We start from the raw sequence: 115,343 nt of genomic DNA, 5'->3' as shown, positions 1-115,343 counted from the left end.
TTTTCCGACTTCACTGCGCAGCGCTGGGCAATCGTCAACGTGTTTTCAATGGCCTCGGGCAAATCGGCAAAAAGCTCGAGCATTTGCTCCGGCGATTTCAAATAATGATGCCCCGTCAGTTTTCGGCGGTTTTTCTCGAGGACGTAAGACCCTTCGGACATGGCAAGCAGAACGTCATGCGCCTTGTGCATTTCCGGATCAAGATAATAGGGCTCGTTTGTGGCGACGATGGGCAAGCCATTGTCGTAGGCAAAATCGAGCAGGATCGGTTCGGCTTTCTCCTCGTCCGGGGTGTTATGGCGTTGAAGCTCGACATATAGCCTCTCCGGAAAAAGGGTGATCAGGCGGTCAAGCCAGCTTTCCGCTTCGGCTATCCGATCCTGAACGATGAGCTTGTTGAGCACTCCATCAGGCCCGCCGGTCAGCGCAATCACGCCTTCCGTGCGCCCCTCAAGAAACTCCGCCTTCACATGGGCCAGATCTGTAGGCTCCACATCCAAAAACGCCGAGGAAGACAGCGCCATGAGGTTTTCATAGCCTTGCTCATTTTGCGCAAAGAGAACGAGCGTGCCGTCAGGATCCTTGCGAATTTGACCCGGCTGAAGCGGAATGCCGATATCCATGGATAAGGTCACGCCGATAATCGGCTGAAGACCAAAACCGGCCATCGTGTCGGAAAATTCAAGGGCGCCGCAGAGATTGTTCGTATCCGTCAGGCCCACGGCCGGAAAATTCCAGTCCGCACAACGGGCGCCGAGCGGCCCCATTTTAAGCGCCCCTTCCAGCATGGAGTAAGGCGAACGGGTTCGGAGAGGCACATAATCCAGACGACGCACAGCCATGCGCTCTCCTTTCACATTCAATCCGGAATCAGCTCCGGTTTTAAACTTATCAAGCGGAGCCTATCCCCCCAAGACCATCATCCACATTGTCATGACGCCGACAAAGCCTGCCAGAACGGCACCGGAAACGATATCCATTGCGAGTTGTTTTGCCATTTTTATCCCCAATAAAACTGTTGATGTTCTATCTTTGTTCTATAGCGTTCTACAAAGGAGTCAAACTGATTCTGGGGATTTATTCCTGACGCTTTGTGGATAAGTCATCAAGCCATGCCTATAACCGCGAAGGGTCCCTCGCCTGAGGCTCAAGATGAATCGAGAAATCTGACCCTGCGGGGTCAGGCAGGGCACGCTAAGGTCGGGTAGCCGCTTTCAATGGCACGACAAGTCCGTCGCGTACGGTAAACACCCGATCCATATATTGGGTGAGTTCCATATTATGGGTGGCCACGAGCGCCGCGACCCCTTCCATGCGGGTCAGGTCTAGCAGGCTCTGGAAAACAGAAGAAGACGTCGCCGGGTCAAGATTTCCCGTCGGCTCGTCGGCGAGCAGGATTTTAGGCTTATTGGCCAGAGCGCGGGCAATGGCGACGCGCTGCTGCTCTCCGCCCGACATCTGTGACGGCTTATGGTGCATGCGTGCCTCGAGGCCCAAGAGCGTTAAAAGACGCCTCGCCTCGGCTCTGGCAACACGCTCTGACTTTCCGGCAATCATTTGCGGGATAACCACATTATCCTCGGCCGAAAATTCCTTCTGCAAATGATGGAATTGATAGACCACGCCAATGGTTTCGCGGCGGATGGCCGTGCGTTTGTCGTCAGAGAGTTTCAGGCATTCGCGTCCGCTGATATAGACTTCGCCGGCATTGGGCTTTTCCAGAAGGCCTGCGGCGTGCAGCAGAGTTGACTTACCGGATCCGGACGGGCCGATGAGGCCTACCATTTCGCCTGGAAAAATATCAATATCCGCGCCGGACAAAACCGTTAGTTCGGACGGACCAGATTGATAAGAACGGTGCAGGTTACGCACAGAGAGAATGGGACGGGTTTGGTTCATATCACGCACCCCTATTCATATCTCAGCGCGTCGACGGGGTCGACTTTGGAAGCGTTCAGCGCCGGGAACAGCGTTGCGGCGGCAGAAATCAGAAACCCCCAAAACGCCACGCCGAAGACTTCCGTCCAAACAATCTTGGCCGGTATGCCGCCGGAGAGTTGATAGACATCTTCCGGGAAAAGCTCTGTCCCAGTCACGAATTCTATTGCGACTTGAATGGCCCCAATATTGAGGCAAAATAGAATTCCGAAAACCAGCCCGGCCAGCGTTCCTAAAATACCTATCATCGCCCCGGACATGAAAAAGATACGCAGGACGCCGCCTCGAGACGCGCCAATGGTTCTTAATATCGCAATATCTTTGGATTTGTTTTTCACGAGCATGATCATGGAGGCCAGAACCGGAAAGGCCGCGATTACAACCACCACCATGAAGATGAACCGCATCGCGATTTGCTCGGTGCGAAGGGCCGTCGCGATTGTGGCGTTCCTGTCTTTCCAGGTCGTGATGAAAACAGGTTCCTGAGCCGCATTGCCAACGGGTTTCTTGAGTGTCTCTATCATATCGGGGTTAAATAGCCGGAGCTGAATTTCCCCTGACAGTTTGCCGCCGTCGAACAGGAGCGTCGCCTCTTCAAAATCCATATAAATATAGGTCTGGTCCGTCTGAAGCAGACCGACTTCGAACACCGCACCGATTGTATAAACTTTTCGGATCGGCTGAGGCCCGGTTACGGTGGTGCGCGTCCGAGGAGAAAAAATCATCAGCCTGTCCCCGGCCCGAAGGCCTAGCCCCGCCGCCAATCGGCTTCCGATTGCGATAGTCTCCTCTGATCCCTCACCTTGGCCAAAACTTTCCAGACTGCCTTGCGTGATGGATTGCGATATCAGGTCATAATTTTTGAGATTATCCGGACGGATACCAATGATTTGCGCCAAGGCAAACTGGCCATTGGCCTGGACACCTGTGTAACTTTGATTGAACTGGAAAGCTTCTTCGACGCCTGGAACGGTCATGAGGCGTTCTTCCATCTCCCGCATGCTCTCCGGCGTGGGCTGCGGGGACGAACTTGCCACATACATATGGCCTTCACTGCCCACGGTCAGGCGTATCATATCATCGCGAAAGCCGTTCATGATCGACATGATGATAATCATCGCGGCGATAGCGAGCATGATGCAGGTAAAGGAAATGGCGGCGATCAGACCGACCCCGCCCTGAGTTTTCTTTGCCCGCAAATAGCGCATGGCAATGCGGCGCTCGATCGCGCCGAAAGGTTTGTTTTGCTTTATGGCAAGCTCTTGGCTCAAGAGCCGAGTTCCGTTTGCAGGAAGACAATAGCGGCCGCCGGGCTCAGTTCCTGTTTCTCGCCGGTGCGGCGGGATTTGATTTCGACGACGCCGTTCTTCAATCCGCGCGGCCCGATAGTGACCTGATACGGCAAGCCAATCAGGTCCATTCGAGAAAACTTCACCCCTCCGCGATCCGATGTATCGTCATAGAGGGGATCGCAGCCCGCCTCAGTAAGTTGTCTGTAAATGTCTTCGCAAGCGGCATCCGCTTCGGCGTCGCCGGATTTCAGATTGATAATTCCAACGCCAAAGGGGGCCACGGATTTCGGCCAGATAATGCCGTCTTGATCATGGCTGGCCTCGATAATACCGCCGACCAAGCGGGAAACCCCGACGCCGTAAGAGCCCATCATGACAACATGTTCTTTCCCGTCTGGCCCCATGACTTTCGCTTTCATCGGGCCGGAGTATTTGTCGCCAAAATAAAAGATGTGGCCGACCTCAATGCCGCGGGCTGTGAGCTGCTTGTCTTCCGGTATCTTCGCAAATTCATCCGCGTCATGCATTTCGTCGGCGGCCGCATAGAGCGCCGTTCTGGCCTCTACATGGTCTGACAGATCGTCGGAAAAGTTGACGTCTCCCGGGGCGTCCATTTCCACCAGGTCTTTGTGGCAGAAGACTTCGCTTTCTCCTGTCTCCGCCAGAATAACGAATTCATGGGACAAATCCCCGCCAATCGGGCCCGTATCCGCTTTGACCGGGATCGCTTTGAGGCCCAATCGTGAGAAAGTATTCAGATAAGCCACAAACATCTTGTTGTAAGACAGGCGAGCGGCATCCTTGTCGATATCAAAGCTGTATGTGTCTTTCATGAGGAATTCGCGGCCCCGCATCACGCCGAAACGCGGGCGTCTTTCGTCGCGGAACTTCCATTGAATATGATAAAGAAGTTTAGGTAAGTCCTTGTAAGAACGGACATAACTGCGGAAAATATCCGTAATCATATCTTCATTGGTCGGGCCGTATAGCATTTCGCGGTCGCCCCGGTCTGTAATGCGGAGCATTTCGGGACCGTAAGCGTCATAGCGCCCTGTCTCTTTCCAGAGATCCGCGCTTTGGATCGTCGGCATGAGCATTTCGACCGCGCCGGCTTTGTTTTGTTCCTCGCGAACAATCCGTTCTATATTCCGCAAAACTTTCAAGCCGAGAGGCAGCCAGCTATAAATGCCGGCGCTGTTTTGCTTAATCATCCCCGCCCGCAACATATATTGGTGCGAGGCAATCGTGGCTTCGGCCGGGGTTTCTTTCAAAAGCGGCAGGAAGTAATTGGAAAGACGCATAAAAAACTCGATTTAATAAAGTCTTGGCATAACCCGACTTTTCCCAAGCAACAAGCCAAAGGCGCGGTTGAGTATAAAATTATGTCCTAGAAAGAACGCTCAATATTCATTCTGCTTTACTAAAGCGCCAAACATATCCCAACTGACCCAACCGGAGGCGATTACGACGCAAGTTATGGCCCAGATAATAGTGGCCACGATTGTCGTGATAATGAATTTCTTCTTAATCTGGCTGTCAACGGGCGCGCCGGGCTCTGAGCCCTTCACGATATCATTTGATTCGGCCTGTCCCTTTATCCCAATGGGCAAAATGCCAAACAGCACCACCCACCAGATGATGAGATACATAACAAAGAGGGAAAACCAATTCATGGGAGTTCGCCTTAATGACTTTCCATCAATTCAATCAATACGCCGCCGGCATCTCCGGGATGGAGGAAGACCACGGGCGTGCCGTGTGCGCCGATGCGGGGTTCGCCCAAAACGCGCATACCGCGTTTTTCCATCAGGGCCTTGGCGTCATGAATATCTTCAACTTCAAAACAGATATGATGCTGCCCGCCTTTAGGGTTTTTCTCCAAGAACTTGATAATAGGTGACTTTTCTCCGTAAGGCTCGATCAACTCGACCTGGCCGCTCGGTAAATTGACGAAAGCAAATTTGACGCCCTGAGGCTCCAGAACTTTCGGCTCTGTACAGTCTGTTGCGCCGAGAACGTCCCGGTAAAATGTCAGAGCTTTTTCGATATCCGGAACGGCAACGCCGACATGGTTTAAGGGGCCAATCATGTTTTCACCTTATGGGCTATGACTTCAACTATTGTGCGCTTATCAGTCCGCTCTCTGACGCGGCGCTTAATTTTAGACGTCAGCTTTTCTTCTATCAACTCTTCGTCCTTGAGCGCTCTTTGCGAGAGATCGTCATAGCCTTCCATCGCGGCGTCTTCGACAATATCCAACAGGACTTCGAGAATCTCGCCGTTTTTGCCCTCGGGGAAACCACTAATGCGGGGTTCAGGACCGCTGATGATGCGGCCTTTCTGATCAACCACGAGGCTGACGCTCACATGGCCGGCATAGGCCATTTTCCGGCGAAGACGCAGGCCTTCATCCAATGACGAAACAATTGCCGTTCCGTCCTGATGGAGGCGGCCTGACGGGGTGATATCCACCACTTCAGGCCCGTTTGGCGCAATACGAATCATTTCTCCGTTCCTCGGCGGGTAGGCTTTTTTAATGCCGAGCGATTTGGCAAGCCGCGCATGTTCCAGCAGGTGACGACGTTCGCCGTGAACGGGAATAGCGATTTCCGGCTGTACCCAGTCATACATGCGGGTCAGCTCGTCCCGACACGGATGACCGGAGACATGAATTGGGCGGTCTTTTTCCGTCACAATGTGCACCCCGTCATCCGCCAATGCATTCTGCAAGGCGAAGATATTCTTGTCATTGCCCGGAATGATTTTGGACGAGAAGATGACCACATCCCCTTCCCCGAATTTCACATTACGGTGCTGCCCGGCGGCAATACGGGACAGAGCCGCGCGCGGCTCACCCTGACTGCCGGTGCAGAGGTATAAAACATGGGCCGACGGCATGGAGGTCGCTTCTTCCTCGCTCAGCAAAGCGCCGATGTCTTTTAACAGACCCACAGATTTTGCCGCGCCGACCAAGCGTTTCATGGAGCGTCCGACGAGGCAGACGGATCTGTCATTTTCTTTGGCCGCCATCATGACGGATTCCAGACGGGCGACATTGGACGCAAAGGCGGCCACAGCCACGCCGGCGCCTTTATATTCGCGGATAACCTTTTCTAGTTCCTCGCGGACCCACTCTTCGGACCCCGCTTCGCCGGGCGTAAAGACATTGGTTGAGTCGCAGATCATGGCCGTGACGCCCGCCTTGCCCAATTCACGCAATGCCTGCTCGTCCACGGGTTCGCCGATTTGCGGCGACGGATCAATTTTCCAGTCCCCCGTATGGAGTACGGTTCCGAGAGCGGTCTTGATAACCAGAGCATTCGGTTCCGGTATCGAATGCGTCAGCGTGATCATGTCAAAATCAAACGGGCCGAGGCTGAAGGAGCCTTTCAAGGGCACGTCCCGAAGCTCGACACTGTCCAGCAGGCCGAATTCACTGAGACGGTCTTTGACCAGATACATGGTGAAAGGGGTTGCGTAGACGGGGCAGCGAAGGCGCGGCCAAAGGCGGGCCAAGGCCCCCATATGGTCTTCATGGGCATGGGTCAGCACAATACCGAGGATATTGCTGCGCTGCTCCTCCAGGAAGGAGATATCCGGCATGATGATTTCCACGCCGGGCGTGTCCGGCCCGCCAAAAGTCACGCCGATATCGACGATAACCCATTGACGATCCTCCTCCGGGCCAAAGCCGAAGGCGTTTAGGTTCATCCCGATTTCGCCGCTTCCGCCCAAAGGCAAAAAGACGAATTCATCGTCCTGTTTTTTATGTCTTGTCATAAATTTTCTTTGTTCTGACTTAGATGTCAGTGTTTGTTTTAATTTTGCGGCTATTTTCTGTTCAGCCGCCAGATTTCATATAGGCCGTCAATCGTGAGTTTCGAGTCGTAATGCTGAATTGTCGCGGAGGCCCCTTCGAAGAGAGACGCCACGCCGCCTGTTCCAATCACGGTAAAGTCGCGGCCATCCTCGTCAATGATCTGTTTCACCAGACCATCAATCAAGCTGATATATCCCCAGAATATACCGGATTGCATTGCGCCGACCGTATTTTTCCCAACCACCCTGGCGGGTTTTTTAATTTCGATTCGCGGCAGTTGCGCTGCCGCCTCGTGAAGGGCTTTGACGGAGAGGTTGATACCGGGTGCGATAATGCCGCCTTCGAAATGACGGTCAGCCGACACAATATCAAAGGTCGTGGCCGTGCCGCTATCGACGATAATAAGCGGACCGACATATCGGGTTACCGCCCCAAGCGCCGTCACAAGCCTGTCCGCACCGACCTGTTCCGGGTTATCAATCCGAACGCCTATGCCAATATTGACGCCTTCCTCACCCACAATGATCGGATCAATGTTCAAATGGCGACGCGATAGATTGCGCATATTGAACAAGGATTGTGGCACAACTGTCGAAATCACGCAGTCTGTAATATCCTTGAAGCTCAATCCCTGCATTTCCAGGAGCTGGTGGAACCAGACCGCATATTCATCTGCCGTCCGGGTCGAATCCGTCGCGATGCGCCATTCAATTATCCAGTCCTTGCCGTCGTGGATGGCAAAAAGCGTATTGGTATTTCCGGTATCTATGGCGAGCAGCATATTGATTTCCTAAAGCAGGACATCGCCCGCAACTATGTCCTGCAAGGTGCCATTGGCGAGCCGTAATCGCAATGCTCCATTTTCGCCGAGCGTTTCGAAGCGACCCGTTATCTGTTCACCCTCCAGATTGACCGTGATTGTTTCCCCCAGTCGGGCGGCGCGGGCGAGCCATTCCTGACGAATAGACGCAAATCCGCCGGATTGAAGGGCGTTTAGCCCATCCGTCACGAAATGGGCGAGTTGAGCCAGGACGGGCTCAGGGCCTGCAAATATCGGCTCCGGCGTGTTTAGTTGTGTCTCGGGAATATGCTCAAGAAGGTGGGTGACGGGATAGGGCGCGTCTTCGGGATGGCCGAGCAGGTTCAGGCCTACCCCTATGATTAACCATCCCTCCCCGGCTTCGAGCAATATTCCGGCAATTTTCGCGCCGCCGACCAGAACGTCATTGGGCCATTTCAACCGGATTAAATCCGGGTCGATATAATGTTCAAGTGTTTGCGCCAGAGCGAGCGCTACGACAAAACTGGAAAGAGGTTTAAGCCCCGGGTCTGCGGCCCAGGGGTAGAGGCCGCTGGCATAAAGATTACCCTTCTTGGGCACCCACTCTCGCCCCCGCCGGCCCCGCCCTTTGGTCTGGTTTCCCGCCCTTACCCAAACCGGCTCAGTCACTTTCGCCTGGGTCAGCTCTTTCACCACATCCTGTGTGGAGTCGACCTCATCGAAATAGAGAAACTTCAAAGGAGGTATCCGCTAAAAAAGACTTTCGGCCGCGCGCGTGATCAGACCCTGTGCGCCCGTCGAAATACCGGGAAGCAAGAGGAGAGGTAAAATCAACAAACCGCTGACCAGGCTGAGAAAGCGCAGATTTTGCGGCGCTTCGACAAATTCATGCCGTTCTTCGTCAAACCACATCGTCTTGATGACGCGGAGATAGTAAAACGCGCCAATAACAGAGGCCACCAAAGCGATTACGACCAAAGGCATTAATCCGGCATTTGCGGCGGGGAGGAAAGCAAACAGCTTACCAAAGAAGCCGAGCAAGGGCGGAATGCCCATGAGCGAGAACATGAACAGCGTCATTAAGATGGCCATACCCCTGTTAGAGGTCGAGAGTCCTGCCAGATCTGAAATCTGCTCTACCATGCCGTTGCGAATACGCATTTGGAGGATGAGCGCAAAGATACCGATGACTGTAATGACGTAAATACTCATAAAGATAAGCATACCTTGCACGCCGGCCATCGTCCCCGCCGCCAATGGCACGAGCGCATAGCCCATATTGGCAATCGAGGAATAGGCCATCAGTCGTTTGATATTGGTTTGCTGCAAAGCGCCAAACGCGCCGACGACCATGGAGAGCACGGAAAGCACGATTATCACCTGCTGCCAGCTTTCCGTGATGCCTTCAAACGGTCCGACCAAAACGCGGGCAATCAAAGCCATAGCGGCAAATTTCGGCGCGGCGGAGAAAAAGCCTGTAACAGGCGTAGGGGAGCCTTCATACACATCGGGCGTCCACATGTGGAACGGCGCAGCGGAAATTTTGAACGCCAGGCCGCAGAGCAGGAAGACCATACCCGCAACAATACCCGGCGTTGTCCCGGACTCGCTCACGGCGGCTGCGATTTCGGCAAATTCGAGGGATCCTGTAAAGCCGTATATCAGCGAGGCGCCGTAGAGCAGAAGGCCAGACGACAAGGCCCCCAGTACGAAATATTTCAGACCGGCTTCGGAAGCCCGCAGACTGTCGCGATTAAAAGCCGCCATCACGTAAAGCGCCAGAGACTGCATCTCGATACCGATGTAAAGTGATAGGAGTGTGTTGGCCGAAGCCATGATGGACATGCCGAGAACGCAATAAAGCGTCAGAACGGAATATTCATAGCGCTCAAGTTTTTCAGTTTCAAAATAGGACTTCGAAAAGAGCAAAGCCGCGGCGGCGGCCAGACCCAAGATCAGTTTCACATAATGGCTGAACCCGTCAACAATCAGCTGCCCTTCAAAGGCCATGCCTTCCGGGCGTCCCAAAATGAAGGAGCTGAGAGCAAAGATAACGAGAATCGCAATGGCGTAGTAACGCGCAAACCCCGCGCGATCTTTGCCGCCCCAAAACCCAAAGCCCAGCAAAAGCGAAGCCGAAACGGCAAGCAGAAGCTCGGGCGCAAAAAGTGAGAGTGTTTGCAACATTGTTACGGCACCTCCGCCAGAGCCGCCTGGCCCGTGGCTGCATTGAAATTGGCGATCAGATTTTCAACTGAGGCGCCAGTAATATCAGTAATAAGGGACGGATAGACACCCAAAAGAATTGTCATGACGGCGAGAGGCGTCAGAATAATCCATTCGCGTTTCGTCATATCCGCAATATCCTCAAGCTTATCATTGACGGTCTCGCCAAAGATAATCTCGCGGTAGAGATACAGCGCGTAAACGGCTGACAGGATCATACCGAAAGCGGCGCCAAAGGCGAGCCACGGACTGACCTGATAGGCCCCGATCATGGACAGGATTTCCCCGACAAAGCCGGATGTGCCCGGTAGACCGACATTCGCCATGGTAAAGAGCAGGAAGAAGGCGGCGTAAACCGGCATCTTGCTGACCAGACCGCCATAAAAGGCGATTTCGCGTGTGTGCATCCGGTCATAGACCACACCGACCAGGAAGAAGAGCGCGCCGGAGATGACCCCGTGTGAGAGCATCTGGAAGATACCGCCCTGAATGCCCTGCAAGTTGAAAGCAAAAATACCCAGAGTCACAAATCCCATATGGGCGACAGAGGAATAGGCGATCAGCTTTTTCATATCCTTCTGACGATAAGCCACAAGCGACGTATAGATAATCGCAATAACGCTCATCCAATATATGATCGGCGCGAGCTGAAGGCTTGCATTAGGAAAAAGCGGCAAGGAGAAACGCAGGAAACCATAACCGCCGAGTTTCAACAGAATACCTGCCAGTATGACGGAGCCGGCTGTCGGCGCCTCCACGTGGGCATCCGGCAACCATGTATGAACCGGCCACATTGGCATCTTGACGGCGAAGGAAGCAAAAAAGGCGAGCCATAGCCAGGTCTGCACCCCGCCCGGAATATCCAGATCATTGATAAGGACCCGCATATCCGTTGTCGGCGCGCCGAATTGCTGCCCGCTAAAGTTATAAATATAGATAATCGCGGCGAGCATCAGCACAGAGCCAAGAAGCGTGTACAGGAAGAATTTATAGGACGCATAAACCCGGTTCTTCCCGCCCCAAACGCCGATTATAATAAACATCGGAATGAGAACGGCTTCGAAGAACAGATAGAAGAGCACCAGATCAAGCGCGCAGAACACGCCAATCACCAGGCTCTCCAGAATGAGGAAAGCGACCATATATTCCAGGACGCGGTCTTTGATTGAGGTTTGGCTCGCAAAGATACAGAGCGGCGTCAGGAAAGCGGTCAACAGGATGAACAGGATGGAAATCCCGTCCACGCCCATTCGGTATTCAATACCGCCGCCAAGCCAGGGCGTGTCTTCAACAAATTGGAAGCCGGCCTTCGTCGTATCAAAGTCCAGAACCAGAATAACTGAGAGCAAGAACACGACGCCAGAGACCAACAGGGCCACCCAGACGGAGTTTTTGGCCAGTTGTTCCTGTGCGTCCGGCTTGGAAATCTTGGACATGAACATCAGCAGGACGCCAATAACGAGCGGCGTAAAAGTGATGACGGAAAGTATAGGATAGCCTTCAAACATATCAGCCTCCTACCCCGCGGAATGCCACGACAATCAGCACAGCGACTCCCAACAACATGATAAAGGCATAGTGATATAAATAGCCTGTTTGGATTTTAGACAGGCGCTTAGCCGCCCCTGAAGCAAATTTGGCAACACCGTCCGGGCCGTAGCCGTCAATGATTTTCTCATCACCGACTTTCCAGAATTTATCGCCCAGGAAATTCACAAGCTTCACGACAGTGACGTTGTAAAGCTCGTCAATATACCATTTGTTCAATAGGAAATTGTAGAGCGGACCGCCGCCTGTTTCCTGAACGTGGCTGATTTTCTCTTCGACCGAACCGCGCATATACATGAACCAGGCAATGACGAAACCAGTCACAGACATGACCAACGGCAAGAGGAGTACCCAGAACGGATAACCATGCACTTTGGCAAAGAGCCAACCAAACAGGCCGCCAGGCGTGGGCTCTGCGTGAGTGGCATCTGTCGCGGAACCCGGTGCCATGGCATATAGATTTTCCGGTGCGATTGCGGCGTGATGCTCTCCGGCCGCAATCGGAAGGGCGCCGTGCCAGAAGTCTCCGGCATTGCCCATAAAGAAGGAATAGAAAACCGCGCCGGCAAAGACAGCCCCAATACTCAGAGCGACAAGTGGCAGACGCATAACCCAGGGGCTCTCATGTGCGTGATCCAGCGTATGGTGATCGCCGCGAAACTTTCCGTGGAACGTCATGAAGATAAGACGCCAGCTATAGAAACTTGTCATCAGCGCCGCGACCAAGCCGACCCAGAAGGCGAAAGCCGCCGCATTGCTCTCGGCAGAGCCGGAATAAGCCGCTTCAATAATCGCGTCTTTGGAGAAGAAACCGGCAAAACCGATAGAGGTACCTGGTATACCAATACCTGTAATCGCCAATGTCCCGATAATCATGGTGATATAGGTCCACGGCACTTTCTTTCGAATGCCGCCCATACGGCGCATATCCTGTTCGTGATGAAGCGCGTGGATAACGGATCCCGCGCAAAGGAAGAGCAAGGCCTTAAAGAAGGCATGGGTAAAGAGGTGGAACATCGCCGCGTTATAGGCGCCCACCCCGGCCGCAAAGAACATATACCCAAGCTGGGAACAGGTTGAATAGGCGATCACGCGTTTAATATCGTTCTGAACCAAGGCCACGGTCGCCGCAAAAAGCGCTGTAAAGGCGCCAATCGCTGTGATGAAACCGGAGGTCATCGGCGCGGCATCGTAAATAGGATAGGCGCGGCAAACGAGGAACACACCGGCGGTCACCATTGTCGCGGCATGGATAAGCGCCGAAACAGGGGTTGGACCTTCCATCGCATCGGGCAGCCAAACATGAAGAACGAACTGAGCGGATTTGCCCATCGCGCCGATAAAGAGAAGAAACGCGATCAATTCCATTGCGTTAAATTGCATGCCGAGGAATGACAGAACGCGATTTGAATTATCTCCAATGGCGTTAAAAACGGTTTCAAACTCGACAGAGCCAAAGACGAGGAAGATCGTCATGACGCCGAGGGCCAGACCAACATCCCCAACCCGGTTCGTGACAAAGGCTTTGATCGCTGCCGCATTGGCAGACGGTTTTTTATAGTAATACCCAATCAGCAGATAAGAGGCGAGTCCCACGCCTTCCCAGCCGAAGAAAAGCTGAATGAAGTTGTCGGATGTGACCAACATCAACATCGCAAAGGTAAAGAGAGACAGATAGGCAAAGAAGCGCGGTTTGAACTCGTCCTCTTCCATATAGCCCCAGCTATAAAGGTGAACGAGCGAGGAGACCGTATTCACAACGACCAGCATAACCGCCGTCAGCGTATCGATTTTAAAGGCCCAATTTGCCTGCAGACCGCCGACATCCATCCAGCGCAGAACCGTGATTTCCAGTTCCTTATGCCCCATCCCCACTTGAATGAGAGACACCCAAGACAAGGCGGCGGACACAAACAGGAGCGCCGTTGTGATAAGCATGGAGGGTTTTTCCGGCAGAAGCTGCCTGCCCAGACGCGTGCCCATCAAGCCCGCAAGAGCTGCGCCTAATAGCGGCAGAAAGACAATTAGATGATACATGTCCCTAGCCCTTCATCAGGTCGATATTTTCGACCGCGATGTTCCCTCTGTTACGGAAATAAACCACCAAAATGGCGAGACCGACGGCTGCTTCTGCCGCCGCAACCGTCAGGATAAACAAGGCAAAAATCTGCCCGGCCATCGGATTGCTTGTGGCCGTTTCAACCATGTGGGTCGAAAAGGCGACGAAATTGATGTTCACTGCGAGCAGAATAAGCTCGATACACATTAGGATGATGATGACGTTTTTACGGTTTACGAAAATGCCGAAGACACCAATAGTGAATAATATGGCGGCAACGATAAGATAATGGGATAGCCCGATAGTCATAATGCGCTCCTACCCTAAACCTTGACCAGGCTCGATATCGACCAGCTCTACGCCGTCTTTACGAGTTCGGCCCATTTGATCCATGGCGTTTTGCTTCCGAACACCCGCGCGGTCACGCAGGGTGAGAACGATTGCGCCTATCATTGCCACGAGCAGAACAATACCCGCCGCTTCGAAAAGACCGGCATATTCTGTGTATAGAACGGCTCCGAAACGCTCCAGATTAGAGAGTTCCTGCCCGCGTTCGACAACGGTCTGGGTTTCACCGGCCATGTAAGCGCCGCCGACCAGAACCATTTCCAAAAGCAGGACAATCGCAACCACGGCCCCGATCGGGAGGTAGCTCAGAAACCCCTGTTTCAGCTCGACGAAATCAACATCGAGCATCATGACAACAAAAAGGAAGAGAACAGCAACCGCCCCAACATAGACCAACACGAGTAGAAGGGCGAGAAACTCGGCGCCCATCAGAATGAAGAGGCCTGCGGCAGAGAAAAACGTCAGGATCAGATACATAACGGAATGCACCGGATTGCGACTGGCCACGACCATAAAGGCCGCTGCGACGGCGACAGCCGAGAGCAAATAGAATGAAAGGGCAGTTAACACGATGACAAGTCCTTTAGCAGAGTGAGACTCAGCTGAGTTCCTTTTGGGCGGCTTTAACGATAGGGAGCGTCTAAGGCCAGATTTTTTGCGATTTGATGTTCCCAGCGATCCCCATTCGCCAGTAACTTCTCTTTGTTGTAGTATAGCTCTTCGCGCGTTTCCGTCGCGAATTCATAGTTCGGGCCTTCGACAATCGCATCGACTGGGCAGGCTTCCTGGCACAGACCGCAATAAATACATTTGACCATATCGATATCGTAGATCGTCGTCCGGCGGGATCCGTCAGGGCGAGGCTCGGCCTCAATCGTGATCGCCTGGGCCGGGCAAATCGCTTCGCAAAGCTTGCAGGCAATGCAGCGCTCTTCCCCGCTTGGATAGCGGCGAAGCGCATGTTCACCGCGAAATCGCGGGCTGATTGGCCCCTTCTCGAACGGGTAGTTAATCGTCACTTTGGGACGAAAGAAATATTTCATCGCCAAGACGAACGCACTGCCGAATTCCAGCAACAGGGCGCCACGAATGGCTTGTTTGATACGGGACATATCAGCCACTCCTAAATTTTATCGCCGAGGAATACGACGAAGGTGGACACAAAAACAACCGCGACCAGTGAAGTCGGGAGGAAGACTTTCCATCCCAGCCGCATCAACTGATCATAGCGGTAACGGGGCACGATGGCTTTCACCATCGCAAACAGGAAGAACAGAAACGCCGTCTTCAAAAGAAACCATAAAATTGGCGGCACGAATTGAATGCCAATATCCAGGGGCGCATGCCAGCCTCCGAAGAACAAGACAGTCATGACCGAGCAAAGCAGCATGATATTTACGTATTCGCCGAAGAAGTACATCAGGAAAGGCGTAGAGGAATACTCTACCTGATAACCGGCCACAAGTTCCGATTCCGCCTCTGGGAGATCAAACGGCGGACGATTGGTTTCGGCGAGAGCCGAGATAAAGAACAGAATGCCCATATAGAACATGACGGGGAATAGAAGCAGATTCCAGACCCCGAACTCGCCAAGCGGGTTCAGACGGAACATATTCCAGTTAAATAATCCGCCGGCCTGGTAATTGACGATTTCCGTGAGGTTCATAGAGCCTGTCAGGAAAATAACCGTCAGAATAATAAAGCCGATGGACACTTCATACGAGACCATTTGTGCGGCCGAACGCAGAGCGCCCATAAACGGGTATTTGGAGTTGGACGCCCAGCCGCCAATAATAATACCGTAAACGCCGAGGGAGCTGATCGCCAGAATATAGAGAATACCGATATTGATATCGGAAATCACCCAGCCGGGCGCAACGGGCACCACAGCCCACGCCAGAAAGGCCATAACGAGCGTCAATACAGGGGCTAGAATAAACAGAAACTTGTCTGAACCCGACGGCACAACGATTTCCTTGAAGAAGAATTTCAAGGCGTCGGCAATGGTCTGCAGGAGGCCGAACGCCCCCACCACATTCGGCCCGCGGCGCATTTGAACCGCCGCCCAGATTTTGCGGTCAGCCAGAACAAGTGCGGCCACAAGCAAGGCCAAAACCAGAACAAATCCAAGAACTTGCAGAAATTTCAGAGCAAACCAGACGAGCGGAGACAAATCCCCCCAAAACGGACCTGTTGCCATTATTGTCATCATGTCAGCCATTATTCCGCCGCCACTTTAATATCTTCATCTGCAATCACAGCAGAACACTCCGCCATGACGTTAGACGCCCGCGCAATCGGGTTTGTCAGGTAGAAATCCTCGATTGGGTTTTTCAACGGCTCGCTGGACAACTCTCCTTTTTCGCCCAAATTACTTGGGTCGAAAGAGGCGGCCTCTGCCGCTCCTGGCGCCGTATCCAGACTTAGGAAGGTTGGATGATCGGCAAACAGTTTTTCCCGAAGGACATGGATATTGTCATAGGGGAGAACCTGTTTCAGATGCCCCGAAAGCGCCCGAAGGATTGCCCAGTCTTCTTTCGCCTCCCCTTTTGGGGCCACGGCGCGGTAGCCGAGTTGGACGCGGCCTTCTGTATTGACGTAAATTCCGTCTTTTTCCGTGTAAGCCGCCCCTGGCAAGATGATATCGGCGACATGTGCGCCCGCATCACCGTGGTGGCCTTGGTAAATGACGAAGGCGTCTTTCAGCTTGGACGTGTCCAGCTCATCCGCCGCCATGAGGTAAACAGTTTCGATTTCGCCGGACGCGGCAGCGTCGAGAATAGCGTTTGTAGATTTGCCGCCCTCTCCCGGAAGGAAGCCCATATCGAGACCGGCCACGCGAGACGCGGCCGTGTGGAGGACATTAAATCCATTCCAGTCTTCGCGTACAATTTTGGAGGACATTGCGCCGATAGCATTGAGTAGAGCCGCGCCGTCTTTGCCACGAAGGGCCGCAGAGCCGACAATAACAACCGGGTTTTTCGCGGCCTTGAAAGCTTTTGCAAAGCCGGAGCGCGATTTCGAAAACTTGCCAACATCAGCTGCTGACAATCCGACATGTTCATAATCATAGGTCAGATCAGACGTTTCGCCGATCATACCTATTTCGGTGTTTCCAGTCAGCCAGGCTTTACGGATACGCGTATTCACCAGAGGTGCTTCATGGCGCGGATTTGTTCCGATCAACAATACAGCATCGGCCTTTTCGATGCCGGAGATGGTTGTGTTAAACAAATAGCTCTGTCTTGCACCGCCGCCCAAAACAGATCCGTCCTGGCGGCAATCAATGTTCTTAAGGCCCAGCGTATCGCTGAGATCCTTCATCGCTTTCATGGATTCCGCGTCGCACATGTCCCCAGCAATCACGCCGATTTTTTCGGGGTCGTCGGACATTTTTTCGGCTGCTAAAGCGAGGGCTTCATCCCAGCTCGCGGAGCGGAATTTCCCGTTCTCGCGAATATAGGGTTTGTCGAGACGCTGACGCGCCAGACCGTCCCAGACGAAACGGGTTTTGTCGGAAATCCATTCTTCATTCACGTCGTCATTTACAACAGGAAGAATACGCAGCACAGCTCCGTTGCGGCTATCGACGCGGATATTGGAGCCAACAGCGTCCATTACATCGACGGATTCAACTTTTTCAAGTTCCCAAGGGCGGGCGTTAAAGGAATAGGGTTTGGATGTCAGCGCGCCAACTGGACAAAGGTCAATCACATTGCCGGAAAGCTCGGAGGTCAGCGATTGTTCCAAATAGGTCGTAATTTCGGCGTCTTCGCCGCGAGAGGCCATGCCGATTTCCTGCACGCCGCCGACCTCGGTGACGAAGCGGACGCAGCGCGTACACTGAATGCAGCGGGTCATGATCGTATTGACCAAGGGGCCCATGAATTTATCATCGACCGCGCGTTTATTCTCTTCGAAACGAGAGCTATCGCGGCCATAGGCCATAGCCTGGTCTTGTAGATCGCATTCGCCGCCCTGATCGCAAATCGGGCAATCGAGCGGGTGGTTAATCAGCAGGAATTCCATGACGCCTTCGCGCGCTTTTTTCACCACTTCGGAATTGGTGCGAATATTGGCAGGCGTGCCGTCGCGGTTCGGGCGAAGGTCTTTGACTTGTAAGGCACAAGAGGCTTGCGGCTTAGGGGCGCCTTCCCATTCGACGAGGCACATACGGCAGTTACCGGCCACAGACAGGCGCTCATGATAGCAGAAACGCGGAATTTCCGCGCCGCCATACTCTTCGCAGGCCTGCATCAGCGTGTATTCGCCGGGCACTTCATATTCCGTGCCATCAATATTGATTTTGCGTAGATCGCTCATGCGTCCGGGCCTTCAAAGTCTTCAGATTGTTCCATTAAGGAATTTTCGGTAAGGTGCTGTATTTTTTCGATACGTTCCAATCGAACATGAAATGTATCCAAACGATGGTTCACTTCCGATACGCCTCTCTCAAGATTAGTCATTCGAACATTCATGCTCCGCTGACCGTCTTCGAGGTTGTCGAGACGCTGCTCAATTCTCGTCAACTTGCCATTGATCTGGTGCAGAAGAGGTAAAATCATATCCTGAGTGTTCTCAACCATACCTACTCCGCCGCTTCGACAAAGACAGGTTTATTGACGCGGTAATTATCGATGCGCTCTTCGATTTCGTGGCGGAAGTGACGGATAAGACCTTGAATTGGCCAAGCCGCCGCATCGCCGAGGGCGCAGATTGTGTGGCCTTCGACCTGTTTCGTCACGTCTAGCAGCATATCAATCTCGGACGTTTCCGCCTCGCCTCGTACCATACGTTCCATGACGCGCCACATCCAGCCTGTGCCCTCGCGGCACGGCGTACACTGACCGCAGCTTTCATGTTTGTAGAAATAGGAAATCCGCGCAATCGCTTTGACGACATCGGTGGATTTATCCATAACGATCATCGCCGCCGTTCCGAGACCGGATTGATTTTCGCGTAGCGCGTCAAAATCCATCAGGACCGTATCGCAAATCTCTTTCGGCAAGAGCGGAACAGAGGAGCCGCCCGGAATAACGCATTTCAGATTGTCCCATCCGCCGCGCACGCCGCCGGCATAGGTTTCGATCAGCTTTTTCATCGGGATGGAAAGCGCTTCCTCAACATTGCAGGGCTTATTGACATGACCCGAAATCGAGAAAACCTTCGTCCCTTTATTGTTGTCACGGCCAAATTGCGTCCACCACTCCACGCCGCGGCGCAGGATTGTCGGAACAACCGCGATAGACTCAACATTATTGACCGTTGTCGGGCAGCCATAAAGACCGGCGCCTGCCGGAAAGGGCGGCTTCAAGCGTGGCTGTCCTTTTTTGCCTTCAAGAGATTCCAGCAAAGCTGTCTCTTCGCCGCAAATATAGGCCCCTGCGCCGTGATGTATATAGATATTGAAATCCCAGCCGGAGCCGCAGGCATTCTTACCGACAAGTCCGGCTGCATAGGCTTCATCAATGGCGGCCTGGAGGCGCTGACGCTCTAGAATATATTCACCGCGTACATAGATGTAACAGGCATGAGCCTGCATGGCGAAGGACGCCACAAGACAGCCTTCGATTAGCAAATGCGGTTCATGGCGGAGCATATCGCGGTCTTTGCAGGATCCGGGCTCTGATTCATCAGCGTTGACGACCAGATAATGCGGGCGTTTACCGACTTCTTTCGGCATGAAGGACCACTTTAGGCCTGTCGGGAAGCCCGCACCGCCGCGTCCACGAAGACCGGAAGATTTCACCTGATCGATAATCCAGTCGCGCCCTTGCGATAAAATCGCTTCGGTGCCGAGCCATGCCCCGCGATCGCGCGCGGCGTCGAGGCTCCAGTCCTGAAGTCCGTAAAGGTTCGTGAAAATCCGGTCTTTATCCTGAAGGAGATTTGCCATGGTTATGCTTTACCCTTCTTTTTGGCCGTTGTTTTCTTGCTGGCCGGCTTTTTCTTTGCAGGCTTTTTTGTCCCGGCTTTCTTCTCGGCGGCTTTCAATTCACGGTCCAAGTCTTTTGCCTGTTTGACCCACCCGTCACGCTTAATTCGGCCTGGGAATTTTTTGACTGTCTCTTCAACTTTTTTGACGTCTGCTGCCTTCCAAGCGCCGATCTGGCGATAGTAATAAACGCCTTTTTCATTCAGATCGCGCTCGAAGGCAGGGCCGATACCCTTGATTTTCTTCAAATCATCTTTGGGACCATCTGTCGGGCCGTCTTCGTAGAGAAGCTGAATATCCTTTTTCTGCTTTGCCTTGGCCTCGGTCTCATCTTTCGTCATCCGTTCCGGCGCCGTTTTAGAGGCCCGCGCGGGTTTTCCGGCGAAGGGTTCTTCATCCACCAGACCTTCGGACAAGTCTTTACCAACATTGTCGCCGCGTTTTTTCGGATCCCGGCTGGCTTTTAGCTTCGGATCAACCCAACCGCCGCGTGTGGCGCGTCTTTCTTTCGGGTCCCATTCATAATAATTGAGCTTTGCCTTTTTATCGGCATTGGGAAGCTGAACCATTTTGGTTGTGTGATAAGGCGCGTGACCTTTCAGGGTCAACGCGCCGCCTTCCGGCTCAGAAGTGTGCCGACCGCTCTGCGATCCTGGTTTAGGTGATTTTCCGGCCACCAGATCATCGAGCACAGCCTCAAGAGACTCTGCGGTCAAATCCTCGTAATAATGATCACTTTCGGAATTGGAAATCTGAACCATGGGCGCATTAGCGCAAGAGCCAAGACATTCGACTTCCAGCCAGGACAGCTTGCCGTCTTCTGAAAGCGTGTTTTGCGCGCCGATTTTGCGCTTAAGCATTGCTTTCAAATCGTCAGACCCCCGCAGCCAGCACGGCGTCGTGCCGCAAAGCTGCACATAATGCGTACCAACGGGCTTGAGATTGAACATGGTGTAAAAGGTCGCGACTTCGTAAACGCGAATATAGGCCATGCCGAGCATATCGCCGACCAAGCGCAGAGCCTTCTCCGGCAGCCAGCCGTCGCCGTCTTTCTGAACAATCCAGAGCGCCGGAATCAGGGCCGAGCGCTGCCGCCCGTCAGGATATTTGGCCACCCACTCTTCGATTTCTTTCTTCGCCTTGGCGGAGATTGAAAACTCGTCAGGTTGTCTTATGGCAAGACGCCTAGCACTCATGAGAGACTCCACTCATCGGTCAATTTCTCCGAACACGATATCAAGCGATCCAAGGATCGCTGAAACATCGGCGAGCATATGCCCTTTATTTAGATAATCCATGGCAGCCAAATGCGGGAAGCCCGGCGCGCGGATTTTACAGCGGTACGGCTTATTCGACCCGTCCGAGACCAGATAAACACCGAACTCGCCCTTCGGCGCTTCCACGGCGGTGTAAACCTCGCCTTTCGGGACATGGAAGCCTTCAGTATAGAGCTTGAAGTGATGGATGAGCGCTTCCATGCTCTGCTTCATCACAGCGCGGCGCGGCGGCACGACCTTATTGTCTTCGGTCATAACCGGGCCATTTGGCATTTTTTCGAGACATTGCTGCATGATTTTAACGGATTCATACATCTCGTCCACGCGGCAGAGATAGCGGTCATAGCAATCGCCGTTTTTACCGAGCGGGATTTTGAAATCGAGTTCTGAATAAACTTCGTAAGGCTGAGTGCGGCGCAGATCCCAGGGAATGCCGGAGCCGCGAACCATAATACCGGAAAAGCCCCAATCATAGCAGTCCTGCTTGGACACCACGCCGATATCGACATTCCGCTGCTTGAAAATCCGGTTCTCGGTTAGCAGCGTTTCAATATCCTTGAGCTTTTGCGGGAACTGCTCACACCATACAGCCAAATCATTCAGCAAGGCCTCAGGCAAATCCTGATGCACCCCGCCCGGACGGAAATAATTGGCGTGCATACGGGAGCCGCAGGCGCGTTCATAGAACACCATGAGCTTCTCACGCTCTTCAAAACCCCAGACCGGCGGCGTCAGGGCTCCGACATCCATAGCCTGTGTCGTGATATTCAAAAGATGCGAGAGGATACGTCCGATTTCGGAATAAATCACGCGGATAAACTGCGCACGTCGAGGCACACCGATATTGGCGAGCTTTTCGATCGCAAGACAGAAAGCATGCTCCTGATTCATCGGCGCAACATAGTCGAGACGATCAAAATAAGGCAGCGCCTGAAGATACGTCTTATGCTCGATCAGCTTTTCTGTACCGCGATGAAGTAGACCGATATGCGGATCGACGCGCTCGACGATCTCGCCCTCAAGCTCAAGAACAAGGCGCAACACACCATGGGCCGCAGGATGCTGCGGGCCGAAATTAATGGTGAAATTACGGTCATCACCTTCGAGGATAGCTTCAGTGCTTGCCATGTAATGCCTCCATGGCGTGGATCGTGCTTAGTGGGGGGGGCTCAAGAGTCATTTGACAACGCCCATCTTCAAATTAGACAACTCAGACTCAAGCAAAGCAATTTTATGTAAAGCCATACAATATTTAAATTCTGAAAGATTCCCTCTAATCATCTCAGCATCACTTTCAGCATCAGAAACCCAAGCAGGAACACCATCATAGGACTTCGCAAATCTGGATTCTGTCGCTATCAAATCAAGAGCACGACCAAAATCATCGTGTAAACCTTCGATCTTTAAAAGTTCGATAGATGATACATCTAAAGATTTAGACCGAACCTCTTTGACAAAACTAATTGCAAGAAAACAACTATGTATGGTGGGGTAATCATTTGATTCCGCTAAAATAGCAGTATGCGTAAAAGTATCGTCCGCAAATGCAGAGTCCAATGAAAATAAAACTGCAAACAAACAAAATATAACAGAAGAAGTCCGCATTACGCATCCCCCGCTTTTTCGTCGCCAGGGAGGATATATTTCGCGCCCTCCCAGGGGCTCATGAAATCGAAGCTCCGATATTCCTGCGGGAGGTTGACCGGCTCATAGACCACAGATTTACGCTCTTCGTCATAGCGGACTTCGACAAAGCCGGAGAGCGGGAAATCTTTGCGCAAGGGATACCCTTCAAAACCATAATCGGTCAGCAGGCGGCGCATATCGGGATGCTCGTCAAAGACGATACCGTACATGTCGAAAGCTTCGCGCTCATACCAATTGGCATTTGGAAAGACTTCGGCCACGGAATGAACCGGGATTTCCTCGTCTGTCGTCACCTTGATACGGATACGCGTATTATGCGCCATAGACATCATGTGGTAGACGACGTCAAAGCGGCGCTCGCGCGCGGGATAATCCACGCCGCAAATATCAATCAAAGACGTAAATTTGCAAATTGGATCATCTCGCAAAAATGTGATGACCTTGACGACCTCAGCGCGGCGCGCATTGATCGTCAGCTCTCCAAACGCAATTTCCGCAGAATTTACGGCATCGTCCATTTGGTCGATGATATGGTCTCTTAGGTCTTCCATCTTGTCTTTCTTCCGCTCTCAACGACTAGCGCTGAATATTGCCTTCGCGGCGGATTTTCTTCTGCAATTGCAGGATACCGTAAACGAGAGCTTCGGCTGTTGGAGGGCAGCCGGGCACATAGACATCAACAGGCACGATCCGATCACAGCCGCGTACAACGGCGTAGGAATAATGATAGTAGCCACCGCCATTGGCGCAGGACCCCATCGAGATGACATAGCGCGGGTTCGGCATTTGGTCGTAAACTTTACGAAGCGCCGGCGCCATTTTGTTCGTGAGCGTTCCCGCGACGATCATAACGTCCGACTGACGAGGGGAGGCGCGCGGGGCAAAGCCAAAGCGCTCGACATCATAACGCGGCATGGACGCCTGCATCATTTCCACCGCGCAGCACGCCAGACCAAACGTCATCCACATCAAGGACCCCGTACGCGCCCAGGTGACGAGATCGTCGGAGGCAGCCGTGATAAATCCCTTATCGGCCAGCTGATTGCTCAGCCCATCGAAAAATGGGTCATGTTTTTTAGGGTCATAAGCGGGCGAGCCCATGTCCCGGGCCGCTTCGCCGTAATTATTTTCGGGTGTCAGGATAGCCATAGTCCTCTCCTATTCCCAATCCAGTGCGCCGCGCTGCCATGCATAAGCCAGGCCCGCCGCCAATTCCGCGAGGAAAATCATCACAACGGCCCAACCCCAGAAATCCACCTGATCAAGTGTCACGGCGTAGGGAAAGAGGAAGGCGACCTCGATATCGAAAATGATAAAGAGGATTGCGACGAGATAAAAGCGCACGTCAAATTTCATCCGCGAATCGTCAAACGCATTAAATCCGCATTCATAAGTCGAGATTTTTTCGGCATCAGGGTTGGACGGCGCAAAAATTTTGGCCGCACCCAAAAACACAAGACTTAGAGCCGTGGCGATCGCAAAAAGGATAATAACCGGTAGATATTCCAGTAAAAACTCGTTCATGACAGCTCTTATTACTTGTCTTAAAATTCGACCTGAAAGCGAGACCTGAAAGTGTCCGGGACTCACGATTACACAATGTCCACAATCGGGCGGAACCTAGAGATGCGGCCACCAGATTGCAACAGTCCTTTAACGTGAAAACCACAGCTTTTCCACTGCGACAATTACACTAAATATGCGAATAAGTCGCAATAAAAGAAAGGCTTAGAGAGCTCTTATTAAGCGTCTTTTGTCACCGGCAGAATGAGCATATCCCCGACCTCAACTGTTTTCGGCTGGGAGACAGCATAGGTTACGGCTCTGGCAATATCGTCCGGCCTTAGCGCGTCGGGCTTCTCATCGTCGAAAAAGGCCGTATCGACCATGCCCGGCTCGATAAGGGTCACTCTACATCCCGACCCTTTTAATTCACCTCGCAAATTATATGCGAGCGCGTTCGCCGCATGTTTGGAAACGGAATACATGGATCCATCCAGATAGCGGCGCCCTGCCACGGAGCCTGTCACCACGACATGACCCTCAGCCTTTTTGATATACGGCAAAGCGGCCTGAATCGTCTTGGCGAGGCCCATAATATTTATATCGACAATCGCCTGCCAGCTGTCCTGCGGCGCCTCGGAAAACCCGCCGGGTTTGCCGCCCGTCCCCGCATTGGCAAAGACGGCGTCGATCTGGCCGAATGTGTCATTGGCGATTTCAAAACATTTTTCTACTTGAGCCGAATTGGTCACGTCGCAATCCAGCACAAGCGATTTTCCCTCTGGCAATTCGGAAGCAATCTTTTCAAGTTCGTCAACAGACCGCGCGGCGAGCGCGACATTCCAGCCTTCATTTCCGAGCCGTATCGCCGTGGCTTTGCCGATACCGGACGACGCGCCTGTGATGAAAATGGTCTGTGTTTTATTCTGATCGCTCATGATTTTCTCCTGTGGTTCCTTAAATGAACCAGAGAAAACCGAGAACGTTCCGACAACTGTCTGCAGAACCCGAAGTGAGGTCTTTAAAACCCTTCTCTCTTGAAAAAATTACTCCGCCGCGTCCATCAGAGGCACCTCCAGACGCGTCAGCATTTCCTTTGGAATGACCTGCCAAAAATTGGCGCGTTCGAATTCCCATTCCGAGAGGAGTTTTTCCGAAAATTCCGACCCTGTGAGCTCGGCATGGCGGCGGATAAGGTTCTTGCATTCCTCTTCGTAATGCTCTGAGCCAAATCGCTGCCAGACAACACTGTCCGGATTGACGGCCTTCTCAAACCGTTTCTTGGCGTCATAGACATAGGCCATACCGCCTGTCATGCCGGCGCCGAAATTGTCTCCGACAGAGCCAAGAATAACCGCGATGCCACCCGTCATATACTCACAGCCATTTGTGCCGCAGCCTTCCACGACGGTGACAGCGCCGGAATTGCGGACACAGAAACGCTCTCCAGCCCGGCCCGCTGCCATCAAGAGGCCTTTGGTTGCTCCGTAAAGGCAGGTATTCCCGATAATGGCGCTACTATGCCAGTCAATCGGTGTGTGACCTTGTGGGGAGACGATAATTTCTGCCCCTGAAAGCCCCTTGCCGACATAGTCATTGGCGTCGCCGTCCAAGACGAGGCGCAAGCCTTTCATGCCGAACGCGCCCAGAGACTGCCCGGCGGAGCCACGAAGCCGTACGGTAAGCTGTCCATCCGAGACGCCGTCCGCGCCAAAGGTTTTGTAAAGATGAGAACTTGTCCGAGTGCCGACGGCGCGGTGCGTGTTTTCTATACCGTAAGTCAGATAGGTTTTTTCGCCGCGCTCAAAGAACTGGCCTGCATCCGCGACGATCTTTTCGTCTAAAGAGTTCGGCACTTCGACGCGTTGCAAACGCGTATCCTTGACCCGTTCATTATCGACCCGTGCGAGGATCGGATTCAAGTCCAGATCGTCGAGGTTTTCCGCGCCGCGGCTAACCTGTACCAACAGATCAGAACGGCCAATTACATCGTCCAGCGATTCAAACCCAAGTTCGGCCAGAATTTCGCGCACGTCTTCGGCAATGAAAGTCATCAGATTGATAACTTTCTCCGGCGTTCCGGTGAACTTCTCCCGAAGCGCCGGATCTTGAACGCAAACGCCCACCGGGCAGGTATTGGAATGGCACTGGCGCACCATGATACAGCCCATCGCCACGAGAGAGAGCGTGCCGATACCGTATTCTTCCGCGCCGAGCATCGCCGCAATCACGATGTCGCGGCCCGTTTTAAGCCCGCCATCTGTCCGGAGCGTGACGGAGTTTCGGAGATTGTTCAGTGTCAGAACCTGATGCGCTTCTGAGAGACCGAGCTCCCACGGCATACCCGCATATTTGAGCGATGTGTTGGGGGACGCGCCTGTTCCGCCATTATGGCCCGCTATGAGGATGGTATCTGCTTTAGCCTTGGCGACCCCGGCGGCGATTGTGCCAACGCCGGAAGACGCGACAAGTTTGACGGCCACACGCGCAGTCGGATTGATCTGTTTCAGGTCGTAAATCAGCTGCGCCAAATCCTCGATGGAATAGATATCATGATGCGGCGGCGGCGAAATCAGGGTCACACCCGGCGTCGCGTTTCGGAATTTCGCAATCATTTCCGTGACTTTGAAACCGGGGAGCTGACCGCCCTCCCCCGGCTTGGCGCCTTGGGCCACTTTTATTTCAATTTCATAACACTGGTTGAGATATTCCGCATTCACGCCGAAACGCCCGGAGGCAATCTGCTTGACCGCAGAGTTCGGATTATCGCCATTTGGCAATGGATTATAGCGGGCGCGATCTTCGCCGCCCTCACCCGAGACGGATTTCGCCCCGATCCGGTTCATCGCAATGTTCAGCGTGCCATGCGCTTCCGGCGACAAGGCGCCCAGCGACATACCCGGCGTACAGAAACGCCGCCGGATTTCATTGACGCTTTGGACGCGTCGAACTGGTAAAGATTTGGAGGTCGTCCGAAAGTCCAGCAAGTCCCGAATTTGTATCGGGTCCGCCGAATTCACGGTCTCGGCATATTGTTTGTAGAGCTTATAATCTTCGCGTCCGACAGCTTCCTGTAGCATGTGGATCATATCCGCCTTATAAGCGTGACGCTCCCCTCGCGCGCGAACCCTGTAAAGCCCGCCCACAGGCAAGCGCACAACAGCGCTATCATAGGCTTTTTCATGAGCCTCCAAAACTTTGGCCTCAAGACCGGCCAAGCCGATACCTGAAATCCGGCTTGTCATGCCCGGGAAATTGGCGCCGACCAGAGCGCGGGACAGACCCATGGCTTCGAAATTATTGCCGCCCCGATAAGACGAGATAACGGAAATGCCCATTTTAGAGATAATTTTAAGAAGGCCGCCTTCGATAGCCGCTTTATATTGCGCTACCGCTTCGTCGCCGCTCATATCCAACAATCCGCGTTTTACGCGGTCCATCAGAGAATCCTGCGCCATGTAAGCATTTACGCAGGTCGCGCCTGCTCCGATCAAGACGGCAAAATAATGCGTGTCGAGACATTCAGCCGATCGGACTAGGATGGAGCAAGAGGATCGCAATCCGTCATTCACCAGAGCCGTTTGAACCGCGCCGGTACAGAGGATCATAGGCGCCGCGGCGCGGGTTTCATTCGTATTTTCGTCCGTCAGAACGATATTTTCGACGCCGCGCGCCACCGCGTCTTTGGCTTCTTCGCGAATGCGCCGAAGCGTATCACGCAGAGCGCGTCCGCCGGACTCTTCGCCTTCAGGAACCGGGAAAGTACAGTCAATCAAAGTGATTTTATCGCCCACCATTTTGACGAACCGATCATACATACCGGTCGTCAGAACTGGACTGTCGAGCACATACATTTCGTTCGTCTGCGCGCCTGTCTCGGACAGAATATTACGAAGGTTTCGAAAACGGGTCTTGAGCCCCATCACCCGTGTTTCGCGTAAGGGATCAATTGGCGGGTTTGTAACCTGAGAAAAGTTCTGGCGGAAATAATGCGATAAAGGCCTGTAAATATCCGACAGCACGGCTAGAGGCGTATCATCGCCCATGGAGCCGACGGATTCTTTGCCGGTTTCAGCCATCGGAGTCAGGATGAGTTCCTGATCTTCCAGTGTTTGACCGCAGGAAAGCTGACGCCGCGCCAAAGATTCACCCGATAAGGCAGGTTCAGGTTCGGGACCGGCGAGCTTTTCATCCAGATTGATGACTTTTTCGAGCCATTTTTTATAGGGCCGCTTTTTAGCCAGCTCGTTCATGATCTGGGACGAGGTATAAAATTTGCCCTCTTCCAAATCGACGGCGATCATGCGGCCGGGTTTGAGCGCGCCCTTTCGGACAATATCCTTTTCTTCCATCGGGCACATGCCGGCTTCTGATCCGACGGCCAAAATGCCTTGATTGGAAATAGCATAGCGCAGAGGACGCAAGCCATTGCGGTCCAATCCGGCCATCACCCAGCGCCCGTCATAAGCGGCCAAAGCCGCCGGGCCGTCCCAGGGCTCCATCACGGCGTTGCAATACTCATATAGCGCCCGCCAGGAAGACGGCATCAGATCGCCGCGTTTGGAATAGGCTTCGGGAACCAGAAGCGTTTTTGCCATAGGCGCAGACCGCCCCGCGCGGACAAGGAGTTCAAAAACGGAATCCAGAGCGGCAGAGTCAGAACTTCCCTTTTGAATAATCGGTTTCACATCTTCGGCGCGGTCACCAAAGGCGCTATTGGCCATTTTGATTTCATGGCTTTTCATATGGTTGGTATTGGATTTCAGCGTGTTGATTTCGCCGTTATGTGCCAGCATCCGAAACGGCTGGGCCAGCCACCATTGCGGGAAAGTATTGGTAGAATAACGCTGGTGGTAAATCGCGGCGCGGGAGACGAAACGCTCGTCCTGCAAATCGGTGTAAAAATTATCAATATCCTGCGCGAGGAACATGCCTTTATAAATAACCGTCTGAACCGAGAGAGAGCAGATGTAAAAACTCGGGATTGCTTCGGCAATGACGCGTTTTTCGATGCGGCGGCGAACGATATAAAGCTCGCGTTCCAAGGCGTTGCCTTTCCGGCCTTTCGGATCGCGAAATAGAACCTGCTCAATAGCCGGACGTGTAGCTTTGGCTTTTTCACCAATAATGTCTATATTGATCGGGACCTGGCGCCATCCGTAAATGTAAAATCCTTCTTTGAGGAGCTCGGATTCAACAATTGTTCGCGCCGATTCCTGTGCCGTAAAATCAGTCCGCGGAAGGAAAATCATTCCGACGGCAATCTTGGCCGCGCTGGCTTTATGTCCTGTATTTTCAACCTGAGAGCGGAAAAACTCCTGCGGGATATCCAGACGGATGCCGGCCCCGTCTCCGGTTTTCCCGTCTGCATCAACGGCCCCTCTGTGCCAGACGTTTTTAAGCGCTTGAATGGATTTCTCGACAACGTCCCGGCGGGGCGAGCCGTCAATAGAGGCCACTAATCCGACGCCGCAATTGGCGCGTTCATGTTCAGGGTCATAAGCGTTTGCCGCAATCAGGGCGTCACGTTTCGTTTCGTAATCTTTGAGCCAATCAGACATGTTTCTGGCTTTCCTTGAATTATTTAATGGCTTGCGCGCTGGTTTTGTGAGGCGCGTCATGGGGTATAGTGGTGTAAGCAGGACCTTCATCCGTAAAGATATGAAGTCCAACCCGCGCTTCGAAATCGTCGAACAGTCCAGCAGAAACGGAGGCTTGGTCGCGGGCTGTTTTTCTTCGCCAACCTATTGTGGACCCACAATTTGTACAAAATCCGCGTTCGCCCCACTCAGATGTTGAAAGCCATTTTGCACTCTCTCCTTCGAAGATTACGCCGTCTGAAAAATGCACGCCGTAATAGGCCCCGCCGCCATTTTGACGTCGGCACATGCCGCAATGGCAGGCTTCAACATCTGTGACGCCGCCCTTGGCTGATACGCGCACTGAACCACACAAACATTTTCCGATTAATTTTGTCATGGCCCTACTCCGCCGCGACTTTGGTTTCAGCGCGCTCCAGATCACGCAGATATTTGTGCATGTGCTCAGCTGCGTCCCGGCCCTCGCGAATAGCCCAGACAACGAGGGACGCGCCGCGAACAATATCCCCGGCAGCGTAAACCCCTGGCAGATTGGTCTCAAACGTCAGCGGATTGACCCGCACCGTTCCCCAACGCGTTGTGGTCAGCTCTTCGGACATGACTTTCATATCTTCCGGCGAGAAGCCCAGAGCCTTGATGACAAGATCGGCTTCCACATCGAACTCCGCCCCTTCAATGGCTTCCGGGCTCTGACGTCCTGAAGCGTCTTTTTGGCCGAGGCGCATCCGATCGGCCCGGACCGCGCTGGTCTTTCCGCCCTCATCGTGAATGGATTTGGGAGCCGCGAGCCACTCAAAGGTCACGCCCTCTTCCTGCGCATTCGCTGTTTCGCGCCGGGAGCCTGGCATATTAGCATGGTCGCGGCGATAGAGACAAGTCACGGATTTTGCGCCCTGACGGACGGCCGTCCGAACGCAATCCATGGCCGTATCTCCGCCGCCAATGACGACGACATTTCTGCCTTCTGCCGTCTCGCCGCTCACTTCATCCCCTAAGCCGCGCCGGTTTGAGTCTATCAGAAAAGGCAGAGCCGCACTTACGCCTTCGGCGCCGCTCCCGGGACATTCCAGATCGCGCGCCTTGTAAACGCCCGTTGCAATCAGAACGGCCTGATGCTTTTCGCGAAGCTTATCAAAGGTGATGTCCACCCCGACATCGCAATTCATGACAAATTCAATTCCGCCGTCTTCCAGACGCTTCGTCCGGCGCTGCACGATTTTCTTTTCCAGTTTGAAGTTCGGGATCCCATAGATCAAAAGTCCGCCCGCCCGGTCATGACGATCATAAACCGTGACCTGCCACCCCTGAAGGCGAAGCTGCTCTGCGGCCGCTAGTCCGGCCGGGCCTGCCCCGATAATTCCAACGCTCCCAACGCGTTCACGCAGGGGCTTGATAGGCTCTATCCACTCTTCTTCCCATGCCTTGTCGGTCAGATAGCGCTCAACCGAACCAATTGTCACTGTGCCATGGCCGGACTGCTCAATCACGCAAGAGCCTTCGCACAGACGGTCCTGCGGACAAATCCGTCCGCAGATTTCGGGCATATTATTTGTGGCGCTGGAGACTTCCCAGGCTTCTTTGACGCGGCCTTCTGCTGTGAGTTTAAGCCAATCGGGAATATTGTTTTCAAGCGGGCAGTGGTTCTGGCAAAACGGGACGCCGCACTGAGAACAGCGCGAAGCTTGCTCCTCGGCTTTCGCTTCGACGTAATCGCCGTAAATCTCCAAAAAATCGTCACGTCGTTCCGTCGCCGCCCTTTTTGCAGGCATGTCCCGCTCAGTCTGGGTAAATTTCAACATTTTGTTTGACTTAGCCATGAGGCCCTCACTTGATATTCGGGCTCTCTGTACACACAACCACCTAAAAGAGCAAGATGCGACAATCTGTCAAATTTTGATAAAATTTAAAAGTTATTTTTCCCCTAGGCATATGTTAATAATATACTTTTTAACAATTTTTTGCTTTCGCTTAATTTGCACTCAAAAACTACTTTGTAGCTTACATGAGATAAAATCCTGTGATTTTTGACAATTTTACGCCGCTTTTGCGCATGCCGGACACCCCGCCGCCCTAATAAAGCCGTAACCTTCAGGGCATAGAAACACATCATGTCATGGCTACATCTCACAATACTGGCTCTTATTCAGGGACTGACAGAGTTCTTGCCAATTTCCAGCTCGGCACACCTGATTTTGCCCGCCAAAATCCTGGGATGGCGGGATCAGGGCCCTCTCATCGATGTCATGGCACATTTTGGATCGCTCTTTGCGGTATTGCTCTATTTCCGCAAAGATGTTGGCTCCATTTTGACAGGCCTGATGGATCTGCTGAAACGCCGGCTCAATACGGACTCGGTTTTAGCGCTAAACCTGATCATCGCGACACCGCCTGCCCTGCTGCTTGGTGCGATTTTACGTTTAGGCGGGTGGGACGAGGCTATTCGGTCGCCTCTCATCATTGCGATCACGACAATCGTATTTGGGGTTTTGCTCTGGCTCTCTGACGTCTGGGGAAAAGAAACACGCACAACCGAAGACCTGACCTGGAAAGGCGCCTTCGGGCTCGGCCTCGCGCAAGCCGTCGCCCTTATTCCCGGAACATCCCGTTCGGGCATTACCATGACGGCTGCGCGCGCCATGGGTCTGACCCGCGTCGAAGCCGCCCGTTTCTCCATGCTGATGAGCCTGCCCATCATTGGCGTAGGCGGCTTGTTTGCCCTATACAGCCTAGCAGGCGCCACTAACAGCGAACTAGCTGGCGCAAGCCTGACAGACGGACTCTGGGTGGCCGCTCTGTCCTTTGTGGCCGCCTTTGCCTGCATCTCTTTATTCATGAAATGGATCAGCCGTATCGGCATGCTCCCCTTCATGCTCTACCGTCTGGTTTTGGGTAGTGCTCTCTTGATTTGGATTTTTTCCGCCTAAGCCTTTATGAATTAAAAGTAATTTATCTTGAGCTAAAATACTGAAGCCTGTTCTGGACAGGATAGCGCAAACCATTCTACGCAAGGTGTAATGTTATTTCGATTTGTTCTTCTTGGCCTCTTTGCCCTTATCTTTTCAGCGCCCGTCTCATCGACTCCAAATCCCGACACGAAGGCGAGCGGGCAAGCTCCTACGACTCCGCCCATTGAGACGAAGGAATTTGACCTCAGAGCCCAGGAAATCATGTCAAAGCTGGAAATGGCCGGCATGGCCGTTGCGATAGTTGAGAACGGCAAGATTACTTTTGCCAAAGGGTATGGCGAAACCGTGAAAGGCTCAGGGGATCTCGTCAGTGCAGATACCGTCTTTCGCTGGGCCTCTGTTTCCAAAGGCGTCGCCGCGCATGTTCTCGTCAATATGGCGCGAGAAGGAAAGCTTAAACTCGACACGCCTGCCATGGACCTGTCGCCGACCTTGAAACTTCCGCCATCAGAAACAAAGGTCGATATAACCCATCTCCTCTCTCATCAAATCGGCATCGTCAGAAATGCCTATGATGATAAAATCGAAGGCGGACGCGGCGCAAAAGAAATAAGACAGATGCTTGAGTCGCTCCCTTATCAATGCGCCCCCGCCACCTGTCATACTTATCAGAATGTGGCTTATGATGCGGCGACGGAAATTGTGCAGACTTTGACCGGCCTACCTTACAAGTCCGTTGTCAAAACAGGTGTTTTTGACCGTTTCGGCATGAGCACGGCGACTGTCAGCTATGAAGGTCTTCTGCAGTCCAAATCCTGGGCCAAGCCGCATGGACGAAGAGGACAAGTCATTGATGAAGTTCAACCGACCTATTACCGCGTCCCGGCTGCGGCAGGCGTGAACTCCTCAATCAAGGATCTGGCCCGCTGGATGACGGCGCAGATGCAGGACGAGTTTCCCGGAGCCTCGTCAGAGCTCGAAAATGTCCAGAAAGCCTTGCAAACACCGTTGATCCGCACCCGCAGAGAGCAAAGCTATATCAATCGCCGTTTTGGCCAAATGACGAACGCCCATTACGGAATGGGATTCCGGGTTTACAACTATAAAGGCCACAAAGTTGTGGGCCATCGCGGCGGAGTTGAAGGCTACCGCTCTCTCATTCTTTTTGATCCGGAAATACGCTCGGGCATAGCCGTCATGTGGAACAGCCCCCATTATCAACCTACCGGCCTACAATTCGAATTTATGGATCAGCTATATGGCCTGCCCAAGCAGGACTGGCTAAATTTGGATGATAAAAGCTAAGTTTTTGGTTTCGGCACGCCGAAACGTTTTTGCAGCCAGAAGGTCAGCCCAATGGCGGCTACTGCCAGCAAGATAAAGACCAGCGACATCATTCGGCCATCCAGTCCGGCAAACACGCCTTTCGCCAAAAGCGCCACGACAAGAATTTTGGGAATAATCCCCAAGGCCGTGCCGATTAAAAAAGACCGCGTTGTAATCGATGAAACGCCAGCAGCCATATTCACGAGGATAAACGGCCCTGTCGGGACCAACCGAACTACAAAACTCCAGAGCAAACCATTACGTTTTATACGGTCCAACACATTGCCAAGACGCGGCCCTGTCAGGCGGCTGAGCCTCTCACGACCCAGCAGGTCGGCAAGCCAGAAATTTATCATGGCCGAAAAGAGAGTCGCCATCCAAGAATAGACCGCGCCGATGGCCGGACCGAAGGCTACGACAGAAACAGTGATAAGCGCCCATTGCGGAAGGCCGAAAAATGAGGCCACTGTGAAAATGCCAATCACAACGGGCAGGCCCCAGATAGAGCCTCTGAGGCTTTGCAGTCTCCCCTCATAAATCGATAAATCGATATCGAAAACGAACCGGCCCAAGACAAAGGTCGCCACGATCACCAGAGAAAATATAATCGCAAATATCAGAGACTGGCGACGGCTCATGACGTTTCCCATAGTTGAATATCTTTTTCTATCATACTGATATTCAATTCTTCTTTATGCTTCCAGTCAACGCATTGGTTACGAAACCAGGTCATTTGCCGTTTGGCAAAACGGCGCGTATCCCGCTTGGCCAGCTCTATTGACCGCTCATAGGTCAACTCCCCTTTCAAATGCCGCAAAAGGTGAGAGAGACCAATGGCTTTTAACATAGGCGCTGTTCCGTCAGCTCCGTATTTTTCAAAAACCTGACGGGCCTCTTTCATTCCGCCGCCAGATACCATGCTTTCAAAACGGGAATTAATGCGCTCGTATAATTTGTCTCGAGGCGGCATCAATACATATCGCAAAGCGAAAGTCGCCGGAATTTCAGGACGTGTCTGAGACTGCCAAACATGAAGCGGGTGTCCCGTTTGTTTTACGACGCTTAACAGGCGGGTCAGCCGCTGCGGATCTTCCCCCTGCAAACGAGCCGTGCCTTTGGGGTCAAGAATTTTCGCTTCGGCCAAGACCGATTTGATTCCCTCTCCTTCTATGAGGCTATCAATTTCGAGAATCAGGCCCGGGTCAATCGTGGGGACAGAGGCCAAACCCTCGAAAAGAGATTTGAAATACAGCCCGGTTCCCCCGACCAGAATAGGAATTTTTCCCCGCGCGAGCACATTCAGGATGACGGGCATGGCTGCCCTCACCCAATGTCCTCCGGAGTAATGCGTCCCGCCGCTGACATAGCCGTAGAGGTGATGTGGAACGGTTCTTATTTCGCTCTCACTTGGGCGCGCCGACAATATGCGGATATCGGAATACACCTGCAGGGCATCGGCGTTGATAATTTCACCGTTCACAGATTTTGCAATCGCCAGAGCCGCGCCGCTCTTGCCGCTGGCGGTTGGCCCTGCAATACACAGAACAGGTTTCATCGACCGAGACGATATCATTGGAGCATGCCCATTATGGCAAACGCGATAGACCAAATTCTGACACTTGTCCTGAAGAAAAAAGACGGTTCTGCTATTGAAAGCTTGGTTAAAGCCTTTGGACTCAGGGAAACGACAATCCTGTCTGACGGGAAAGCGGTTGAAGGGCTTGCCCGAGCCGGGCTGACGAAAGAAGAGATCGATGAAACCCTGAAAGGAGCCCATCCGGAAGTAGATTATTGCCTTCAGGGAAAAATCGGACGGAAAAAGAAACTCCTGATCTGCGACATGGATTCCACGCTTATCGGACAGGAATGTATCGACGAACTAGCCGACTTTGCGGGATTTAAGGACAAGGTCAGCGCCATTACGGAACGGGCCATGCGCGGCGAAATCGGCTTTGAAGGGGCTCTGACAGACCGTGTGGCGCTTTTAAACGGCCTCCCCCTCTCTGATCTTCAAACCTGTTTCCAGGACCGCATCACCCTCAATGAGGGCGCAAAGACATTATGCGCCACGATGAAAGCCAATGGCGCGGAAACGGTCGTCGTCTCCGGCGGCTTTACCTTCTTCTCAAGCCGGGTCGCCAAAGCGGCCGGGTTTGAACACCACCACGCCAATATTTTAATGGATGATGGCGAAGCGCTCACAGGTCAGGTTCAACCGCCTATTTTGGGAAGAGAGGCAAAGCTGGGACGGTTGAAAGACTATTCGAAGAATTTGGGGGGGCCAGAGGCGGCTGTGGCTATCGGAGACGGCGCCAATGACCTTGCCATGGTCACCGCGTCCGGCCTGGGCATTGCCTATTACGCAAAGCCTACCGTGGCCGCAGCGGCGCATTGCGCCATCAATCATACAGATTTAAGAACCGCCCTTTATTTCCAGGGCTATTCAGACAGCGAATTTGTCGAAGCCGGCTAGGACGTGACCGTCAGGGCGTAAAAAATGTAATTTCCGCCCCGGTTTATCAAGAACGTCACCGGCGCTTCAAAATCTTTAGCCGCCGCCACGGCGTCTTCAAACGCTTTAGGGGAATCTACGGCCTCAAATCCGACTTCTTCGATTATATCGCCGACCAGTATTTTCCCGCTGGCCTCGGCATATCTATCGACCTTGGACACCCGGACGCCTTCAATGCGATCATCAATACGATATTTAGCCCGCGTCTCGTCGCTTAAAGCCTCTACATAGATTCCATTTACAGAGCGTTCGGCGTTGTTTTCCTCATCGGCACGGCGTTCTTTTTCCTCTTTGGTGACCTGCTCTTCAAGCCTTTCAATCGTGACATTGGCCGTGCGCGTCCGGCGCTTGCGGATATAGGTAATTTCGAGGGCTTCTCCGATTTCGGCCTCGGCAATACGGCGGCTGAGCAAGCGCGAGCTTTCCAGCCGCTGGCCGCCCACAGCCGTAATCAAGTCGCCTTTTTCCAAACCAGCTTTTTCCGCAGGTGAATCTTTCACAATGGACGTTACAAGCGCGCCGAATGTGTCGTCCAGTCCATAGGATCGGGCGAGCGTCGGGCTGACCTCCTGCGGCCTTACCCCGAGATAACCGCGGCGCGTCTCGCCGAATTCGATAAGCTGATTTACGACTGATTCCGCCAGTTCAGACGGAACGGAGAAACTGATTCCGACGCTATAACCGGTCGGGGACAAAATGGCGGTATTCACGCCGATAACATCGCCGTCCATATCAAAAAGCGGACCGCCGGAATTGCCCTGGTTGATGGCGACATCCGTTTGAATGAAATCATCGTAGCTGCCGTGAGAGATATCGCGGTTACGGGCCGAAATGATACCGGCGGCGACTGATCCTGAATACCCAAACGGGTTACCGATCGCGATAACCCATTCCCCGACTTCAGCGGTGTCGGAATCTCCGAATCGAACGAAAGGAAGATCTTTGCCTGTATCGATTTTAAGCACAGCGATATCGGTTGCGGGGTCGCGGCCAATCAATTCCGCTTCAAACGTATCGCCGCTTGGAAATGTGACTTCGATAAGGTCGGCGTCCTGAATAACGTGATTATTGGTGACGATATGCCCGACCGCATCGATAACAAAGCCTGAGCCAAGTGACTTTGAAACGCGGCCGTCCCGATTATTTCCGCGTCCGAAAAAGTCATTGAACCGCTCCAGAGGGGAGCCTTCCGGGAAGGCCGGAACCTCCTCCGTTTCAATCTGAATGGTCTGAGCCGTCGAGATATTAACCACAGAGGGGCTCAACCGTTTTGTCAGCTCCGTAAAGCCATCAGGGGCCGGAGCGGCAATCACCGCTTGGCTGAAGGAAAAACAAAGACAAATGGAAAGTAGAAGCGTTTTAAACATATCCTGACATTAAACGTACGGCGCGTTTTGCCAAGGGGGTGAAAGGCCGCAGAAACAGCGATTATCCTAACAATTGCGTCAGGAAAGCAGGCTTACCCCGAATAAAAGCAGGCAGACGCCGACAAAAACGGAGATCGCTCCGGTGATGTGCAAATCGCGTTCATCGGCCTGTGCCAGAAATTCCTGATAAGCCCGGCGAAGACCGCCTGGAAATATAGCCCAAACAGCGCCCTCCAAGGCGAGCGCACCGCCAAAGGCGATGAGCAATATGGCCGAAATACTCATTTACCGACAAACCAGTATTTATCGATTATTTCGAGGCCCGGACTGGTCATCGAGATAACCCAGGAAGTCACTGTCAGGTGATAGAACATATGTCGATTTCTGCCCAAGTCCTTTTCTGTAGGCTTCCATAGACCGGTAAAAGGCAAAAAACTCAGGGTCGAGATTATACGCTTCGGCGTAGATCCGGTTTCGTTCCTTATCGCCCTCACCCCGGATGATTTCCGCCTGCTTACGTGCATTCGCCAAGAGAATTTCGACGTCCTTATCCGCTTCGGCTTTGATTGTCCGTTTGGCCCGTTCGCCCTGACCGCGTTTCTCGGCGGATTGCTCCTGCCGATCGGCGGACATTCTTTCAAAAACCCGCGCGGCGTTTTCCGGCGGCAAATCTGCGCGTTTGATACGGACATCTTCAATTCTAAGACCAAAACGACCTGCCGTCGCGCGGGCATTGGCACGATCTTCAATCGCGTTCATCAGGTCAAAACGTTGCCCTGAAATGATCTCGGAGCTTTCGACACTACCTAATATGTCCCGAGAAAGTGAGTCCAGAATATTACTTAGCTGAATTTCCGCGACATTGCGCGTGTTAAAGGCTTCGTAAAACTGTCTCACGTCAGTGATCCGGTAACGAATAAAGGCGTCCACGACGAGTCTTTCCTGGTCTGACGCCAGAATAGGCTCACTATCTAGATCCAGCACGAGGTTTTTACGGTCATAGAGCCGAACCTCTTCTATAAGAGGAATTTTGAACTTAAGTCCGGCATCCTCTTCCACGCCATAGGCATTTTCAGAACGAACCGGATCCCCAAAGCGGAGAACCAGAGCCTGTTTGTCTTCGCGAACCGTATAAAAGCTGCTCATCAAGATAATGACGAGGATTACCAGCGCTATACCAATACCAATTAGCTTACCATTTTGCATTAGTTTGCTCCTGCCGGCTTACCGAGCTTGTCCAGCGGTAGATATGGGACAACGCCGTTACCGGCTTCATTGTCGAGAATAATTTTATCAGCATCGCCGTAAATGTCTTCGATTGTCTCTAAATACATGCGTTGCCGCGTCACTTGAGGGGCGGCTTCATATTCCCCATAGATCAGGCGAAAACGTTCTGCCTCACCCTCAGCATTGGCAATAACGGAGTCACGATAACCTTCGGCTTCTTGAATGAGACGGGCCGCACTACCTTCCGCTTCGAGAACTTGTGTATTCCGATAAGCACGGGCTTCGTTAATGGCGGTTTCAGCTTCTTGCTGAGCGTTCACAACATCCAGAAAGTCATCTTCGACTTCCGCTGGCGGGTCTGTTTTTTGGAACTGAACATCATTAACCAAAACGCCGGCTTCATACTCATCAAGAAGGGTTTGCAATTGTTCGGTCACAACGCCGCGAAGCTCCTGACGACCTGTCGTGATGATAGGGTCGAGCTCATTATTCCCGATGACTTCCCGAACAACACTTTCTGCCGCAGATTTTACAAGGTCATCCGGCTGATCAACTTTAAACAAATAGGATTCGAGGTCTTTAATGACCCACAAAACGGTAAAGTTGATGTCGACGATATTTTCATCACCGGTCAACATAAGCGCTTCTGCCGTGGAGTTCACACCCACACGAGTTTCGCGCTGCGAGGTCACGTTACGGACAATTTTGGTTTCAATGGGAGGCGGAAATTTGAAGTGAAGCCCCGGTCCGGCTGTGCGGGTGTAATCGCCAAAGCGAAGCACGACAGCACGTTCGTTACCCTGCACCGTAAAAATTGACGTAAACAATAAGAGCACAACAGCTGCGACAACAAATATCCATTTAGGGATCGTTATGTCTCCGCCGCTACCGCCTCCACCGGAAAATCCGCCGCGACCGCCGCCAGAGCCGCCGCGTTTTACGCGCGATTTGAAGCCTTGAATGACATTGTCGAGATCCGCAGACCCTTCACCCGGTTTGGGACGATCCCGGTCAGGTCGACCCGATTGCCCGCCCCAGGGGTTGTTACCTTTGCCCGAGCCTTTACCGCCGGAGCCTTTGGGTTTTCCCCAAGGGCTGTTGTTCTTGTCATCTGCCACAAATCTCTCCGAAAAGTCTTTTTATATACTTGGCTGTCTTAAGCTATCTTATCAAGGGCTATACGTGCGAAACTCTGTCCCAAATCTGGACCGAGAAATCATAATCATCCCTGGACGACTTCAATCCCGTTTTTTCTTCACTTAACACCCATTTATCCGTGTCCGGCGTCTCAAAAAACGCATCCCCTTCAGGTTCAGCGAAAACCTGAGTGATATATTGGCGGTCTATGTGGGGCATGAGCGTTCGGTAGAGCTGCGCCCCGCCAATCACCATGACTTCGCTGGCGCCGTTTAATCCGGCGAGTTCATAGCCCCGCGCGACAAAAGCGTTCAAATCTGAGAATACTTCCGCCTGGGGTGCTTCATAGCCTACATCCCGCGTGAGAACAAGATTTGGCCGCCCCGGAAGCGGGAATGAGAGGCTTTCCCATGTCTTGCGCCCCATCAAAACCGGCTTACCCAGAGTGATGGATTTAAAGAATTTCAAGTCTGTTGGTAATGACCATGGCAAATCGCCATTACGGCCGATAACGCCGTTCTGCGCCCGCGCCACAATCAGGGAAAGTTTAGGACTTGGAATTTCGGGAGGAATGGACATAGAAGGCCGATACACGATAGAGCGAAATAGGTATAGCGAAAGCGAAGGAAATCGGGCTGCATGATGAAAGAAAAGAAAAGCTCGGCCGCCTCAGCTACGTTAGAGACAGCTTCGGAAGAGTCTGAGAGCCGCAAATCCACGACGAGTCTTTTCTCGGTCAAATATACGCTTCTCTACATTCTCCTGATTCCCTTCATCAATTGGAGCTTCACCTGGGCGCCTATGGTCAATTTACCGGGGTTGGCGGCGTGGGCCTTTAATCCTGTTACCATCGTGACGGGCCTGGTTCTGGTAGTGAGGGACTTTTCGCAAAGAGAAATAGGGCATGAGGTCTTGTTTGCCATGGCTCTGGCTTTGGGCCTGACCTATGTCACCAGCGGCGGCGCGTTGGCTCTGGCAAGCGGGGCAGCTTTTCTGATATCAGAACTGGTGGACTATGCCCTGTTCACTTTTACAAAATACAAGCTCTCCACCCGTGTTTTGCTCTCCTCCGCCCTCGCGGCGCCGATTGACACAACGACGTTTCTTTTCGGCGCAAGCTTTCTCAGGCCCGATCAATTAACTGCCCCCAACATCATAATGAGTGTCGGGGGCAAAATGGTGGGCGCCGTGGTTATCTGGTGGCTCATCCGTCAGCGGATGGAGCGTGGCCAAACAACAAGAAACGCGTGAGGCTTACTCTTTAAAGAGCTCAATTGCTCCGGCCGTCATGGACTGAACGCCCAGTTTCAGGGACGGTCCGGGGATGGGCGCAAATAAAGGCGAATGATTGGCCGGAGGAAGCGGCGTTTTGTTCTCAACAGCCGCAGCGAAAGCCTCTGGGTCAGCACCGCCTGTCCAGAAAATAAGAGTCGGGATGTCTTCATCATGACGGTGGAACCGGGAAAAGTCCTCTCCGCCCATGCTTGGCGGACGGCTTTCAACTTTGTCTTCGCCAATAGACGCCGAGACAGCTTTCATAACGCGGTCCGTCATTTCCGGATCATTATAGGTGGACGGCGTGTAGTCACTCTTAATGATGACTTCCGGCAACTTATCCTCTGGCAATCCGGCGGAACGCCCCTGCGCAATTGCTATGCGTTCAATGCCTTCAAGCAGCGTTTTACGAACGTCGTCGTCGTAAGACCGGACTGTCAGCAATAGCTCTGCTTCATCGGGAATAATGTTGTGTTTATATCCGGAGCGGAAAGAGCCCACTGTGACAACACCCGCTTGCAACGGATTGACTTCGCGGGACACCAAGGTTTGCAGGGCGTTGACGATTTGCGATCCGATAACGATCGGATCTTTGCCCATATGAGGGGCCGAGCCGTGAGCGCCGATGCCTTTGATTTTAATATCGACCGAGTCGACATTGGCCAGCGCGTAACCGGACGTGTAGGTCACTTTTCCGGCCGGGTCCCAACCGGAGGTATGGGTCGCCAGAACATAATCCGGTTTTGGGAACTTCTCCATGAGGCCATCTTCCAGCATGGCCAAGGCGCCGTAACCGATTTCTTCGGCGGGCTGCCCAATGAGGACAAGCGTGCCCGACCAATCCTCTTTATGTTCGACCAATTGCCGCGCCGCGCCGATCAAGATAGCCATATGGCTGTCATGGGCGCAGGCATGCATGACCGGAGCTTCTTTCCCCGTAAAATCAGTTGAAACAACATTTGAGGTATAAGGCACCCCTGTCTTTTCCTGCAAAGGCAGAGCGTCCATATCCGCCCGCAACATGACGGTTGGCCCCTCCCCGTTTTTCATGACGGCAACCAGTCCGTAACCACCCACGCCTGGCAGAACCTCTCCCACTTCTTCCATCACCTTTTGCTTCACCCATTCGTCACCAAGTCCTTCAGTGACCTCAAACCCCAGGGACTTCAGCTCTTCAGCCATACGCGCGGCAGACTTTTCTTCTTTCAAGGAAAGTTCCGGGTTCTGGTGAAAATGCTTGTACAGGTCGAGAACGTAATCATGGTCCTCGGAAACGGTTGTCGTCAGATCCTGAGCAAAGGTGCTGGGCGCCGCCGCCAAAGTCAAAAGCGCCGCGGCGCTGCAAAGAAGTGTTTTCATTGTCATATCCTCCAAGAAATAGAAAGGTCGCCTAATGGCAATCGCTTGGCAAGGGCAGTTTGCAAATAGGTCCGTAATTATTTGAGCACAAAAAAAGCCGCCCCAGAGAGGCAGCTTCAAGAATTAGCTTCGGAGCGTGATTATTTTCCGCCGCCGGGTTTGCCTTCTACGACATAAGCGAGCATTTCGTAATCGCCCGTTCTCCAACTATTCAATCCGTTCGCAGCCAAAGACGCAAAAGCAGGCGTCCCATCAGCAAAGCGTCCAACAGGTACCAGATCTGGGGATGACACTTCAATCATGTACTCCCCGTCTTCAGGAAGCGTGAAGTCAAAAACCAGAGGTTCAAACCCTTCAAATGTGCGTTGATTGGACGCCACTTCAGCATAAGATCCATCTGACTGTTTGAGCTTTAGGGTCAGCTTGGTGACCACAAAGTCCCCCACATTCGCATCAGAGAAAGATATGATTTCCGAATTGAAGATATCCCCTGCATCTCCACTAATGAAATAGCTATCCGCTTCTTCCAACTCTGTGATGCTGCCGCTTACAAGTGCGGCGCGAATATCAAGTTTTCCGCCAGCATTTACGCCGTCCAACAAAGGATTCGCGCCTTTGACTTTGTTCAAAGTCAATTTTCCGCCATTCCTTTGGGTCACTGACTCATCAATTTTACGAGTCCGCTCATTAATGGCCAGTTTAACCGCCGAGCGTTCGGAAAAGAAACGATCAACAAAAGGAGGGCTATTCAAAGCCAAACCGGCACTGGCGCCTGAGGCCATGACATGGGTCAAAGTCTCGAGCGCATTCTGATCTGTTTCTCCGAGCGGAATGAACTCACCCGGCGTGCGGGCCGCCGGCAAACCATCGCCCGGGGCTCCAAAACTGTCGTGATGACGTAAACCGAGAATGTGTCCCAATTCATGGCCAGCCGTATTGGCTGACTGGTTCACGACAGCAATTTGGCGAACTTCTTCGACTTCCTCCAAAGTGAGCGGTCCAGGCAATCCGAGGAAATTCGCCAGGTTCTGGGTTCCAAAATTGGCGTCCAGTTCGGCGAGTAATTGCCAGAAACTGGCATCCGCAAACGCGCTATCGGTTCGGTCATCATTTCCGAAATCAATATTATCGGCGCGGCCAAATAAGATACCGGTCGCTAAATCAATCGGGTTGGCATCATTATCGCCAATACGAATAGTCGAAAAGTCCCCCAGGCTTGGCTGAACCTGAGTGAATTCGAAATTATACTCCGCGTAATCCGCCTCTAATCTTTCTTGAATAAAGTCGCGATCTGCTTGTGTGTATATATAGTCTGGGAAAACACCGCCCGCGATGGGTTGCCCGCCTTGAGACGCAAAAAATGTCGGGTCAGCACTGCCAAATTGTAGAAAAACAACTTGTGGGTCGTTATTTTGCTGGCCGATCGCCAGTCCGCGACCTTTATTATTCTTTTTCTTGGCCGCTTTGTTGTTTTTCATGTCTGCTTTTTCAGCTTTGGCCGCTAGAGCCGCGCTACGATTCGCAGCCATTGACTTTAGCATTGCCAGGCCGTCTTCGGCGTTTAGGTCACTCAAATTCGCACAGGCATTAAAAGCGCAATCATCCGTTTGAATTCGAATGGACTCACTGGTCAAATCAACATCTTGCGCAAAAGCCGGCGCAGAAGTTGCCAAAGCAATAATCGCTGTAGCGCTTAACAGGTTTCTAATTCTCATTTCGTTCTCCCAAATTTTTTATAGATGTAGGTTTCCCCCGAGACAAATCTGTCACTAAATTAGAGTGAAGGTAAGAGCGGAAACGAATTTAGGTAAGTTTTCCCTGAACAGTCGATCTTTACGCAAAAAAATCTTAAACCGCGACTTTTCCCGCAATATGCGGGTGGGCTTCGTAGCCGAGTATCTTCACGTCTTCATAGCTAAAGCCGTCAATTTTTGTGACGTCAGGATTTAACTTCAATCTTGGCAACGCTTTCGGCGCGCGGGAAAGCTGTTCTTTCACCTGCTTAAAATGGTTCGAATAAATATGGGCGTCGCCAAAGCTATGGACGAAATCGTCAGCTTTCAGTTTAAATAATTCTAGTTTTGAATTGCGCTCATCAGAATAGAATGAATTTCTGTGGCTATTTCAACTTCATCCCCATAAACACCAACTCGGGCATCTCTGAGTTCATGACATAAAATTTTTATTTCGCGCCAAGGCTCCGGGTCATCCCAATCCGCGTAATTTGATATTGCGTAAAACAGCACCAAATTCTCCGACGAGTTAAGTTCAGATAATTTGATATACTTTGTCAATAAATTACAAACTGGTTTCCATTTATCCACGTTATCGAAAAACTGTGAAAGCAGATTTTTTACTTGGTGGTCATGTAAACAATTCGCAAGTTCGCATACTTCAGCTGAAGGAACCGAATCACTATTTTCAATTAGCCGATCCGCGATTTGAACTATCTTCAATCTAGTTATTAATTTCCAGCGATGGCCTAATTCTAAGGACTTCGCATCAACCGATGACAACTCTAACTTCAAACCGCGACTTTTCCCGCAATATGCGGATGGGCTTCGTAGCCGAGTATCTTCACGTCTTCATAGCTAAAGCCGTCAATTTCTGTGACGTCAGGATTTAACTTCAATCTTGGCAACGCTTTCGGCGCGCGGGAAAGCTGTTCTTTCACCTGCTTAAAATGGTTCGAATAGATATGGGCGTCGCCAAAGCTATGGACGAAATCGCCCACGTCCAGATCACAGACCTGCGCCATCATATAAACCAGAAGGGCGTAGCTGGCGATATTGAACGGGACGCCGAGAAAAATGTCGGCGCTGCGTTGATAGAGCTGACAGCTTAGTTTCGCTTTCCCGTTTTCTTGCGGCGCAACATAAAACTGAAAGAGACAGTGACAGGGCGGCAGAGCCATCTCGTCCACATCCGCCGGATTCCAGGCGCTGACGATATGGCGGCGTGAATTGGGGTTGCTTTTTATCGCGTCGACAACATTTTTGACTTGGTCGATGACCCGGCCTTCAGGACCTTCCCAGCGGCGCCATTGTTTGCCGTAAACGGGCCCGAGGTCTCCGTTTTCATCCGCCCATTCGTCCCAGATGCGAACGCCATTCTCTTTCAGATATTTGATATTGGTATCACCCGCCAGAAACCAGATGAGCTCATGCACGATGGATTTCTTGTGCAACTTTTTGGTTGTCACCATCGGAAACCCCTCGGCCAGATCAAACCGCATCTGATAGCCAAACACGCCGCGCGTTCCCGTCCCCGTCCGGTCCATACGGTCCGTTCCGTTTTCCATGACGTGCGAAAGAAGGTCGAGATATTGCTGCATCCGTTCACTATAAACATTCAGAGCGATTCGGGCAGACCCCTGCACCGCTTGTCCACATCTTTGAAAAAACGACATACGGCTCTTGCGCTGGCCCCGTATTCACCCCATATCTTTATTGTTAAACGATAAGGGAGAGAGAAATGAATCGTTACAGGTATGACCGCGAGCTGATAGACATGGCCGCTTCTTTGTCAGAGGCAGACCGTTTCAAATTTATGGATATTGTTCAGAACGAAACGCAAAACCCTGTCGTGAATTTCGGCTGGAATGTCTGGCTTGGTTTTCTCGGCATTGATCGCTTTCTCGTGGGCGACATTCTGGCCGGTATATTAAAGCTATTAACGATGGGCGGACTGGGCCTCTGGGTCATCATAGATTGCTTTCTTATCGGCAACCGCACTCGCGAAGTGAATATGATGAAGATCCGCGATATTTATGAGTTCGTGAGAGCTCACCCCGCATAATAATTGTCCCGCCAATAACTGGCGGGACTGTCTTAGTTTAAAGCTGATCCACAAGCTCTGCCATCGCTTCGACGGCGGAGGCGCCCAATTCGCCGCAACGCTCGGGTGACCATCCTACGGCTTTATCCGGACGGTTCGCATTGTCCTTGAACGGCATTTCAAGCGTCATCGACAGACAATCATAACGGTGCGCCGTGAAATTCGTACACATGGTAAGATTGGCGTCCCCAGGTTTGGACGTCGGGTAACCCACTTCCGTCTGAAAATCCGGTGAGGCTTTTTTATACGCGCTCAGGAAATCCTCGAGATTCTTGGCTTGCTTTTCCGTATAGCCGGGAATGCCCTCTGCGCCGGCGATAAAGTTATAAGGCAGGTTTTCGTCGCCATGCACGTCCAGGCAAAGTCGCGGAGGGTTCTTATCCATCGCGGCAATTGTCGCCAGAACTTCAGGACAATTTTCTTTCGTCGCAACGCCCCATTCACGGTTTAGGTTAGCGCCCTTCGCGTTCGTCCGTAGGTTACCATGCGTGCTTCCGTCCGGATTCATGTTCGGAACGATAAAGAGTTTGGCTTTTTTCAGAAGCGTTTTTGTTGCCTCGTCATTGGCCTCAATCAACCGAGAAATAAATCCGTCCATCCACCATTCGGCCATGGTTTCACCGGGGTGCTGACGCGCAATGACCCAGATGGTTGTGTCACCTTCGCCCATTTCCAGACAGTCAAGCGTTTGGCCCTCGACAGAATGCCCAATAACTTTAAGCGAGACGCCGTGATCGCCCGTGTAATGCGCGATCCGGTCATGATGACGTTCGGCGCTGTAAGGCGCGAAATAGGCGTAGTAGATGCTGTCCTGCTCGGGTGTGTGCTCTATGATGAGTTTATCATTTTCGTATTTTGTGCCCTCAACTCGAAACCAGTTTTTTCGGTCATAACTTGCGCACGCTTTATAATCCTTCCAACCATCGGGAAAGGCAGAGTCTTTGGTATTTTCCAAAACCATCCGGCAAGCCTGCCCTTTGGCACCCGTCAGGCGGTAATAGAACCATTGATAAAAGTCAGACGCATTATCCTTGCGGATAGCCAGACGAATATTGCCGGGCTCTTTTGCCTCGTGGACTACAATATTTCCGCCGTCAAAAGCACTGTTTATCATTAGGGTCATAAATTATTCCGTAAAATCTTGGGGCGCTTGCAGAGCCGTGGTGACTGCTTTTGCAACACTTTCAGGTTCAATACCGTTCCAGAACACACGCCAGTCATTCTTCTTCTGCATTCCATCACAATTTTTCATATACCAGTCATTGAAAGGGTTTTTAAACCTTGAACGCCAGTAAAATACAGGAATATTTTGCGTAAACTCCTCCCAAATGTCGCGGGCCAGCCCTTCTCCTTGCGCCTGTTTCCCCACCCAGAATTTTGATAAATAGGTCAGTCCGTCCTGCTCTGTGAAAATGGCGCCGCCTTTGTAATTGACTTCTACGAAAACGGCAGAAACAGGCGTCTCGAAAAAGTCCGGCCGTAGGGTTTTTCCAAAGGCGGTATTTATGGATTGCGCCAATTGATGTGTATCAAGCCCATCGTAGTTATGGTTGATTATAATCTCGGCTTTTCGCTTAATCAGGGTTCCAGAGCCTTTCGTCGTGAAAAGCTCCGGCAAGAGATTTAGCGGGGAAGCTATAATGTAAGCGCGCTGTCCTGGCTCGGCCTCATCCAAATCTTGAACAAAATTCAAAAAACGCTGCTGTCCGGGCGTTAAATTTTGTCCGGTCTCAATCAGATTGGCGACATCCGCCATGCTGAGATTGCGGATACGTTCACCTTGCCGTGCCAGACCGCCTGACGGTTGCAGGAAAATCACCTTGTTCGGATTTATCTCATTGACCAAACGGACGAGGTTCATATCCCCGCGTCTTTCGGTCATTTCAAGTATCGGGATCAATCCCGATTGCGCTTTGAATTTGATTTCAGGAATGAGAGCGTAAGTCGCTGTATTGAGTTTGGATGTCCTGACCGCCGACTGCTCCAACTCTTTGGCCACGCGCTGGGACTGAAACTTCACAGTCGTCCTGTCTTCGTCCAGCGCCCCTACCAATAAAATAGGCGTCAGACCGAGATTGAAAAGTAACTTTACATTACTGACCAAAGTTTCGAGTAGCGGGTTTTTCAAACAACGCGGGTCAATGACGATGAGTGCAAATTTCTCAGGCTCCTGCTGGGAAAACAGTTCCGCATAGAATTGCGCTTCGCGGTTGGCCCCGATTGCCGACAGGCTGGAAAGAACGGTTTCCCTGACGCTAAGACGGCTCATTTCGACATCCCTGTTCCCAATCCTGTCGCCAGAGCCGTTTCGTAAAGCGCGGTGGCTTTTTCCAATTGTGCGTAGCTCACCCATTCCTCTGGCTGATGCGCCTGCTCGATATGGCCCGGGCCGAACACGACCGCATTCATGCCAGCTTCAGACACCATGGCCGCCTCTGTCCAATAGGGCAAATCGACAAAATCATGAGAGGCGAAAAGAAATTTGAAAGCCTCTATGTCTTTTGTCGCGAATGGCTCGAAAGCGACCAGAGTTTGACAATCTGCTCCCTGCTGAGCCGCAATGTCATGCAGATCTGTCTCTCGCCTACTGACATCATCACCCGGCGGCGGCCGCATGGAAAATTGCAAGCTCGCAGATGTCGGGATGACGTTATATGCGCCATCAGAATTCACGCCGCCAATATTGGTGCAAAGCCCCTGATAGGGCGGCGTGCCAAAATCCAGATGGTTTTCGCCGTATTGCCCTATCGCATCGGCAAGTCGGGCCGCTTTTAAGAGAGGCGCTTCTATATTATCGGCCAGAGAGCTATGCCCGCCCGGCCCTGAAAACTCTGCCTTTAATGCGAGCATGCCGCGATGACGTTTGCCGACCTGACATCCTGTGGGTTCACATACAATAGCCGCTTCAATTCCTTTCAGATGCCCCGCTTTGATAACTTCCGGCATAATTTCACTGCCTTGCTCTTCATCACCAGAAAGCAGAATAGCGACATTGCGCGGTTTAACTCGCAGCAGGGCAGAAAGTATACAAGCCGCAGCGCCTTTAATATCGCAGGCCCCCAAGCCTATGACCCGGTCCGCTTTTTTTCGTAAAATTAGCGGATCGGCGAGCCAGCCCTGACCGCTGGGAACTGTATCAATGTGAACATTTAACACCAGTTTCGGCTCGCCCCAGACAGCGAGGACGAACGCACTGTCGGGCTTGCCGTGTTTTCTGGGGACTTTTTGATTTACGAGTTTATCCGGGTGAAAAGCGCCTAGCGTTTCCGCGAGCCAATTAACGCAGGCCGGTTCGTCCCCTGTTCCGTTTCGGGTATCAAAACCCACCAACTCTGTCAGAATCGAAAGCGTGCTTTCCAGACTTTTTTGCTCGTGATTTGGAATGACTAATATCCTTCCCCGAAATCAGCGCCCCCTTCCGCTTATGAAAGCCTAATTCCGCGAACGCAATAAAAGTCCTTCGTCAAGCGTAACAAAAGTGACAAAAATTTACGCTTGCACGGACTTTAACAGTTCATTTACCATAAATATCATCAACCACGGAGGACGACACAATGGCCAAAGCAGCAGATTACATAGAGGATGTGAAGCGATATGACGCAGGTGCGGACGAAGCCCATGTCCAAAAAATAGTCAATTATTGTGGGATTGCTCTCCAAAACAGAGACTCCTCCCTTGTCTCCTGTTCCGACGAAACAGAGAAAAATCGCGTGCGTGACGGTTTTGCGAAAAAGAAACTCGGCCTGGAGGCCGGCCCCGCCAGCCAGGCAATCGATGCGGTCTGCGATATGATGAAAGGCGACAATCAAAAGTCGCGGGTCACATTCCTCTATCTTTTGGCGAAAAGCGCCGGGAAATTAGGCGGCCTGTAAAGCAGCAAAACCCTACCGACGGATATGCCGCGCTTTGGGCGCGGTTTTTTTATTTCAGAATAGATATTGGAACTTTCACCTTTCATCCCTATATTATGTCTGTCGGCTTGCCGACTATGAGGATAAACGCGCTCATAATAGACGGACTGGACCCGGGGGCGGTACCCGGCGGCTCCACCATAAACCTTCATCCCTGTGAAGGCTTTTGATGGGGCCGAAATAGGATCGACAGACGTTCAAAAGGGTTAGCTTTCTTCCGTATGGGTACCGTTAAATGCCTATTTATTATAATTGCTAATGACAATTATTCTGAGGAATTTGCCCTAGCTGCGTAAGCAGTTCGGACATTCCGACTTTAACTCCTAGCCCTTCAGACGGTTAGGCGGGCTTCGGGAGGTAGCTGGCAACAGAAACCTCCCACTTTTCTTTCATTGCTATTGTCTATCGCTTCACCAAACGTGCGGGTACTCCGCCTTCAGGCCTCAAGGTTACGGTCATGAGCGGACGCGGATAGCAGCTTTCCGGTATTTCTATGTCATAATCGCGTACGAACGTTGCAAGAGCCATGACGGCTTCCATCGTTGCGAAGGCCGCGCCGACGCAAATTCTCGGCCCGGCGCCAAATGGCATGAAGGCAGAGCCTTTCGATTTCAGAGCAGGTTCACGAAGGAAACGGTCAGGGTCGAACAGATTTGGATGTTCCCAAAGGCGTTCCGTTCGGTGCATGACATAGTTACACAACAAGAACGTATCACCGACCTCAATCTTGCGGCCGTGGATTTCAGTCTCTTCGTGGCATTCGCGGTTGAGCATGGGTGCTGGAGGATAAAGCCGCATCGTTTCGTCAATCACGGCTTGGGTGAAGGGCAAGGCGGAAATATCGCCGTGCCGAACAGAGTCTTTTCCGCAAACAGACTGGACTTCCTCGCGGATGCGCTTGGCTGTCTCTTCATGCTTACCCACCAGATACAACGCCCAAGTTAAGGTTAACGCTGTGGTTTCGTGACCTGCAATAAAAAAGCCAATCAGATTATCCCGCCGCTCGCGAGCTGAGAGACCCTCTCCGGTTTTAGGGTCTTCTGCCGAGAGCAAGAGACTGACCAGATCATCTTTGACAGGCGTATCGGCTCTATCCTTCAAGAGCTTGTCAGCCGCTTGTTTGAGCTTTTTGATGGCACGCGATCCTTTTGGCGCAATGGGCCGGGGAACCCATCGCGGCCAGGGCAGAAGATCGTCAGGTCTCAACGTGCCAACACTCAGGATCAAATTTCGCGTTGTGTATTTCAGGCGGTCTTTATCCAGCCCTTGCGGATCACCGAGCAAAGCCTTGGCCAAGACATCAAATGTCAGCTCCGACATGGCGGCGTTTAGCTCGAGCTCCGGGTTTTGATCAATTTTTGCACAGAAATCATTCAGCACTTCGGTTATGAGAGGTGCCAGATCTTGCATATGGCGTTGACGGAACAAAGGCGCGACGCTTTTGCGTTGCCGCTTCCACTGCTCTCCATGAACGGAGAGCAAGCCTTCTTTCGTTGCGGGTCCTAAAATACGCGCATCGATTGCCGTTTTCGTGAATTTGTCTGACTCCTTGGCCAGAACGGCCATCATGCCTTCCGGGTCGGAAATAACATGGAGTTTTTTTCCGAAATTCGGAACACTTACAATCGGTTGATTATAGGCCATCGGACCGAAACCCTCGATCGGATTTCGCAAAAACTTCCACGTGGCTTTAATAAAGCCCTCCTGCCCCGTCAGCGGTTTGGCATGGGGCGGGATAAAGCGTCCCTGTTCATCATACCGGGCGGAAATATCGGATTTGGATTTGGCCATATTCTACTTACGTTTCAACAGGTCCTCCGGTGACTGTAAAGAAATAAGAAATTTTCACCCTGCGGTGAAACGTCAGTTGATATTTATTGGCAGGGGTTTAGGGTATAATCATGAGCCAAGACCTGATGAATTATGATCAGATGACCCAACTCGCCCTTCGGGGTGTGGTACGGGACGCGATTCGACGTGTCATCCGTGAAGACGGTCTTCCCGGAGCCCATCATTTTTATATCACATTTCTAACCCGTTTCCCAGGCGTTGAAATTGATGACAGCCTTGCGAAAAAATATCCTGAAGAAATCACGATTGTTCTAGAACATCAATTCTGGGATCTGAATGCTTATGCAGATGAGTTCGAAGTCACCTTGAAATTTGGTGGAATTCCGAAATATCTGAAAGTGCCATATCACGCCATTTCGCGGTTTCACGACCCGAGTGTGGGATTTGCCCTTCAATTTGATCCACCGGCTGAACTTGACCCTGCCGCGAATACGGTTGGCAAGTTACGGTCCGTGCCGGATGGCGACGGCGCAGATAAATCCACCAAAGCTGATGCGGCTCAGAAAGAGACGCCGGATACCAAAACCAAGAAAAAATCAGACAAATCCGATAAACAAACCGAGGGATCCGACAAGGACGGCGAAGAAGCCAATGTCGTAAGTCTGGATGCTTTCCGTAAGAAATAATTTCCCTTTCCCAGCCTTGAGCCAGGGTCCCCTTACAATTATGAGAGCTGTCACTGGGCGAGCTTGGATTGACCCCAAGCACAGAGACCCAATAGATATTTGAGGCAACAAATGACTGATATGAGAACTGAAACGGACAGTTTCGGCCCCCTGAAAGTACCTTCTGACAAATATTACGGCGCGCAGACTGCCCGCTCGCTCATCAATTTTCCCATCGGAATTGAAACTATGGCGCCGGCCATTATTCGCGCGCTCGGCGTCATCAAACGCTCGGCCGCTCTTGCCAATAAGTCTCTGGATAATTTGGATGAAAAGCGCGCCAAGGCCATCGTCGAAGCGGCCTCTGATGTGGCGGAAGGCAAGCTGAATGACAACTTTCCTCTCTCCGTCTGGCAGACAGGCTCGGGCACTCAGTCCAATATGAACGCCAATGAAGTTATTTCAAACCGCGCCATTGAAATTCTAGGCGGCGAAATTGGCTCCAAGGATCCGGTTCATCCGAATGATCATGTTAACCGCAGCCAGTCTTCGAATGATACCTTCCCCACAGCCATGCACATCGCCGCCGCTGAGGAAATTCACCACAAGCTTCTCCCCGCTCTGCAACAGCTGCGCAATGCGCTGAATGACAAAGCCAATGAGTTTAAAGACATCATCAAAATTGGCCGAACTCACACCCAAGACGCGACGCCGATCACGCTGGGACAGGAATTTTCCGGCTATGTGGCCCAAATTGATCTGGGTATAAAGCGTGTCGAAAACGGGCTTAAAGAACTCTATCCTCTGGCCCAAGGCGGAACGGCCGTCGGGACTGGTCTCAACGCAAAACCCGGCTTTGCCAAAGCTTTTGCCGAAGAAGTGGCGACTTACACAAAGCTCCCTTTCAAAACGGCTGAAAACAAATTCGAAGCTTTGGCCGCGCATGACGCCTTTGTTTCGGCCCATGGGGCATTGAACACTGTCGCGGCCTCATTATTCAAAATTGCCAATGATATCCGTTTCCTTGGCTCCGGCCCGCGTTCAGGTCTTGGCGAGCTCTCTCTTCCTGAAAATGAGCCCGGCTCTTCCATCATGCCCGGCAAAGTCAACCCGACGCAGTGCGAAGCCCTGACTATGGTTTGTACGCAAGTCATGGGCAACCAGACGACCATGAGCATTGCCGGCTCTCAAGGGCATTTCGAACTGAATGTCTATAAGCCGGTTATGGCTTACAACATGCTACAATCCATTCAGCTTCTTTCCGATGCCTCTGTCAGTTTCGCAGATAAATGTGTGGTCGGCATTCAAGCGAATGAAGATCGGATTGAGGATCTACTGGGCCGCTCTCTCATGCTTGTCACGGCCCTTGCCCCAACGATCGGTTATGATAACGCCACGAAAGTCGCCAAGACAGCGCATAAAAACGGCACGACCTTGCGCGAGGAAGCCGTCAATCTCGGTTTCGTCACGGAGGAAGAGTTTGACAAAGTCGTCCGTCCCGAGCTGATGATCAAGCCGCGTTGATATGTCCGACAATGTCATAAAATTCGGTAAGGCCGCCAAAGCTGTAAAGCGTTCCAAAAAGGAAAAACAAGCGGCAGAAAATCGGGCACGACATGGCCAGAAGAAAGAGCAAAAAACGCTCAAGGCGAAATTGACAGAAAAACTCCAGTCCAAGCTCGACGCGCATAAAATCGAAAAATCCGGTAAAAAGGATAAGGATGAGTCTTAAAAAGCGCTCTGTTTCGCTTTACGGGCATCAGACCTCCCTCGCCCTTGAGGAGGAATTCTGGGCAGTTATTGACGCTCATATTGAAAATAGCGGGCAAAGCTTTGCCCGTTTCATCCGGGAACTGGATGATAAGCGACTGGAAGAGACGCCCAATCAAAATCTCGCCTCTTATTTACGCGTTTGGGTTTTAAAATCGGTTATGACTGAGCAATGACTTGCATAAATGCCGTGAATTAAGGAATGTCTGATAATGGCTCTGATTTACCGCACTCGAAAAGTTGTCAAACCGGGGGACCTTAACTCCCGCAACACGCTTTTCGGCGGACGTCTTCTGGAATGGATTGATGAAGAGTGCGGTGTTTATGCCGCCTGCCAGATGGAAACCCAGACGCTAGTAACAAAATCCATGTCTGAGCTCAATTTTCTTGCTCCGGCCCGGCAAGGTGACGTCATCGAAATTGGCGCTGAAACGGTGAGTGTCGGACACTCGACAATAACGGTCTGCTGTCATGTGCGTATAAAATCCACTCAACAGGAAATTGTCTCTATTGATGAAATCGTGTTCGTGAACGTCGATGACGAGGGCCGCCCCGTCCGCCACGGAAAGTATAAGCGCAAGTCAAAATCGCCGCGGAGCTAAAAACCGCCCTTCTGTGCGTTGCCCTGACATCGAGACAGTTCGCCCATAGCCAAAGCGATTTGTTGTTCCTATGTTCTCGTCATGTCTGCCAATGATTCCTTTCAACCCGCGCCGCCGAGGCCTTCTGGACGCTCTATCTCAGAACAGGCCATGCCTGTGCGCCAATTTGGAAAGTCGGAAAAGGCAGATTATCTCGACGGATTAAATCCCGAACAAAAAGAAGCGGTCTTGGCCTTGGATGGTCCGCTGCTCGTGCTTGCGGGCGCCGGAACCGGGAAAACGCGGGTTTTGACCTGTCGCCTCGCGCATATCCTGACGACAGGCCGCGCCTATCCCAGCCAGATATTGTCCGTGACCTTTACCAATAAAGCTGCGCGGGAGATGCGCCACCGCGTTGGGAAGTTACTCGGAGAGCAGGTCGAAGGCCTTCCCTGGCTCGGAACCTTTCACTCCATTGCCGCCAAGATCCTGCGTATTCACGCCGAACTGGTCGGTCTGAAATCCGGCTTCACCATTTTGGATACGGATGATCAGATACGCCTGTTGAAGCAGGTTATCAAAGCTGCCGACATTGATGAAAAACGGTGGACCGCGCGATACCTGGTCGCTTTGATTGATAGTTGGAAGAATAAGGGACTGACTCCCGAAAAGGTCAGCTCCAAGGAGAGTTATAAATTTGCCGACGGCAAAGGCGCCAAACTCTATAAGGTTTATCAAGACCGCCTCAAGGTTTTAAACGCCTGTGATTTTGGCGATTTGCTCCTGCACAATCTGACCTTATTCACGGAAAATCCGGACATTCTGAAAAAATATCATCAGAAATTCCGCTATCTTCTGGTGGACGAGTATCAGGACACCAATGTCTGCCAATATCTCTGGCTTCGCCTTTTGGCTCAAGGCTCGCAGAACATTTGTGTGGTCGGCGATGACGATCAGTCCATCTATGGGTGGCGCGGAGCCGAGGTCGACAATATCCTTCGCTTTGAAAAAGACTTCCCCGGCGCCAAAGTGGTCAAGCTGGAGCGAAATTACCGCTCGACAGAGCATATCCTCGGCGCGGCGTCCGGCCTTATCGCGTCCAATCAGGACCGCCTCGGCAAAACTCTCTGGACCGAAGATGAAGGCGGACACAAAGTCAGTGTGACAGGCGTCTGGGACGCTCCAGCCGAAGCCCGCATCATTTCCGGCGAGATTGAAAACTGGCGATCCCAAAACCGCCCTTATAATGACGTTGCTATTCTGGTCCGCGCCTCACGCCAAATGCGAAGCTTCGAAGAGCGCTTTATTCAGCTCGGCCTGCCCTACCGCGTCATTGGCGGTCCGCGATTCTTTGAACGAGCTGAAATCCGTGACGCACATGCCTATTTGCGCGTGTTGAGATCCGACACGGACGATCTGGCCTTTGAGCGCATCGTCAACACCCCAAAACGCGGTATCGGCGCAACAACAATACAAAAACTACAAACCGCGGCCCGGTCCATGGGCATAAGTCTGGAAGCTGCTACTCGTGAACTGACCAAGACAGATGAAATCAGAGGCAAAGCCCGCACAGCCCTTCGCGCTTTTATTCTGGATGTGGATCGCTGGCGGCGGGAAGCCAGAGACATTCGCCATACCGAAATGGCGGAAAAGATTCTGGATGAAAGCGGATATACCCAGATGTGGCGCGACAGCAAGGACGCGAAATCCGCCGGACGCTTGGAAAATCTGAAAGAATTGATCCAGGCCATGGGCGAGTTTGAAACGCTTGACGCCTATCTGGAACATGTCAGCCTTGTTCTGGATGTGGATCGCGGCCCGCAGGAAGATGAAATCTCCTTGATGACCCTCCATTCCGCCAAAGGACTGGAATTTCCGCTCGTCTTTCTTCCGGGGTGGGAAGAAGGCGTCTTTCCGAGCCAAAAGAGTATGGACGAAAATGGTCTCGCGGGTCTCGAAGAAGAACGCCGCCTCGCCTATGTCGGGATTACGCGGGCGCGGGAAAAGGCCAAAATCTACTTTGCCGCCAACCGGCAAGTTTACGGGTCCTGGCAATCCAGTGTGCCGTCACGCTTTATCGACGAGCTTCCGGTTCAACATGTCGAAGCCGAGAGTGAGCAGAGCCAACAGCATGGGAGCGCTATGGCCCGACAGATTGCGAGCGACTTTTCGTCAAGCTTTGAGCGCGCCCAGAGCAATCGCGACTCACCCGGTTGGCAGCGCTATCAGGCGAACCGGAATAAAGATTTTGGCCGCGCGCCAAAAGAAATCGAAGGCCATGCCATCCGACGTCCGGCCAAAAAAGCGACAAGCGCCTTCAAAGTCGGCGACAGAATCTTCCATCAGAAATTTGGCTATGGACGTATTGCCTCTGCTGACGGTAATAAACTCATGGTAGCCTTCGAGAAAGCGGGGAAAAAGAAGGTTTTGGACGGATTTGTAGAACGGGCATAGGATGAAATTTTTAAAAACTGGGCTGATCTGGTTGTCTTTGGCAGCGATGGGAATGAGCGGGTGCTCCACAACCCAAACTCGTGTTTTAAGTATCAACTCCCTCACATCAGATGCGTCCAATGACGGATCGTTTCGAGGCCTAGAAGCCTTGGCAACCGGTTATGATGAAAAGCCCGGGAATCGTGTAAACATCATTTACCTCCACGGTGTCGGGTGGATTGAAAACCCGGATGACAAGCCCTTAGCGAATGAGTTCATAAAAGGCCTCGCCAATGCCTATAACCTGGAAGTCGATGACAAAGCCGTCAGCAGTCTCTGCGGACGCGATACCACGGACGAAGCGACAAACGTAAATAATCACATCTACATAAAAGAAGACTCACCCAAGACTTATCACACAGCCCTACCAGGGGTTGATCTGACACTGGATGATCTCGTCTGTCTCGACCGGCAAGTTCTCCATATTAGCGACGATTTGGAATATGTCATCTACCGCGTTTTTTGGGACGAAATATTCTGGCAAAGCCTCCAAGAGCCCCATGTTGGATATGATGACAAGTTAAACACAGATGGCGTCGCGGCCCTACGCCGCAAATATAACAGATACCTCAAAGACAAATTGATAAATTTCGGTTTTTCTGATGCCATCTTATATCTCGGGGCTGTCGGAGGAGAAATTCGAGAAGCTATATATGGCGCCATGTGCGCCGCCAATCTGGATGCGGGTGGATTTGAATTTAAGGAACAAGGCAAGCGCGTAACCGCCGATGAAATATGCCAAATCGCGAATGAAACATCTGTTGAAACGGACCAATTTGTTTTTGTGACGGAAAGTTTGGGCAGTAAAATTGCTTATGACATCATGCGGGATGTCATGACAGACGACAAGGACACTGTTCACGACGCCATGATTGAAAATACCGAATTTATTATGCTGGCCAATCAAGTGGCTTTGTTGAATTTATCCGATTTGGGAACAACGAAACCTAAAGTACCGCCTTATATGCCACCCGAAGAAAGACCGACAATTGTCGCCTTTTCCGAGGTGAACGACTTTCTTAGTTATGAGCTGATTCCTTATTACCGAAGCCTTATAAAAAATGGAGAGCGTCATAGTGTCTTCGTGGGAGAAGATAAACGCGATATTTCTGATAACATTGTCGCCATGACCGGGTTCAATATGATTGATATGCGTGTCGAATTTGCGGATCCGCTAATCCCCTTGGTAAAAAGTTTTGTCGACCCGCTTCGCGCCCATAATGGTCATTCCGCGCAGCCCGAATTAATGCGCTATATGGTCTGCGGGGCCGATAATGGGAAATTGAGAACGGCAGGATGTATCGCCGACTTGGTTGGCCCCCCAATTGAGAAAAAATAAATGTCGCTTTGGAAACTGGAGATAGTGACAAACGAAGACAAAGCGTTTGAAGTTGCGGAAGCTCTCGGCTTTCTTGAAGAAAGTGAAGCTCAATCCGTCTCCCTTTTTGATCAAGGCGAAGAGAAACTCGTTGAGGCGATTTACCTGACCGAAACTGAGGCCCTGACCGCTCAGGAAAATTGCGGCGGAGATGTCTCGGCTATCATTGACAAAGACTGGGTGAGCGAGGTTCAGTCAGGTCTTCCTGCGGTCCTGGCCGGCCGGTTTTTTGTCTATGGGTCACATGAAAAAGACAATATCCCCGATGAAATCGCGCACCCTATTTTAATTGAGGCCGGGATGGCTTTTGGTACAGGCCATCATGGCACGACAAAAGGCTGTCTTGTCATCTTTGACAAATTACTCACCGAAGGTTTCAAGCCTTCAGACGTTCTGGATTTAGGATGCGGCGCGGGAATATTGGCCATAGCGGCCGCAAAGGCCCTGCCCGAAGCGCAAATTCTTGCCAGCGACATCGACCAGGACGCCGTCGACGTGACGTTAGAAAATGCAAGGTTAAATGAGGTGGGAGAGAATATGAAAGTCTTGCAGGCCGAAGGGTTTGACTCCCCTTCACTTCGCGACAGACAATTCAACCTCATCTTTGCCAATATTCTTGCAGGGCCTCTCATGGGATTGGCGCCTGACATTTTCAAAGCCACTCAAAAAGGCGGCAAAGTCATTTTATCCGGAATTCTGAACGAGCAGGCAGAGACGGTCTCAAATGCCTTCAAAGCAGCCGGTTTTTCTATTTCTCCCAGAGTGGCGATAGAAGAATGGACGTCCCTTTTGGCTGTAAAGCCTTAATCTTATTTGAAAAGCGCGCACAAAAAAGGGCTCCGGCCAAAGGGGAAAGCCGAAGCCCTTCATGCTTACATCTATGTTATAAACTATAGTGCGCGATTGGCCCGACGATCGCGGCGCGCATTGCGGCGTCCGATCAAGCTTCCAGTCAGGCCCTGTGTCTCAGGACGGCGGGCCTGAGCGCCTTCGAATGTCGGACGGAATGTCCGCGTATCCAAGCTCATAAACTCTAATCCGTTAAATTCAGTCGTCATTTTCTTACCTCTAATTCTCAGGCGCATATTCGCCCTGCTTAACGAGGGCTATGTAGTTATTTCTGAATTTTTGAGAACAGACAGAACCGCCCGAACAGATATGCAGAATTGCAAGACTGGTTAATAAATTACGAAGCGCGTTTACGTTCTTTTGCCTTGTAGAAAGGGCTTTCCGGCGGATAGGAAAATTCGAGGATGTCAGCAGCAGGTTTGATTTCAGTCTCTTCAGACTCAAATTCCGAGCCCGGTTTCAGTATGACTGTCTCTTCTGCCTGAGCATTTGAGCTGAAGAAATTGATGTTAAGGTTGAACAGTTTTTGTGACACCTTAGACTCCATTAACTCCTTCAAACGAACGGCCTGATGGATTACATTATAGCACAGAACGCGAAGAAATGCGACCTGTTCCCCCATAACACGTATTTCACATATTATTTTTGACGAATTGGACACAAAAACATGAACGATATTACCCTCTTCCAAAACTTTGAAGTCAAAGGCGGTCCGGACTATGGCCGCAAAAATCTCCCTATTCTTCAAGCCGCGCTCAAAAAGCAAAATCTGGATGGTTTTATCGTCCCGCATGAAGACGAATATCAGAACGAATACCTTCCCGCCTCAACCGATCGCCTGCAATGGCTCAGCGGATTCACAGGCTCTGCGGGCGCGGCGGTTGTCATGCAGGACAAAGCCGCCATGTTTGTTGACGGACGCTACGTTATCCAGATCAAGCAACAGGTAGACAAAGACCTTTTTGATTATGAACGCCTCGAAGACGGCGTCGCCAAATGGCTGCGGGGAAATGTAAAGGCAGGACAGGTTATTGGCTATGATCCCAAGCTGCACAGCCCGTCCGCCCTGGTGCAGCTGATCGAAGCGATTGAGCTGGCGGGCGGCACCGCTAAAGCCATGGAGCCCAACCCGATTGATGTTGCTTGGACGGACCGCCCGCCTATGCCGCTGACGCCCATCACCATTCAGCCCGAAAAACTTGCCGGGAAATCCCACGCTAAAAAGCGCGAGGAGATTGCTGAAATCCTTCAGGAGAAGAATGCCGATTACGCCTTGATAACGGCGCCGGCTTCCATTGCCTGGCTATTGAATATTCGGGGCGGCGATGTGCAGTGCACGCCCCTCCCCCTTTCGACGGCCATTATCCGCAAGGACGGTCATGTCGACCTCTTCGTCAGGTCAGAAAAAATCTCTTCCGAAATCAGTCAGCACCTAGGCAATGAAGTCGCTATCCAAGGTGAAGAAGATTTGGAAACCACGCTGCAAGGCCTATCCGGTAAAACCGTCTTAATGGATCCGAACTCCGCCTCGGCTTGGCATTTCGATACAGCGACGAACTCCGGTGCCAATGTCAAAAAGGCAATGGATGTTGTCGCTCTTCCGAAAGCCACGAAAACACAGGCCGAGCTTGAAGGCTCTGCAACGGCGCATAAACGCGATGCCGTTGCCATCATTAAATTCCTGCATTGGCTCGATACCGAAGCCCAGTCAGGTGAGTATGACGAGATTTCAGCCGCCACGAAGCTTGAAATGTTCCGCCACGAAAATGACGGGCTCAAGGATTTGAGTTTTGAGACCATTTCCGGCGCGGGCGCAAATGGCGCGCTTTGTCATTACCGCGTCAGTGTTTCAACGGTATTGCCGCTCAAACCAAATTCACTCTATCTGGTTGATAGCGGCGGTCAATATCAGGACGGCACAACGGACATTACCCGCACAGTCCCGATTGGCGAACCGACAGATGAAATGCGGGATCGTTTCACCCGCGTCCTACAAGGTCATATCGCACTGGCGACAATCCGCTTTCCCGAAGGCACAACAGGCCCGGCCCTGGACGCCTTTGCCCGTGCGCCTCTCTGGCAGGTAGGTCTCGATTATGATCACGGCACAGGCCATGGCGTCGGGTCGTTCCTGGGCGTTCACGAGGGCCCGCAGCGCATCTCTAAGGCCTCAAACACAATCGCGCTTCAACCCGGTATGATTGTTTCGAACGAGCCCGGCTATTATAAGACCGGCGAATACGGCATTCGTATTGAGAACCTGCAATTTGTCTTGCCGCCAGAGGAAATTGCAGGCGGTGAGCGGCCCATGATGGGGTTCAAAACCCTCACTATGGCGCCTATCCACCGCGACCTAATCGATCTGGATCTGCTCAATAAGGCAGAGCGGCAATATGTCGATGATTATCACGCCGAAGTTCTCAAAGAGATCGGGCCGAACTTTGACGGCGAAATCAAAAGCTGGCTCGAGAAAGCCTGCGCGCCGCTCTAACTATTCTCCAGCTCCAAGGTCTTTCGCTTCTGGAAGGCCTTGGAGATGAACACCATCATGATACAGGCGCAGACGCAATAAACGCCCATCGCTGTAATCTGTTTCGGATAAGAGACTCCGATATCTATCAGCCACCCGGTCAGCCCGGGGCCGGCAGCTGTACAAAATACCATCATCGACACAATTATGGCGCGGATAGAGCCTAGATGTTTGGTGCCGTAAAGCTCTGGCCAGATCGTCCCCATCAGAGTGGAGGAGAAGCCGTAAGAAATTCCCATCAAAGACATAAAGACAAAGGCTGACCACTGCGCCTCAAATCCACCCAACACAAAACAGGACAGCGATAAGGGGATCAGAAAACTTGGTAAGAGCTTTATCGCTGAAAATCGGTCAACCAAAGCGCCGGATATCAGCGTAAAAATAATGGTAGAGACGGCCATTAGTGAAAAGGCCGAGGCAAAGGCCGGCATGGACCAGTCCCGCAATTCCACCAAATAGACTTGATGGAAAAATACGGTCGTGCCGATAAAAGCCGGAGCCAGCATACCTAAAAGAACGATCCAGAAAAGCGGATCGCGTATGACTTCCGGACGAGTCCAATCGCGGCCATCGACAATCAGCGGTATCGGGTCAGTGGCGCGTGGCTCTCTGTCTTTAGAGACCAGAACCGCAATAATCGGAAGGGCGACCACGAGGAGCGTTATAGCCGCCAAAAGCCAGCTATAGCGCCAGCCAACCCAACTCACGGTTAAAACGAAAAGAACCGGGAAAACGGCTTCCCCGGCATTATGCCCCAATGTCACCAGAGACACGGCGCGGCCTCGACTGGCGGTAAACCACCGGGCCGCTGCCGTCAGGGCATTTTGAGTCATCATTCCCTGACCAAATAGACGAAGGAAATAGATAACGAGAACCAGGGTAATGATATGCGTCGAGAAAGTCATCCCAACGGCTCCAAGCGCCAATAGAGGGACAATCATCAAAGTCACTTTCGACGGGGTAAAATAGTCGACGATTTTCCCGACCCAGGGAAGCGACAAGGCACTTCCCAGTGTAGCGATCATATAGATCAATCCGAAATCGCCATGGCTCAAATCATATTCGGCTCGAATTTCTCCTGCCGATAGTGAGATAAAAAATGTTTGTCCAAACGAAGAGAAAAAGGTCAGTAAAAACCCGCCCACAACCCAACGGGCATTCTCTTTGAAAAATCTGAGTATTGGCATAGCTAGGCTTTGCAGTGAGAGCCGTTCAAAGGCAAGGGGCGCGCTTTGTTAAACCTATGAAGACTTACTCTATCAGGGCAAGCCATTCATCTTCTGTCAGAACATTTACCCCAAGATCCTGAGCTTTTGTCAATTTTGATCCCGCGCCGGGACCGGCCACGAGATAATCGGTTTTGGCCGATATTGATCCGCTCACTTTCGCGCCGAGGCTTTGTGCTTTGGCTTTGGCTTCATCACGGGAAAAGCGTTCGAGCTTTCCGGTGAAGACAACCGTTTTGCCTGACACCACACTGTCTGCAGCAATCTCTTCAACGGGTTCAATTGTGATGTGCTCAAGCAAGCTTTCAACGACGGAGCGGTTTTCGGGTGCGGTCATAAACTGGCTAAAGGCCGTCGCCGCGGCTTCACCGACCCCGTCAATGTGAAGGATGGATTGGAAAGCCGCGCTCTCTCTGCTCGCCAAGTCCCCCCATTGTGCCCTCAGGCTTTCCAGATTCTGGAAATGGCGAGCCATTAACCGCGCATTGCCCTGTCCGATATGACGAATACCTAGAGCATACAAAAAACGGGCAAATCCGATGGTTCGCCGCGCGTCTATAGCGTTGAAAAGATTGTCTATACTTGTCTGGCCGAACCCTTCAAGTTTTTCGAGTTCGGAACGTTTTTCCTGCAAAACAAAAATATCTGCGGGTTCCCGCACCAGACCCAATTCAAAAAAGAGGGCAATCTGTTTTTCACCGAGACCGTCAATATCGAATGCCCGCCGGGAGACAAAATGTTTGAGCCCCTCTTTGGCCTGGGCGGGGCAAGCCAGACCATTCGTGCAGCGCCGCACAACATCCTGCCGCCCTGTTTTCTCGTCAATATCCCGAACGGCTTCTGCGCCGCAGATCGGGCAATTTGTCGGCAATTTATATGGCTCTCCACCCCCGTCTTTGATGACTTGCAAAACTTGCGGGATGACGTCCCCTGCCCGCTGTATTTCGACGGTATCACCCGGCTTTACGCCCAGGCGTACAATCTCGTCTTCATTATGCAAAGTGGCGTTGGAGACAACCACGCCGCCCACCGTGATGGGGGTCAGGCGCGCCACGGGTGTTAACGCGCCTGTTCGTCCCACTTGCACGTCAATCGTTTCCAGAACGGTCACAGCCTTTTCGGCCGGGAATTTATGCGCAATGGCCCAGCGCGGCGCGCGGCTGACAAAGCCAAGGCGCTTTTGCAGTGCGAGGTCGTTCACCTTGTAAACGACCCCGTCAATGTCATAGCCAAGTGCCGCGCGCTTTTCTTCGATTTCGTGGTAATGCGCGACCATCTCTTTCGCGCTGGTATGAACGCGCATATCGGGATTGGTCGAAAAACCCCATTCCGCCATCATTTCCACCGCGCCCATCTGCGTTTCGGCGAGAGGCTCGCTGACCTCCCCCCAGGTATAGGCGAAGAACCTCAATGGACGCGACGCTGTAACGCTCGGGTCAATCTGTCGGAGCGACCCGGCAGCCGCGTTGCGCGGGTTTTTATATTCCGGTTTTCCGGCTTTGAACTGCGCGGCATTCATCTCTTCGAACGCGTCATGCTCTATATAAACTTCACCGCGTATTTCGAGAATGTCCGGCCACCCCTTGCCGCTCAATTCATGCGGCACATCCTCTTTCAAGGTCATCAGATTGCGCGTAACGTCTTCCCCAGTCTGCCCGTCACCACGAGTGGCGCCCGTGACAAGTTTTCCCTGCTCGTAGCGGAGTGCCGCCGATAGACCGTCAATTTTTGGCTCTGCCGTAAAAGATAGCTCCGCCTCGGGAGAAAGGCTCAAAAATCGTTTAATGCGGGCCACGAAATCCCAGACATCCCCGTCATTAAATGCATTGTCCAGGGACAGCATTGGCACGCTATGTTTGATTTTATCAAATCGGCCAGAAGGTTTTGCGCCGACTTTCTGCGTTGGGCTATTTTTCACAATCAAATGCGGAAACTGAGCTTCCAGCTCGGTCAGCTCATGACGAAGAGCATCATATTCTGCGTCTGAGATAAGCGGATTGTCATCATTGTAATATTGCTCATCCGCCGCGCGGATTTCCATGCTCAAATTTTTGATGCGTTTCTTTGCCTCCGCCTCTGTCATATTTGAGGCGCTCATGAGGCCATGAGTTGGCGCGCGGCGGCGCGGGCTTCCGGCGTGATTTTTTCGCCGGCGAGCATTCTAGCAATCTCTTCCTCGCGCGCCGCATCGGCCACAGAATGAACCTGTGTTGTGGTCGTCGTTCCCGTTGAGGACTTTTCAATCCGAAACTGATTATCGGCGGCCGCGGCTACTTGAGGGCTATGCGTGACAACAAAGACCTGAGCGGTTTTGGCCAGACGCGACAATCTTTTGCCGACTGCATTGGCCACTGCACCGCCCACACCTTGATCGACTTCGTCAAAGACCATGACGGCTTCATTCTTTCCGGCCAGAGCCACTTTTATCGCCAAGGCAAACCGCGCCATTTCGCCGCCCGACGCAATTTTATCCAAAGGCCCGAGGGCCGTGCCCGGATTGGTTGAGACAACAAAACGAATTAAATCCACGCCCATGGCGCTTTCCGGTGCAGGCTCAATTCGCGTTTCAAAGGTCGCACGCTCCATTTTCAAGGGCGGCAGTTCCTGCGCCACGGCTTCGTCGAGCGCTTTCGCCGCCCTTTGGCGGGCTTCAGTAAGCGTCTTAGCGGCGAGGTCATATATCTCCTTCGCCTTAGCCGCTTCTTTTTCAGCCTTGGAAATATCCTTTGCGACGCTTTCTATCGCCTCAAGCTCTTCATCGAATTGGGCACGTTTCTCGATGAGGCCCGGAATATCACATCCATATTTTCGGGCGGCGCCGCGAAGCGCGAAGAGACGTTTTTCAACGGCGTCCAAACGCCCCGGTTCAACGTCAAAGCTCTGCGCTGCGACGCTGACCGCATTGCGGGCTTCCTGCGTTTCCAAAAGGGCTCGCTCCAACGCCTCAGCCGCTAATTGCAGAGATTTTGCGGCTGGCAGATCACTGTCGCCGAATTTGCTGCTTACCCGTTCGATTCCGGACAAAGCCATGGAAAGACGTTCTTCGAATTCACCATCTTCGCCAAGTGTGTCCTGCGCCGCTGTGAGTTCAGACAGAGCGCCTTCTGCGCCTTGTAGGAAACGGCGTTCATCGGCAAGCGTTTCCTCTTCGCCGGGCCGGGCGTCCAGTTTGTCCAGCTCGTTCATTGCGTGTTCGAGGAATTCCTGATCTTCTCCGGCTTTGCTTTGACGTTCTTTTAGCGCTTTAAGGTGCTTCTGTGTGTCCCGCCGGGTTTGATAGGCACTCGCCACGGCCTGTAGCTCGGATTTGTGACCGCCAAAAAGATCGAGGAGCGTAATATGGGTGGTCGGGTCCAACAAACCGCGTCCGTCATGCTGCCCGTGAACCTCCAAAAGCAGTTTTCCCACTTCAGAGAGCAGTTTCACACCGGCCGGAGAATCATTGATATAGGCTTTGGAGCGTCCATCGGATTGTATCACGCGGCGCAGAGTTAGGTCTTCGCCTGCGACAATCTCAATATCCTGTTCTGTTAGATGGGCAATAACCGGATGGGAGGTCGATAGCGTAAAGGAGGCGGTGCATTCCGCCTTTTCCGTCCCGGCCCGGATGAGGCCCCGGTCCGAGCGCGCGCCTGTGGCCATGCCGAGCGCGTCTAGAATTATGGATTTACCTGCGCCGGTCTCGCCCGTAAGCGCCGTCAAGCCATCGTGGAACTCAAGGCTCAACTGTTCGATCAGAACTACATTGCGGACAAATAACCCACTTAACATATCGCTTCTGTCATACCTTTTAGAACAACCGCTCTTTCAAACGTTGCCAGTAACCATCGCGGCGGTTCTTCTTCCGCTCTGCTTCCAGATCAACTCCGTAGCCTTGAAGCAAATCATAAGAGTCCTGATACCACTCACTATTTGGGTAGTTATACCCTAAGACCGAGCCGACGAGTTTGGCTTCATTGATAATACCAAGAGAGACATAAGACTCGACAAGGCGGTGAAGCGCTTCTTCGGTCTGGGATGTCGTTTCATAGTTTTTTACAACATTCTTGAAACGGCCAATTGCGGCAAGCTGTTGGTTTTGCTCCAGATAATAGCGCCCAATGGCCATCTCCTTACCCGCAAGATGGTCGTGGGTAAGTTCAAGCTTCAATCGGGCGTCACGAGCGTAATCACTGTCGGGGAAACGCCGAACGACTTGCTGCAACGCGGCTTCGGCACTTACGGTCGTCGCCTGGTCGCGGCCTACATCGTAAATCTGGTCATAATAATTGATCGCGATCAGGTAATAAGCATAGGGCGTGCTCTCATTACCGGGATGCAAGCTGATGAATCGCTGAGCCGTTGCCACACTCTGCTCGTAATCTGTTGTACGGTAATGTGCGTAGGCACTCATCAACATGGCGCGACGCGCCCATTTAGAAAAGGGATGCTGACGTTCAACTTCCTGGAAAAACAGATTGGCTTCTTCCCAGTCATTTTTCTCGACCCGCTCAAATGCCTGATTGTAAATCAGCTCGGCAGGCCGTTCGATATAAGCGAGCTTTTCCTTTTTCGACTTGCCGCCGAAAATCGAGCAACCCGAAAGGATGATAGTGAGAATAGCAATAAGTCCAAAGCGGACGAAACGCATATAAGTCGTGTTAAAAGCCATAAAGCAATCCGTTTGCGGATATGATTCTAAGCATATCCTTTGAAATACAATGGGTCTCTTAAAGGATGCTTTGCAAGGCGGAAAGTGAGAAAACTGTTATGCGCTGACGCTTTGCAGTCTGGCCGGGCTTTTCAACTCCGGCAAAAGCTCTGTTCCGTTCATCGAAACAAAGCGCCAAGCGTCCGGAGTTCCGTAAAGCGCCATCAATAAATCATGATTCAGGCCGTGTCCGGAGGCATGCGTTTCTACGCGGCCCAAAATCGGCCCCCCCAGGTAAAGGTCGCCCAACAGGTCTAGAGCTTTATGGCGGACAAACTCATCCGCAAACCGCAAGCCTTCAGGATTTAGGACTTTATCGCCGTCAACGATGATAGCGTTCTCTAACGAGCCGCCTTTTGACAGACCTGCGGCCTGTAAAGCTGCGACTTCATGCAGACGCGCAAAGGTGCGCGCAGACGCAAGGCGGTCGCGAAACGCTCTGACGTCGGGGACAATTTCGACTTTCTGCTGGCCGATAGCCTTGTCTTTGAAATCGATTGAAACACTGAGTTCCAGCTGCGCACAGGGAAGAACCCGTGCAAAGGCCTTGCCCTTGCGGACTTCAACGGGCCGAAGGACCTCGACATACCGACGCGGCGCGTCTTGGCGTTTTACGCCGACCCGCTCGATCAGTCTCAAAAAAGGCTCAGCTGAACCGTCCAGAGCCGGGAGCTCTTGTCCGTCCAATTCCATAATCAAATTGTCTATACCCGAGGCCGCGAGCGCTGCGAGAAGATGTTCAATGGTGGAAACTTTGGTTCCAGCCGCGTTTTCGAGAGTTGTGCAGTTTTTCACATCAGAGACAGCTTCAGGTTCAACCTGAATACGGTTGTGGCGATCTGTGACATCCGTTCGGATAAATACAAGGCCTGTATTCACCGGAGCCGGACGCATGGCCAATCGCGTGTGATTGCCTCCATGCAGTTCAATACCTGCACAAACAGCGGCGGAATTCAAAGTGGACTGACGTCTGACATTTGACATATTTAATATACTCATATGGCCCCAATGACTGAGTGAGCCATTGGTTGCTTACAGACAATAAACCTGATGTTACAGCGTGTTACAGACACAAAAAAAGCCCTTTTAAACAAGGGCTTAGTTGAGTTTTATGAACAATTTTTAAGCAGTAAGCTCAGTTCAGAGAAGATTTTAATTATCTACTTTGACGGCGTAGAAAACTCGGAATTTGCAGCTCATCTTCCATGTCATCACTGAACAAATCACCGACTGGCGCTTTGGTCGTCTGCGTCTGAATAGTCGGCGACGGTGTTTTCTTACGACGGCCAAACAAACCGCCAAGAGCCGTTTTCTTTAAGGATGGAGTGGGCGATTCAGGAATAGTCTCTGTTTCAGGAGACTCTACAGCTTTTTCTTCACTCGAAGCAGAAGACTGAGGCGGATAAGGCCTCGGCGCCACATATGGCGGCGGTGTCGCAGATTTCGGCTTGGAAAGCTCCTGGGCCACTTCTTTTTGCATATTAGCCACAGGATTGTAGTCGGCAAACCGATCCCCTGTATCCTGCGCCGCAACCTTTTCCGGTGCTTTCTCTTGAACCGGAAGCTCAACGATATTGGCCTCTTCGCGGGAGGAACGCGTGACGAAAGGCGCCGGAGGCTCTTCCGCGCGGGCTTCGGAATCGACACCTGTCGCGACGACGGAGACGCGGATAATCCCGTCCAGGTCATCATCCAATGCAGACCCGACAATAATATTGGCGTCTTCGTCAACCTGCTCGCGGATGAGGCTGGCCGCTTCGTCAACTTCGTAAAGCGTCAGATCGCGTCCGCCCGTGATATTGATCAAGACGCCTTTGGCACCTTTAAGAGAAACATCATCCAGAAGCGGGTTGTTAATGGCGGCTTCTGCGGCTTCAACAGCGCGGCGTTCGCCCGTGGCTTCGCCTGTGCCCATCATGGCCTTGCCCATTTCATCCATGACGGTGCGGACATCGTTAAAGTCGAGATTAATAAGCCCCGGAACAACCATCAAGTCAGTCACGCCGCGTACGCCGCTATGTAGAACTTCGTCGGCCATCGCGAAAGCGTCAGACATGGTCGTGTTTTCTGTCGCGACGCGGAAAAGGTTTTGATTCGGAATGGTAATCATTGTGTCGACGGAGGCGTAGAGATTCTCAATCCCCTGTTCGGCTAGCTTCATCCGGCGAGAGCCTTCAAACATGAAAGGCTTGGTCACAATACCGACCGTCAAAATGCCGCGCTCGCGCGCCGCACGTGCGATGACAGGCGCTGCGCCCGTGCCTGTTCCGCCGCCCATACCAGCCGCGACAAACAACATGTGACATCCGTCGAGATGTTCCATGATTTCAGTCAGGCTATCCTCGGCTGATTCTTCGCCAATCTCTGGGCGCATACCGGCGCCAAGACCTTGCGTGACGCCGCCGCCCATTTGAACCCGGCGATCGGCGCGGGACAGGGCCAGGGCCTGCGCGTCTGTATTTGCGACAACAAATTCTACCCCGTCCAGACCAGAGGCGATCATGTTATTGACCGCATTCCCCCCTGCGCCTCCAACGCCAATAACGACGATCCGGGGTTTGAGTTCAACGGCTTTGGGCAGAGAGAGACTGATTGGCATGGTAGGTCCCGTTTATGGTCAATGTTTGGTTAAAAACGAAGATGGGCTCAAACCGTTAAAGTGTGATTAACCAAGACATTAATTTTAACCTTTTAACGGGGTTTTCCTGAAAATATCTGCAGTTGGGTATTTAATCCTACAAATCAAATATTCCGGGGAAATTTAAAATACTCTCTGAAAAACAGAGCTTTTAAATATTTGAATTTCTAGAAATTCTCACGCAACCATTGGAAAGACCGACCGATAGGGTGACCGGAATATCGTTTTTCTCGGTAGCGGCGACCTGACAAATCCGGAGGCCCCGAAATGGCTTCCCTCGGATTTTCGTAAGCCTGTTTGAGCAGCCCCGTCGCAACCGCGAAATCAGACTCCGTCATGCTCTGATCCAGCCCAAAAATGCCGTGAGGCTGTCCGATTCTCACCCGCTTATTAAAAATTAGCTCCGCCAGCTCTCTAACGCCGTTGAGCTGCGCAGCGCCCCCGGTCAAAACAATCTGGCGCCCGGCAAAGTTGTCCATATCGGCGCGGTGGAGCCTCTCATTGAGAAGCTCAAACGTTTCTTCAATCCGCGACCGGACAATAGCCGTCAAATTAGCTCTGGGATGGTGTTGCAAACTGTCCTGGGCTCCCACTGGTGGACAGGGCACCATAACGTGTTCGTCATCCGATCCATGCAGCGCCGATCCATAAATTGTCTTGATTCGTTCTGCCGCTTCGGGCGGGGTAGACAAACCTCTGGCAATATCCTGAGTGACGTTACGTCCTCCGACCCCAATTGCATCAACATGGACGAGTACATTATCGCGGAACACCGCCACTGATGTCACGCCGGCGCCCATATCAATGACGGTAACGCCCAAATCCCGTTCATCTTCGGTGAGAACAGACAAAGCCGAAGCGTAAGGAGAGGCTGTCACGGATCTGATTTCCAAATGACAGCGCTCTATACAATGCGCCAGATTTCGCAGTGGTCCCATTCCGCCCAAGACAAAATGCATGTCCACGCCCAGACTTTTCCCATACATGCCCCGCGGATCGTCAATTCCGACCTCGTCGTCCACGCTCCATTGCATGGGAATGGCATGGAGGATCGCATAATCCGGCTGAGACAGTTCGGACAAGCTGCTATTCATCACCCGTTTCAAGTCTCGGTCGGCCACTTCCCCGCTGGCAAATTCCGTTTGTACGCGCATGTGCTGAGAACGAAGGGAGCGTAGAGCGACATTCACATTAACGCCGTGCACGGTGACACCGGCCGCGCGCTCGGCTTTTTCCACGGCGGAGCGAATGCCTGTTTCCGCCAATTCCAAGTCAATGACGGCACCATGCTTAACCCCAGCGCTTACGCCAAAGCCGGTTCCAATGAGTCGAACGCCCATGCCCGGTTCTTCGCGGCCAATGAGGCACACAACCTTGCTCGATCCGATATCAAGAACGGCAAATGTTTCCGTTTGTTTCTGCTTGGAACGTCCGAACATATAAGTGAACTAAGATTGTTTAGGGTCGGAGGGCCGGATTGATATTCTGTCCGGGAGGCGTAAATCGATTTCACTTACCACGCGGTCGAGAATTTGAGAGCGCGCTTGTAAGTCTGCCAGTTCAGACAGCGCCTTGTCCACATCACCCGCCGGAAGTTTTACCTTAATGCCGCCGGAAATCATCAAATCCCAACGACGCTCTGAGACATAAACCGCCGAAGTGGTCCTGGCCCGAAGTCCCGGCCAAAGCGCCAGGCTCGCTTCGAGAGTTTCAGCTTCAGCCGAAGCGCCTTTGCCGACGACCTGCAAAAGGTTGTCGGGCAGAACTGTTTCGTCCGAGACAGGCGCGATAATCTCTCCGGTAGCATCGACCAACGAAAACCGGCCTTCATTCTGCCAAAGGGCGTAAGGTTGATTTTCCACAAGCTGCACAACAATCCGGTTAGGCCAGAGGCGGCGCACCACGGCGCGGTCTACCCAAGGCAAGCTTTCTGTATTTCGCTGAGCCGCATCAAGATCGACACCGAAGAAATAATCGCCGGGCCGGATATTCACCGCCCGCAATACATCCTGCTCGTTCAATCGGCCCTCGCCCATCACATCAACTCGGGAGACCACGAACCCCATCGCCATCAATCTGTGTTGTTTATAGAGCTTGCCATTTTCAATGAGCTGCGGCCAAAACCCGCCCATCCAGAGCGCGAGTGCAGTGACCGCCAAAAAGACGGCCAGCACACCGCCGCAAAACCGAAGGAAGCTTTTTTTTGAGTGCTGCGCCGCTCTGACTTTGGCGGCGCCCCAGACTTGGGCTTTACGTAATCCGGGCTTTAACGGAGAAACCCTCTGCAAGGGTCCCTTCGAATAAGACGAATTGCGTTTCATCTGGGCCATGTAGCGTCCTCAACCAACCAGCGGCAAAGCTGTTCAAAATCTATTCCGACATGGGCCGCCTGTTCCGGGGCCAGAGATGTCGGAGTCATTCCGGGTTGAGTATTAAGTTCAAGCATTACGATTTTGTTTACTATGTCGCCGGAAGCTGTATTTTTTTCATTAAATCTGAAGTCGGAACGCGTAACGCCGCGGCAGCCTAGCGCTTTATGGGCCTCGACCGCCCATTTCAGACAAAGCTGGGTCGCTTCATGTGGAATATCGGCTGGGACCACATGTACCGATCCGCCCTTTGCGTATTTTGCCTCATAGTCATACCAGTCTGTCTGGGGGATGATTTCCGTTACCGCCAAGGCGCGGTCTGCCATCACGGTCACCGTTAATTCGCGGCCCGGTATAAAAGCTTCGACAATGACCTCATCACCCATTTCCTTGTCATCGGCGATGGCAGCCGACATATTGGAGTTGTCGTCTTGAATAATATAAACCGATTTGGAAGAGCCCTGCCCGTTGGGTTTTACCACATAAGGCGGCTTCATCGGATGCGACTTGGACACCGCGATGCGATCATATAATCCGCCCTGCGCAACGGTTATGCCAACCGCTTTCAGGATATGTTTGGCGCGATGCTTATCCATCGCCAAAGCAGAGGCCATGACGCCGGAATGGGTATAGGGTTTGCCATACATATCGAGCACGCCCTGAACCCGGCCATCTTCGCCCCAGTCCCCGTGAAGCGCATTGAAAATCACGTCAGGGCCGGCCTCTTCCAGCTGAATCCATAAATCGCGGGTAACGTCAATCTCGGCCACATCATATCCGCAGGACCGGAGCGCTTTGGCGCATTCTTCACCGGAGACGAGAGAGACTTCCCGTTCAGACGAAATTCCGCCCTTGAGCACGGCGACTTTCATGAGGGAACTCCAATTCGTTTGATTTCCCAGTCCAGCATAACGCCTTCACTCGCACGAACCTTGTCCCGGATGGTTTCGCCGAGGATTTCCAAATCGGCGGCTGTTGCGTCGCCGGTATTAATCATAAAGTTGCAGTGCTTCTCGCTCATCTGCGCGCCGCCGACTTGAAAGCCCCGCCCGCCTGCGGCGTCAATTACCTGCCAGGCCCCTCGCCCGCCGGACTGTTCGGGATCAGGGTTTTTGAAGGTTGAACCGCCTGTTTTTTCTCGAATGGGTTGGCTCTCCTCTCGTCGTGACGTGATGTCATTGATGCGCGCCATGATATCTTCCGGCGCATCTACCTTACCTTGAAAAACAGCTTGGGTGAAAATCAAACCATCAGGCGCGTCACTTCCGCGGTACCGGTAATTGAACTCGGCCAAAGGCATGATCTGGCGACGGCCGCGGCGGTCAAGGGCGACCGCTTCGACCAAGACGTCTTTCGTCTCGCCGCCATAACATCCCGCATTCATGCGAAGCGCGCCGCCAATCGTGCCGGGAATGCCTGCGTAAAACTCCAATCCGGTAATACCTGCTTTAGCGGCCTCTTTCGCCACTTTATTATCCAAAGCCGCCGCCCCCGCAGTTAGGCGGTCTCCTTCAGCGGTAATTTTCGCAAAGGCCGGCCCCAGGCGAATGACAACCCCTTTAACGCCGCCGTCACGTATCAGCGTATTCGAGGCGACGCCCAGCACTTGAACCGGGATATCGTCCGGGGTGGAAGAGAGAAAATGCGCTAAGTCCGCTTCATCTTTTGGAATGAAGAAAGCTTCCGCCGGGCCGCCAACGCGCAGCCAGCTATAAGGCGCGAGTGAGACATCCGCTTTCAGCGACCCTCTGACCAACGGGAGGCGTTCTAGGAGTGACATCAAGCGCTTTCCAAATCCTTGGCCAGATCTGCCGCCCAATAGGTGATATCGCCGGCTCCGAGGCATACGACGAGATCGCCGCTTTTTACGTGGGGTTTTAAGTCAGCCGCAAGAGTCTTTTTAGCCGTCAAAGACACATTTTTGTGGCCGTGGGAGGTCAGGCTTTTGGCCAGGTCCGGACCGCTAATGCCTTCAATAGGCTCTTCCCCGGCGGCGTAAACATCGGTGACAAACACCCGGTCCGCATCGTTAAAACAGGTCGAGAATTCTTCGAAGTGATGAGACAGACGGGAATAACGATGCGGCTGCACCACGGCGTGAACCCGCCCCTTTGTCACCTGACGCGCCGCTTGGAGAACAGCGGAAATTTCCACCGGGTGATGACCATAATCATCAATAATAGTGACGCCTTCCCATTCCCCGACTTTGGTAAAACGGCGCTTCACCCCGCCAAAGCTTTCGAGACCAGCGCGAACCTGCGCCTCGTTCAGACCAAGCTCCCTTGCAACGGCAATGGCGGAGAGAACATTCTGCGTATTATGTTTACCGGCCATCGGCAGGAACAAGCCTCTCCAGGCCTCCTCTTGATCGCCCGTCGTAAAGACAACATCAAAACGCGACCCCGTCGGCTCTAAATGCAAATTTTCAGCGCGGACGTCGGCCTGAGGATTGAATCCGTAGGTGATCACGCGGCGATCAGAGACTTTGCTGACCAGTGCCTGAACTTCGGCGTGGTCGATACAGAGAACCGAAAACCCGTAGAAAGGCAGGTTTTCAACAAAAGTATGAAATGCTTTTCGAAGCGTATCGAAATCGCCGTAATGTTCCATATGCTCTGGATCAATATTGGTAATGATCGCCACAGTCGGGAAGAGCTTCAGAAAGGAGCCATCGCTCTCATCCGCCTCGACCACCATCCAGTCGCCAAGTCCGAGCTTCGCATTTGAGCCGTAAGCATTGATGATACCGCCATTGATAACCGTTGGGTCTAGCCCGCCACCCTCTAAGAGAGCCGCAATCATTGTGGTAGTCGTTGTCTTCCCGTGAGTGCCGCCCACGGCAATAGCCCATTTCAGACGCATTAACTCGGCCAGCATTTCGGCGCGGCGCACGACGGGAATAGATTTGGCGCGGGCCTCAATCAATTCGGGATTGTCTTTCTTGATCGCGGAAGACAGAACGATTGCACCCGCCCCTTCAACCTGGCCTTCTTTCTGCCCAATAAATATTTCCGCGCCGAGTTTGCGAAGTCGTTCAGTATTTGCGCTTTCGCGCATGTCAGACCCCTGAACCTGATACCCCAGATTTAGAAGCACTTCGGCAATACCGCTCATGCCGATGCCGCCTATGCCGACGAAATGTATCGGACCGACGTCAAAAGGCACTTTGGTGGCAAGAGATTGTTGTTTTAAATCGGGTTGGGGCATGGTCTGCCTCTTCTTTTCGCCCCCGGCTGTTCCGGGTCTGTCATTAATCGGCGAAGGCAGACACCATCGCCGCGAGATCGGTTGCGGCGTGCGGCTTCCCAACGGATCGGGCGGCGTCTGCTGCGGTTTTAAGCCAGGTCGAATCACTGAGCCGTTCCTCCAGGATAGTTTTTACACGCTCTGGCGTAAACTCGGATTCGGGCAGAATATCGGCAGCGCCAAGGCGCTGAAGTGACTTTGCATTGGCCGTTTGGTGGTCATCCATCGCAATAGCAAGCGGAACCAGCAGGCTGGGCTTTCCCATCACCGCTATTTCAGACACAGATCCGGCCCCGGCGCGGCCGATTATATAATGGGCCTGCGCCAGATGTGTCTCGATGTCTGAAAAGAAAGTCTCACACATGGCACTCACTCCCGCCCCTTCGTAAATCGCTTTGGCGGCGTCCTGATAGTCCGGGAGGGTTTGTTGCGTTACGTGCAGTTTATCGCGGAGGCTTTCCGGCAGCCCCGCAATTGCCTTCGGCATGACCTCGCTGATTATCCTTGCCCCAAGGCTTCCGCCGACGATGAGCAGGTTTATACGGGTCTTCGGCGGCTTATAAGTTTTTGGCACGGCCTTGATAATCTGGTCCCGGAGCGGATTACCTATTGGGCGGTGCACGGCTTGCTTCGGCAGCTTTTGCAAATCCTCAAACCCGGACGCGACACATAAGGCCTTTTTGGCGAAAACGCGGTTCACTCGCCCCAGATACGCGTTCTGTTCATGAATAACGGTCGGAAGGCCCAGCCCCTGCGCGGCCCGCATGGCGGGAAAAGCCGGATAGCCGCCAAAGCCGACGACAATATCCGGCTTCCATTGACGAATGAATTGTCTCGCCTGCATCACGCCTTGCGTGAGGGAGACCACGCCTTTAACGGCGGCAATCGGTTTTCGCGGAGAAAGGCTTGCCGCTTTGACCTCAATTATAGGATCAGCCGGGATTCGGCCCGCATGTTTCTGACCCCGCGCATCAGTCATAAGCGCGATGTCCCAGCCGTCAGCTTTGAGAATTTCAGCCAGCGCTTGCGCGGGGAACATATGCCCGCCCGTTCCGCCTGCCGCCATTAAAAGCTTTTTGCCTTTCTGAGGCACGCGCTAGCTTCCATATCCGTAAGCGCCCGGCCGTTTCGCCGTGAAAGCCAGAATGAGGCCAGCCGTAAAACAGAGGGAAAGTAAGGATGACCCTCCATATGAAATAAAGGGTAAAGTCATCCCTTTGGACGGCGCCATGTTCAGATTAACGAATAGATTGATGACCATTTGCATCCCGACGAGTGTGGCCAGTCCGGCGACGGCAAGCTGCGAGAAATAATCGTTTAGCCGCAGAGCGCTTCGGTAAGCGCGGATAACAAATGTGGCGAGCAGAACAATCAGCACAACCGAAATCAGAAATCCAAACTCTTCCACCGTGACGGCGAAGATGAAATCCGTATGGCCATCGGGCAGGCTGTATTTAATCGCCCCTTCTCCGGGGCCGCGGCCAAGCAAACCGCCATTGGCAATCGCTTCCAAGGCTTTGTCAGTCTGATAGCTGTCGGCGGAGTCCGGCGACATGAAAGCTGTGACGCGGTCGCGCACATGCGGTAAAGCCATATAAGCCGCCGCCGCGCCGAGCAGCGACAAACCCATAAGGGCCAAGAGCCAGCCCAGAGATAAACCGGCAAAAAAGAACACCGCCGCAAAACCCAAAGTAATCAGAAAAGACTGCCCGAAATCAGGCTGCGTAATCAGCATTGCGATCAAGATGAAATAAATCGCAAAGACAATTATGACCGAAGGCACGTTTGGATCTCTTTTTCGCACAGAAAACATCCAGGCGGCGAAGACGATGAAAGCCGGCTTGGCGAACTCGGAAGGCTGGAGTGAAAAAGCTCCTAGACTGATCCATCTCACCGCGCCTTTCACTTCGAAGCCGATATAAGGAAGCGCGGCGAGCAGAACCATAGAGCCCAACAAGGTCACTACGCCTAACCGTCTCGCCCAATTCGGCCCAATGAAAGAGATAAAAACGGCGCCGCTCAACCCAACTATCGCAAAAAAGGCATGCCTATAGAGAAAGAAGAAGGGGTTTGCATAATCAAGCCGCGCCGTAGCGGCAGGTGACGCCGCCATGGAGAGAATGAGGCCTACACCAATCAGAACAATAAGAATCCCCAACTGTATTTGATCCACACTGCGCCACCATTCGCCGAGCGGCGTGCGGTGCGTGCGCGAAACGAACGGATTACTGGCTCCCAGAAATGTCATGAGGCCATCGCTTTTGTCTCGCCCGCGCGCTTGGCTTTCATTTCGTTTTCGAACAGATCTATAATCTGCTGCGAATGTTGACGGAAAGCTTCGCCGCGCACTTCGAAATTATCAAACTGGTCAAAACTGGCACAGGCGGGAGACAGTAAGACGATGGGGTGAGTTGCGCCGGATTCCAGAGCGTCCTTCGTCGCGCAATATACCGCCATTTGAAGATAGCCTGACACTTTATGCTCCACATTCGCTTTTGCCAGAGTACGTTTGAAACGTTTGGACGACTCGCCAATCAGATAGGCTTTTTTTACATTTTTCATCAGCGGTAAGAGCGGCTCAATACCTTTGTCCTTGGCAACCCCGCCCGCGATCCAGAATATTTCGTCATAACTATTGAGAGCCTGTTGCGCCGCATCGGCATTGGTAGCTTTGCTGTCATTGACGAAACGAACTTTGCCGGCTGTGCCGATAGTTTCCATGCGGTGGGACAGGCCCGGAAAGCTCAATATGGCTTTGGCGACATCCCGCGGTTTAAGGCCCAGGGACCGCACCGCCGCAAAAGCCGCCGCCGCATTTTGCCAGTTATGCTGACCTTCAAGCGCCTTTGCTTTTTTAAGATCGCAAATTTCCTCTACCCGTTTACCCTGCGTACAGAACAGCTTTCCGCCCAAAACAAAAACACCGGAGCCAATAGAGCGGCGGGCCGAAATTGGCACAACATGGGCCGACTTTCGGGCAATCATTTCACAAAGTAGAGCTTTCCCGGCTTCATCATCTGTCCCGATAACGGCTGTGTCGTCAGACGTCTGGTTCAGGAAAATTCGTTTTTTTGCGCCGCCATATCCCACCATGTCGCCGTGACGATCCAAATGATCGGGACTGAGGTTCAGATGAATGGCCGCATTGGCGCGGAGGGAAAATGTGCGCTCTAACTGATAGGAAGAAAGTTCAATGACAAAATACGATCCGGAATGCATCCGGTCGAGATCAAGAACCCCGCGTCCAATGTTTCCGCCAATCTGGGCGTCCTTACCGCATTCGTTCAGTATGTGCCCGATAAGCGCTGTCGTCGTTGATTTTCCGTTTGTACCCGTAATTGCGACAATCTTGGGACGATTGCCTTCCGGCACTGCCGCGACTTCGCGGGCCAGGATTTCAATATCGCAGATAATCGGCACATCAGCTTGCCTTGCAAGGTCCGCCGACCAGTGAGGCTCCGGCAAGTGGTGAGGCACACCGGGAGACAGGACCAAACCGTCAATCTTTGTCCAATCCGCTTTTTGCAAATCTCCGAGTGTCACGCCCTTCTCTTCTGCGGCCTCACGCCCCTCATCCCGGTCATCCCAAGCCAGAACAGTCGCGCCCCCTGCCTGTAAAGACAGAGCCGCGGTAATCCCCGTCCGGCCGAGACCGAAGACGGCGAGAGTTTGCCCTGCGAATTGAGAAGCCTTGATCATATATTTAGCGCAGTTTCAGAGTGGAAAGACCGATCAGGGCCAAAACAATGGCAATGATCCAGAAGCGAATAACAATGGTGGGTTCGGCCCAGCCTTTTTTCTCGAAATGGTGGTGGATAGGGGCCATGCGGAAGACGCGTTTACCTGTCAGTTTAAACGACGCCACCTGAACAATGACAGACACGGCTTCGAGCACGAACAGACCGCCAATAATCGCCAGAACAATTTCGTGTTTAATCGCGACCGCCGTGGTCCCCAAAGCGCCGCCAAGCGCGAGAGAGCCCGTATCGCCCATAAACACCATGGCAGGCGGGGCGTTAAACCAGAGAAACCCTAAGGAGGCGCCAATAATCGCACCGAGGAAAATCGTTATTTCCGCACTCCCCGGCACAAAGGGAACGCCAAGATAATCCGAGAAAATAGCATTCCCTACGAGGTAAGCGATAAAGGCAAGACTCATACAGGCAATCATCACCGGAACAATAGCAAGGCCGTCCAAACCATCCGTCAGGTTCACCGCATTGGCAGAACCGACAATTACAAGACATCCGAAAGGAATGAAAAACACACCGAGATTGATAGTAAAGTTTTTCAATAGCGGAATGGCAAGGCCCGTCGAGAACGTCCCTTCCTGGGGAAAGGACATTGTCAAAACCCAGACGGCGATAGCAGCAATAATGAATTCCAGCAGCAATCTAATTTTACCGGAAAATCCTTTATGGGTCTGGCGGGAGACTTTCAGATAATCATCATAATAGCCGATCGCGCCAAAGCCGACCGTCACCAGAAAAACCGTCCAAAGAAAAGGGCTGGCCAGATTACCCCAGAGCAGCGTGGACGGGATCACGCTGAGCATAATCAGCAAGCCGCCCATTGTCGGGGTGCCGGCTTTGGCAATAATATGACCTTCCGGCCCGTCTTCGCGAATAGGCTGGCCCTTCCCCTGTTTGGATCGAAGCCAATTGATGGCACGAGGGCCAATAATAAAGGCGATAATCAGCGAGGTCATCAAAGCCCCGCCCACGCGGAAGGTGATATAATTAAACAGATTGAAGAATTGAAACTCTTCCGACAGAGGCGCTAGCCATTCGTAAAGCATTAGTGAGCCCCCTCTTTGAGCTTTTTAACAAGCGCGCCTAGGCCCGCGGCGTTGGATCCCTTGACCAGAACTACGTCCCCGTCCTTTATTTCGTCTTCAAGAGCCGAGAAAACGCCCTCGGCGCTGTCCGCCCACGCACCGCGCATCACTCTTGGAATCGCGCCGCGCAAAACGCGCATACACTCGCCTTTTAAAATGACGCGCTCAAACCCGGCTTTTTCCAGAGGCTCTGCGAGCTCTGCGTGAAATTCCAACTCCTTCGGCCCCAATTCGCCCATATCCCCAAGAACGGCGATTTTCCGGCCGGGACGTAAAGAGGCCGCCGCAAACGCGGCCCGCATACTCGTCGGATTGGCATTATAGCTTTCATCTATCAAGGTGAAGGATTTACCGCTGAAGGTCAGCGCATGGCTGTCCCCACGACCTTGTGCTGGCCCGACTTCGGCCATGGCTTTTGCCGCTTTTGTTAAATCCAGCCCCGCTACTTTGGCCACCGCCAAGCACGCCGCCGCATTGTTAAACCAATGCTCGCCCGGAACGGATAAAATCACCTCTATCTCTTCGCCGGCGACCTTCAAAGTGACCGTTCCTCCTGCAGCATGAGTTTCTGTTTTGATGATTTGAACGTCACAGCCTGTCGCTTTGCCAAACGTCAGAACAGATCGCTCGCCCGCGAGGGATTTTATAAAATCGGTATGCGGATTATCGCCATTCAGGATGAGTGTGCCGTCCGGGGAAAGCCCGTCAATAATCTCCGCCTTGGCACGGGCGATATCTTTTTCGCTGTCGAAATGAGCCAGATGAACGCTGACCACATTAGAGATGAGCGCAATGTCCGGCTTGACCTGCTTAGACAGCGCGGAAATTTCTCCGGCATGGTTCATGCCCAGCTCGAAAATACCGAATTTAGCGTCCGCCGGAAGAGTGGCCAGTGTGATCGGCGCGCCCAGATGATTATTAAAAGACTTCTGCGACTTATGCGTCTCTCCGAATTGAGAGAAAATGGTCGCCAGGGCTTCTTTAATGCTAGTTTTACCGACGCTTCCGGTCACTGCAATACGCAGAGCATTTGATCGGTCGCGTCCGGCCGCGCCAAGCGCCTCAAGCGCTTTTTGCGTGTCCGCGACAATGACAGTGTTTGCATCGCCGACTTGCTTTTCAGCGAGAGCGCCCACCGCTCCGGCCTCCATAGCTTTTGCAATAAAATCATGTCCGTCACGTTCGCTTTTCAAAGCGACGAATAGATCGCCTCTTTTAAGGGTCCGTGTATCGATCGACAGGCCTTCGGCGCTAAAGTCTTTCGTCGCTGTACCGCCGGTCGCAAGAGCGATATCTTTTGATGTCCAGAGGCTCATTCCGACAGCTCCTTTAAAAGGCGCTGCGCAACGGCAACGTCAGAAAACGGAATGGTTTGCGTTCCGACAATCTGCCCTGTTTCGTGGCCTTTACCGGCAATGACCAGACAGTCCTCCGGACCCAGTTCGGAAATTCCCAGGGCGATCGCCGCTTCCCGGCCCTCCACATTCTTTGCGGCCGGGCAGCCCTTTATAACTTCAAGGCGAATATCTCTAGCATTTTCTGTCCGGGGGTTATCATCCGTCACAATAACCAAATCCGCCAGCCTGGCCGCCACAGCGCCCATCTTCGGGCGTTTATCAGGGTCGCGGTCCCCCCCGCAGCCAAAGACTAGAACAATCCGGCCCATTGTATGCGGACGAACGGATCGAAGCAGTTTGTCGAGGCCATCTTCCGTATGGGCAAAGTCAACAAAGACAGGCGCGCCGTCCTTCGTTTGACCTGCGCGCTCCAAACGCCCGGCGACGCCTGTCAGTTTCTCAAGACCTTGCAGCCCCGCCTTGAGACTTACGCCGGTTTTAAAGGCCAGCGCCAAGGCGGCAACCGCATTCAAAGACTGAAATTCCCCGGCCAGAGGCAGGGTCAGGTCATAACGTTTTCCCTCAATCATGAGCGTCATATCCTGCGACGCAGCCCGCGGCATGATTTCGTCAATTCGAATGTCTCCGCCTGTCCAGCCAATATGGGTGACGTCTTGTCCGCGGGTCTGAGCGCGCTTCGCCAGTTCTTTTCCATGTTTTCCGTCAACCGTGATGACAACCGGCGCGTCTGACGGTGTAAGCTCAGAGACCAACCGGGCTTTGGCTTCGAAATATTCGCTCTCGGTCTCGTGATAATCAAAATGATCCTGCGTGAGATTGGAAAATCCTGATGCCGTCACCTCGACAGCGTCCATACGGTATTGAACCAAACCGTGCGAAGAGGCCTCCATCGCAACATGCGTGACGCCCTGCTCGGCCAAGTCGTGGAGTGTTTTATGCAACGCCACAGCATCCGGCGTTGTATGCGTCATGGCTTCATACCCCTTCGGCGACATGACGCCCAAAGTCCCGAAACAGGCCGCTTGGTATCCGGCATGCGTCCAGAGCTGGCGCAGAAACTCCACGGTCGAGCTTTTTCCATTTGTGCCCGTCATCGCGACAAGAGTTCGCGGCTGTTTTGGGTAAAACTCCCTTGCCATATGGGCGTAACGCAAACGCGGATTATCATCCGCAATCAAAGGCAAGCCCAAACTATCCGTTCCGGGCAAAGACAAAATGGCCACTGCGCCGTTTTCTTTCGCCTGAGAAATATAAGACCGGCCATCCGCGACGGTTCCGGGCAATGCCGCAAAAATCATACCGGGCTTTACGGCGCGGCTATCGCAAGTCAGGCCTGTGGCGCTTAGGTCTTTTATAAGGTCGCTCATCGCAGCACCTCCTGCCGAATAGAGGCATGTTTTGGAATGTCTCTGGCTCCAGGAAGCATCGGCCCTATGCGCTCAATAATTTTGCCGGCAGTTGGCGCCGCGTTCCAGCCCGCTGTTGCATAGCCATATGTTCCCTCGACCGGTTTCGGCTCATCCAGAGACACAATCAATACATAACGAGGATCGGAATGAGGAAATGCCGCAACAAAAGAGGTCACGAGACTTTTGCGGTCATATCCACCATTGGACGGTTTTTCAGCCGTCCCTGTTTTTCCCATGACGCCAAAACCCGGAATATCGGCTTTCCCGCCTGTCCCTTCCGTCACGACTTTTCGCATCATGTGGCGAAGGTCATCTGATACTTGTGAAGAGAAAACTCTATGGGTCTGCTCTGGATGGGCGGCGCTGCGCTGCAGAATTGTCGGCGTCACATAAAGACCGTCGTTCAGAGTCGCCCCGATGGCCGCCGCCAAGGCCAGAGGCGTCACAGACAAGCCATGACCATAAGACACTGTGACCGTCGCCATCTCGCCCCAACGGTTCTGAATTTGGGGATGCGCGCTTTCGGCGAGTTCAAAAGGCACTCTGTCTAGCAGACCCAGATTGCGAAGGTGAAACTGCTGCCTTTCAGCCCCAATTCTCTGCGCAATCATGGCAGTGCCGCGGTTTGAACTCTCGGCCAATACGCCGGACATGTTTAGCGGAACATCCGAAGGATGGTCATCACGTATCCATTTATTCAACACTTTATAGGGCTTTTGCACCGGAAAGAGCTCCTCTTGATCCGCCACCTTATCTTCTAGCGCCATGGCCATAGTCAGGGGTTTGAAGACTGAGCCTAAATCATAGGTCGACATTGAGGCGTGATTATAGCGGCTTTCGGGCGAAGTCGCGCCCGGCACATTTGGATCAAAATGCGGCAGGGACGCCATAGAAATGATTTCTCCCGACTTCATATCCAACACCACCGCAGCCCCGGCCAGAGCCTTGAAATGCGTAATACTCGCCGCGAGCTCTTCTGTGACGGCATATTGAACGCGCATATCAACGGATAAAGCAACAGGCGGGGAACGGTCCTGCGTCAGCCGGTCGTTCAAGGCCTTTTCTGTTCCTGCAACGCCTTGCATATCGACATCCGTGAATCCGACGACATGGGCCGCCAGCTCACCGCGGGGATAAACCCGCTTGGACTCCGTTCTGAATTTCAGTCCAGGCTGGCCCAGCTCAAAAACCTTTTGTTTTTCCTTTGGCGTCAAACCACGCTCAATCCAGACAAAGGCCAGATCGCGGCTGAGCTTGTCTTCGAGGTCCTTTACATCAAGGTCCGGCCTGATGGCTGCGAGCAGCCGAGCCGTCTCTTGCGGATTCCAAATCCGGCGCGGCTCAGCGAAAAGCGAATAGGTTTCAAGGGTTGTCGCCAGCAACTCGCCTTGGCGGTCCGTAATATCCGCCCGATAGGTATTCACGACATCAGGCATCACCGTGACATGTTTTTCAGGCGCAAATAATGAGATCTCAGCCAAACGAACGACCACAAGCCCTAATACAATCAGATACGCTACCATACCGATGCGAATCCGAATCCGCCCCTCTGAAACGGCGGCTGACTCATCATCAACCACTTGCATCGTGCGTGTATGGCGCGGAGACAGACGGGTCATCTTGCGTCGCCTCCCTCACCTGAAGTTTCTTTTGGCGACTCTCTCAGCGGAAAGGCCTCTACCAGCCCCTCAACTGTCAGGGTTGTTTTTGTTGAAATAGGCTCAAAGCCCAGATTTTTCTTGGCCAAATCTGCAAGGCGGCCCGGTCTTTCGCGAAAGGCCAGCTCGGCTTCGAGAACGGCGACAGCCCGCTCTTCAGACTCAATAGCGCGCTCAAGCCGCACGACCTCCTCTTTGGCCGTTTGCGCGCGCGTCTTAATGTAAAACAGTCCAACCGTCAGCGCGACCCCGACAACAAACAAGACAAACGCGGTTAAGCGCCGGCTGGCAGAAGGGTTATGCGCGTAAGCTGTCATATTAGCGCCTCCAGATCGGAGAGCTGCGGCACACGTAAAGACCGCCCTTCGGAGATCTCCCACGGCTCAGCCTCTGTCCGGACAGCAACGCGCATCTTGGCAGAGCGTGACCGCGCATTATCCTCAATTTCGGTTTTGGAAGGTTTGGTCACAGATCGCTTCGGCAGAGAAAAGCTTGCAGGAGGTCCGTTACGCTCCACAGCCGGAGCGTAACGCGAACCGCCCTCAATCTCGCCGGCCCGTTCGCGGAAAAACGACTTCACAATGCGGTCTTCCAGTGAGTGGAAAGTCACAACGATAAGCCTCCCGCCCGGCGCGAGAGTAGTCTCTGCGGCGTGAAGCGCTTTGAACAGCTCTCCCAGCTCGTCATTAACGAAAATTCGAAGGGCCTGAAAAATCTTTGTCGCCGGATGTGTTTTGCCGCGCCGTCCCAACGCTTTCTCCAAAAGCTCGGCCAAATCTAGCGTTCGCGTGAGCGGCGCTTCTTCACGCGCCTGCACAATCATTTTAGCGGCGTGGCGCGCCCGCGCCTCCTCGCCGTAAACCCGGAACATCTGCTCTAGCTGTGCCTGACTTAAATTCATGACAGCATCTGCTGCACTCGGCCCGGATTGGCTCATGCGCATATCCAGCGGCCCGTCACGCATGAAAGAGAAGCCGCGCTCGCCCTCATCCAGCTGCATCGAAGACACGCCGATATCGAGAATGACAGCATCAACCGGATCGAGTCCTAGCGTATCAAGCGCAGAAAACGGGGTCTGGATGAGGCGAAAACGACCTGAATAGGCCTCCGCCAGTTCAGCCGCTCTGGGCGCGACATTCGGATCCCGATCAAGGCCGATAACGCGGCAATCCGCGGCCTGTAGAATAGCCTCACTATAGCCGCCATACCCAAATGTCCCGTCCACATAGAGCTCCCCTGCTTTGGCCTGCAAAGCTTCCAGAACCTCAGGCAACATGACAGGGTAATGCTTCATGACGGCCCTCCGCCTGGGAGAGGCGCAGGGACAGGCCTTAGACGGTGGCGATTTTCCTTGGCCAGTTTTCGCATTTGACCGGCGCGCTCTTCATGCGCGATCGGCGACCAAATCTCGAAACGTCGACCCAGGCCAACAAAGGTGACATGGCCGTTCAACCCGGCATAATCATGAAGATCTTTCGGTAGGGATATCCGCCCGCCCGTATCGAATTGCAAAGGCCGGCTCGCCGCAAAAATCGCGCGCTGAAGGGCGATGCGCCCTTCATCATAATAATCAAGTGTATCCAGAGAACGCTGATACTCTTCCATCAGCGCCATACCGCCACCTTCAAGATACTGACCATCAAAGCTTGGCCAGACAACAATGCCGTCAAACCCGCTGCCCGCGACAACCGCACGAAAATCCGCCGGGACGGAGACCCGACCCTTCGCATCCACCTTGTTTGTCACGCTGGACAGAAACATGAAAATCCCTCGGCAAGCTTTTATGAGCTTAAATTTGGGATAGCATGGGATTATATGGGAAACAATGCCAATTTAGCAAAATATTAGCCATAGATTGCTTTTTCCACATTGTGAGCAGGTCTGTGGATAACCTTTTATTTACGAACAATAACAAAGACTTAAGAAATAGCTTCAAAAGAGTTACAAAAGCCTGGTTCGCGACTTTTAGTAGAGTAAATCTTAGTTGAGAAATAATATATCCCGTCATGAAACCGCAAAGTTTTGTCATAAAACTTCACACTCATACGGCTATTTTGCTTTACCTGAGTTAATGACAGGTCGCGCAGATCATGTTTATGTTATTATAGTTTAAAAATAAGAGTATACGTTCAACTTTGTTTCTACCTAAAAGTGAGTAAGACTTGCTAATTTTTGAGGTTAGAGTAGAATATTAATCGGTTGGATGGGTCTAAGCTAACCGCTCAGAGGTATTATGGCGCAACAAAAACTCAATATCTTGATTCTCGAAGACGAAGCTTTTGTAGCCTATGACTTGGCAGAAACGGTTGAATCTGCCGGACATGGAGTTTTAGGCCCTTTTTTTACTTGCGAAGAAGCCACAAAATCTCTGGCCCGGACCAAACCGGATTATGCCATATTGGATCTACATCTTGGAAATGGTCAGGATAGTCTTTCCGTGGCCCATCAGCTCAAAAAAAGCGAAATCCCCTTTACGTTCGCAACAGGCTATAGTGAACATCAAACGGAACTGTTTCGTGACTTCAGTGACATCCCGCGCCTGAGCAAACCCTTTGGGTTTCATGAAATAGAAAACCAGCTCTCCACACTGATGGCCTAATGTTTCGGCTCTCCGCCAGGACAGTCTGTTTCCGATATAGACTTTTCACATTTTCTCTATTTAATTAGCGCCCGCCCACTTGCTTTCAGACATGATCTTGCTTTCAGACATGATAAAGTGTCAGAGGGTCTGTAAGCCGGGTTCTGTCCTCGCTTGCGCGATGGGCAATCATTCATCTGGGGCGGTCGTTACCGAACGCCTCATGCAACCAACCCGGACGGCCCATGTAACGGGGTATACCGTCCCTATTTGGTTTTGCTCCGGATGGGGTTTACCTGGCCGGGACTGTTACCAGACCCGCGGTGCGCTCTTACCGCACCCTTTCAGCTTTTCCGTCCCGAAGGAAGGTAGTCTTCTCTCTGTGGCACTTTCCCTGAGGTCGCCCTCGCCGGCCATTAACCGGCATCCTGTTACATGGGAGCCCGGACTTTCCTCACGCGCCGTAGCGCGTGCGATTGCCTGACCCTCTGACCGAACGGTCTCTAAGCCTGCTTTGCACTTATGGCAAGAGCCGGACGAGCGCCCCAACGCGTTGCAGGCAGTCCATGTCAATCAGACTGGAAATATCGTCGGGTCGCCAATGGCGCTGAAATGCCGTCATCACAAATTTCGTTCTCTCGTCGAACTGCCCCGTCACGGCAATGTCATAGCCAATTTGGGCAAGACCCTGCTGAATGATGGCAACCCCGCGGTCTCTGTCGCCGAGCTCAAACAATATGCGTCTGTCAGGCTCAGGTTCAAAATCAGCCCAGAGCCCGATACCCGCCGCCGCCAGGCCGCTCCACGGGAAATGCTCGCCCGGATCTTCTTTCCGCTCCGGGGCAAGGTCGCTATGGCCGATGACGTTCCAGGCTTGAATATCATAACGCCCTAAAATCGACTTCGACAAAGCGATGATCTCATTGATTTGCTCATCCGGGTATGGCGGAAGGCCGTCGGAGTCAGGAAAATTGTGTCCGCCATTGACGATTTCGATCCCGATGGAAGAGGAATTGATATCCTTGATACCACGCCAGTTGCCAACTCCGGCATGCCAGGCCCGTTTTTCTTCCTCCACTAGCTGCGCTATACGCCCGTCTTCGAAGACAAGATAATGCGCGCTGACTTTGGCCTCTGGGTCACAGAGTCGCTCAAGTGCCGCTTGGCCTGTTTCCATCCCCGTATAGTGCAGAACGAGTTGAGATATTGGCAGAGCGCGTTCGTTGAAATTCGGACTTTTATGAGCCTGGTCGATCTTCATTCAGGGTATTTTTCTTGCATAATCTCGAGGTCTTTCACGATCATTTCTTCGAGGACGTTTACATCGATGTCTGACAAACGTTTGATGTAAAGGCAGGACTTTCCCTTTTTATGCTTGCCCAACCTAGACAGCTCATCCGAAAAATCATCATAGCCCGGCATAAGATAAACGCTGATATTCTGCGCTCTGGCCGCAAAGCCAATTCTTAGAAATTCTCCTTCCCGTCCACTGTCATATTTATAGTGGTATTCACCAAAGCCAACGATGGACGGCCCCCACATTTTGGGGGGGTGACCGGAAAGCCTTTCCATCATGGCACAGATTTCGCGGCAGTCTTCCTGTTTTTGCGCCGGATCAATAGCGGCAAGGTAAGTTTCAACGGACGCTTCTGTCGCAACTGTTTTATTGGTCATGTTCAGCTCTCTATAAACTCCGGTGCCGTCTTTGCTGACTTTTGCCGCCTCGCAATAATGAAGACACAAGGCAGAATAATGGCGGCCCCAACTATATAGCGGGGTTCCAGCGTTTCGTCCAAAAGGATAACGCCTAAAATAGTCGCAAAGACGGTTGTCATAATCGTAAGAGGCACAATAACGGCCACATCATAGCTTTGCAGAAGTCGGAAATACTGGCCATGTGCAAAGATGGAAACGGCAAGCGCCGCGTAAAATGCCGCTAGAAAAAGCGGCACACTATTTTCGCGGAAAGTCTCGACCTGCCCTGTCTCGAACGCGGCAGAGGCGATAATACCTGCCATGAGAAGCAATAGTGACATCCAGCTCACGTAAATTCGCCAGTCAATATTTCCGACTTTTCGCATCAGGACGCTCCCGAGCGCGAGAGAAACATAGGCGCAGAAAATATAGACCAGATTTATATCAAGACTCAAAGCACCGGGTTCGTATACCATGACAATAACGCCCACAAAGGCTGCGGCAATCGCCCCGCCCCGGACCAAACCGATTTTTTCCTTTAAGAAGAAAACCGACATCAGCGTCGCCAGTGGTATTAGCATTTGCGATAAAATAGACGCGCCGGAGGCAGAGGCCGTCTGAAGGCCGGTATAGAGAAACCCTAGATGCAGAGCGCCTACGCAGAGACCTACGATGAGTAATAGTCCAAATTTTTCCGGAAGAGGCTTGAGTAGGAAAACACCCATAAAAATCAGGACAATGGCCGCCCTTACAGCCGCTAGCATAAAGGGCGGGACAGGGTTATTGCCCAGCGCCCAAGCCCCGACCACGAAATTACCGCCCCAGAAGAGACAGCAAAGCATTAATATCCAGAAATCAAGAAGACGCATATTGACGAGCTAAACAGCCCCGCCTCCAACGTCAAAGCTTAATCGGTCCGCCAGAGAAAATGGGCGGAAATCGACTTAGTCATCCACACTCCAGCCGTCAGGTGTGCGATGGGCGTCTATAATGGGACCGTCACCAGACGAAGAGGGATTCATTTGCGCTTCGAGGTCGGCGCGCATTTTATTCGCCCGGGCTTCGAACTGGGCTTTAGGTCCAAAAGGTTTGCCGAACAGTTTTGCGCGAATCCAGAAAAAAGCGAAAGCCAGAAACCCGACAAGAGCCACGCCCACGAGGACAAAAAAAGCAACGGCCGCTGAAAACGCCAACATGAAAATGCCGCCTATAGCGGCCACTGTCAGGAGTAAAACGCGTGTGAGTGTTCCAAACCAGCTGGTCGGGCCATTGAGATTATAAGTATTCGACATAGTGTTTACCTCCCTTTCAATGTCGGGGTATTTGACGTTTTCGTCAAGATGCCACTGCCTATCATTTCTGTAAGGCTTTAAATCCGGGAAATTTCTATTGTCCGGGCAGGCCCCGCCCTAGGAGGGGACGCTTTCCGCGCTCGGCCAGAATATCAGCATAAGCCTTATTAATGACGGCCATTTTGTGATTGGACAAGCCCATGAGCTCCCGGGGAGCGCCTCTGGCAACGAGTTTGTCAGGGTGGTTGGCAGCGGCCATGCGCCGATAGGCATGTTTAAGGTCTTTATCGGAAATATCCTCATCGACCCCCAAAATGAGATAAGGGTTTTTGGGGTCTACGCCTAAATTGGAAGACCGGATACGGTCATATTCCCGCTCTGAAAAGCCGAAGATATCACTCACCCTTTGAAGATAGTCTTCTTCTTCAGTCGTCACAATTCCGTCCGCTAAAGCGATATGAAAAAGCCCGTCCAATACGTCTTCTAGTGCGGCGGGCCGAGCTCGGAAATACCGCGCGACGATTTTGGCATATTTCTCAAATCCTAAAGTCGTCTGCCGGGCCAGATCAAAAAATTTTGCGACTTGGGTTTCTGAGGAAGGCTGCGGCTTGAAAACTTGTTGAAAGGCGCGGATATCTTCTAACCTGACCTGGCCATCCGCTTTGGCCATTTTCGCGCCGAGCGCGACCAGAGCGACCACCAAACCGGTTTGGTCAATGGGACCGGCTTCCCCGTCACTGGAGAGACGCGCAGGCGGGCCAAAGACTTGTGCCGCCCCGGTGAATATGGATTGCCAAATGCTCACGGCCTGCCGTTAAACAAGGACGCCCAAAAACACAATGATTCCTGTGCGCCCTGCGCGGCTAAGCCGCTTTTGTCGCGCCGGATTGCCGATGATGCAAACCCAATATACGCGAAACCGCAATCGCCAGCTCTGCCCGATTGAGTGTATAGAGATGAAAATTCCTGACGCCCCGATCATGAAGCTCCGCCGTCAGCTCCGCTGCCAGAGACCCGGTTAATAGCTCGCGCGTCGGCGCGTCCTTATCGAGGCCCTCGAATAATTCACTATACCAGCCCGGCACAGAGACGCCGCACATTTTCGCCATACGGGCCAAACCTTTGAAATTTGGCTGAAGCATCAATCCCGGAACAATGGGAATATCAATGCCGGCATCCAGCACACGGTCTTGAAACCGCCAAAAAACATCGGGCGAAAAGAAAAACTGTGTGATCGCCCGGTTTGCACCAGCATCCACTTTGCGTTTCAGATTATCAATTTCGTCCCGCCAGTTTGAACTCTCCGGATGAAGTTCCGGATAAGCGCCGACACTAACGTCGAAATCTGCGACCTGTTTAATCCCCGCAACCAGATCGCAGGAATAGGCATATCCCTTGGGGGTCGGCACATATTTCGCGTCAATCCCGTCCTGCGGGTCGCCGCGGAGGGCCACGATATGACGAACGCCAGCGTCCCAATAGGATTTCACGACCTCATCAATTTCCTCTTTAACGGATCCGACACATGTCAGATGCGCTGCCGGTTTGAAACTTGTTTCCTTCACCATACGGCTGACCGCATTGTGCGTGCGTTCGCGGGTTGAGCCCCCTGCCCCATAGGTCACCGAGACAAAGTCCGGGTTAAGAGGTTCAAGCTTTTTTATCGCTGTCCAAAGCTTTTCTTCCATGGCCTTGTTTTTCGGCGGGAAAAATTCGTAACTGACACAAATGTCGCCATTGGTCGCTTCGGTTCTGGATTGATCTGCCGCCCGCGCTATCGAACCGACAGCAGCATTCGGGTCTCGAGTTGGCATTACATTTGGCATTTTTGTCTCTTCTTTAAACCGCTATGTCTCTACAGAATGAGGTCTCAGTGCGGTTTAACGCCTTTCCATATTTTTATAGCAGGATTGTCTTTATTGCTCAGTTTTGTTTCGGTTTCTAAACTCAAATTGGCGCTCGCGGCCCATTCCATCAGATCCTGATCCGAAAATCCGAGACGGCGATGGGCATAGTCTTCCCGGAAATGATCTTCGGTATGCGCTTCAAAATCGATAATGAGGAGTTGCCCCTCAGGCGCAAGTAGTCTGGAGGCCTCGAAAATGGCTTCACGCGGCTCGTCCAAATAATGCAGGACCTGATGCAGCGTAACGAGATCGGCCGTTTTTTCGCGAAAGGGCGTCGTGTGCAAGTCTCCTTGTTGCACGGAAATATGGGCAAATTCATCCGGGGCCAGTTTATGACGCGCCACTTTCAGCATTTCAGGGTTGGAATCAATTCCGGCGCCTCTTTTGATGCGGTTTGAGAAAAGCTCCAACATGCGCCCCGTGCCGGTCCCCATATCGATCATGAATTCGAATGGTCCGTCTCCGGAAATCTTCAACAAAGCTTTTTCGATACGTTCCTGCGGCAGGTATTCATCACCCAACTGATCTGAATTTTGAGCTACCCGAGCAAAAAAAGCATCCGCAATTTTACTTCTGGCATCACGAACTTCATTCAAACGTCTCATATCCGAGCGTAAAAGGGCTTCATTTTCCGGTAGAGATTGTAAAATCGTCTCCACAAGCTTGGACAGGGTGGGGTTACCGCGCTTTAGTCTGGAAAAGACCCAACTCCCTTCCCGCAGGCGTTCAACAATCTCGACGGCTTCCAGAGATTTGATATATTGGGTAACACGCGGTTGTGAGAGTCCAAGAATTTGGACAAGCTCTGTGATTGTCAATTCACCCCGGGACAGAAGCGCCAGAATCCGCAAGCGGTCAACATGACCCAATGTTTTCAAGGCGGCGGCGAAGTTCTCCATGTGAATGACTTACCACATCCCGAACTTATTGCATATAATAAAATCTTTATATCTTTATAAGAAAAGAAATTCTCTTACCTGAAAATAACGAGGCCATAAGGCTTTTCACGTTTAAGTGAACTGCCGCTCTCTTTTTGAAGGAACCAACCGCCTTCTCTGACCATTGGTTCGGCAGAATAGGAGATTAAAATGACACGTTTAAAACTCGCTTCCGCCACATTAGCAGCCTTGATTGCTATGCCGGCCCTCGCTTCCGCTCAGGATAGATATGAAAACAGAGCTTATGAAGATTGTAAAAAGTCTGACACCCAAAACCAAGTCCTTGGCGGCGCTGTCGGCGGCTCCCTCGGCGCGATTTTGGGGAATGAAATCGGAGATGATGAAGGCGCTGTCATAGGCGGCATTGCCGGAGGTACGGCAGGAGTTGCCATTGCAGACAAAGACTGCTCACGCTTCCAGTATGACCGGTATGATCGCCGCGACGTGAGAGGCGACGTTATCTATAATGATCGTTATTACAGAGATGATGATGGAAACCGCTATTATAGAGGCGACAACGGACATGAATACTACAGAGACGTAGATGGTCGTTATTATAAAAAAGGCAAAAAATATAAAGGCCGAAATCACCCGTCCTACAACGCTCCGGGTCAAGTCAAAAAACGTTAAGTCGAGAAATATTCTCTTACGATAGCCTGCCTCTCGGCAGGCTTTTTTATGTTCGCCCCCTCTCGCACGGGGGTTATCGGAACATTTGGCGGTTTCAAAGCATTTATCAAAGAGAAACACTAGCCTCGGAGCTACTCATGACACGGACACTTAAATTAACATCTATTTTGGCAACTCTATTGGCGCTGCCGACCGCAGCGATAGCGCAGGATCGTTATCCTCAGGACCGGTATGATTACCGATACGAAAATCAGGCATATGAAGATTGCAAGAAATCCGATACCGAAAATCAGATTCTTGGCGCAATTGTCGGGGGATCTCTCGGCGCTGTCGTCGGCAATGAAGTTGGTGATGATGAAGGCGCCGTCGTCGGCGGATTAGCCGGCGGCACAGCCGGCACAGCTATTGCCAATAAGGACTGCGAAAAATTACTCAATCAATATAATCGATATGACAGAAGCGCTGTTCGCGGAGAAATCGCTTATGATGATCGTTATGTCCGCCGCGATCATGAAGGGCCCTATTATCGCGACGTAAACGGGCAGGTTTATTACAATGGTGTCAATGGAGAGCGTTACTATCGTCATGATGACGGGAATTTTTATGACCGTCGCGGATCATACAAAGGACGTTATCATCCGTCCTATTATGCTCCTGGCCAAGTGAAAAAGCGTCAGGAAAGATATGACGATTTTGATGACAGATATGATGATTATGACGACCGGTATGATGACTATGATGATCGCTATGATGATTAATAAACAAAACCCGCCTTTGAGGCGGGCTTTTTAATATTTTCAAGTCTGATACTTCGATATATTTGAGCGACTAATTAAACCTCTTCCAAATTCTTCTGAGGTTTAGAGACGTGATAAATGGATTATTTATAATTGACATAATTCTTGCAATGTTATTATGTATCAAAGTGTATGGGTCTTTCAAAAATAGACAATTCCATTTTTTAATATTGATATCATTCTTAGCAATCGCTCAGAGTTGCAATTCTTTAGATGCAAAAGAAAGCTCTCTGCAGAGTTCTTTGATGCTCAGCAAAACACAACTTAAAAATTGTGGAGTCTCCGGTGTAGAATATAGTCGATTAATGGCTCTGGATACACATGGTTTCGATCAAGACATGCAAGGAGGATGGCGAGAAATTGCTAATAAAGAAAACTGCAAGGCAGCGGCAGGCCAGCTCATAAAAGACTATATCGCTTATCATAATATCAAACCGCATTCTGGGTCGGATATATTGTATTGGCATGTTGGCCAGATGCAAGCCTATAGCGGTCAGACCGAAGACGCCCTGAAATACTTTAATATGAGTTACAATAAACAAGCTGAAGATTTGACGAATGAGAAGGAGTGGGCTCTCTATGCAGAAGGAACTATTGCCTTTCTTAAGAAAGAAAAAGGTAGATTAATCGCTGCCAAAAATGAGCTAGCAAAATATAAAGTTTCAGACGACAAAATAGCTGCCATCAAACAAATGCAAAAAAATAATCCGAATGTGATGTTTCCTGAAGGATTTCCAGAAAAATCTCTAAATCTGATAGCTCTTGAAGGACTGTTGAGATGTTTCGATCAGCCTTATTCAAAGGCTTATGGAAATTGTGAACAATAATTCTGTCTTTCAAGGCATTTTGTTACGCACTTTTTTATTGAGGCTTATCACCGAATAACTCGTATTGAGCCGTCTGTTTATCCCAGCGTTTCAGAACTGCTCTGGCAGAGTCCGGAATATGAGATTGAGCGTAATCTTCGCCCATAAAGTTTTTGACCGATTCCAAATCGTCAAATGTCATCAGTGTGGCAAATTCGACTTCATTCTCCGTCTCAGTGGTGTCGCGGCGCATCATTCTTATATGCAGAAGCCCGTCAATATTCCGGGATTCGATTTCCGGAATAATGTCTTCGGTCAGAAGTTTCTGATAAATTGGAGCATTTTCCGGTGTCGTCCAGCCGCGCCAATACCGGATAATCACAACCTGTCCTTAGCGATCGAATTTCACGAATTTGAGTTTTTTCGGCATATCGGCATCAGGACCAAGACGGCGTTTCTTGTCTTCGATATAGTCCGCGAAATTGCCTTCGAACCACTCCACATGGCTATCCCCCTCATAAGCGAGGATATGCGTGGCGACACGGTCGAGGAAGAAACGGTCATGGGAAATCACCACGGCACAGCCGGGGAATTTCTCCAGCGCCACTTCAAGAGAGGCCAGAGTTTCACGGTCCAGATCATTGGTCGGCTCATCGAGCAAGAGCAAATTGGCCGGCTTGGTCAACATTTTCGCGAGATTGACGCGGTTACGTTCTCCGCCGGAGAGCTGTCCGACATTCTTCTGTTGGTCTGTGCCCTTAAAGTTAAAGGCGCCGACATAGGCCCGGCTCGGCACTTCGCGTTTGCCCATGTGAATAACGTCCAGGCCATCGGAAATCGCTTCCCAGATATTTTTGGAATTATCCAGCGCGTCGCGGTTCTGATCGACATAGCCGAGCTCAACGGTTTCCCCGACTTTGAACTCCCCTTCATCGGGTTTTTCTTCGCCCGTGATCATTTTAAACAAGGTGGTTTTACCTGCCCCGTTCGGACCGATAACGCCGACAATACCGCCGCGCGGCAATCTGAAGGACAGGTCCTTGATCAAGAGCTTTTCGCCGAAGGCCTTGGACACATTTTTCGCTTCGACCACCACATTGCCGAGGCGCTCGCCCATCGGGATTCGGATATCGGCGTGGGAGACGACCTCTTTTTCGGCCTCGTCGCGCAGGTTTTCATAAGCGCTGATACGGGCCTTGGATTTGGTCTGGCGGGCCTTGGGGTTGGAGCGGATCCATTCCAGCTCTTTCTTGAGCGCTTTGGTTTTGGAATCGGCTTCCCGGCCTTCCTGATCCATACGTTTGGCTTTCGCGTCGAGCCAGGAGGAGTAATTGCCTTCATGCGGATAAGTTTTGCCGCGATCAACTTCGAGCGTCCAGTTTGTGATATTGTCGAGGAAATAGCGATCATGGGTAATCAGAATGATCGCGCCCTTGTAATTTACCAGATAGTTTTCCAGCCACGCCACCGTTTCCGCGTCCAGATGGTTGGTCGGTTCGTCAAGCAAGAGAAGGTCAGGTTTGGACAGCAATAGCTGACACAGCGCCACACGGCGCGCTTCCCCGCCAGAGAGATTATCAACGGGAGAGTCTTTGGGCGGGCAGCGCAGAGCCTGCATCGCCATTTCGATTTTGGAATCGATGTCCCAGGCATCGCGGCCATCGACCTTTTCCTGGAGCGCTGTCATTTCTTCCATCAGCTCGTCGGAATAGTCCTCCGCCATTTTCATGGCGACTTCGTTATAGGTGTCGAAGATTTTCTTGTCTTCGCAGCCCTCAATGACATTGCCCCAGACGTCTTTGGACGTATCGAGACGCGGCTCCTGCGGCAGATAGCCGACTTTCACGCCGTCGGCGGCCCAATGCTCGCCGGTGACTTCGGTATCGACGCCCGCCATGACTTTCATCAGGGTGGACTTACCGGCTCCATTTACGCCGATCAGGCCAATCTTGGCATCCGGGTAAAAAGACAGGTGAACATTGTCGAGAATGGTCTTATTGCCGAATTTCTTCGTCAGACCTTGCATGTGGTAACAAAATTGGCGGGCCATATTACGCTCTTATAATCCGGGGTAAAGTTTGAGCGCGATATGCGGCGACATCGCCAAAATTGCAAGTGTTAGTGTTCAGTCACCTTCATCGAAATGCGGCCCTAATCCTCAATTTCCTCTCTCGGCATTTTCCAGGACAGACAGGCCACAGGAACCAGCACAACAAACATGGCAGAGCACCAGAAGAGAAACCCCCATATCTCGCCGCCATTGGAAATCAGATTGTTTTTCGACAAGATCCCGAAAGTCAAAAACAGAAGGAGTGTGGCCCCGCCCAAAATATAATAGGCCGTTTGATAAGCCTTGGCTCTTAGGTCTCTTTCGAGATCATCAAGCCGTTTGCCGCCTGAAATGCGGTACACACCCGTGCGTTGAAGGACGCAGACGGCTATGGTTGCGACAGCGAAGGAGACATACGCTGCGACAATCAAATTTATGAAATAAAACGCGACTCCGGCGAAAACAAAGGCCAGAGCCAAAGAGCTTAACACCCGGGCTTCTGAGACGCGCATACGACCTAGCTTGGGTTTACAATTCTTTGCTATTGTACTCATAACTCTCTCCTATTCCGCCGCGCGTTTCGCGGCTAATTCTTCGGCTAATGATTTGAAGGGGCGGGGGCTGAAGGCCATATCGATTGGCACTTCGAAAAACTCGGCGAGTTTGAACGCCAGTTCCAGCGACGCGTTATAATCGCCGCGCTCCAGATAACCGATCGTCTGAAAATTCACATCCACAGCCTCTGCCAGGTCTTTTCGGGACAGGCCGCGCTCAGTCCGTAATATTTTAATGCGGTTATAAATCATATTGTTGTATATACACAACATTTTGAATATATCAACAACAATATTCTTTATTTTCACAAGAGTGATCGTAAGCGCTTATCTTCAAAGGATTTTTTCACTCCAAAAGAGACGGTGGCTTGACTCTTTTCGCCCCCTGCCCGACCACGCTCTCATGAAAATTGCGACTTGGAATGTGAACTCGATCAAGGCCCGGATGCACGCGGTCACGGCATGGCTGGAAGAAGCCAAGCCGGATATTGCCTGTCTCCAGGAAATCAAAACCGTGGATGACGCCTTCCCGCTCATGGAAATCGAAGCCCTCGGCTATAATGTCGCGATACACGGCCAGAAAAGCTATAACGGGGTGGCGGTTCTGTCCAAACTCCCCTTTGACGAAGTCTCGCCCCGCCTGCCCGGTGATGACGAAGATGAGCAGGCGCGTTATCTCGAAGTGGTGGTCAGCGGCCAAGGCGGCCCCGTACGCGTGGCTTCCATCTATCTGCCAAACGGCAATCCGGTTCTGGACGACCCGATGGAAAGCCCGAAATATACCTATAAGCTCGGTTGGATGGCCCGCCTGAAAACTCATGCGGCAGAGCTGTTGAAAAACGAAGAGCCGCTCATTCTGGCGGGCGATTACAATGTCATTCCGCGCGCCGGCGATACGCATGACCCCAAAGCCTGGTGGGGAGACGCCCTTTACCGCCCCGAAACCCTGCAGGCTTTTCAGGCCCTGAAATATCTGGGCCTGACGGAAATGTTTGAACAGTTTGACGGGCGCGACGGGCAATATAGTTTCTGGGATTACCAAGGCGGCGCGTGGCCGAACAATCTCGGCATTCGTATTGACCACCTTTTGCTATCCCCCCAGGCCGCAGACAAAGCCAAAGGCATCGTCATTCACCGTCATGTCCGTGAAGGCCAGAAACCGTCCGATCATGTGCCGGTCATGGGCGAGTTTGACCTTTAAACTCGGGGACGGAGCAGACCCCATAAAGCGGGATCCACCATATCAGTCCCCGTTTCAGTCATATAGTCAGGGCGGGCAGAGCTTTTAATCGTCCCGTTTTCAATCGCTTCGTCAACTGCGGCTTCGACCAAAGCGATGCGGGCGTCATAAAATTTACGGCGTTCGGCCTCCATCTCGTCCTCTGTTTTCGCCCTCGCGCAGGCGTGAAGCGCGTCCATATCCGCCAGCAAACCGAACACGAGCTTCATTTCCTTGCAAATGGCTGATTTGGCTTCCTCTGCGCTTCGGGCGCGGCGGTCTGAACCGAATTGAACCTCTTCTCCGAGCGGGAGCAGTGCATGCATCCGGTTCCCGAGGAACGCTATTTGCAATCCGTTGAAAATATCGAGTCCCTCAAAATCCATAAGGCGTTGCATAAAATCGGGTGTCATGAGGCTTCGCCCTTCAACCTGGTCATCGGAATAGACTTCGAACAGAGCTTCAAACCCGGCATCAACCAGTCTGACGCGCGACATATCCTGAAGCGTTTTGGGGTTTAGAATTCCTGCATCCCGCACAATCACCGTTCGGCCCAGAAATCCCGTAGAGTGATCCACGCTGATGAGAAGCCCCGAAAACCCTCGGCCTGAAAAACGGGCAAACGGCTCTTCCAGATTTTGGTCTGTATCCCTCGCGGCGGTTTCCAGAACCTCGAAAGACAGGTCGCGATAGCCTTTGCCAATAATATGGCCGTTACAGCGGAAAAGTCCGCTCGGACTACGGAGCATTCCGGTCGCATTCAATAAGGGTAGGATGGGCGGCGGAACGGATTTCGCGCGGTACTGCCAGCCGAACACGTCATAAAGCTGAACGCGGAGCGCCTGCAAATCTTGCGGAGTTTCAAATGAGAAAGCCGTCATAAAGACGGCTTACCGGGATAAGTTTAAAGTTGGGTTAGGGTAAGTCCCTTTCCCTTAGCCAAGGCCCGCCAGGGCTTCTTTCAGTTTCTCCTGCTCGGCGACGTAATCGGCGCGGCGTTCTTTCTGCAAGGCGACAACCTTTTCCGGCGCTTTGGCGACAAAGGCTTCATTGCTCAATTTCTTATCGATTTTATCGATTTCCTCCTGGGCCTTGTCGATTTCCTTATTCAGGCGCGCGCGTTCGGCGTCCAAATCAATGAGACCTTCGAGCGGGATGGCATAGGTCACCCCGTCCACCACCGTCTGGAGCGCGCCTTGCGGGGCTTCGCTTGCTGTTTTCACCTCAGCCACACGCGCCATGGGCGAGAGTTGCGGCGCATAATAGGACAGGCGCGGATCCAGATCACCGGAAAGCATTAAGAGGTCGGCTTTCTTGGCCGGCGGAATATTCATATCAGATCGGACAGAACGAATATTCGTAATCAGCGTTTGCAGCCACTCAATTTCCTCTGTCGCGTGAACATGGAACAGCTCATTGCCAAACTCGGGCCAAGCCGCGACGATCAAATGGCTTTCGCGGCGGGCGTCAATTTTATCCCACATTTCTTCGGTGATGAACGGCATGAAGGGATGCAGGAGTTTCAGGATTTGGTCGAGCACCCAGGCAAAGGTCGCTTGCGTTTCCTCTTTCGCGGACCCGTCCGTCCCGGATAGAAGCGGCTTGGTCAGTTCCAGATACCAGCTACAGAACGTATCCCACGCAAATTTGTATATGGCGTCTGCCGCGTCATTGAAACGATAGGCCTCAATATAGCGGGACACTTCCTGCGCCGTCTTGGCCGTTTCGGACACAATCCACTGATTGATCGGGATAATCGTATCGGATGGATCAAAGGTAACCGTGGGTTTACATCCGTTCATCTGGCCGAAATTGGCGGCAGACCAGAGCTTGGTGCCGAAATTCCGGTAGCCCGCAATGCGTTCGACAGACAGGCGGATATTGCGCCCCTGCCCGGCTTGCGACGCCAGAGCAAAGCGCAGGGCGTCCGCGCCGTAAGCTTCGAATCCGTCCGGATATTGCTTGCGCGTCGCTTTCTCGATTTGCGGGGCTTTTTCCGGGTTTTTCAATCCACGTGTGCGCTTAGCCACCAACTCATCCGCGCTCACCCCATCAATCAGATCGAGCGGGTCGAGCGTATTGCCGACGGATTTGGACATTTTCTTGCCCGCTTCGTCGAGAACAAGCGCGTGAATATAAACGTCATCAAACGGCACTTCGTCCATGAAATAAAGCCCCTGCATCATCATCCGCGCCACCCAGAAAAAGATGATGTCAAAGGCGGTAACGAGGACGGAGGTCGGGTAGAAACGTTCGAGTTCTTCGGTCTGTTCGGGCCAACCGAGAGTCGAGAACGGCCAGAGACCGGAGGAGAACCAGGTGTCCAGAACGTCTGAATCTTGAACAAGAGTTACTGAATTAATTTTTCCTGATGAGGTACCAACACCATAGGTCATCCCTGACCGTTGATCCTTTTGTGAAAATGATACTTCGACTTCGTTACCATATATTTCTTTGCACTTCTCAATAGCTTGTTGCTTATCAAAGGCGACTATTATTTCCTCGGGTCCATTATCCGCTTTATCGGGCTGAAAGTTTCTATTCGGACCATACCAAGCCGGGATTTGATGTCCCCACCATAATTGCCGGGAGATACACCAAGGCTGTATATTCTCCATCCAGTGGTCATAGGTCTTCTTCCAGTTTTCAGGGACAAAGTTGGTTGACCCGTCGGCAACTTTCGCCATCGCCTCACCGGCCATTTTATCGGCCGCGACAAACCATTGGTCGGTCAGCATGGGTTCAATGACCACACCCGAGCGGTCGCCAATCGGTTGCTGGATTTTCTTGTCTTCGATCTTAATGAGCAAGCCTTCGGCGTCGATATCCTCGACCACGGCCTTGCGCGCCTTGAACCGATCCATGCCGACATATTTCTCCGGCATGACGGCGTTTCCGTCTTTGTCCTCGCTGGCGATCATGACGCCTTTTTCATCCATGAGCGAGTACATCGGAATGTCGTTCCGCTTGGCGACTTCGTAATCGTTGAAGTCATGCGCGCCCGTAATTTTTACCGCGCCGGAGCCAAAATCCATATCGGGATATTCATCCGTGATGATCGGGATCAAACGGTTGGCGAGCGGCAGACGCACCTTTTTTCCGACAATCGAGGCGTAGCGTTCATCGTCAGGATGAACCGCCACCGCGCCGTCGCCGAGCATGGTTTCAGGACGTGTCGTGGCGATGGAAATATAATCGCGCTCTTCCGTCAGCGTGACGTTTCCGTCCTCGTCTTTTTCGACATAGGTATAGGTCTCGCCGCCGTCGAGCGGATATTTGAAGTGCCAGAAGTGACCGTCTTTTTCGATATTCTCGACTTCCAGATCGGAAATTGCCGTCTGGAAATGCGGGTCCCAATTGACCAGACGCTTGTCGCGGTAAATCAGCCCGTCATTATACATATCGACGAAAGCCTTGGTGATAGCCTCCGCCATTTTATCGCTGTCATCGTCCGGATCGCCAAGGGTGAATTTCTCGCGCGACCAGTCGCAAGAGGAGCCGAGGCGGCGAAGCTGCGTTGTGATGTTGTCGCCGCTTTCTTTTTTCCACGCCCAGACATGGTTCAGAAAGTCTTCGCGGGTCATGTCTTTGCGCGCTTTGCCCTCGCCGGCGAGTTTGCGCTCCACTACCATTTGCGTGGCAATGCCCGCATGGTCGGCGCCCGGCTGCCATAACACGGCTTTACCTTTCATCCGGTTATACCGAACCAGAATGTCCTGAATCGTATTATTGACCGCATGGCCCATATGCAAGCTGCCCGTCACATTGGGCGGCGGGATCACGATTGAGAAATTATCGTCCTTGGTGTCCTCAGGCTTGGCCGCGCGCGGTTTGAACGCGCCGCTTTCCTCCCACATTTTATAAAGGCGCTGTTCCACCTCTTTCGGATCGAAATTTTTCTCTAACATCACTTTACCTAAACAGATTGTTCGGGGCCTAAATAAAAAACCCGTCTACCCGGCCACAGCATTGAAGCCTCGGCCAGGAAGACGGGGTTTATCGCGCTCTGCCTCAAAAGAAAAGAGGCAGAGAAATCTACTTACCGGAAGAAATCCGCTGAACTTCTTTCGTCACAGCGCGCTCAACAATGTCATTTAAATGTTCGTCCAGCCACTCTTTGAGCATGGGACGAAGCGCTTCCATGACGAGATCGCCAATGCGGTCACCCCGTTCGGCTTTGATGGCTTTTTCCTCAACCATGTTATTCAGAGATGCAAAGGCGTTGGACGCCGCTTCTCCGCTCACTTCGTCGAGAATTCTATCTTGATTTACGGCAGCTTTGGGCATGTCTGCAGTCTCCTTTGGGTTTGTTTTAGCAGAGATTTCGACGACATCAGCAGATGTCTGCACGTCCTCTGTAGATGTTTCAGCCGCTTCAGCCGAAGGGGTGTCCTTGGCTGTATTCTGGGTAGTATCGGTTCTTAAGCCAGTCTGGTCGTCCGCCGTTTGGGCGGCGCTGAGTTTTGCTTCCGCTTCTTCTGCGTCGTGTTCCGCCTCGCCCGCAATTTCCATCAGGCTGGAAATCAACGATTGCGCCGTAACCTGAACTTCAAGCTCTTCTTCCGCTTTTTCGGGCTCGTTATCTTCGATCAGAGAATCCAGAGGGTCTTCATCAAGTGTCTCAGAAGAATAAACTTCTTCGGCCTGCGTCAGCTCAACCTGACTTTCAGGCTCCGGAATTTCCAGATTTAGGTCCCCGTCCATTTCATCGTCGAGGCCCATGTTAATGATCTCATCCAGAATATCGGAATCATCAAAATCCGGTTTTATAATATCGGCGTCATTTTCAGATTTCTGAGACTGCGCCGTAACTTCTTGCGAGTCTGAACCTGTTTCAGAGCCTGAATCCTTTGCGACATCACCTTCGAAATTTTCTTCCAGAATATCACCGATATCCGGAATTTTTTCATCAATCGCGGATGAAAATTGAGCGTCCTCACGCGCCGCCGATTCCGCAGACGACTGAGAGTCGGTTTCCGGTTCGGTCAAATCCGCCATCAGGGACTTGACCATATCCATATCCGCCTCATCCGAGTGGAAGGCAGGTTTGTCTTGAGCCTCGCTTTGCGGGCTTTCAGATGGCGTGTCCACCGAACTTGCGGCTTGCGGCTCTGCTGCCGCCTCTTCCAGCATCTCATCCAGATCTTCTATCTCAAAAGTCTCATCAGCCGCCTGAGGCTCAGCCAACTTAGCTTCTGCCTGAGGTGTTTCATTTTGCGGCGCGTCAGCTAGAAGCCCTTCAAGCTCATCAAAGAGAGTATCGTCATCGCTGTCCTCCACAGACGCAACATCAATCTGATTTGACAGGTCAAGCACATCATCCGCGTCTTCTTCGAGCGTCAGGTCCTGAGCCTCGCTTCCGACTGAAAGGCTTTCGTCTTCCTGCTCCGGAATTTGGATATCAAGCATATCCGCCAGATCATCCTCTTCTTTAAAACTTTGCAGAAACAGGTTTTCAGCGCTTTCCGGCGGGCTTTGCGCTTCGCTCAAAAGCGCCTCGATGTCCAGATCAACCGTATCATCCATATCATCGATGATATCATTGGAACCGCCCTCATCCCGAGGCGATCGTCCCCGCTGGCCGTGAAACACACTGTTTTCATCATAATCTGCGGAAGGGGCCAGAACTGTATCCGTCACTAAACTCGCGGGAGACATGGCAGGGTCAATTTCGGACGTTTGGTTTCTCGAACTTTCAACATCCAGAGCTTGCGGCGGTGAAATATCCATTGTCTGGTCATCATCCGCAATAATCTTGCGGATTGAGTCCAGAATATCTTCCATACTCGGTTCATCCGCTAGATGTGCCTGACCTGATTCAGATGTCGTTTCAGACATAGTGTCCCTAATTTCCCTGAATTCAAAGTGAACCCGACTCAATACGCCTCCCCCAAGATGTATTAATTCAGGGTTAAGACAACACGTCAGGCTTGTCTAGGCAATGCGTTCATCAATTGTGGGGAGAATCTCTTACAGTCGGATTTTGTGCTCCGGAATCTTCCCTGTCTGTGTCGGCATATCCGTCAAAGCGGTTCTCAATTTTTATGACTTCGCTCTCGACGGCGCTGGACATATCGTCAGCAGCTTTCTGTACGGAGCTTGGCACCACTTTGTCCACGAGCCGGGTCAGGCCGTCATTTCTGACCGTTTCAAAATTCTGATCTGGATCATATGGGGCGTCAAGATTTAAGGGAATGCCTTCCGAATCAAAAACGCCGATCGTGGAAAGAAGCTGGAAAGTTGACGCATTCAGATTCCGCCCGGCTTCAATAAGGGAAAGCTTGGCATTCAAAAGTTCCTGCTCCGCATCGAGCACATCGAGTTGACTCCGGTTGCCGACTTCAAGTTCCAGAGAAACCCCTTCAAATGCAACTTCAGCAGACTCAACCTGTTTCTGACTGGCGATCAAGGTGGCCCGCGCGGCCTCTCTCTGCGCCCAGATTTGTCGTATGGCTTCATCCACCGCCCTTTCGCGGTCCCGGCTTTCAAACCCCAGACGGGTCTTCACATGTTCGGCCTGCCGAACGCGGGAGCTGTTCAGCCCGCCGGAAAAAATCGGAATGCTAATTTGAGCCGTAATTTCTGCGGCTTCGGACTGTTCAAACCCGAAGAGCTGGCCGCGCTGCGCCGCGACATTTCCGTTTAAAGATATTGTTGGGCGTCCGGCGGATTTGGCCACATCAATGGCGGCCTCGCCGGCTTCTTCGCTGAAATAGCCGGCAATCAGCTCCGGATTGTTTTTTCGGGCCAAATCAATGGCCTCGCCAATCGTCTGCGGCGTGACGAATTTCGGAACGGGCTGTAAATCCGCAGGTATTCGCCCGACGATTCGCTGATAACTCGCCCGGGCGCTCTGAAGCGCCGCCTCGGCCTGGGCCAGACCGGCTTCCGCCCCCGCGAGACGAGCATCTGACTGAGCAATATCAGTTTTGGTCCCGACTCCGACGTCAAACCTCTCATTGGCGGCGTCCAGCTGTCGAGTCAGAACCTTTACATTATTTCGGCGAATACGGGCCGCTTCTTCGGCCTGTTGAACATCCAGATAGGCATTTGCCCCCGCCAGAAATAATTGATTCTCTGTGGCGCGCAGGCTTTCTCGCTGCGCCAATATTCCGGCTTTTGCCTGCTCCTTGAGGGCTCTAACCCGCCCGCCCTGATAAAGCGGCTGTACGATTTCGACCTGAGCGGCGCTCGGCGCGAAATAGAATAGATTATCCGGTCTGGATCCCGGCGGGATATTATCGGGGATATCGCCCTGCCCAAAACTCTGGCCGCTTCCGATGCCGGATCCCTTCAAGACGGACCGGCTATATTGACCACTGGCAGTAACAGAAAAGCGTCCCTGCGCCCGGGCCTGGATGTAATCTTCGTCGACCTCTCTCAAACGGGCGCGAGCGGCCAGAAGCTGGGGATTTTTATTATAGACCGCAACCAAGGCCTCTGACAAAGTTTCGGCAGAGGCTGGAGAGCTTAGCGCCAAACCGCTCAAGGCCAGAACCGACAAGATTTGAGCAAGCATTTGGAATTTGCGAGTCATATAACCTTAAAGCTGATATTAAGAGCTCTCTTCCACGAACAATATACGGTGCAAGCTAAAAAAGTGTTTTGAGAAATTTGGAGATATCTCCACTTTCATATCTTAAAAGACAAACGCTGCTTCGCGCTCAAATCCCGCCAGGATAGGGGCCGAAGCATCAAAGACGACGCGCTCCCCGATTTGATTCCCGGATTTAGTATAAACCGTCCCGCGTCCCATGGGGCCATTCTGAACGATACAGACCAATCGGCCCTTATTCGCCAATTGTGAAATCCAGCTTTCGGGAACTTCCGTCACCGCGCCGTTGACAAAAATGACGTTGAAAGGCCCATGCTCTGACGCGCCCGCTTTCAATTCGCCTTTCACGACAGCGGCGTTACTGATATCGGCGGCGTTTAACAAATCTGTAGCCTTGTCGACGGCTTCATCCGTTGTTTCCAGACCCACGACTGTATCCGCCAGTTTCGCCATAATCGCGGTCGAATATCCTCGGCCACAAGCAATATCGAGAATAATGTCAGAAGATCTGATCTCGGCAGCGTCTATAAGTTTGGCAAAGTCACGCGGGCGAAGCATGATACGGCCTTCATCCATTTTTATATGGGAATCGCCATAAGCCAGAGCCGATTTGGCTTTGGGAACGAATTTCTCCCGCGGGGTGGTCCGAAAAGCTTTCAGAATAGCCGGTTCCGTCACATCACTGGTCCGGATTTGGCTTTCCACCATATGATCACGCGCTTTGGCGAAGTCGAACATGAATTTTCCTCATCTTTATCGCGGAATAGAGTCTCACGACCTATCCCCACTTACAAGGCGTCTTTACGCGGCTACGCTATAGACTGCCAGTCCAAAGCCTTGCAATGGCGGAATTCGTATATCTCACATGCAAAGGGCGATAAATCAGGCTTGCGAAGCGCAAAACCTCTCGCTAAGAGGACGGCCCTGCGATGGTACCATGGCGGAGTGGTGACGCACCGGATTGCAAATCCGTGAACCCCGGTTCGATTCCGGGTGGTACCTCGCAGTCCATCCTCGTGACCCATATCGTGATAATCGTTCCAGTGGAACGATTTGCCGATATGCCGAAGGATTGAGATTTATCTCTATCCGCCGGACTTAATCTGCCCCGAAGTTTCATGAAGTCGTTTATAGATGTCTTCCAACATCCATGCTTTTATGGAGGATGCGGATAACCGTAATTTCAGAGTCAGTTTCTTTATAAAAGATAAAGTGTTCACCTGCTGGATATTTGAAATACCCTTCCCGAATATCAACGGCTCGGCCTATCACGCTCCCAGTCGAAAGGGCGTGTGATGAGTCTCGAAGGGTTTGGACGTAGATGGTAGCTTGTTTCAACCCCCAGTGATCAAAAGTATAGTCCCAAATATCGCTTATGTCATTTTGGGCTAACGGGGAGTATTTAACAGGTTTCATTTGGCGTTAAATTCGCCATGTTTCTTTTCAATAAACTTGTCAAAATCAAAAGGGGCGGCTTTGCCCGATTTTTCCCCTGCTATTAAAGCTTCCTGCAAAGCTTGAACTTTTGCTTCATGCTCTTCCAGTAACCGCAATCCTGCCCGAATTACGTCGCTGGCTGAATTATACCGACCCGCACCAATTTGAGTGCCGATAAAACTGGAAAAATGGTCTCCGAGGGAGATAGAGGTATTGTGTGCCATAATTTGAATTTCCTTTATTGTGTACTATATACCAATAATTGGTATTTTGCAAATTTTGTTCGTTATCAGCGTGGTTATCAAAAATGATTTTGTATCGACCATCTTGAGTTCCTTATGGTTTGGCCGCATCCGCGCGCTCCGGGCTTCGCCCGGCAGACCCTACCGGGTCACGCGGATGGATATTTTCGCTTTACTCTGACGTTACATTTGGGCAACTTTTCGGAATGAGCCTTTTTCCTACTTTCATGGCCCTTCTGGCTGGATATTTTTTCGGCGCAATTCCCTTTGGGCTGCTCTTGGCCAAAGCCACTGGTCAGGGGGATATTCGGAAAATTGGATCCGGAAATATCGGCGCAACCAATGTTTTGCGGACAGGACGCAAGGATATCGCGGCGCTCACCCTATTACTCGACGCTGCCAAAGCGGGCGTGACCGGGCTGGTGGTCGCGCATTTTTTCGGACAGCCCTATGGTTACATCGCCGCGGCGGCGGCCCTGGTCGGTCATTGCTACCCTGTCTGGCTCGGCTTTAAAGGCGGCAAAGGCGTGGCGACATTTTTCGGCGGCTTGTTCGCCCTGGTTTGGCCCGTCGGACTTTTTGCCGCCATTGTCTGGCTGGCGACGGCGTTCATTACCCGCCTCTCCTCTCTCGGCGCGCTCCTCGCCTGTGTGTTTTCCTCTATTCTGGCGTGGTTGATTTCGCCTTTGGCCGCCGCTCTGATGGTCAGTTTTATGGCCGTCATCATTCTCATTCGTCACCGCGAGAATATTTCCCGTCTTTTGAAAGGACAGGAGAGTAAAATCGGACAAAAGGGCTGATGCAGCTTCGCGAATTGAGTTTTGCCGAGCGTCGAGACTGGCTTCGCCTCACACGAACTCACACGGTTGGCCCCGTTGCGTTTCGCGATCTGCTCAAACGGTTCGGGACCGCCGCCAAAGCGCTCGACGCCCTGCCCGGGCTTATTCGTAAAAAGGATATACGACCGCCATCGCTCCAGCAGGTCGAAGCGGAAATGGAGGCCAGTGAAAGACTGGGCATTCGTTTGCTTGCCGCGTGCGAACCTGATTATCCCGCGCCGCTACGCGCTATCGACCCGCCGCCGCCCCTTATAAGTATCTGGGGGCAAAGTGGTCTTCTGTCCAAACCCTGTGTGGCGATTATCGGATCCCGTAACGCGTCGGCCAATGGCCAGCGCTTTGCCGGAAGAATTGCTGGGGAGCTAGCCGAAGAAGGGTTTGTTGTAGTCTCAGGTCTGGCGAGGGGCATTGACGGTTGCGCGCATCGCGCGGCCTTGGACCACGGCACGATCGGCGTCCTTGGCGGCGGCGTGGATCATATCTATCCCCGCCAGAACGAAGACCTCCATCTTGAGATGCGAGAGCGCGGCCTGTTGGTCAGTGAAAGCCCTCTGGGATACCGCGCAACCGCCCGCGACTTTCCGCGCCGCAACCGCATCATTTCCGGCCTTTGCCGGGGCGTGGTTGTAATAGAAGCGGCGGAGCGGTCCGGCACGCTTATTACGGCGCGCTATGCGGCAGAACAGGGACGCGAGGTCATGGCCGCGCCCGGCTCTCCGCTCGATCCGCGTACAAAGGGTTGCAACCGCCTCATCCGTCAGGGGGCGGCTCTGATAGAAAGTGCCGACGACATTCTGGAATGCCTCGCCGGCCTGCCAGACACGCAGTTTCTGGAACCGGAGGAAACTTATGAGGATCCGCCTGTTTCATGGCAGGTCGCCGCCAAAGAAATAGAGAGCGCGAAAACACAAATATTGGATGTCTTATCGCCTACGCCCTCACCGCGGGACGATATTATTCGGGCCAGCGAGCTGCCAACCTCCATCGTAAATGCCGCCCTCCTTGAATTGGAACTGAACGCGGAAATTGCCGTCGAAGCCGATGGACGGATTTCAGGGCTTTACTAACGCAGCGCCTTTATACAGGTGAGCGTTTCGTCCAGCGATGTTTTCACATCTGCGAAGCCGCCCATCGCTGCGAGCTCACAGAGTTGCTGGGTCATATCATGAAGATAATCCAAGAGTTTGATTTGATCCGGCGAGAGGTGAAACGTCTCAGGCTGGGAGGGGAGCGAGGTCGGCATATCAAATCCTTTATCAGATATGAGAATACCGGATTGTAACTATAGCGAGCAATATATCAAGACTAAACTATGACGTGTAGTTGATATTCGACACATCTCTGCGAGTTGACATTCTGGACGTCGCAGACCAAATGAGCGCCGCTATTGCCCGCCCAACCCAAGGCAATATGACAGAAGGTAAGACATAAAATGAATCTAGTCATTGTCGAGTCACCGGCCAAAGCCAAGACGATTGAAAAGTATTTAGGTAAGGATTACAAAGTCTTGGCCAGTTTCGGCCATGTGCGGGATTTGCCGTCCAAAAATGGCTCCGTCGATCCTGATGATGATTTCGCCATGTCGTGGAGCGTCGATACGCAATCGAAAAAACGCATCAAGGATATCGAGAACGCACTCGATTCGTCAGAGAAACTCATCCTCGCGACCGACCCGGACAGAGAAGGCGAAGCGATTTCCTGGCATTTGCTCGAAGTTCTGTCGAAGAAAAAAGCCTTTAAAGGCAAGCCTGTCGAACGGGTTGTCTTTAACGCCATTACCAAAAAATCAGTCACGGACGCGATCGCCAATCCGCGCCAACTCGATATGGAACTGGTCGAGGCTTACCTCGCCCGCCGCGCGCTGGATTACCTCGTTGGCTTTACCCTCTCGCCTGTCCTGTGGAGAAAGCTTCCGGGCGCTCGCTCTGCCGGCCGCGTTCAATCCGTCGCTCTGCGTCTTATCTGCGAGCGCGAAACCGAAATCGAGAAATTTGACCCGCAAGAATACTGGACGGTTGAGGGCAAAATAAAATCCGGCTCCGGCGACTTCCCGGCGCGCCTCGTTGCGCTGGACGGCGAAAAACTTGAAAAGTTCACGCTCAATAATGAAGAGCTCGCCCTTAAAGCCAAAGCCGCCGTTGAGGCCGCTGACCTTTCCATTGAAAGCGTCGAAGCCAAGCCGATTACGCGTAATCCTTACCCGCCCTTTACGACTTCGACCCTGCAACAGGACGCCTCCCGCAAGCTCGGCTTCTCTGCCACGCAAACCATGCAAACGGCGCAGCGGCTTTATGAGGGTATAGACATTGGCGGCGAGACCACTGGTCTTATCACCTATATGCGAACCGACGGCATTTCGATGGTCGGCGAAGCCATCAGTGATTGCCGCGCCGCGATCGCGTCCAATTATGGAGACAAATACCTCCCGGGACAGCACCGCGTTTATACGTCCAAAGCGAAAAACGCGCAGGAGGCCCATGAAGCCATCCGCCCTACCAGTTTCTCTCGTACGCCGGACTCGCTCCGCCTGCAGGGCGACCAGAAGAAGCTCTATGAGCTGATCTGGAAACGCGCCATGGCCAGCCAGATGGAATCTGCCATTCTGGATCGCACCACGGTGACAATCTCGGACCGTAAAACGGTTGAACTCCGCGCGACGGGCCAGATCGTCCGCTTTGACGGCTTTCTGAAAGTATACGGCGAAAACAAAAAGAAAAAGTCCGATGGCGACGAAGAAGATACAACGCTTCCACCCGTCAAAACCGGCGACAATGCAGATGCCAAAGAGGTTTCTGCCGATCAGCATTTCACTCAGCCGCCGCCCCGCTATTCCGAGGCGTCTCTGGTCAAAAAGATGGAAGAGCTCGGCATTGGCCGGCCCTCCACCTATGCGTCAATCCTGAAAGTCCTGCAGGATCGCGGCTATGTGAATCTCGAAAAACGCCGCTTCTCTCCAGACGATAAAGGCCGCCTTCTGACCGCCTTCCTCGAAAACTTCTTCGAAAAATATGTCCAGTATAATTACACGGCGGATCTTGAGGAACGTCTCGATCTCGTCTCCTCCGGGGATCTGGAATATAAGAAACTGCTGGAGGAATTCTGGAAGGAATTTTCCGCCAGTATTGCGGAGACAAAAGACCTGCGCATCACCCATGTGCTGGACGCCTTGAATGACGCGCTCCGCCCTCTCGTCTTCCCGCCAAAGGAAGATGGCTCTGACCCGCGCAAATGTCCAAGCTGTGATGATGGCGAACTTTCACTGAAACTGGGTAAATTTGGCGCTTTTGTCGGCTGTTCAAACTATCCTGAGTGCAAAATGACCCGCCCCTTTGGACAAGGTGAAGCGGCGGACGCTCAGGCAGAAGACAAAATCCTCGGCGTTCACCCCGAAACCGGAAAAGACGTTGTCCTGAAAACCGGACGTTTCGGCCCTTATGTCGAGATGGAAACAGAGAAAAAGCCCAAGAGGACGAGCCTGCCAAAGACCTGGAGCTATGACGCAATGGACCTTGAAAAAGGTCTGCGCCTAATTGACCTGCCACGTAAAATCGGCAGCCATCCCGAAGATGGCAATCAGATTATCACGGCTCTCGGCCGCTTTGGTCCCTATATCAAGCACAATACGACCTATGTGAACCTGCCCGACATCGAAGACATGTGGGAAGTGGGTCTGAACCGCGCCGTCGATATGATTGCCGATAAAATCGCCAATCCAAGCAAACGCTCTCGCGGCGGCAAGGTCCTGAAAGACCTTGGCAAACATCCGTCGACGGAAAAGCCGGTTCAGGTCATGGAGGGCCGCTATGGTCCCTATGTGAAATACGAAAAGATCAACGCCACCATCCCCAAGGGTCAGGACCCGCAAGAGGTGACGATGGAAATGGCTGTGGACTATATTGCCGCGAAGGAAGCTAAAGGCAGTAAAAAGAAAAAGCCTGCAGCGAAGAAGAAAACGGCGGCGAAGAAAAAAACGGCGGCCAAAAAGAAGCCTGCGGCAAACAAAAAACCGGCTGCGAAAAAGACAGCCGCTAAGAAAAAGCCTGCAGCGAAGAAATAAAACTAAATTTACGGTTCTTATCCCGCTCACCCCGCTGAAGAGCGGGGTCCAGATACTCAAGGCTTGTAGTCAGTCTAATCAGATGCGGGTTTGAAAACCGTCCCGTCTCGTAAATTTGTAACAGGTCGCTAATAGCACAAACTGGATCCCGCCCTTCGGCGGGATGAACGGGGTGTCATAAATAAACATCCCCGTTTACCCCCTTAAAAACCCAAGCCCTTTCAACCCCTTACAAAAATCCCAAGAGATAGATCCTCACTTCCCTATTTACCCTTATATTTATTAAGTTGTTTTTGACGGGGCGTTGCCCCGGCTCTGACAATTTTGGTTCGGGCCGGAAATCGATTTTATCGATTTCTGTCTCGGCCAAACTAAAATTGTTCTTTTGCTCATGGACAGGAAGACGTCACCTTCTGGAGCACGAGACG

At 52.2% G+C, this 115,343-nt stretch carries 109 protein-coding genes, 1 tRNA gene, 2 other RNA genes and 1 pseudogene (1 of these 113 running past the window's edge); 25 read left to right on the top strand and 88 right to left on the bottom strand.

Annotated features, from left to right (window positions below):
- The 29 genes from dnaE to ACN0IC_RS05205 all read right to left on the bottom strand — a co-directional run.
- Positions 1-842, bottom strand: partial view of a DNA polymerase III subunit alpha gene (gene dnaE / locus ACN0IC_RS05345; RefSeq protein ID WP_416877733.1) — the start only. Its footprint begins 2,617 nt before the window's first position; the window shows 842 of its 3,459 coding nt (coding positions 1-842); it begins with the start codon at positions 840-842; its stop codon lies off the left edge, out of view.
- A 352-nt stretch (positions 843-1,194) separates the two neighbouring features.
- Entirely contained in the window at positions 1,195-1,899 is a 705-nt protein-coding gene (locus tag ACN0IC_RS05340; RefSeq protein WP_416877732.1) for an ABC transporter ATP-binding protein, read from the bottom strand.
- 11 nt (positions 1,900-1,910) lie between these two features.
- Positions 1,911-3,209, bottom strand: a complete 1,299-nt coding sequence (locus tag ACN0IC_RS05335) for an ABC transporter permease (RefSeq protein ID WP_416877731.1) — start codon at positions 3,207-3,209, stop codon at positions 1,911-1,913.
- Positions 3,206-4,531: a proline--tRNA ligase gene (proS, locus tag ACN0IC_RS05330; protein ID WP_416877730.1), complete on the bottom strand. Its 1,326-nt coding sequence runs from the start codon at positions 4,529-4,531 to the stop codon at positions 3,206-3,208. Before proS ends, ACN0IC_RS05335 begins: the two co-directional genes overlap by 4 nt.
- 99 nt (positions 4,532-4,630) lie before the next feature.
- Entirely contained in the window at positions 4,631-4,903 is a 273-nt protein-coding gene (locus ACN0IC_RS05325; protein ID WP_416877729.1) for a DUF1467 family protein, read from the bottom strand.
- Between the two features lie 11 nt (positions 4,904-4,914).
- Entirely contained in the window at positions 4,915-5,319 is a 405-nt protein-coding gene (gene mce, locus ACN0IC_RS05320; protein WP_416877728.1) for a methylmalonyl-CoA epimerase, read from the bottom strand.
- Complete coding sequence (locus ACN0IC_RS05315; RefSeq protein WP_416877727.1) at positions 5,316-7,010, bottom strand: ribonuclease J; 1,695 nt, start codon at positions 7,008-7,010, stop codon at positions 5,316-5,318. Before ACN0IC_RS05315 ends, mce begins: the two co-directional genes overlap by 4 nt.
- 50 nt (positions 7,011-7,060) lie before the next feature.
- On the bottom strand, positions 7,061-7,831 hold the full coding sequence (locus tag ACN0IC_RS05310) for a type III pantothenate kinase (RefSeq protein ID WP_416877726.1): 771 nt from the start codon (positions 7,829-7,831) through the stop codon (positions 7,061-7,063).
- Between the two features lie 9 nt (positions 7,832-7,840).
- Positions 7,841-8,569 carry a biotin--[acetyl-CoA-carboxylase] ligase gene (locus tag ACN0IC_RS05305; protein ID WP_416877725.1) on the bottom strand — a complete coding sequence of 243 codons (729 nt, stop codon included), beginning with the start codon at positions 8,567-8,569 and terminating at the stop codon, positions 7,841-7,843.
- A gap of 12 nt (positions 8,570-8,581) precedes the next feature.
- On the bottom strand, positions 8,582-10,018 hold the full coding sequence (nuoN, locus tag ACN0IC_RS05300; protein ID WP_416877724.1) for an NADH-quinone oxidoreductase subunit NuoN: 1,437 nt from the start codon (positions 10,016-10,018) through the stop codon (positions 8,582-8,584).
- A 2-nt stretch (positions 10,019-10,020) separates the two neighbouring features.
- Positions 10,021-11,565, bottom strand: coding sequence for an NADH-quinone oxidoreductase subunit M (locus ACN0IC_RS05295; RefSeq protein ID WP_416877723.1), 1,545 nt, complete (start codon positions 11,563-11,565; stop codon positions 10,021-10,023).
- A 1-nt stretch (position 11,566) separates the two neighbouring features.
- Positions 11,567-13,642, bottom strand: a complete 2,076-nt coding sequence (gene nuoL, locus ACN0IC_RS05290) for an NADH-quinone oxidoreductase subunit L (protein WP_416877722.1) — start codon at positions 13,640-13,642, stop codon at positions 11,567-11,569.
- A gap of 4 nt (positions 13,643-13,646) precedes the next feature.
- Positions 13,647-13,973 (bottom strand): NADH-quinone oxidoreductase subunit NuoK, encoded by a 327-nt coding sequence (nuoK, locus tag ACN0IC_RS05285; protein ID WP_416877721.1) that lies wholly within the window; start codon positions 13,971-13,973, stop codon positions 13,647-13,649.
- Positions 13,974-13,982: 9 nt separating this feature from the next.
- Positions 13,983-14,585, bottom strand: a complete 603-nt coding sequence (locus ACN0IC_RS05280; RefSeq protein ID WP_416877852.1) for an NADH-quinone oxidoreductase subunit J — start codon at positions 14,583-14,585, stop codon at positions 13,983-13,985.
- A 50-nt stretch (positions 14,586-14,635) separates the two neighbouring features.
- Positions 14,636-15,124, bottom strand: coding sequence for an NADH-quinone oxidoreductase subunit NuoI (nuoI, locus tag ACN0IC_RS05275; RefSeq protein WP_416877720.1), 489 nt, complete (start codon positions 15,122-15,124; stop codon positions 14,636-14,638).
- Positions 15,125-15,135: 11 nt separating this feature from the next.
- The gene (gene nuoH / locus ACN0IC_RS05270; RefSeq protein WP_416877851.1) at positions 15,136-16,224 is read right to left on the bottom strand and encodes an NADH-quinone oxidoreductase subunit NuoH; all 1,089 of its coding nucleotides are present in this window, start codon (positions 16,222-16,224) and stop codon (positions 15,136-15,138) included.
- A gap of 8 nt (positions 16,225-16,232) precedes the next feature.
- Positions 16,233-18,335 (bottom strand): NADH-quinone oxidoreductase subunit NuoG, encoded by a 2,103-nt coding sequence (gene nuoG, locus ACN0IC_RS05265; protein WP_416877719.1) that lies wholly within the window; start codon positions 18,333-18,335, stop codon positions 16,233-16,235.
- Positions 18,332-18,598: a hypothetical protein gene (locus tag ACN0IC_RS05260; RefSeq protein WP_416877718.1), complete on the bottom strand. Its 267-nt coding sequence runs from the start codon at positions 18,596-18,598 to the stop codon at positions 18,332-18,334. The genes nuoG and ACN0IC_RS05260 overlap by 4 nt, the downstream gene beginning before the upstream one ends.
- Before the next feature lie 2 nt (positions 18,599-18,600).
- The gene (nuoF, locus tag ACN0IC_RS05255) at positions 18,601-19,908 is read right to left on the bottom strand and encodes an NADH-quinone oxidoreductase subunit NuoF (RefSeq protein ID WP_416877717.1); all 1,308 of its coding nucleotides are present in this window, start codon (positions 19,906-19,908) and stop codon (positions 18,601-18,603) included.
- 2 nt (positions 19,909-19,910) lie between these two features.
- Positions 19,911-21,143, bottom strand: coding sequence for an NADH-quinone oxidoreductase subunit NuoE (nuoE, locus tag ACN0IC_RS05250; protein ID WP_416877716.1), 1,233 nt, complete (start codon positions 21,141-21,143; stop codon positions 19,911-19,913).
- A 12-nt stretch (positions 21,144-21,155) separates the two neighbouring features.
- The gene (locus ACN0IC_RS05245) at positions 21,156-22,352 is read right to left on the bottom strand and encodes an NADH-quinone oxidoreductase subunit D (RefSeq protein WP_416877715.1); all 1,197 of its coding nucleotides are present in this window, start codon (positions 22,350-22,352) and stop codon (positions 21,156-21,158) included.
- Between the two features lie 48 nt (positions 22,353-22,400).
- Positions 22,401-22,829, bottom strand: a complete 429-nt coding sequence (locus ACN0IC_RS05240; protein WP_416877714.1) for a hypothetical protein — start codon at positions 22,827-22,829, stop codon at positions 22,401-22,403.
- The gene (locus ACN0IC_RS05235; RefSeq protein WP_416877713.1) at positions 22,829-23,422 is read right to left on the bottom strand and encodes an NADH-quinone oxidoreductase subunit C; all 594 of its coding nucleotides are present in this window, start codon (positions 23,420-23,422) and stop codon (positions 22,829-22,831) included. Before ACN0IC_RS05235 ends, ACN0IC_RS05240 begins: the two co-directional genes overlap by 1 nt.
- Positions 23,423-23,447: 25 nt before the next feature.
- Entirely contained in the window at positions 23,448-24,020 is a 573-nt protein-coding gene (locus ACN0IC_RS05230; RefSeq protein WP_415809366.1) for a NuoB/complex I 20 kDa subunit family protein, read from the bottom strand.
- A gap of 9 nt (positions 24,021-24,029) precedes the next feature.
- Positions 24,030-24,395 carry an NADH-quinone oxidoreductase subunit A gene (gene ndhC, locus ACN0IC_RS05225; RefSeq protein ID WP_415809367.1) on the bottom strand — a complete coding sequence of 122 codons (366 nt, stop codon included), beginning with the start codon at positions 24,393-24,395 and terminating at the stop codon, positions 24,030-24,032.
- A 218-nt stretch (positions 24,396-24,613) separates the two neighbouring features.
- On the bottom strand, positions 24,614-25,312 hold the full coding sequence (locus tag ACN0IC_RS05220) for an SDR family oxidoreductase (RefSeq protein WP_416877712.1): 699 nt from the start codon (positions 25,310-25,312) through the stop codon (positions 24,614-24,616).
- Between the two features lie 108 nt (positions 25,313-25,420).
- Positions 25,421-29,935, bottom strand: coding sequence for a glutamate synthase large subunit (gene gltB / locus ACN0IC_RS05215; protein ID WP_416877711.1), 4,515 nt, complete (start codon positions 29,933-29,935; stop codon positions 25,421-25,423).
- Positions 29,936-29,954: 19 nt separating this feature from the next.
- Positions 29,955-30,353, bottom strand: a complete 399-nt coding sequence (locus ACN0IC_RS05210; protein ID WP_416877710.1) for a GFA family protein — start codon at positions 30,351-30,353, stop codon at positions 29,955-29,957.
- A 4-nt stretch (positions 30,354-30,357) separates the two neighbouring features.
- The gene (locus tag ACN0IC_RS05205; RefSeq protein ID WP_416877709.1) at positions 30,358-31,791 is read right to left on the bottom strand and encodes an NAD(P)-dependent oxidoreductase; all 1,434 of its coding nucleotides are present in this window, start codon (positions 31,789-31,791) and stop codon (positions 30,358-30,360) included.
- Positions 31,792-32,082: 291 nt separating this feature from the next.
- Between ACN0IC_RS05205 and ACN0IC_RS05200 the strand changes: the two genes are divergently transcribed.
- Both ACN0IC_RS05200 and ACN0IC_RS05195 read left to right on the top strand, forming a co-directional pair.
- The gene (locus tag ACN0IC_RS05200; protein WP_416877708.1) at positions 32,083-32,898 is read left to right on the top strand and encodes an undecaprenyl-diphosphate phosphatase; all 816 of its coding nucleotides are present in this window, start codon (positions 32,083-32,085) and stop codon (positions 32,896-32,898) included.
- Positions 32,899-32,988: 90 nt separating this feature from the next.
- On the top strand, positions 32,989-34,185 hold the full coding sequence (locus ACN0IC_RS05195; protein ID WP_416877707.1) for a serine hydrolase domain-containing protein: 1,197 nt from the start codon (positions 32,989-32,991) through the stop codon (positions 34,183-34,185).
- Here the strand turns inward: ACN0IC_RS05195 and ACN0IC_RS05190 are convergent.
- Positions 34,182-34,844 carry a TVP38/TMEM64 family protein gene (locus ACN0IC_RS05190; RefSeq protein ID WP_416877706.1) on the bottom strand — a complete coding sequence of 221 codons (663 nt, stop codon included), beginning with the start codon at positions 34,842-34,844 and terminating at the stop codon, positions 34,182-34,184. The two genes, ACN0IC_RS05195 and ACN0IC_RS05190, sit on opposite strands and share 4 nt — an antisense overlap.
- Entirely contained in the window at positions 34,841-35,779 is a 939-nt protein-coding gene (gene miaA, locus ACN0IC_RS05185; RefSeq protein ID WP_416877705.1) for a tRNA (adenosine(37)-N6)-dimethylallyltransferase MiaA, read from the bottom strand. Before miaA ends, ACN0IC_RS05190 begins: the two co-directional genes overlap by 4 nt.
- A gap of 15 nt (positions 35,780-35,794) precedes the next feature.
- Between miaA and serB the strand changes: the two genes are divergently transcribed.
- The gene (gene serB, locus ACN0IC_RS05180; RefSeq protein WP_416877704.1) at positions 35,795-36,679 is read left to right on the top strand and encodes a phosphoserine phosphatase SerB; all 885 of its coding nucleotides are present in this window, start codon (positions 35,795-35,797) and stop codon (positions 36,677-36,679) included.
- Here the strand turns inward: serB and ACN0IC_RS05175 are convergent.
- From ACN0IC_RS05175 to ACN0IC_RS05155, 5 genes are all read right to left on the bottom strand, one after another.
- Positions 36,676-38,085: a Do family serine endopeptidase gene (locus ACN0IC_RS05175; protein ID WP_416877703.1), complete on the bottom strand. Its 1,410-nt coding sequence runs from the start codon at positions 38,083-38,085 to the stop codon at positions 36,676-36,678. The genes serB and ACN0IC_RS05175 overlap by 4 nt on opposite strands.
- A gap of 78 nt (positions 38,086-38,163) precedes the next feature.
- Positions 38,164-38,370, bottom strand: a complete 207-nt coding sequence (locus ACN0IC_RS05170) for a DUF2065 domain-containing protein (protein WP_416877702.1) — start codon at positions 38,368-38,370, stop codon at positions 38,164-38,166.
- A gap of 18 nt (positions 38,371-38,388) precedes the next feature.
- Positions 38,389-39,291 carry a protease modulator HflC gene (hflC, locus tag ACN0IC_RS05165; RefSeq protein ID WP_416877701.1) on the bottom strand — a complete coding sequence of 301 codons (903 nt, stop codon included), beginning with the start codon at positions 39,289-39,291 and terminating at the stop codon, positions 38,389-38,391.
- Entirely contained in the window at positions 39,291-40,430 is a 1,140-nt protein-coding gene (gene hflK, locus ACN0IC_RS05160) for an FtsH protease activity modulator HflK (RefSeq protein WP_416877700.1), read from the bottom strand. Before hflK ends, hflC begins: the two co-directional genes overlap by 1 nt.
- Positions 40,431-40,488: 58 nt before the next feature.
- Positions 40,489-41,028, bottom strand: coding sequence for a dihydrofolate reductase (locus tag ACN0IC_RS05155; protein WP_416877699.1), 540 nt, complete (start codon positions 41,026-41,028; stop codon positions 40,489-40,491).
- A 60-nt stretch (positions 41,029-41,088) separates the two neighbouring features.
- Between ACN0IC_RS05155 and ACN0IC_RS05150 the strand changes: the two genes are divergently transcribed.
- On the top strand, positions 41,089-41,700 hold the full coding sequence (locus ACN0IC_RS05150) for a VUT family protein (protein ID WP_416877698.1): 612 nt from the start codon (positions 41,089-41,091) through the stop codon (positions 41,698-41,700).
- A gap of 3 nt (positions 41,701-41,703) precedes the next feature.
- On the opposite strand, the gene ACN0IC_RS05145 is transcribed toward ACN0IC_RS05150, so the two are convergent.
- The 5 genes and pseudogenes from ACN0IC_RS05145 to ACN0IC_RS05125 form a co-directional block, all read right to left on the bottom strand.
- Positions 41,704-43,083, bottom strand: a complete 1,380-nt coding sequence (locus ACN0IC_RS05145) for an amidohydrolase (protein WP_416877697.1) — start codon at positions 43,081-43,083, stop codon at positions 41,704-41,706.
- Between the two features lie 140 nt (positions 43,084-43,223).
- Entirely contained in the window at positions 43,224-44,798 is a 1,575-nt protein-coding gene (locus ACN0IC_RS05140) for a hypothetical protein (RefSeq protein WP_416877696.1), read from the bottom strand.
- Between the two features lie 133 nt (positions 44,799-44,931).
- A pseudogene (locus ACN0IC_RS05135) lies at positions 44,932-45,147 on the bottom strand (thymidylate synthase); the annotation flags it as partial.
- Positions 45,148-45,158: 11 nt separating this feature from the next.
- Positions 45,159-45,599, bottom strand: a complete 441-nt coding sequence (locus tag ACN0IC_RS05130) for a hypothetical protein (RefSeq protein ID WP_416877695.1) — start codon at positions 45,597-45,599, stop codon at positions 45,159-45,161.
- An 8-nt stretch (positions 45,600-45,607) separates the two neighbouring features.
- Positions 45,608-46,417 carry a thymidylate synthase gene (locus ACN0IC_RS05125; protein ID WP_416877850.1) on the bottom strand — a complete coding sequence of 270 codons (810 nt, stop codon included), beginning with the start codon at positions 46,415-46,417 and terminating at the stop codon, positions 45,608-45,610.
- 140 nt (positions 46,418-46,557) lie between these two features.
- On the opposite strand from ACN0IC_RS05125, the gene ACN0IC_RS05120 reads away from it, so the two are divergent.
- Complete coding sequence (locus ACN0IC_RS05120; protein ID WP_416877694.1) at positions 46,558-46,881, top strand: TM2 domain-containing protein; 324 nt, start codon at positions 46,558-46,560, stop codon at positions 46,879-46,881.
- 37 nt (positions 46,882-46,918) lie between these two features.
- Here ACN0IC_RS05120 and ACN0IC_RS05115 read toward each other — a convergent pair whose 3' ends face one another.
- From ACN0IC_RS05115 to ACN0IC_RS05105, 3 genes are read right to left on the bottom strand one after another with little or no spacing between them, the layout of a single operon-like run.
- Positions 46,919-48,043 (bottom strand): M14-type cytosolic carboxypeptidase, encoded by a 1,125-nt coding sequence (locus tag ACN0IC_RS05115; protein WP_416877693.1) that lies wholly within the window; start codon positions 48,041-48,043, stop codon positions 46,919-46,921.
- Between the two features lie 3 nt (positions 48,044-48,046).
- A complete protein-coding gene (locus ACN0IC_RS05110) occupies positions 48,047-49,189 on the bottom strand; it encodes a hypothetical protein (RefSeq protein WP_416877692.1) in 1,143 nt (380 codons plus the stop codon).
- The gene (locus tag ACN0IC_RS05105) at positions 49,186-50,247 is read right to left on the bottom strand and encodes a M20/M25/M40 family metallo-hydrolase (RefSeq protein WP_416877691.1); all 1,062 of its coding nucleotides are present in this window, start codon (positions 50,245-50,247) and stop codon (positions 49,186-49,188) included. Before ACN0IC_RS05105 ends, ACN0IC_RS05110 begins: the two co-directional genes overlap by 4 nt.
- 227 nt (positions 50,248-50,474) lie before the next feature.
- Between ACN0IC_RS05105 and ACN0IC_RS05100 the strand changes: the two genes are divergently transcribed.
- Together ACN0IC_RS05100 and ssrA are read left to right on the top strand one after the other, a co-directional pair.
- Positions 50,475-50,792 (top strand): DUF2853 family protein, encoded by a 318-nt coding sequence (locus tag ACN0IC_RS05100; protein WP_416877690.1) that lies wholly within the window; start codon positions 50,475-50,477, stop codon positions 50,790-50,792.
- Positions 50,793-50,854: 62 nt separating this feature from the next.
- Positions 50,855-51,214: a transfer-messenger RNA gene (ssrA, locus tag ACN0IC_RS05095) on the top strand.
- 19 nt (positions 51,215-51,233) lie between these two features.
- Here the strand turns inward: ssrA and ACN0IC_RS05090 are convergent.
- The gene (locus tag ACN0IC_RS05090; protein WP_416877689.1) at positions 51,234-52,622 is read right to left on the bottom strand and encodes a cytochrome P450; all 1,389 of its coding nucleotides are present in this window, start codon (positions 52,620-52,622) and stop codon (positions 51,234-51,236) included.
- A 110-nt stretch (positions 52,623-52,732) separates the two neighbouring features.
- On the opposite strand from ACN0IC_RS05090, the gene ACN0IC_RS05085 reads away from it, so the two are divergent.
- The 8 genes from ACN0IC_RS05085 (at position 52,733) to ACN0IC_RS05050 (ending at position 60,316) form a co-directional block, all read left to right on the top strand.
- Entirely contained in the window at positions 52,733-53,308 is a 576-nt protein-coding gene (locus tag ACN0IC_RS05085) for an SspB family protein (protein WP_416877688.1), read from the top strand.
- 111 nt (positions 53,309-53,419) lie between these two features.
- On the top strand, positions 53,420-54,811 hold the full coding sequence (fumC, locus tag ACN0IC_RS05080) for a class II fumarate hydratase (protein ID WP_416877687.1): 1,392 nt from the start codon (positions 53,420-53,422) through the stop codon (positions 54,809-54,811).
- Between the two features lies 1 nt (position 54,812).
- Positions 54,813-55,019 carry a DUF4169 family protein gene (locus ACN0IC_RS05075; RefSeq protein WP_416877686.1) on the top strand — a complete coding sequence of 69 codons (207 nt, stop codon included), beginning with the start codon at positions 54,813-54,815 and terminating at the stop codon, positions 55,017-55,019.
- On the top strand, positions 55,009-55,233 hold the full coding sequence (locus ACN0IC_RS05070; RefSeq protein WP_416877685.1) for a ribbon-helix-helix domain-containing protein: 225 nt from the start codon (positions 55,009-55,011) through the stop codon (positions 55,231-55,233). Before ACN0IC_RS05075 ends, ACN0IC_RS05070 begins: the two co-directional genes overlap by 11 nt.
- Before the next feature lie 36 nt (positions 55,234-55,269).
- Positions 55,270-55,659, top strand: coding sequence for an acyl-CoA thioesterase (locus tag ACN0IC_RS05065; RefSeq protein WP_416877684.1), 390 nt, complete (start codon positions 55,270-55,272; stop codon positions 55,657-55,659).
- An 81-nt stretch (positions 55,660-55,740) separates the two neighbouring features.
- Positions 55,741-58,092 (top strand): ATP-dependent helicase, encoded by a 2,352-nt coding sequence (locus ACN0IC_RS05060; protein WP_416877683.1) that lies wholly within the window; start codon positions 55,741-55,743, stop codon positions 58,090-58,092.
- 1 nt (position 58,093) lies between these two features.
- The gene (locus tag ACN0IC_RS05055) at positions 58,094-59,470 is read left to right on the top strand and encodes a hypothetical protein (RefSeq protein WP_416877682.1); all 1,377 of its coding nucleotides are present in this window, start codon (positions 58,094-58,096) and stop codon (positions 59,468-59,470) included.
- Positions 59,471-60,316, top strand: coding sequence for a 50S ribosomal protein L11 methyltransferase (locus ACN0IC_RS05050; RefSeq protein WP_416877681.1), 846 nt, complete (start codon positions 59,471-59,473; stop codon positions 60,314-60,316). It abuts the gene before it with no gap.
- An 83-nt stretch (positions 60,317-60,399) separates the two neighbouring features.
- Here ACN0IC_RS05050 and ACN0IC_RS05045 read toward each other — a convergent pair whose 3' ends face one another.
- Both ACN0IC_RS05045 and ACN0IC_RS05040 read right to left on the bottom strand, forming a co-directional pair.
- A complete protein-coding gene (locus tag ACN0IC_RS05045) occupies positions 60,400-60,567 on the bottom strand; it encodes a hypothetical protein (RefSeq protein WP_416877680.1) in 168 nt (55 codons plus the stop codon).
- 128 nt (positions 60,568-60,695) lie between these two features.
- Positions 60,696-60,893 (bottom strand): hypothetical protein, encoded by a 198-nt coding sequence (locus ACN0IC_RS05040; protein ID WP_416877679.1) that lies wholly within the window; start codon positions 60,891-60,893, stop codon positions 60,696-60,698.
- A 132-nt stretch (positions 60,894-61,025) separates the two neighbouring features.
- Between ACN0IC_RS05040 and ACN0IC_RS05035 the strand changes: the two genes are divergently transcribed.
- The gene (locus ACN0IC_RS05035) at positions 61,026-62,849 is read left to right on the top strand and encodes an aminopeptidase P family protein (RefSeq protein ID WP_416877678.1); all 1,824 of its coding nucleotides are present in this window, start codon (positions 61,026-61,028) and stop codon (positions 62,847-62,849) included.
- Here ACN0IC_RS05035 and ACN0IC_RS05030 read toward each other — a convergent pair.
- The 21 genes from ACN0IC_RS05030 to ACN0IC_RS04930 all read right to left on the bottom strand — a co-directional run bounded on the left by ACN0IC_RS05030 (position 62,846) and on the right by ACN0IC_RS04930 (position 88,080).
- Complete coding sequence (locus ACN0IC_RS05030) at positions 62,846-64,075, bottom strand: MFS transporter (RefSeq protein ID WP_416877677.1); 1,230 nt, start codon at positions 64,073-64,075, stop codon at positions 62,846-62,848. The two genes, ACN0IC_RS05035 and ACN0IC_RS05030, sit on opposite strands and share 4 nt — an antisense overlap.
- A 64-nt stretch (positions 64,076-64,139) precedes the next feature.
- Positions 64,140-66,212: an NAD-dependent DNA ligase LigA gene (gene ligA / locus ACN0IC_RS05025; protein ID WP_416877676.1), complete on the bottom strand. Its 2,073-nt coding sequence runs from the start codon at positions 66,210-66,212 to the stop codon at positions 64,140-64,142.
- On the bottom strand, positions 66,209-67,885 hold the full coding sequence (gene recN / locus ACN0IC_RS05020; RefSeq protein ID WP_416877675.1) for a DNA repair protein RecN: 1,677 nt from the start codon (positions 67,883-67,885) through the stop codon (positions 66,209-66,211). The genes ligA and recN overlap by 4 nt, the downstream gene beginning before the upstream one ends.
- Before the next feature lie 19 nt (positions 67,886-67,904).
- Positions 67,905-68,765, bottom strand: coding sequence for an outer membrane protein assembly factor BamD (locus ACN0IC_RS05015; protein ID WP_416877674.1), 861 nt, complete (start codon positions 68,763-68,765; stop codon positions 67,905-67,907).
- 96 nt (positions 68,766-68,861) lie between these two features.
- On the bottom strand, positions 68,862-69,803 hold the full coding sequence (gene lpxC, locus ACN0IC_RS05010) for a UDP-3-O-acyl-N-acetylglucosamine deacetylase (RefSeq protein WP_416877673.1): 942 nt from the start codon (positions 69,801-69,803) through the stop codon (positions 68,862-68,864).
- Positions 69,804-69,960: 157 nt separating this feature from the next.
- Entirely contained in the window at positions 69,961-71,403 is a 1,443-nt protein-coding gene (ftsZ, locus tag ACN0IC_RS05005; protein WP_416877672.1) for a cell division protein FtsZ, read from the bottom strand.
- A gap of 206 nt (positions 71,404-71,609) precedes the next feature.
- The gene (ftsA, locus tag ACN0IC_RS05000; RefSeq protein WP_416877671.1) at positions 71,610-72,881 is read right to left on the bottom strand and encodes a cell division protein FtsA; all 1,272 of its coding nucleotides are present in this window, start codon (positions 72,879-72,881) and stop codon (positions 71,610-71,612) included.
- Between the two features lie 9 nt (positions 72,882-72,890).
- The gene (locus ACN0IC_RS04995; RefSeq protein WP_416877670.1) at positions 72,891-73,772 is read right to left on the bottom strand and encodes a cell division protein FtsQ/DivIB; all 882 of its coding nucleotides are present in this window, start codon (positions 73,770-73,772) and stop codon (positions 72,891-72,893) included.
- On the bottom strand, positions 73,760-74,683 hold the full coding sequence (locus ACN0IC_RS04990) for a D-alanine--D-alanine ligase (RefSeq protein ID WP_416877669.1): 924 nt from the start codon (positions 74,681-74,683) through the stop codon (positions 73,760-73,762). The genes ACN0IC_RS04995 and ACN0IC_RS04990 overlap by 13 nt, the downstream gene beginning before the upstream one ends.
- Positions 74,680-75,591, bottom strand: coding sequence for a UDP-N-acetylmuramate dehydrogenase (murB, locus tag ACN0IC_RS04985; RefSeq protein ID WP_416877668.1), 912 nt, complete (start codon positions 75,589-75,591; stop codon positions 74,680-74,682). Before murB ends, ACN0IC_RS04990 begins: the two co-directional genes overlap by 4 nt.
- Entirely contained in the window at positions 75,591-77,018 is a 1,428-nt protein-coding gene (gene murC, locus ACN0IC_RS04980; RefSeq protein WP_416877667.1) for a UDP-N-acetylmuramate--L-alanine ligase, read from the bottom strand. Before murC ends, murB begins: the two co-directional genes overlap by 1 nt.
- A 43-nt stretch (positions 77,019-77,061) precedes the next feature.
- On the bottom strand, positions 77,062-78,150 hold the full coding sequence (gene murG / locus ACN0IC_RS04975) for an undecaprenyldiphospho-muramoylpentapeptide beta-N-acetylglucosaminyltransferase (RefSeq protein WP_416877666.1): 1,089 nt from the start codon (positions 78,148-78,150) through the stop codon (positions 77,062-77,064).
- A gap of 3 nt (positions 78,151-78,153) precedes the next feature.
- Positions 78,154-79,305, bottom strand: coding sequence for an FtsW/RodA/SpoVE family cell cycle protein (locus ACN0IC_RS04970; RefSeq protein ID WP_416877665.1), 1,152 nt, complete (start codon positions 79,303-79,305; stop codon positions 78,154-78,156).
- Complete coding sequence (murD, locus tag ACN0IC_RS04965; protein WP_416877664.1) at positions 79,302-80,756, bottom strand: UDP-N-acetylmuramoyl-L-alanine--D-glutamate ligase; 1,455 nt, start codon at positions 80,754-80,756, stop codon at positions 79,302-79,304. The genes ACN0IC_RS04970 and murD overlap by 4 nt, the downstream gene beginning before the upstream one ends.
- Before the next feature lie 4 nt (positions 80,757-80,760).
- The gene (mraY, locus tag ACN0IC_RS04960; RefSeq protein ID WP_416877663.1) at positions 80,761-81,855 is read right to left on the bottom strand and encodes a phospho-N-acetylmuramoyl-pentapeptide-transferase; all 1,095 of its coding nucleotides are present in this window, start codon (positions 81,853-81,855) and stop codon (positions 80,761-80,763) included.
- Positions 81,855-83,210 (bottom strand): UDP-N-acetylmuramoyl-tripeptide--D-alanyl-D-alanine ligase, encoded by a 1,356-nt coding sequence (locus ACN0IC_RS04955; RefSeq protein ID WP_416877662.1) that lies wholly within the window; start codon positions 83,208-83,210, stop codon positions 81,855-81,857. The genes mraY and ACN0IC_RS04955 overlap by 1 nt, the downstream gene beginning before the upstream one ends.
- The gene (locus ACN0IC_RS04950) at positions 83,207-84,619 is read right to left on the bottom strand and encodes a UDP-N-acetylmuramoyl-L-alanyl-D-glutamate--2,6-diaminopimelate ligase (protein WP_416877661.1); all 1,413 of its coding nucleotides are present in this window, start codon (positions 84,617-84,619) and stop codon (positions 83,207-83,209) included. Before ACN0IC_RS04950 ends, ACN0IC_RS04955 begins: the two co-directional genes overlap by 4 nt.
- On the bottom strand, positions 84,616-86,280 hold the full coding sequence (locus ACN0IC_RS04945) for a peptidoglycan D,D-transpeptidase FtsI family protein (protein WP_416877660.1): 1,665 nt from the start codon (positions 86,278-86,280) through the stop codon (positions 84,616-84,618). Before ACN0IC_RS04945 ends, ACN0IC_RS04950 begins: the two co-directional genes overlap by 4 nt.
- Positions 86,277-86,636, bottom strand: a complete 360-nt coding sequence (gene ftsL / locus ACN0IC_RS04940; protein ID WP_416877659.1) for a cell division protein FtsL — start codon at positions 86,634-86,636, stop codon at positions 86,277-86,279. The genes ACN0IC_RS04945 and ftsL overlap by 4 nt, the downstream gene beginning before the upstream one ends.
- Positions 86,633-87,613, bottom strand: a complete 981-nt coding sequence (gene rsmH, locus ACN0IC_RS04935; RefSeq protein ID WP_416877658.1) for a 16S rRNA (cytosine(1402)-N(4))-methyltransferase RsmH — start codon at positions 87,611-87,613, stop codon at positions 86,633-86,635. The genes ftsL and rsmH overlap by 4 nt, the downstream gene beginning before the upstream one ends.
- Complete coding sequence (locus ACN0IC_RS04930; protein WP_416877657.1) at positions 87,610-88,080, bottom strand: division/cell wall cluster transcriptional repressor MraZ; 471 nt, start codon at positions 88,078-88,080, stop codon at positions 87,610-87,612. The genes rsmH and ACN0IC_RS04930 overlap by 4 nt, the downstream gene beginning before the upstream one ends.
- Positions 88,081-88,552: 472 nt before the next feature.
- Between ACN0IC_RS04930 and ACN0IC_RS04925 the strand changes: the two genes are divergently transcribed.
- Positions 88,553-88,918, top strand: coding sequence for a hypothetical protein (locus tag ACN0IC_RS04925; RefSeq protein ID WP_416877656.1), 366 nt, complete (start codon positions 88,553-88,555; stop codon positions 88,916-88,918).
- A gap of 116 nt (positions 88,919-89,034) precedes the next feature.
- On the opposite strand, the gene rnpB is transcribed toward ACN0IC_RS04925, so the two are convergent.
- The 8 genes from rnpB to ACN0IC_RS04885 form a co-directional block, all read right to left on the bottom strand.
- Positions 89,035-89,389, bottom strand: an RNA gene (gene rnpB / locus ACN0IC_RS04920) — RNase P RNA component class A.
- A gap of 28 nt (positions 89,390-89,417) precedes the next feature.
- Positions 89,418-90,158: an N-acetylmuramoyl-L-alanine amidase gene (locus ACN0IC_RS04915; protein ID WP_416877655.1), complete on the bottom strand. Its 741-nt coding sequence runs from the start codon at positions 90,156-90,158 to the stop codon at positions 89,418-89,420.
- Positions 90,155-90,571, bottom strand: a complete 417-nt coding sequence (locus ACN0IC_RS04910) for a DUF1801 domain-containing protein (protein WP_416877654.1) — start codon at positions 90,569-90,571, stop codon at positions 90,155-90,157. Before ACN0IC_RS04910 ends, ACN0IC_RS04915 begins: the two co-directional genes overlap by 4 nt.
- A gap of 2 nt (positions 90,572-90,573) precedes the next feature.
- Complete coding sequence (locus tag ACN0IC_RS04905; RefSeq protein ID WP_416877653.1) at positions 90,574-91,461, bottom strand: DMT family transporter; 888 nt, start codon at positions 91,459-91,461, stop codon at positions 90,574-90,576.
- A 75-nt stretch (positions 91,462-91,536) separates the two neighbouring features.
- A complete protein-coding gene (locus ACN0IC_RS04900) occupies positions 91,537-91,884 on the bottom strand; it encodes a hypothetical protein (protein ID WP_416877652.1) in 348 nt (115 codons plus the stop codon).
- Between the two features lie 94 nt (positions 91,885-91,978).
- Entirely contained in the window at positions 91,979-92,689 is a 711-nt protein-coding gene (locus ACN0IC_RS04895) for a TerB family tellurite resistance protein (protein WP_416877651.1), read from the bottom strand.
- 58 nt (positions 92,690-92,747) lie between these two features.
- A complete protein-coding gene (gene metF / locus ACN0IC_RS04890; RefSeq protein ID WP_416877650.1) occupies positions 92,748-93,710 on the bottom strand; it encodes a methylenetetrahydrofolate reductase [NAD(P)H] in 963 nt (320 codons plus the stop codon).
- A gap of 44 nt (positions 93,711-93,754) precedes the next feature.
- Complete coding sequence (locus ACN0IC_RS04885) at positions 93,755-94,690, bottom strand: ArsR/SmtB family transcription factor (RefSeq protein ID WP_416877649.1); 936 nt, start codon at positions 94,688-94,690, stop codon at positions 93,755-93,757.
- A gap of 189 nt (positions 94,691-94,879) precedes the next feature.
- Here ACN0IC_RS04885 and ACN0IC_RS04880 point away from each other — a divergent pair, with 189 nt between their 5' ends.
- The 3 genes from ACN0IC_RS04880 (at position 94,880) to ACN0IC_RS04870 (ending at position 96,983) form a co-directional block, all read left to right on the top strand.
- Positions 94,880-95,359, top strand: a complete 480-nt coding sequence (locus ACN0IC_RS04880; RefSeq protein WP_416877648.1) for a YMGG-like glycine zipper-containing protein — start codon at positions 94,880-94,882, stop codon at positions 95,357-95,359.
- Between the two features lie 137 nt (positions 95,360-95,496).
- Positions 95,497-96,117, top strand: coding sequence for a glycine zipper domain-containing protein (locus ACN0IC_RS04875; protein WP_416877647.1), 621 nt, complete (start codon positions 95,497-95,499; stop codon positions 96,115-96,117).
- A 284-nt stretch (positions 96,118-96,401) separates the two neighbouring features.
- Positions 96,402-96,983 (top strand): hypothetical protein, encoded by a 582-nt coding sequence (locus ACN0IC_RS04870; protein WP_416877646.1) that lies wholly within the window; start codon positions 96,402-96,404, stop codon positions 96,981-96,983.
- 34 nt (positions 96,984-97,017) lie between these two features.
- Here the strand turns inward: ACN0IC_RS04870 and ACN0IC_RS04865 are convergent, their stop codons facing one another.
- The 4 genes from ACN0IC_RS04865 to ACN0IC_RS04850 form a co-directional block, all read right to left on the bottom strand.
- The gene (locus ACN0IC_RS04865) at positions 97,018-97,344 is read right to left on the bottom strand and encodes an antibiotic biosynthesis monooxygenase (protein WP_416877645.1); all 327 of its coding nucleotides are present in this window, start codon (positions 97,342-97,344) and stop codon (positions 97,018-97,020) included.
- A gap of 9 nt (positions 97,345-97,353) precedes the next feature.
- Positions 97,354-99,012: an energy-dependent translational throttle protein EttA gene (ettA, locus tag ACN0IC_RS04860; protein ID WP_416877644.1), complete on the bottom strand. Its 1,659-nt coding sequence runs from the start codon at positions 99,010-99,012 to the stop codon at positions 97,354-97,356.
- A gap of 101 nt (positions 99,013-99,113) precedes the next feature.
- Entirely contained in the window at positions 99,114-99,566 is a 453-nt protein-coding gene (locus ACN0IC_RS04855; protein ID WP_416877643.1) for a hypothetical protein, read from the bottom strand.
- 9 nt (positions 99,567-99,575) lie between these two features.
- Positions 99,576-99,818 (bottom strand): helix-turn-helix transcriptional regulator, encoded by a 243-nt coding sequence (locus ACN0IC_RS04850; RefSeq protein WP_416877642.1) that lies wholly within the window; start codon positions 99,816-99,818, stop codon positions 99,576-99,578.
- 151 nt (positions 99,819-99,969) lie between these two features.
- Between ACN0IC_RS04850 and xth the strand changes: the two genes are divergently transcribed.
- Positions 99,970-100,767: an exodeoxyribonuclease III gene (gene xth / locus ACN0IC_RS04845; RefSeq protein WP_416877641.1), complete on the top strand. Its 798-nt coding sequence runs from the start codon at positions 99,970-99,972 to the stop codon at positions 100,765-100,767.
- Here xth and ACN0IC_RS04840 read toward each other — a convergent pair.
- From ACN0IC_RS04840 to ACN0IC_RS04820, 5 genes are all read right to left on the bottom strand, one after another.
- Positions 100,764-101,666 (bottom strand): DUF3137 domain-containing protein, encoded by a 903-nt coding sequence (locus ACN0IC_RS04840; RefSeq protein WP_416877640.1) that lies wholly within the window; start codon positions 101,664-101,666, stop codon positions 100,764-100,766. The genes xth and ACN0IC_RS04840 overlap by 4 nt on opposite strands.
- Before the next feature lie 54 nt (positions 101,667-101,720).
- The gene (locus ACN0IC_RS04835) at positions 101,721-104,693 is read right to left on the bottom strand and encodes a valine--tRNA ligase (RefSeq protein WP_416877639.1); all 2,973 of its coding nucleotides are present in this window, start codon (positions 104,691-104,693) and stop codon (positions 101,721-101,723) included.
- Positions 104,694-104,820: 127 nt separating this feature from the next.
- Positions 104,821-106,623 carry a DUF2497 domain-containing protein gene (locus ACN0IC_RS04830; protein ID WP_416877638.1) on the bottom strand — a complete coding sequence of 601 codons (1,803 nt, stop codon included), beginning with the start codon at positions 106,621-106,623 and terminating at the stop codon, positions 104,821-104,823.
- 112 nt (positions 106,624-106,735) lie between these two features.
- Positions 106,736-108,322: a TolC family outer membrane protein gene (locus tag ACN0IC_RS04825; RefSeq protein ID WP_416877637.1), complete on the bottom strand. Its 1,587-nt coding sequence runs from the start codon at positions 108,320-108,322 to the stop codon at positions 106,736-106,738.
- Between the two features lie 102 nt (positions 108,323-108,424).
- Positions 108,425-109,078: a protein-L-isoaspartate O-methyltransferase family protein gene (locus ACN0IC_RS04820; protein WP_416877636.1), complete on the bottom strand. Its 654-nt coding sequence runs from the start codon at positions 109,076-109,078 to the stop codon at positions 108,425-108,427.
- Between the two features lie 193 nt (positions 109,079-109,271).
- On the opposite strand from ACN0IC_RS04820, the gene ACN0IC_RS04815 reads away from it, so the two are divergent.
- Positions 109,272-109,342, top strand: a tRNA-Cys gene (locus ACN0IC_RS04815).
- Positions 109,343-109,468: 126 nt separating this feature from the next.
- Here the strand turns inward: ACN0IC_RS04815 and ACN0IC_RS04810 are convergent.
- The gene (locus ACN0IC_RS04810) at positions 109,469-109,756 is read right to left on the bottom strand and encodes a type II toxin-antitoxin system RelE/ParE family toxin (protein ID WP_416877635.1); all 288 of its coding nucleotides are present in this window, start codon (positions 109,754-109,756) and stop codon (positions 109,469-109,471) included.
- Entirely contained in the window at positions 109,753-110,001 is a 249-nt protein-coding gene (locus ACN0IC_RS04805) for a type II toxin-antitoxin system ParD family antitoxin (protein ID WP_416877634.1), read from the bottom strand. Before ACN0IC_RS04805 ends, ACN0IC_RS04810 begins: the two co-directional genes overlap by 4 nt.
- Positions 110,002-110,225: 224 nt before the next feature.
- Between ACN0IC_RS04805 and plsY the strand changes: the two genes are divergently transcribed.
- Both plsY and dprA read left to right on the top strand, forming a co-directional pair.
- Complete coding sequence (gene plsY, locus ACN0IC_RS04800) at positions 110,226-110,819, top strand: glycerol-3-phosphate 1-O-acyltransferase PlsY (protein WP_416877633.1); 594 nt, start codon at positions 110,226-110,228, stop codon at positions 110,817-110,819.
- Entirely contained in the window at positions 110,819-111,925 is a 1,107-nt protein-coding gene (gene dprA / locus ACN0IC_RS04795) for a DNA-processing protein DprA (protein WP_416877632.1), read from the top strand. The genes plsY and dprA overlap by 1 nt, the downstream gene beginning before the upstream one ends.
- On the opposite strand, the gene ACN0IC_RS04790 is transcribed toward dprA, so the two are convergent.
- A complete protein-coding gene (locus ACN0IC_RS04790; RefSeq protein ID WP_416877631.1) occupies positions 111,922-112,101 on the bottom strand; it encodes a hypothetical protein in 180 nt (59 codons plus the stop codon). The two genes, dprA and ACN0IC_RS04790, sit on opposite strands and share 4 nt — an antisense overlap.
- Before the next feature lie 189 nt (positions 112,102-112,290).
- Here ACN0IC_RS04790 and topA point away from each other — a divergent pair, with 189 nt between their 5' ends.
- The gene (topA, locus tag ACN0IC_RS04785; RefSeq protein WP_416877630.1) at positions 112,291-114,915 is read left to right on the top strand and encodes a type I DNA topoisomerase; all 2,625 of its coding nucleotides are present in this window, start codon (positions 112,291-112,293) and stop codon (positions 114,913-114,915) included.
- The last annotated feature ends 428 nt before the right edge of the window (positions 114,916-115,343 follow it).

This window comes from Litorimonas sp. (genome assembly GCA_029936425.1).
Taxonomy (GTDB): domain Bacteria; phylum Pseudomonadota; class Alphaproteobacteria; order Caulobacterales; family Maricaulaceae; genus Litorimonas.
Note: the sequence above shows the minus strand (reverse complement) of the source record. Positions and strands in the feature narration are given on the sequence as shown.

Coding starts and splice junctions, on each gene's coding strand:
- ACN0IC_RS05340 (WP_416877732.1), bottom strand. CDS start 1,899: ATGAACCAAACCCGTCCCATTCTCTCTGTGCGTAACCTGCACCGTTCT.
- proS (WP_416877730.1), bottom strand. CDS start 4,531: ATGCGTCTTTCCAATTACTTCCTGCCGCTTTTGAAAGAAACCCCGGCC.
- ACN0IC_RS05325 (WP_416877729.1), bottom strand. CDS start 4,903: ATGAATTGGTTTTCCCTCTTTGTTATGTATCTCATCATCTGGTGGGTG.
- mce (WP_416877728.1), bottom strand. CDS start 5,319: ATGATTGGCCCCTTAAACCATGTCGGCGTTGCCGTTCCGGATATCGAA.
- ACN0IC_RS05315 (WP_416877727.1), bottom strand. CDS start 7,010: ATGACAAGACATAAAAAACAGGACGATGAATTCGTCTTTTTGCCTTTG.
- ACN0IC_RS05310 (WP_416877726.1), bottom strand. CDS start 7,831: ATGCTGCTCGCCATAGATACCGGAAATACCAATACGCTTTTTGCCATC.
- nuoN (WP_416877724.1), bottom strand. CDS start 10,018: ATGTTGCAAACACTCTCACTTTTTGCGCCCGAGCTTCTGCTTGCCGTT.
- ACN0IC_RS05295 (WP_416877723.1), bottom strand. CDS start 11,565: ATGTTTGAAGGCTATCCTATACTTTCCGTCATCACTTTTACGCCGCTC.
- nuoL (WP_416877722.1), bottom strand. CDS start 13,642: ATGTATCATCTAATTGTCTTTCTGCCGCTATTAGGCGCAGCTCTTGCG.
- nuoK (WP_416877721.1), bottom strand. CDS start 13,973: ATGACTATCGGGCTATCCCATTATCTTATCGTTGCCGCCATATTATTC.
- nuoI (WP_416877720.1), bottom strand. CDS start 15,124: ATGTCCCGTATCAAACAAGCCATTCGTGGCGCCCTGTTGCTGGAATTC.
- nuoH (WP_416877851.1), bottom strand. CDS start 16,224: ATGATGACAATAATGGCAACAGGTCCGTTTTGGGGGGATTTGTCTCCG.
- nuoG (WP_416877719.1), bottom strand. CDS start 18,335: ATGAGCGATCTACGCAAAATCAATATTGATGGCACGGAATATGAAGTG.
- ACN0IC_RS05260 (WP_416877718.1), bottom strand. CDS start 18,598: ATGGTTGAGAACACTCAGGATATGATTTTACCTCTTCTGCACCAGATC.
- nuoF (WP_416877717.1), bottom strand. CDS start 19,908: ATGGCAAATCTCCTTCAGGATAAAGACCGGATTTTCACGAACCTTTAC.
- nuoE (WP_416877716.1), bottom strand. CDS start 21,143: ATGAGTGCTAGGCGTCTTGCCATAAGACAACCTGACGAGTTTTCAATC.
- ACN0IC_RS05245 (WP_416877715.1), bottom strand. CDS start 22,352: ATGGCAAGCACTGAAGCTATCCTCGAAGGTGATGACCGTAATTTCACC.
- ACN0IC_RS05240 (WP_416877714.1), bottom strand. CDS start 22,829: ATGCGGACTTCTTCTGTTATATTTTGTTTGTTTGCAGTTTTATTTTCA.
- ACN0IC_RS05235 (WP_416877713.1), bottom strand. CDS start 23,422: ATGGAAGACCTAAGAGACCATATCATCGACCAAATGGACGATGCCGTA.
- ACN0IC_RS05230 (WP_415809366.1), bottom strand. CDS start 24,020: ATGGCTATCCTGACACCCGAAAATAATTACGGCGAAGCGGCCCGGGAC.
- ndhC (WP_415809367.1), bottom strand. CDS start 24,395: ATGAACGAGTTTTTACTGGAATATCTACCGGTTATTATCCTTTTTGCG.
- ACN0IC_RS05220 (WP_416877712.1), bottom strand. CDS start 25,312: ATGAGCGATCAGAATAAAACACAGACCATTTTCATCACAGGCGCGTCG.
- gltB (WP_416877711.1), bottom strand. CDS start 29,935: ATGTCTGATTGGCTCAAAGATTACGAAACGAAACGTGACGCCCTGATT.
- ACN0IC_RS05210 (WP_416877710.1), bottom strand. CDS start 30,353: ATGACAAAATTAATCGGAAAATGTTTGTGTGGTTCAGTGCGCGTATCA.
- ACN0IC_RS05205 (WP_416877709.1), bottom strand. CDS start 31,791: ATGGCTAAGTCAAACAAAATGTTGAAATTTACCCAGACTGAGCGGGAC.
- ACN0IC_RS05200 (WP_416877708.1), top strand. CDS start 32,083: ATGTCATGGCTACATCTCACAATACTGGCTCTTATTCAGGGACTGACA.
- ACN0IC_RS05195 (WP_416877707.1), top strand. CDS start 32,989: ATGTTATTTCGATTTGTTCTTCTTGGCCTCTTTGCCCTTATCTTTTCA.
- ACN0IC_RS05190 (WP_416877706.1), bottom strand. CDS start 34,844: ATGAGCCGTCGCCAGTCTCTGATATTTGCGATTATATTTTCTCTGGTG.
- miaA (WP_416877705.1), bottom strand. CDS start 35,779: ATGATATCGTCTCGGTCGATGAAACCTGTTCTGTGTATTGCAGGGCCA.
- serB (WP_416877704.1), top strand. CDS start 35,795: ATGGCAAACGCGATAGACCAAATTCTGACACTTGTCCTGAAGAAAAAA.
- ACN0IC_RS05175 (WP_416877703.1), bottom strand. CDS start 38,085: ATGTTTAAAACGCTTCTACTTTCCATTTGTCTTTGTTTTTCCTTCAGC.
- ACN0IC_RS05170 (WP_416877702.1), bottom strand. CDS start 38,370: ATGAGTATTTCGGCCATATTGCTCATCGCCTTTGGCGGTGCGCTCGCC.
- hflC (WP_416877701.1), bottom strand. CDS start 39,291: ATGCAAAATGGTAAGCTAATTGGTATTGGTATAGCGCTGGTAATCCTC.
- ACN0IC_RS05155 (WP_416877699.1), bottom strand. CDS start 41,028: ATGTCCATTCCTCCCGAAATTCCAAGTCCTAAACTTTCCCTGATTGTG.
- ACN0IC_RS05150 (WP_416877698.1), top strand. CDS start 41,089: ATGATGAAAGAAAAGAAAAGCTCGGCCGCCTCAGCTACGTTAGAGACA.
- ACN0IC_RS05145 (WP_416877697.1), bottom strand. CDS start 43,083: ATGAAAACACTTCTTTGCAGCGCCGCGGCGCTTTTGACTTTGGCGGCG.
- ACN0IC_RS05140 (WP_416877696.1), bottom strand. CDS start 44,798: ATGAGAATTAGAAACCTGTTAAGCGCTACAGCGATTATTGCTTTGGCA.
- ACN0IC_RS05125 (WP_416877850.1), bottom strand. CDS start 46,417: ATGCAGCAATATCTCGACCTTCTTTCGCACGTCATGGAAAACGGAACG.
- ACN0IC_RS05120 (WP_416877694.1), top strand. CDS start 46,558: ATGAATCGTTACAGGTATGACCGCGAGCTGATAGACATGGCCGCTTCT.
- ACN0IC_RS05115 (WP_416877693.1), bottom strand. CDS start 48,043: ATGACCCTAATGATAAACAGTGCTTTTGACGGCGGAAATATTGTAGTC.
- ACN0IC_RS05110 (WP_416877692.1), bottom strand. CDS start 49,189: ATGAGCCGTCTTAGCGTCAGGGAAACCGTTCTTTCCAGCCTGTCGGCA.
- ACN0IC_RS05100 (WP_416877690.1), top strand. CDS start 50,475: ATGGCCAAAGCAGCAGATTACATAGAGGATGTGAAGCGATATGACGCA.
- ACN0IC_RS05090 (WP_416877689.1), bottom strand. CDS start 52,622: ATGGCCAAATCCAAATCCGATATTTCCGCCCGGTATGATGAACAGGGA.
- ACN0IC_RS05085 (WP_416877688.1), top strand. CDS start 52,733: ATGAGCCAAGACCTGATGAATTATGATCAGATGACCCAACTCGCCCTT.
- fumC (WP_416877687.1), top strand. CDS start 53,420: ATGACTGATATGAGAACTGAAACGGACAGTTTCGGCCCCCTGAAAGTA.
- ACN0IC_RS05075 (WP_416877686.1), top strand. CDS start 54,813: ATGTCCGACAATGTCATAAAATTCGGTAAGGCCGCCAAAGCTGTAAAG.
- ACN0IC_RS05070 (WP_416877685.1), top strand. CDS start 55,009: ATGAGTCTTAAAAAGCGCTCTGTTTCGCTTTACGGGCATCAGACCTCC.
- ACN0IC_RS05065 (WP_416877684.1), top strand. CDS start 55,270: ATGGCTCTGATTTACCGCACTCGAAAAGTTGTCAAACCGGGGGACCTT.
- ACN0IC_RS05060 (WP_416877683.1), top strand. CDS start 55,741: ATGTCTGCCAATGATTCCTTTCAACCCGCGCCGCCGAGGCCTTCTGGA.
- ACN0IC_RS05055 (WP_416877682.1), top strand. CDS start 58,094: ATGAAATTTTTAAAAACTGGGCTGATCTGGTTGTCTTTGGCAGCGATG.
- ACN0IC_RS05050 (WP_416877681.1), top strand. CDS start 59,471: ATGTCGCTTTGGAAACTGGAGATAGTGACAAACGAAGACAAAGCGTTT.
- ACN0IC_RS05045 (WP_416877680.1), bottom strand. CDS start 60,567: ATGACGACTGAATTTAACGGATTAGAGTTTATGAGCTTGGATACGCGG.
- ACN0IC_RS05035 (WP_416877678.1), top strand. CDS start 61,026: ATGAACGATATTACCCTCTTCCAAAACTTTGAAGTCAAAGGCGGTCCG.
- ACN0IC_RS05030 (WP_416877677.1), bottom strand. CDS start 64,075: ATGCCAATACTCAGATTTTTCAAAGAGAATGCCCGTTGGGTTGTGGGC.
- ligA (WP_416877676.1), bottom strand. CDS start 66,212: ATGAGCGCCTCAAATATGACAGAGGCGGAGGCAAAGAAACGCATCAAA.
- recN (WP_416877675.1), bottom strand. CDS start 67,885: ATGTTAAGTGGGTTATTTGTCCGCAATGTAGTTCTGATCGAACAGTTG.
- ACN0IC_RS05015 (WP_416877674.1), bottom strand. CDS start 68,765: ATGGCTTTTAACACGACTTATATGCGTTTCGTCCGCTTTGGACTTATT.
- lpxC (WP_416877673.1), bottom strand. CDS start 69,803: ATGAGTATATTAAATATGTCAAATGTCAGACGTCAGTCCACTTTGAAT.
- ftsZ (WP_416877672.1), bottom strand. CDS start 71,403: ATGCCAATCAGTCTCTCTCTGCCCAAAGCCGTTGAACTCAAACCCCGG.
- ftsA (WP_416877671.1), bottom strand. CDS start 72,881: ATGTTCGGACGTTCCAAGCAGAAACAAACGGAAACATTTGCCGTTCTT.
- ACN0IC_RS04995 (WP_416877670.1), bottom strand. CDS start 73,772: ATGGCCCAGATGAAACGCAATTCGTCTTATTCGAAGGGACCCTTGCAG.
- ACN0IC_RS04990 (WP_416877669.1), bottom strand. CDS start 74,683: ATGAAAGTCGCCGTGCTCAAGGGCGGAATTTCGTCTGAACGGGAAGTC.
- murB (WP_416877668.1), bottom strand. CDS start 75,591: ATGTCACTCCTAGAACGCCTCCCGTTGGTCAGAGGGTCGCTGAAAGCG.
- murC (WP_416877667.1), bottom strand. CDS start 77,018: ATGCCCCAACCCGATTTAAAACAACAATCTCTTGCCACCAAAGTGCCT.
- ACN0IC_RS04970 (WP_416877665.1), bottom strand. CDS start 79,305: ATGACATTTCTGGGAGCCAGTAATCCGTTCGTTTCGCGCACGCACCGC.
- murD (WP_416877664.1), bottom strand. CDS start 80,756: ATGATCAAGGCTTCTCAATTCGCAGGGCAAACTCTCGCCGTCTTCGGT.
- mraY (WP_416877663.1), bottom strand. CDS start 81,855: ATGCTTTACGAATGGCTAGCGCCTCTGTCGGAAGAGTTTCAATTCTTC.
- ACN0IC_RS04955 (WP_416877662.1), bottom strand. CDS start 83,210: ATGAGCCTCTGGACATCAAAAGATATCGCTCTTGCGACCGGCGGTACA.
- ACN0IC_RS04950 (WP_416877661.1), bottom strand. CDS start 84,619: ATGAGCGACCTTATAAAAGACCTAAGCGCCACAGGCCTGACTTGCGAT.
- ACN0IC_RS04945 (WP_416877660.1), bottom strand. CDS start 86,280: ATGACCCGTCTGTCTCCGCGCCATACACGCACGATGCAAGTGGTTGAT.
- ftsL (WP_416877659.1), bottom strand. CDS start 86,636: ATGACAGCTTACGCGCATAACCCTTCTGCCAGCCGGCGCTTAACCGCG.
- rsmH (WP_416877658.1), bottom strand. CDS start 87,613: ATGAAGCATTACCCTGTCATGTTGCCTGAGGTTCTGGAAGCTTTGCAG.
- ACN0IC_RS04930 (WP_416877657.1), bottom strand. CDS start 88,080: ATGTTTCTGTCCAGCGTGACAAACAAGGTGGATGCGAAGGGTCGGGTC.
- ACN0IC_RS04925 (WP_416877656.1), top strand. CDS start 88,553: ATGGCGCAACAAAAACTCAATATCTTGATTCTCGAAGACGAAGCTTTT.
- ACN0IC_RS04915 (WP_416877655.1), bottom strand. CDS start 90,158: ATGAAGATCGACCAGGCTCATAAAAGTCCGAATTTCAACGAACGCGCT.
- ACN0IC_RS04910 (WP_416877654.1), bottom strand. CDS start 90,571: ATGACCAATAAAACAGTTGCGACAGAAGCGTCCGTTGAAACTTACCTT.
- ACN0IC_RS04905 (WP_416877653.1), bottom strand. CDS start 91,461: ATGCGTCTTCTTGATTTCTGGATATTAATGCTTTGCTGTCTCTTCTGG.
- ACN0IC_RS04900 (WP_416877652.1), bottom strand. CDS start 91,884: ATGTCGAATACTTATAATCTCAATGGCCCGACCAGCTGGTTTGGAACA.
- metF (WP_416877650.1), bottom strand. CDS start 93,710: ATGCCAAATGTAATGCCAACTCGAGACCCGAATGCTGCTGTCGGTTCG.
- ACN0IC_RS04885 (WP_416877649.1), bottom strand. CDS start 94,690: ATGGAGAACTTCGCCGCCGCCTTGAAAACATTGGGTCATGTTGACCGC.
- ACN0IC_RS04880 (WP_416877648.1), top strand. CDS start 94,880: ATGACACGTTTAAAACTCGCTTCCGCCACATTAGCAGCCTTGATTGCT.
- ACN0IC_RS04875 (WP_416877647.1), top strand. CDS start 95,497: ATGACACGGACACTTAAATTAACATCTATTTTGGCAACTCTATTGGCG.
- ACN0IC_RS04870 (WP_416877646.1), top strand. CDS start 96,402: ATGCTCAGCAAAACACAACTTAAAAATTGTGGAGTCTCCGGTGTAGAA.
- ettA (WP_416877644.1), bottom strand. CDS start 99,012: ATGGCCCGCCAATTTTGTTACCACATGCAAGGTCTGACGAAGAAATTC.
- ACN0IC_RS04855 (WP_416877643.1), bottom strand. CDS start 99,566: ATGAGTACAATAGCAAAGAATTGTAAACCCAAGCTAGGTCGTATGCGC.
- ACN0IC_RS04850 (WP_416877642.1), bottom strand. CDS start 99,818: ATGATTTATAACCGCATTAAAATATTACGGACTGAGCGCGGCCTGTCC.
- xth (WP_416877641.1), top strand. CDS start 99,970: ATGAAAATTGCGACTTGGAATGTGAACTCGATCAAGGCCCGGATGCAC.
- ACN0IC_RS04840 (WP_416877640.1), bottom strand. CDS start 101,666: ATGACGGCTTTCTCATTTGAAACTCCGCAAGATTTGCAGGCGCTCCGC.
- ACN0IC_RS04835 (WP_416877639.1), bottom strand. CDS start 104,693: ATGTTAGAGAAAAATTTCGATCCGAAAGAGGTGGAACAGCGCCTTTAT.
- ACN0IC_RS04830 (WP_416877638.1), bottom strand. CDS start 106,623: ATGTCTGAAACGACATCTGAATCAGGTCAGGCACATCTAGCGGATGAA.
- ACN0IC_RS04825 (WP_416877637.1), bottom strand. CDS start 108,322: ATGACTCGCAAATTCCAAATGCTTGCTCAAATCTTGTCGGTTCTGGCC.
- ACN0IC_RS04820 (WP_416877636.1), bottom strand. CDS start 109,078: ATGTTCGACTTCGCCAAAGCGCGTGATCATATGGTGGAAAGCCAAATC.
- ACN0IC_RS04810 (WP_416877635.1), bottom strand. CDS start 109,756: ATGAAACCTGTTAAATACTCCCCGTTAGCCCAAAATGACATAAGCGAT.
- ACN0IC_RS04805 (WP_416877634.1), bottom strand. CDS start 110,001: ATGGCACACAATACCTCTATCTCCCTCGGAGACCATTTTTCCAGTTTT.
- plsY (WP_416877633.1), top strand. CDS start 110,226: ATGAGCCTTTTTCCTACTTTCATGGCCCTTCTGGCTGGATATTTTTTC.
- dprA (WP_416877632.1), top strand. CDS start 110,819: ATGCAGCTTCGCGAATTGAGTTTTGCCGAGCGTCGAGACTGGCTTCGC.
- ACN0IC_RS04790 (WP_416877631.1), bottom strand. CDS start 112,101: ATGCCGACCTCGCTCCCCTCCCAGCCTGAGACGTTTCACCTCTCGCCG.
- topA (WP_416877630.1), top strand. CDS start 112,291: ATGAATCTAGTCATTGTCGAGTCACCGGCCAAAGCCAAGACGATTGAA.